Below are 113,653 nucleotides of genomic sequence, written 5' to 3'. Positions count from 1 at the left end.
GAAGGCGTGTGGGACGTGATCGACAAGGCGTCGCAGGAATCCGGCGCGATGGGTCATGGCTGGACCTATTCCGGTCACCCGATCTGCGCCGCGGCGGCGCTCGCGAACCTCGATATTCTCGAGCGTGAGAATCTCACGGAAAACGCGGCGCAAACCGGTGCATATCTGCTCGAACAACTGCACGCGGCGTTCGATTCTCATCCGCTGGTCGGCGAAGTGCGCGGCGTGGGCATGCTGGCCGCGCTCGAATTCATGGCCGACAAGGACGGTCGTCAACCATTCGATGCAGCGCTGAAGGTCGGTCCGCGTGTCTCGGCTGCCGCATTGCAACGCGGCCTGATCGCGCGCGCCATGCCGCACGGCGACATCCTTGGTTTCGCGCCGCCACTGATCACCACGCGCGACGAGGTCGACGAGATCGTGAAGCTGGCGCGCGAGGCGGTGGATGAAGTCGCGTCTCAGGTCCTGGCTCCGGCTGCTTCCGCGTAAGGAACAGGCGTGCCGGCCGCGCCGCGGTTCGCGGCGCGGCCGGCGTTTCAATCAATGATCGTGCGGGGAGTGAACGGAACGGAGCCGGAACAGCGGATGATCGCGGTTCCGGCTGCGTGTCTTGCAGGTTTGTTATTCACGCCTCTTTTGCGGCTTGCGTGTAATGCCGGTCCGGAATCACGACGATGTTGCCCACGAAACGCCTGGTCATGAATTGCGTTTGCGCTTCGTGAAACTTCGACAAAGGCCAGGTCGCGGCCAGAATCGGCTTGATCGTGCCGGTCTGGATATAGCCGAGCACACGTTTAAAGGCACTGCGCGTGCCTTGCGACGACCCGTTCAGCTGCAACTGCTTCAAATACATCGTGCGCAAGTCCAGCTGGACTACCGGTCCGGCAATGGCGCCGGCCGTGGTGTAACGTCCTTCCGGACGTAACACGTTCAGCAGTTTGCCGAACAGCGCGCCGCCGACCAGGTCGGCTACCACATCGACCGGCCGGCCGCCGGTCATCCGTTCGACCTCCGCGGCGAAATTCTCGCTGTCGCGCAGCATTGCGCCTTCTGCGCCGAGCTCGAGTACTGCATCTTCCTTACCCTTGCTGACCACGGCGTACGGAATCGCCCCACGCGCGCGGCATAGCTGAATGATGCCCGATCCGACGCCACCAGAGGCGCCCGTGATCAGCACCGTTTCACCGCGTTTGACCGCTGCGCGCTCGATCATCTGTTCGCCGGTGTGATACGCACACCAGAACGTTGCGAGTTCGGCATCGCTGTACACGGAGTCGACGCGATGCGCGTTCTGTGCGGGTATCGCGGTGTATTCGGCGTAACCGCCGTCGCGGCCGTGGCCGATGTAGTCGATATCGGCGAGGCTGTCGTCGTCGCGGTTATAGATCGATGCGTCGACGATCACGCGTTCTCCGATACGCGCATCGCTGACACCGCTGCCCACGGCCACCACGCGTCCGACGATATCCGCGCCGTGGATGCGTGGAAACGACAACGTCGAGCGGCCGCGCCGCCAGGTGGAGACGGCTTGCGGGTCGTCGTCCGTACCGTACGCGCCCTCGCGAACCCATACGTCAGTGTTGTTCAGCCCGCAAGCAGTGACTTCGAGCAGCACTTCACCCGGTTTGCAAACGGGAACCGGCACGTCGTCGCGATAGACGAGTTTGTCGAGACCGCCGTGGGCGGTCAGCACGACGGCTTTCATTGTCTTCGGATGCATGTTTCCCCTTTGGCCTGTCCCGGTGCGCGCCGCGGTCACGGAAACCACGGTGGCACAGGGGGCGACCTGGCTTACGGTTTGACGAACAGCTTGCGCGGCGTGTTGCAGAAGGTCTCGACGCCGGACCCGGTAATCAGGATGCTTTCGGTGATTTCGAGCCCCCAGTCGTCGAGCCAGAGGCCCGGCATGAAGTGAAACGTCATACCCGGCTCGAGGACCGTCTTGTCCCCCGGCCGCAGGCTCATCGTGCGTTCGCCCCAGTCCGGCGGATAGCTCGCGCCAATTGGATAGCCGCAGCGGCTGTTTTTCTCGATGCCGTATTTGTGCAGCACCGCGAAGAATGCATTGGCGATGTCCTCGCACGTGTTGCCGGGTCTGGCCGCGGCCAGACCTGCTTCAATGCCTTCCACCACCGCGCGCTCGCCTTCGATGAAATGCTTTGGCGGCTTGCCGAGGTACACGGTGCGCGACTGCGGACAGTGATAGCGCTTGAAGCAGCCGGCGATTTCGAAGAACGTGCCGGCATCCTTTGCGAAGGGCGTGTCGTCCCAGGTCAGATGCGGGGCGGCGGCATCGGCGCCGGTCGGCAAAAGCGGCACGATCGCCGGATAGTCACCGCCGTAACCGTCGACGCCGGTAATGCCCGCCGAGTAAATTTCGGCGACCAGGTCATTCTTGCGCATGCCGGGTTCGATCCGTTCGACGATATGCGCATGCATCTTTTCGACGATGCGCGCAGCCACGCGCATATATTCGATTTCACGCGGCGATTTGACGGCGCGTTGCCAGTTTACGAGGCCGGTTGCATCCTGCCATTGCGCCTTCGGCAAATGAGTGACGAGCGAGCGCCAGGCCGCGGCGCTGAAATAGTAATTATCCATTTCCACGCCGATCTTCAAGGCGCCCCAACCGCGCGCTTCGATCACCTCGTGGGCGAGATAGTCCATCGGATGCCGCGCGGTGGATTGCACGTAATGATCCGGATAACCGACGATCTGATCGTGCTCCATGAACACGGTGCGTTTCGCACCATTGGCGTCCTGGCCGCGGCCGAACCAGACGGGTTCGCCGTCCAGCGCGAGCAGCACGCACTGATGCACGTAGAACGACCAGCCGTCGTAACCGGTGAGCCACGCCATGTTGGTCGGATCGGACACGACCAGCAGTTCGATCCCGGCTACCTGCATGGCCTTGCGCGCCTTGCCGATACGGGCTGCGTATTCGGCGCGCTCGAACGGCAGTCGTACGACGGGCGCCGTAGTGCGTGGTTCCGGTTGCGTTGTATCTGACATATTCCCCTCTCTCTACGTGACGTCGTTGCGGAAAGTAGTGACTCATGCACGCAATGAGGCACCTGCAGGCGTTTCTGGCCGCAGTCTAATGCCGCGAAAAACGGCTTTTAATGTGCTAGTTCAATCTTCGTCTGGCGATCTGAACCGCGTACGAAATCCGGCGACATGCGTCGGTTTTTCCACACTGTGCTTATAGGTGTTGTCCCTGATCCGCATGCAGGCTTATCGCCGCGGGAGCCGTCCGCCATGGCGCGACGCGTTTTTCGCTGCCAAAAAGAATTGTTCTAGAGCAATCCGATCCCGAATATGGCTTTGTATTCTCGTTTGCATGGCCGTGCTGTCAGCACCGCCGTCGCACTGCATTCAATCAAGCCAGGTATGACGAACGGGAACGAATCGACATGAAAACCGCGCGAGTCACCGACATGCTGAGCGCTTCTGGCATCGCCCCGGCGAGCCTTTCTTCGGACTTTCCGGCGGCCCCTGTCGACGCCTTTCAGCCACGCCGGGAGACGTCGATGACGAAGCCGCTGATCTGTATCGATCGCATAACGAAGCGTTACGGTGCGCTGACCGTGCTCGACGAACTGTCGCTCGACGTGATGCCGGGTGAGAAGCTCGCGCTGATCGGCCCATCCGGGTCGGGCAAGACCACCATCCTGCGCATTCTGATGACACTCGAATCGATCGATGGCGGTCATATCGAAGTGGACGGCGAACAGTTGTTTCATATGCCCCACGGCGGCCAGATGGTTTCCGCGAACGAGCGCCATTTGCAGAAGATGCGCGAGAAGATCGGCATGGTCTTCCAGCACTTCAACCTGTTTCCGCACAAGAGCGTGCTCGACAACGTGACGCTCGCGCCCATGCTGACCAAGGGCGAGAGCCGTCAATCGGCGGAAAGACGTGCACTGGAACTGCTCGACATGGTCGGGATGGCTGACAAGGCAAAGAGCCGCCCGGCACAACTCTCCGGCGGTCAGAAGCAACGCGTGGCGATCGCCCGGGCGCTGGCGCTCGCACCCAGAATCATGTTGTTCGACGAAGTGACTTCGGCGCTCGACCCGGAACTCGTCGAGGAGGTGCTGAACGTAATGCAGCGGCTCGCCAAAGAAACCGATATGACGATGCTGCTCGTCACGCATGAAATGGGTTTCGCTCATGATTTCGCCGACCGTGTGCTGTTTTTCGACCGCGGCAGGATCGTGGAAGAAGGCAAGCCCGAAGATATCTTCAGTCACCCAGAGCATGAGCGAACCCAGGCGTTTCTCCGCAAGATCATCGCGGCGGGCCACCGGATCTGATCGGCCCCCGCCAGCAGCCATTTCCGTTGCACACCACCACGCTTTAGGAGCCAAAAACCATGAAACTGAAGGCGATTCTGATCACGGGGACGTTGTCGCTGCTAACCCTGGCCGGCCTTGCAGTCGCCGCGCAGGACAAGCTGGCGCAACTCAGGGAGCAGGGCTTCGCGCGCATCGCGATTGCCAACGAACCACCGTTTACCGCGGTCGGCGCGGACGGCAAGGTGACCGGCGCCGCGCCTGATGTGGCTCGCGCTGTCTTCAAGAAGCTGGGCGTCAACGACATCGTCGCGTCGATCTCGGAGTATGGCGCGATGATTCCGGGCCTCGCGGTGGGGCGGCATGACGCGATCGCGGCGGGTCTCTTCATGACGCCGCAGCGCTGCGCCGCCGTCGCGTACTCGGAGCCGGTGTTGTGCGCGGTGGAAGCGTTCGCGGTCAAGAAGGGCAACACCAAAAACATCAAGTCGTACGAGCAGATCGCAGGGGATTCCAAGGCTGTAATCGGCGTCGAAGGCGGCACCACCGAACAGAAACTCGCGACCGCCGCGCATATTCCGGCTGAGCGCGTCATCATCGTGCCGGACGGCCAGAGCGGCCTGAAGATGCTGCAGGACGGACGCATCGACGCGTTCGCGCTGCCGCTGCTGTCGATCAGCGCGCTGCTCTCGAAAGCGAACGATGCCAGTCTCGAATCGATCGCACCGGTGCAGGGCACACCCGTGCAATGCGACGGCGTGGCGTTCCGCAAGCAGGACACCGCCCTGCGCGATGCTTTCGACGTCGAACTGAAGAAGATGAAGGAATCCGGCGAGTTCGCGAAGATCGTCGAGCCGTACGGCTTCTCGGCAAAGGCGGCGATGTCGACGACGCGCGCGAAGCTGTGCGCGGCGACGAACTAAATCTGCCCGGGCGTTTGGCGCGCAACGCGATAGCGCGCCAAACGGCCACTCCGTTGCCTGCGAGGTGCGTTTATGAACGACTGGTCTGGTTATCTGCTGCTGATTCTGCAAGGCGCGGAGGCAACCGTTGAACTCACCGTGATGGGGACGGCGCTCGCGCTCGTGATGGCGTTCGTCGCCGGGCTCGGGCGGCTGTCGCGATTCTTCGCGGTGCGCGCGCTTGCTACGTCGTATGTCGAGTTTTTTCGCGGCACGTCGGTATTCGTCCAGTTGTTCTGGGCGTATTTCGTGTTGCCGATGGCCGGATTGACACTCACGCCGCTGCAGGCCGGTGTGCTCGCACTCGGCCTGAACGTGGGGGCGTACGGCGCGGAAGTCGTGCGTGGCGCGGTCGTCGCAATCGGCCATGAGCAGAGAAGCGCATGCGTCGCGTTGAATCTGTCCACGTATCAGCGCATGCGTCACGTGATCCTGCCGCAAGCGTTGCCGCTGATGCTGCCGACCTTCGGTAACAACGCGATCGAGTTGCTCAAGGGCACGGCGGTCGTCTCGCTGATCTCGCTTGGCGACATGACGTTCCAGGCGCAGGTCGTGCGCTCGCAAACCGGCAATACGTTGATACCGTTCGCGACGATTCTTGCGCTGTACTTCGCCATGGCCTGCCTGATTTCGTTCGGCGTGCGCAAGCTCGAACGCCGGATGACCTTTGGTCTCGACGGGATGAGGAGATAACCGTATGGAATGGGACTGGAGTTTCGCGCGCGAGATCATGCCGATCCTGCTGCAAGGCCTGAAGGTCACCGTGCTTGCGACCTTGCTTGGCGCGGTGGTGGCGGCGGTGGCTGGCATGGCGTTCGCGATCCTGCGGCTTTCGCCGAATCGCGCGGTGTCGCGTACCACCACGGCCGTGGCGAGCTTTATTCGTGGCACGCCGTTGCTCGTGCAACTTTACTTTGTTTTCTATGTGCTGCCCGATATCGGCATCCGGATGCCGGCGCTCGCCGCCGGTGTGCTCGCGCTCGGCGTTCATTACGCGACGTATGCAGCCGAGGTCTACCGGACCGGCATCGAAAACGTACCCCGTGGACAATGGGAAGCCGCAAGGGCGTGCAACCTGAGCCCGGTGCAGATGTGGCAGCACGTCATCCTGCCGGAAGCGGTTCCGCCGATGCTGCCCGCGCTCGCGAACTACCTGATTTCAATGTTCAAGGAAACGCCCTTGCTGTCGGCGATCACGGTCCTCGAATTGATGAACGAGGCGAAGATCATCGCGAACACGGACTACCGTTACCTCGAACCGATGACGCTCGTCGGTGTGCTGTTTCTGTGCATCAGCCTTGTCGCGGTGCTCGGCGTGAGGCTGCTCGAAAAACGCTTTCCCAACCTTGGGCATTGATAGATGCAGACTTTCATCCGTCTGGCAGGCCGGGTGCCGCAGCTGGACGAACGCGCCTTCGACAGGCGCGTCGGCCTTGTGATCCTTGCAACCGATCACACCACCGAGCCGGACTTTGCGACGCTCGTCGCGAATGAGCGTATTGGCGTCTACGTGAACCGCGTGCCGTACGCAAACCCGGTGACGCCGGAGAATCTGCTCGCCATGCAGCCGTCGTTGACCGCGGGCGCCGCGCTGATTCTGCCCGACGAAGCGCTCGACGTGGTGATGTATTCGTGTACGTCGGCGTCCGTCATGATCGGAGACGCGGAGATCGAAGCGGCGATTCATGCGGCGAAACCCGGGGCACAGGTCGTCACGCCCACGGCCGCCGCGGTCATCGCGCTAAAAGCGCTCGGCGCGCGCCGCATCAGCGTGCTGACGCCTTATACCGTCGAAACCAGCCGGCCGATGGCCGGATACTTCGCCGCGCAAGGTTTCGTCATCGACCGCTTCTCGTGCCTCGGCTTGACCGATGACCGGGAGATGGCGCGGATTTCGCACGACGATATCGTCGCGTTCGCGCGCGACGCGATGGCGGAAGAATCCGACGCGCTCTTCATCTCCTGCACGGCCGTGCGTGCGGCGGCGGTGATCGCGCGAATCGAGGTATCGATCGGCAAGGCGGTCGTGAGCAGCAATCTTGCGACGGCCTGGATGTGTTTGCGTCTTTGCGGCGACAGCACAGCCAAACCTGCACGGGGACGCTTGATGACGTTGCCGTTGCCGGTATGCTAAGTCAAACGAATTAGCGGCTGGGCCGTAAGCACGTGCTGACGGGGGATCGTGAGGTAGCGCTTGCAGGCCCATATTGGGGAGTGGGAGTTTTTTTATAAATCAACCGGTTGGATGGATAAAACCTGATGGCTCGTAATAGTTGACCGTTCGGGCCCAACAATTTCAGCCGCTTTGCCTCGCGACCAATCTGATCCGCGCCGGTGAGCGATTTAGAGAGAATTTCGCTCTACAGGTTGGTGTCCAGAAAGCTCACTAGTAGCAATTTTCCTGGCATCGAATACCAGAAATTGGTACTCTTCAGGCAGGAGGTTTGAGCCATGGGCAAAAACACGTCTTTTACTCTCGGCGACCATTTTTCTGAATTCGTCGATGATTGCGTTCACAGCGGCCGGTACAACACGGTCAGCGACGTTGTCCGGGCCGGCCTGCGCCTGCTCGAAGCCGAGGAAACCAGGCTGGAAGCGCTCCGAAACGCGCTGATCGAAGGTGAGCAGTCCGGGCCCTCGCGCCCGTTTGATTTCCGCGACTACATTTCGCGCAAGCGGAACAAAACCGCATGAGAGGCTACGTCCTCTCGCCAGCGGCGGAACATGACCTCGACGACATCTGGGATTACACCGTTGACAGATGGGGTGACGCACAGGCCGAGCGTTATATCCTGAACATCGAAAGTACTGTCCAGAGTCTGGTCGATGGCACCCAGCCAGGTCTGTCTGCTGAAGGCATTCGAAAAGGCTACAGGAAGGCACTCGTCGGAATGCACGTTGTATTTTTCAGGCAGTCGGCGGAGCTGGTCGAAGTAATCCGCATCTTGCATCAGCAGATGGATATTCCCGGCAGGCTGGGTGACTTCGACCAGGTTCGGTAGACCAGATCCTTGCTCACAGACCGCGAGCAGCGTGTTCATCCGGTCGCACGCATGCATCGCCCGTCTCCTGCGTGTTTGCACCGTTTCATTGAGCGTCCCGCACGGCCTGTCTGACGAGCGGAGCGAGCACCTCCGCGAGTGCTGTCGCACCGAAACGGCGCTCGGTGACATCCGCTTCGACATCGATGTGCCCCGCGTTATGCGCATCGTAAAGATCCACGACGAGGCTTGCATGCTTCGCGCTTAATCCCCCTTTGGTGAGCACCGGAAGCCATTGATCGCGTGGCAGTTCACGCGCGACGATCTCACGTCCCGCTTCTTCCTGCAGCATGCGCGCGACGTCCATGGGCGAGACGCGCACCATCGATTCGATGCTAACGATACGGGTTGCCGTAACCGGCGCTCCTTCGCGCAACAACGTCGCGGCCAGCGCGCCGACATCCTGCGCGGCGACGCTCGGAAAGCGCTTCGTGAGTGGATGATGCAGGCTTGGCAGCATGCCGGTGGCGAGCGCGACGGGTATCACGCGACTCCAGTTATGCATGTGTTCGGCTGAGCGAAGCAGCGTCAGGCGCGGCACGCTCGCGCTGAACTGCTGTTCAAGATAATGGAAGAGCCGCGTGATGCCGGTATTCATGTCGAGCTCGGCGCCGTAGTCCGAGATCGCGAGCACGTGTTGCGGCGCGTTGGCGCGCAACGCCTGCGCCGCGACGTCGATCATGGTGCGCATCGCGTGTTCAGGATCTGCGTGACCGGACGGCACCGGGCAGATCATCTGCACGGCGTGTGCGCCTTCAATGGCCTTGGCAACCGACGCCGGATCCATGAGGTCCGCGAACGCGATCTCACACCCGATCGCCGCCAACTCTTTCGCCTGGTCCGCGCGCCTGACGACAGCGCGTACCGGAAGGCCGGCTTCGCGAAGCCGGATTGCGGTGAGACGGCCTGCATGTCCTGTTGCTCCGAAAATGACAAACACGTGGCACTCCTCGTCGATGAATGAATGGCGTGGGTCCATCATGGACGTGCGGTGCAACCCGGATGCACATACAGGGATCGGTTTGAGCAGATCTGGATGATTTTTTTCGATGCACTGCACGGCAATGAACGCCTGCGGAATCTTCCGAATGGCATCACAATGGATCCTCCGTCAGAAGGAAATGGAATGAACGCTGCACTCCCTTTGCATGCCCCACCGGCCGGAAAAACGGTCAGCCTGCGTTCGAGCGCATCGCTCGGCTGGCGAGGTTTCGGCGCGGAGTTGCTGGGTGTCGCGGCGGGGCCGCATCGCATTCCGGGTACCCCGTATCACCGCATCGGCGTGCATGTCGGCGCGCCGGTGAGAGCGCGCTGCCAGTGCGACGGTCGCCGCGTGTCGCGGATTCAGGCGCACGGCGACATGGACGTCATACCGGCGGGGCTCGACGGCGAATGGACGGACGACGGCGACTGCACGATCCTGCGCATCTGGATTGACGACACCTTTGCGCGCACAACGATGGAGCAACTTGACACGCGTCCTTCGCGCGCGGCATTGCGTGCGCAATTCCAGCTACGCGATCCGCGCCTGCAACATCTTTCGTGGGCGCTGCGGGCAGAACTCGAGGCCGAGGAAACATCGGATGCGCTGTACGCGGAAAGCCTGTGTACGGCGCTGGTCGTCAGGCTGATGGCGGGCGTTCCAGAGCGGGACGGCCAGCGACGCACGCTCGCGCCATTTATGGCGACACGGGTCGTCGATTACGTCGAGGCGAACCTCGACCAGCCACTCACGCTGATGGAACTCGCTGCCGTCGCGGGCCTGAGCGTGCCGCACTTCAAGGCGTTGTTCAGGGAGACGCTCGGCATGCCGGTGCATCGGTATGTGATCCAGCGCCGGGTCGAGCGGGCGAGAGCGTTGTTGCTGGAGGGGCGGCTGAGCGTCACGCAGATCGCGCTGGAGACGGGCTTTGCGCATCAGAGCCATATGGCGCATTGGGTCAACCGGCTGCTGGGCGCGGCACCGCGTGACATTGCAAGAACGGGGCGACGCGGATAGCGCCGTGGGGCCAACCGCGCCGCGTCATGCACGACATGCGGTCAGGCTTTGATCCTTGACGACTTCGGATCGTAAGGCGCCTTGACGTGTAGCGTTGCCGGCAACATGTCTCCCGCAACATCCACGGCGAACCGGCCGCCTGCCAGAAATGCCTCATCGATCGTGCCCGCGGCGTTCGATACATAGCCCATCGCAACCGGGCATCCGAACGTGTGTCCAAAGGCGGCAGACGAGACGAATCCGACCACCACGCCGTCGCGCAGGATCGCTTCGCCGCCCCAGAGCATCCGGTCGCTGGCGCCGTCGACGGTGAGCACGATCATGCGTCGCCGCAAAGGCTCGTTCTTCAGTTTCAGCAACGCATCGCGTCCGCGAAAAGCGACGTCGCCAGCCAGCTTGCACGCAAACCCGAGGCCCGCCTCGAACGGGTTCGAATCCGGCGTCAACTCGCGTCCCCACGCGCGATACCCCTTTTCGATCCGCAGCGAATCGATTGCGTAGTACCCCGCGTTCACGAGCCCAAATTCCTTGCCCGCTGCATGTAACGTCTCATACACGCCCACGGCAAACTCGACGGGTACATACAGTTCCCATCCCAGCTCGCCGACATAAGTCAGTCGCGTTGCCCGCACAGTCGCATAGCCGATATCGACTTCCCGGCTTTGCCCGAAGGCGAACGTTTCGTTGCTGAAGTCGGCTCTGGAAACGCGCTGCAAAAGCGCACGCGAATGCGGTCCCATCACTGCAAGCACCGCATACTGGCCGGTGACGTCGACGAGCGTGCAATGGCTGTCCCGTGGAATGAGCTTTTCGATCGTGTCGAAATCGCGCGTGGTCTGCGCTGAACCGGTGACGATCAGATACTGGTCATCGGCAAGCCGCGTGAGCGTGAAATCCGATTCGTACGTGCCGCGCTCGTTGAGCATGCCGGTATAGACCGTCGTGCCAGGCGGCACCGCGACGTCGTTGGCGACGATGCGTTGCAATACCGTCTCGGCGTCGCGTCCTTTCACAAGGAATTTGGAAAACGACGTCATGTCGAAGAGCGCCACGGCCTCGCGGCACGCGCGGTGTTCCGCGCCGCTCCACGCGAGCCAGTTCTGCTGGCCGAACGCATAGTCGACATGCGCTTCCGCTGGCGAAGGTGCGAAGAAATTCGCGCGCTCCCAACCCATCTTGCTGCCGAAACACGCACCATCTTCTTTCAGCAGCGCGTAAAGCGGCGAGCGGCGAAACGGCCGCGCGCTGTCCAGTTCGCGATTCGGCCATGGCATCGCGTAATGCAGCCCGAGCGTTTCCTTGACGCGGTCGTGCAGCCACGTGTCGTTACCGTTAAAGCGCGCGAAGCGGCGAATGTCGACGGGCCACAGGTCCATCGTCGGTTCGCCCGCGACGATCCATTCCGCGAGCGCCATCCCCGCGCCGCCGGCCGACGCGATACCCATCGAATTGAACCCGGCGCCGACGAAAAAGCGTTTCAGTTCAGGCGCCTCACCCAGAATGAAATTGTTGTCGGGCGTGAACGATTCCGGTCCGTTGTAGAACTGCCTGACCTGTGCGGTTTCGAGCGCGGGTACGCGCTGCAGCGCGTTTTCCATCAGGATCTGAAACTGATCCCAGTCGTCTGGGAGCAACTGGAACTCGAAGTTTTCCGGAATGCCGTTCATGCCCCACGGTTTCGCATCCGGTTCGAATCCGCCCATCACGAGACCGCCGACTTCCTCCTTGAAATAGATGAAGCCGTCCGGGTCACGCATGACCGGCAGATCCGGATGCACACCGGCGATGCGTTCAGTGACGATGTAGTAATGCTCGGCGGAATGCAGCGGCACAGTCACGCCGCACAGACGGCCGACTGCCTTGGCCCACTGTCCCGCGCAATTGACGATGACTTCCGCTTCGATCGTGCCTGCATCGCCATCCTTGTTTTGCCACGCGAGGCCGCACGCTTCACGCCCGCCTGAAATGGAAGGCCGCGTGTGAATCGCGGTCACCCGCGTGTTTTCGACGATACGCGCGCCGCCGGTTCGCGCGCCGCGCGCGAGAGCCTGGGTGAGGTCGGTCGGATTCGCCTTGCCGTCGCCGGGCAGCCAGACCGCGCCGAGCAGATCGTCCGTACGCATCACCGGCCACAGTTCGCCCGCTTCTTTCGGGCCGATCACATCGCAGGCGACGCCGTACGCACGGGCCACCGCAGCCGTGCGTTTCAGTTGCGTCATGCGCTCCGCCGTGCGCGCGACCGACAGTGATCCACATTGTTTCCAGCCGGTACCCAGCCCCGTTTCCGCTTCGAGCCGGGCATAGAGCGCGGTCGAATAGCGGATCAGCTTCGTCATGCTTTCCTGCGCGCGCAACTGGCCGACCAGGCCGGCCGCATGCCACGTCGTGCCGCACGACAACTGGCCCTGTTCGAGCAGTACGACGTCGGTCCAGCCGAGCTTCGTCAGGTGATACGCGACGGAACAGCCCACGATGCCGCCGCCGACGATCACCACGCGCGCATGCTGGGGAAGAGTGACAGCCATGGTTGAATTCCGTTAATGTGTGTGGGAATGTGTGGATATTGTCAGGCGTATGTTGCAGAAAAATGACGGAAAATTCAAGGCATATATGAGTGAAGATTGATAGATGGGCATGAAACGGTGCTCTGAATGTTGATTTATGTGGGAATAATAGGGATTGACTTCCCGGCGGCCGATGCCTTTGCTAGACTGCGGTCTCCGAGACCTGATGACACGCCCATGTTCCCCACCCAGCGCCAGGCTGAAATCATGCGCATCGTGCGCGCGCAGCAGACCTGCACGATTACCGCGCTGGCGAAGCTTTTCGATGTATCCGACGAAACCATTCGCCGCACGGTCAAGCCGATGATCGGCGACGGACTGCTCGTCAAGGTACACGGCGGCGTCATGTTGCCCGGGCACGTCGACGAACCGCCGTTCCAGCGCCGCATGCTGGAGAGTCGCGAGGGCAAGCAGATCATCGCGGCGCGCATCGGTGAACTGGTCGAGGACGGCGACTCACTGATTCTCGATAGCGGCACCACCTGCGTTCACATCGCGCAGGCGTTGTGTGCGCACTCGCGGCTCACTGTCGTCACGAATTCCGCGGAAATCGCGCGCACGCTCGCGCCGCGCAACGAGAATCGCGTCTTCATGACGGGTGGGGAATTGCGTCCGGATGACGCCTCCGCGTTCGGCGAGAACGTGCTGACGTTCATGCGCCAGTTCCATGTGCGTTACGCGATCGTTTCCGTGACGGCGATCGACAATCACGGGCACTTCATGGATTCGCTGCCGTGGGACGCGGCGTTCGCACAGGCTGCGTTCGCGCAGGCGGAGCAGCGCGTCGTGGCGGCCGATCACGCAAAATTTGGCCACAGCGCGCTGGTGCGGGCATTCAGTCCAGAAGAAGTCGATCTGCTGGTCACGGATGAACCGTTGCCGCCCGAACCCGCCGCTGCATTTTCGGCGGCCGGATTGAAGGTGAGGGTGGGCGTGGCGGGCGCAGGCGTCGAGCCCGCCACGGCAGCGTGAGGCTTAAGCGTCTTTAACGGTGCTGACGTTCACGCCATCACCGCCAGGCGCATCTTCTTCAGGCCAGCAATTCTCGAACACACACGCTTCGAGCGGCATCCGTGATGCCCAGCGCTCGGTCTCGAGCATCGGCTGATCGTAAAACGCGTCGACGTGCCCAAGACACAGAATGCCCACCGGTCGCGCACCGGCTGGCATGCGTAGCAGCGTGCGCACTTCGTCGACGTCGAAGAGCGATACCCATCCCATCCCGAGGCCTTCCGCGCGCGCCGCGAGCCACATGTTCTGGATCGCGCAGGCAACGGAAGCAAGGTCCATTTCCGGCAGCGTACGTCGGCCGAAAATATGTTTTTCCCGATCGTCCATGAGCGCCATGACGAGCAGTTCGCCGCACTCGAGCATGCCTTCCACTTTCAGCTTCATGAACTCGTCGCGACGCTTGCCGAGCGCGTCGGCGGTGTTCAGCCGCTCGCGTTCGACGGCGGCGTGCAGGGCCGCGCGAAGCGAAGCGTCGGTGATGCGCGCAATGCGCCACGGCTGCATGAAACCGACGCTCGGCGCGTGATGGGCGGCATCCAGCAAACGCTTCAATACGACCGGATCGACCGGATCGCTGACGAAGTGCCGCATGTCACGTCGCTCGTGAATGGCGCGGTAGACGGCCGCGCGGTCCGGATCGCTAAAACGCTTCGCCATGAAAGAGTGCCGCCGTGAAAGCCGGGTTGGAGGGCCAGTAACCGTGCATGTAAGTCGCGACGATGCTGCCTGTTCGAAACACCGCTTCGCCCGGTACAGTCGATTGCGCACGCACGGCTGTCGTTAGCGGCGCCATCGTTGTCTCCATGCGTGAGTAATGGAACGTGTGCCCATGCATCGCGCCGTGCGTGCCGTTGATCTGCTGCATGCCAAGCGACGCGAGATGGGTTTGCATCGTCGCGTCGCCGGGCAGCAGGCCGAGCATCGGAGTGCGCGTGCCGTGAGTGTCGGTGAGCGTATTCAGCAGATACAGCATGCCGCCGCATTCGGCAATCAGTGTTTTGCCGGCCCGCGCATGGGCGCGAATCGCCGCCGCGCTGACCGTATTGCGCGAAAGCGTTTGCGCGTGCAGTTCCGGATAGCCGCCGGGCAACCAGAGCGCGTCGGTGGCCGCGGGTACGGGTTCGTCGGCGAGCGGCGAAAAATACGCCACGCTCGCACCGAGCTGCTCAAGAAGCGTGAGGTTGGCCGGATAAATAAACGAAAACGCCGCGTCGCGCGCAATGGCGATCCGCATGCCGTCGAGCAGACGCGGCATCGCTTCATGTGACGCCACGCCAAAATCGACGGGCGCCGGCAGATCGGCGAGCGGCGTGCCGGCAAGCGCATCGGCGGCGCGATCGATGCGCGCGTCGAGGTCGGCGATTTCGTCAGCCTGGTGGAGGCCGAGATGGCGGTTGGGCAACTCGATGTCGCTCGCGCTTGCGATATGTCCCATCCAGCGCAAACCGTCGGGCAACGCGTCTTCAAGCATCCGCGCATGCCGCGCCGAACCGACGCGGTTCGCGAACACGCCCTGAAACGGCACCCCTGGCCGGAAATGCGCAAGGCCGAAGGCGATCGCGCCAAACGTCTGCGCCATGGCTTTGGCGGAAATCACGCCGACCACGGGCACGTTGAACGTCGTCGCCAGATCGGCGCTGGAGGGCGTGCCGTCGAAAAGACCCATCACGCCTTCGATCAGGATCAGGTCGGCGTTTTCTGCCGCTTCGGCCAGCAGCGCGCGGCACGCCTGTTCGCCGACCATCCACAGATCGAGCGACCGCACCGGCGCGCCGCTCGCCCGCACGAGAATCATCGGGTCGAGAAAATCGGGCCCCGTCTTGAAGACGCGTACGCGTCGCCCCATCCGCGCGTGATGGCGCGCGAGACCGGCGGTAATCGTGGTCTTGCCCTGACCCGAGGCCGGCGCGCTAATGAAAAGGGCGGGGCACGCGGACATCGTTCAGAATTCCACGCCGCGTTGCGCCTTCACGCCCTGCTCGCGATACGGATGCTTGACGATCCGCATTTCGGTGACGAGGTCGGCGGCTTCGATCAGCGCATCGGGCGCATGACGGCCGGTCACGACAACATGCACCATGTCCGGACGCGCGCCGAGCACTTCGAGCACTTCGTCGAGCGGAAGATATTCATACTTCAGCACGGTATTCAGCTCATCGAGAATCACCATCTGATAGTCGCCGCTTTCGATCATGCGGCGTGCCTCGTTCCAGCCCTTGCGAGCCGTCGCGATGTCCTTGTCGCGGTCCTGCGTATTCCACGTGTAGCCGTCGCCCATCGTGATGAATTCGCAATGCGCCTGCGCGCCGAGGAAGTCGCGCTCGGACGTGTGGAGCGCGCCCTTGATGAACTGCACCACGCCCAGTTTCATGCCGTGTCCGAGCACGCGCACAGCCATGCCGAACGCAGCGGTGGTCTTGCCCTTGCCGGTGCCGGTGTTGACGATCAGCAGGCCTTTTTCGACCGTCGCCGAAGCCTGTTTCTTTTCGTGGCCCTCGCGGCGGCGTTGCGTCATGCGTTGATGCGATTCGGGATCTGTCTTCATGGCGTGTCCTGTTGCCCGGAGGCGGTCGGGTTGAGGGGTAATCAGGGCGCGCTGGCGATGGCGACGGTCACGCCATCGAGCACGGTCTTGGGGACAATCAGCATGGCGCCTGGTAGCGCGAGTAGCGCGCACGGCTCGCATACGCCGTCGATGCCAAGTTTCGCGCGCACCGTACCGGATGGCGTGGGCAGTTCGCCACGCGCATCGATCTGTTCGGCGCTGAACGTATGCAACGCGAGCGTGTGGTGAGCGCAGAATCCGGCGATGCCAGGCTCGTGTGCTTTCGATTCGAGCGTGGCGACGGCGAGCACGTCGTCGAGCGAGCGGCCCGCCAGCGCGAGCGCCGCGCGCACGGCGGATTCGACCTGCCGGACGGACACGTTGCGCCTGCAACCGATGCCGATGGTCAGCGTTTTCATGCTGTGTCGGTCAGGGAGGGAAAACCGGGAAGCCGTCGTCATGACGGTTTCAGGGAATAGATGAATCATGCGTTGCCACACGTCAGGCGCCTCATTCCGTCCCCCGCGGATCAGGCGTTTGGCGATCGCAATGGTCGCCCCTCGCATCTGGCCGGTATCCGGGCTGACGACCGCATGCCATTCGCCTTCCCACCCGCACGACGCAGGCAGTGGCGTTGAATGACACGTGCGGACGCATGATCCGCGGGTCGCGTACCGTTGCGGGGACAGCACAGGCTGAGCACATTACCTCGCTTCCTGTTTCCCGTTTAACTGCACATGAGAATGCATGTGCGGGCACCAAACGCGCGCATACGATATCACAGGCGAGCGCGGAAAAGCCTTGCAGAAGGCGCTTGAGCGCACGGTCGTACGCATGGGCCTTTTCTTGACGTTGCCACCGTCGAAGCCTACACTCGCACGCACTCTGGTGCTCGCGCGCACGCTCCGTGCGCGCAGTTAAACGGGAAACAGGGAGCCCTTCCTGCACGGATCGGGCCAACCTGTGCTGCCCCCGCAACGGTAAGCGAAGGCATTGCGCACGCGCGATGCAAAGCCGGCTTCAATAGATGCGCGCCACGACGTGCAACTATCTGTCCACTGCGCAAGGTGTCGAATGCGCGGGAAGGTGAAGCGGCGATTTCGTCAGCCCGGATACCGGCCCGAGAAAAAACCGACAAACGCCGCGGGGATGCGGCGTACCGTCCGCGCTTTCATCGATTGTCCAGCTATTCCGGGCAAGCCGTTTTTCGTCCCCATCTACTTCAACTGTCCACCACCTGGAGTCAGGATGCAGACGCGCAAGATTCCCGTCACGATCGTTACGGGCTTCCTCGGCAGCGGCAAGACCACGTTGCTGCGGCACATTCTTCAACATGCGGGCGGCCTTCGCGTCGCGGTGATCGTCAACGAATTCGGCGAACTCGGCATCGACGGCGAAATCCTCAAGGGCTGCGGCATCGGCTGCAATGAAGACGGCAGCGAGGCGGAAGGCCAGTTGTATGAACTCACCAACGGTTGTCTTTGCTGCACCGTGCAGGAAGAGTTTTTTCCGGTGATGGAGAAGCTCGTCGAGCGACGCGAGCAGATCGACCACGTGCTGATCGAAACGTCCGGCCTTGCGTTGCCCAAGCCGCTGGTTCAGGCGTTCAACTGGCCGCAGATCAAGAATAGCTTTACGGTCGACGCAGTCGTCACCGTGGTCGACGGTCCTGCCGCGGCGAGCGGGCAGTTCGCGGAAAACCCGCTCGCCGTCGAAGCACAGCGCAAGGCCGATCCGAACCTCGATCACGAATCGCCGCTGCACGAGCTGTTCGAAGACCAGTTGTCCGCGGCGGATCTGGTGATTCTCAACAAGACCGACCTGCTCGACGAATCGAAGCAACGCGAAGTCGAGGCACTGATCCGCGAGGAAATCCCTTCGCAGGTGAAGGTGGTGCGCGCACACATGGGGCAACTCGACCTTCATGCGCTGCTGGGTCTTCAGTCGGCTTCCGAAGATTCCATCCATCTGCGTCATGACCATCACGGTTCGGCTGACGACGCGGATCATCACCACGACGAATTCGATTCTGTCGTGGTCGAGGCGAATGTTTCCTCGCGTGAAGCGACCATTGCCGCGCTGCAAGGCCTCGTCGAAAGCCACACGATCTATCGCGTCAAGGGTTTCGCTGCCTTGCCGGGTGCCGCCATGCGTCTCGTGATTCAGGGCGTGGGCCGGCGCTTCGATAGCTATTTCGACCGGCGCTGGCAGGCGGAAGAGCTTCGCACGAGCCGCTTCGTGCTGATTGGCGAAGACCTCGACCAGAAAGCGTTGCAGCAGGCGTTCGACGCGGCGCTCGATGCCGTGCATCACAGCGCGACGCAACAGGCGTAAAACGACATGCATTTGCTGCGCACCACGCCGGGCGGTTTCGTCGACGATACGGCGGGCGTCATCCGGATCGATCAGCGTCCCGCGGACATCGTGGTGCTCAGCTCGGCCGACACCACGCTGTCGCTGCTAGCCAGCGTATTTCCGCGGCTGGGTGCCGATTTTCCGAGCCTGCGGCTCGCGAACGTGACGTTTCTCAGGCAACCGGCGTCGGTCGATTTTTACGTCGAGGACGTGCTGCAACACGCGAAGGTGGTGGTCGTCGATCATCTCGGCGGCGAGGCGTACTGGCCTTACGGCATCGAGCAGGTGGTCGCGCTCGCCGAACGCAGGCAGCAGGTGCTGGCGATGTTCTCGGGCGACCTGCAGGAAGATCCGCATCTGCTCGCGCGCAGCACCGCCGATGCCGCGCTATGTCATCAGCTATGGCGCTATCTTCGCGAAGGCGGGCCGCGCAATGCAGAGCGTTTTCTGCGTTGCATCGCGCATCGTGCGCTCGGCTGGGGCGAAGAGCCTGCGTTGCCACAACCGTTGCCCGCCGCATCGCTTTACCATCCGTCGCGCGACGTTCCGACGACCGAAGACTGGCAGGCGCGCTGGCATGCCGATGCGCCTGTCGTCGCGATTCTCTTTTATCGCGCGCATCTTCAGGCGGCCAACACCGCCGTGTTCGATGCGTTGATCGACGCGCTCGATGCGCAGGGCCTTAACCCGTTGCCGCTGACGATCACGTCGCTAAAGGACAACGTCAGCCGCGACATGGTGCAGCAGTTGTGCGCGCGACATGACGTGGCGCTGGTACTCAACACCACCGCATTCGCCGCATCCGCGATCGACGATCCCGAGCCGCTCGCGCTTGCGGGCGACGCGCCCGTGATGCAGGTGATCCTGAGCGGCGGCAATCGCGACGACTGGCTCAAGGACAATCAGGGCCTCAATTCGCGTGACATCGCGATGCATGTCGCGCTGCCCGAAGTGGACGGCCGCATCATCACACGGGCCATCAGTTTCAAGGGGCTGGCGTATCGTTGTCCGCACACCGAAGTCGACGTCGTGCGTTATCAGCCCGATCACGGGCGCGTCGCGTTTCTCGCGGAGCTGAGCCGGCGCTGGTGCAGGCTGCGACGCATCGACAACGCCGACAAGAAGCTCGCGCTGATCCTCGCGAACTATCCGGTGAGCGAAGGGCGTATCGGCAATGGCGTGGGGCTCGATACGCCTGCGTCCGTCGTCGGTATTCTTTCGATGTTGCGCGGGCAGGGTTATCGGCTCGACGCCATTCCCGCCGATGGCGACGCCCTGATGCGCACGCTCACTGAAGGCGTGACGAACGACCCGGTGGTGCGCGACCTGCGCCCGGCGCTGCAAAGCCTCTCGCTCGACGACTATCTGACCCATTTCCAGCAGTTGCCCGCTGAAGTACGCGACGCGCTGAACGCGCGCTGGGGCACGCCAGAGCAGGACCCGACGCTGCGTCGTGGCCGCTTCATGATCGCGGGCTGGCGTTGCGCGCATGTGTTCATCGGCATTCAGCCGGCGCGTTCACGCGATGGCGGTGACTACGCCAGCTATCACGACGCCGACCTCGTGCCGCCGCACGCATATCTGGCGTTCTATTTCTGGCTGCGTCACCGGTTCGGTATCGACGCGGTCGTGCACGTCGGCAAGCATGGCAACCTGGAATGGCTGCCGGGCAAGAGCGTCGCGCTCAGCGACACCTGCTGGCCCGATCTCATTCTCGGGCCAATGCCGCATCTGTATCCGTTTATCGTCAATGACCCGGGCGAGGGCAGCCAGGCGAAGCGGCGCACGCAGGCGGTCATCATCGATCACCTGATGCCACCGCTCACGCGCGCGGAAACCTACGGCCCGCTGCAGGATCTCGAACGCCAGGTCGACGAATATTATGAAGCGTTGATGGTCGATCCGCGTCGCTCGAAACTGCTGCGCCGGACCATTCTCGAAACGATCGTCACGCACCGTCTGCACGAGGAGTTGAGCCTCGGTCTGCCCGACGGCCAGGATGCGGAAGACGCGCTGCTCACGCGTGCCGATGCGTATCTGTGCGAGTTGAAGGAAGCGCAGATTCGCGATGGCTTGCATACGTTTGGACAGTCGCCGCAAGGCGTTCAGCGACGCGATACGCTGCTTGCGCTCGGCCGTTTTCCGGTGGGCGACGGGCAGCGCGAGAAGGCAGGGCTCATCGACGCGCTCGCGCGCGACCTGCGGATGGGTCATCTTTTCGATCCTTTGACGGCGGACTGGTCCGCGAAATGGGAAGGTGCGCGGCCCGATATCCTTCAGCAAGTCAGCGACGCGCCGTGGCGGCACAACGGCGACACACGCGAACGGCTCGAATTGCTGGCATCGGCGTTGCTGAATGATGTGGCAGGCTCAAACGAGGTAGAGGCCCGAACGATGTATCAAGCCGGTATGTTGCCTCAGGCGGAACGTGTGATCGAGCGTCTGCGAAGCAACATCCTGCCGCGCCTCGACGCCTGTGGACTGCAGGAAATGCTGCAACTGCGGCGCGGACTTGAGGGCCGCTTCGTGCCGCCGGGCCCGAGCGGTTCACCTTCGCGTGGTCGTCCCGACGTGCTGCCGACCGGCCGCAACTTCTATTCCGTCGACACACGTGCCGTGCCGACGCAGTCGGCGTGGTCGCTGGGCCTGAAATCGGCGCAGCAGTTGATCGAGCGCCACGTGCAGGAGCACGGTGACTATCCGCGAGCGATCGGCCTGTCGGTGTGGGGTACCGCGACGATGCGCACCGGCGGCGACGACATCGCGCAGGCGCTGGCGTTGCTCGGCGTTCGACCCCGGTGGGCGCCAGGCAGCCATCGCGTGACCGACTTCGAGATCATGCCGATCGAGGCGTTCGACCGCCCGCGGATCGACGTGACGTTGCGCGTATCGGGTTTCTTTCGCGATGCGTTCGCCAACGTGATGCACTTGTTCGACGCGGCCGTGCAGGCGGTCGCCGAACTCGACGAACCCGAGGAAATGAATCCCGTCCGCGCCCGCGTGCTGCGTGAAAAAGAGGCGCTGATGGCGCAAGGCATGGACGCAGCCGAAGCGCGCCGCCGTGCCGGCTGGCGCGTTTTCAGCGCGAAGCCGGGTTCGTATGGCGCGGGCCTGCAGGAGATGATCGACACGCGGCAATGGCAGACCGACGCAGATTTGTCCGCCGCGTATCAGGCGTGGGGCGGCTATGCGTACGCGCAGAAGAGCGCGGGCGAGGACGCGCGCGATGTCTTCGGCACGCGTCTCGCCGCGCTCGATGTCGTGCTCCAGAATCAGGACAACCGCGAACACGACGTGCTCGATTCGAACGATTACTACCAGTTCCAGGGCGGTATGGTCGCGGCAGTCCGGCACCTCACGGGTACGCAGCCGCATGTCTATCATGCCGATCACAGCAATCCGGCCGCGCCGCGGATCCGCACGCTGCACGAGGAAATCGCGCGGGTGATCCGCTCACGCGTGGTGAATCCGAAATGGCTGGACGGCGTAAAGCGTCATGGCTACAAGGGCGCGGCGGAAATCGCCGCCACCGTCGACTATCTTTACGGTTTCGATGCGACGGCACGCGTGATTTCGGATCACCAGTACGCGCTCGTCACCGACGCTTATCTGAACGATAGCGCCACGCGCGATTTTCTCGCGAAGCACAATCCGCACGCGCTACACGGCATCTGCGAGCGTCTGCTCGAAGCGGTGCAGCGCGGTCTATGGCAAAACCCGGGCGACTATCGCGAGCAGATCGAACGGCATCTGCTGGCAAGCGAACAGCAACTCGAAGGAACACGAACATGAACGCATCGACGGATTCGCCCGGTGGCGGCGTCGCGTTGTCGTCAACCGCACGCACGATATTTCCATTCGCGGCGTTGATCGGGCAAGCGCCGTTGCAGCAGGCGCTGTTGCTTGCAGCGATCGATCCGGGGCTCGGCGGCGTGCTGGTGAGCGGCCCGCGCGGCACCGCGAAATCGACGACCGCCCGGGCGCTCGCCGAGTTGCTGCCTGAAGGACAACTCGTCACGCTGCCGTTAGGCGCAAGCGAAGAGCGTCTGATCGGCACGCTGGATATCGAAACCGCGCTGCGCGACGGTTCGGTGAAGTTTTCGCCGGGTCTGCTTGCAAGGGCGCATCGCGGCGTGCTGTATGTCGACGAGGTCAACCTGTTGCCGGACGCGCTCGTGGATGCGTTGCTCGATGCCGCCGCGAGCGGCGTGAACACGGTTGAGCGAGATGGCGTCTCGCATAGTCACGCGGCAAGCTTCGTGCTGATCGGCACGATGAATCCGCAGGAAGGCGAGCTGCGTCCGCAACTCATCGACCGGTTTGGTTTGATGGTGGAACTCGAAAACTGCTTCGATCCGGAGGTGCGGCAAGCGATCGTCAAGGCGCGTCTTGCATTCGACGCAGACCCGGAGATGTTTCGCGCGCGCTACGCGGCGCAACAGGCGGCTTATGTGCGGCGTATTCGCGCCGCGCGTGAGCGGCTTTCTCAACTTGCATTCGACGATGCGATTCATGCATACGTTAGCCGTAAGTGCATCGATGCCGCTGTCGACGGAATGCGCGCGGATATCGTCATGCTGCGCGCGGCGCGCGCGCTCGCCGCGCTGGAAGCGGACACGGCGATTACGGTTGAGCATGTCGATCGCGTGGCGGAAGCGGTGTTACGGCATCGCCGGCTGAATCGCGACACGGATACGCACGCGACGCAATCGTCATCGCCGCCTGCGCAACACGAAACGCACGAATCACCCACAGAGCGCAAACCCGGCAGCGAAGGCGATTGGGGACAATTGCCACCAGAGGCAGCCGGTACGACGCGCGTCAAGGGCGTCATTCCGTTACCCGCAAAAAAACGTTGAGCCATCGATCAGGCGCCGCCGCTGGATCGACCAGCGGCGTTCGATGGCCACATGCAGCAGGCGCCGGCACGAGAGGCTCAAAACCCGGCAGACGTATCGACTGGCCTTCGACGCTCGCGGCGAAGCGGCGTGAGCCGCTCGCGCGCGCCCACGTGCGCTTCAGGCGCGAAGCGCCGAAGGGCGGCGTGCTGCACTGCTTCGTCCTCGACTGTTCCGGTTCGATGATGTCGGGCCAGCAGCTTGCGCTGGCAAAGGGCCTGCTTGTCGCGATGTTCGATCAGGCGTCCACTGCACGCGCCGAAACCGCGCTGGTGTGTTTTGGCGGCGCGCGTGCGGACGTGCGGTTCGGGCCCGCGGTGCCGCGCTGGTGGAACGAGCGCTGGCTACAGCCAGTGGGAGGGGGAGGCGGGACGCCGCTCGCGCTCGGCGTGTCGCGGGCGGCTCACGTCCTGGAGCGCGCCGCGCGCGGCAAGCCGGCGCAGCAGCGCTGGCTGTGGCTGCTATCGGATGGACGCAGCAGCGATCTGCCCGCGCGTCCGGCGTTTGCCGATCAGGTCGTGTGTGTCGACTTCGAACGTGGGGCGGTGAGGCTGGGCCGTTGCGAACAGATCGCACGCGCCTGGAATGCGCTGTGCTGTACGCCGGAAGATCTGATCGCGTCGTGATTTTCGCGGGACGCGACCCGGTTCGGCTTACGCGCGCGTCAGGCTGTTCCAGATGTACACATCGTCCTGACGGTCGAACACAAACGCTTTCAGCGCGGTCTGCATCGTCGGTTCCAGCACGTCGAACTCGATGCCGTGCGCGGTGAGCCCCGGGCGCTTCTCGTCGGCTTGCAGGTTGCGGATTACCGCGCGCGTTTCGATCAACGTTTCGACTTCGCACGACGTGACCCAGAACGACAGGCGCAGGCGCTCGCCTATGCGCCCCAGCGCGCTCGTCGTCGAGAGGGAAAGGCCTAGCGAGCTGACGCCGTCCGCGAGGCCTATGCCGTCCCAGGCTTCATTCGCCTCGGTGCCATAGCGAACGGCCAGATGCGCGCGCACGCGGATCGAACGTCGTTCGCGCAGCCGGCGGATCGCGCCGGGTTTCGACAGCACGATGTAATGAAAGGGATTGTTGCCGAGCGCTTCGACGGTACACGTAAAGCGGTATACCGCCTGGCTCGCTATCGCGACGATGTCGAGGTTTTCGTTGATCTCGACCGGCGTGGCCTTGCCGTTCGCGACAGGCGGCGTGATGAACAGCACCTGGCTCGGCGAAAAGCCGATCACGCGGGCGGGATGCATCGGGCGGCCCATGCCGATCAGCGAACGCACGCCGAGCAGCGCGCCGATCGGCAAGTGCATTTCGGAAAGCGACGAAGGCGGCGGAACTTCGCTTTCAGGCTGCGCGGCCGTTGCGCCCGCAACCGTCGTCTCCTTGCGGCGAGGCTTGAAATGCGCGAAGAGAAAACTGCGTTCTTCCTCGCTGGCGATCGATGCGCCGTGCTCGCGCAGCAGGGCGCCATCCTCATCGACGATGGGCCACGACAGCGGTGTGGCTAAAGGAATGTCATCGGGCTTGAGCGCCAGTCCGGATGCGACGATCGACTCTTCTTCTGCCAGTTCGTTTGACGACATTTACCGACTACCCCATTTCCGGTTATTAACGGTCGTATACGGCCTGGGAAAGTAAAACTTTAATCGGAGGCTCAGGAAAATCTATTATCACGGGCAATCACCCAACTGGCAAATCCGTTATCCAGCGATTTATAGCGCTGGACGCAACCGTTAAACCTGGCGATACCACCTCGGCGTATAAACCCATTCTTCCCCGCCATTCACCGAAAACGCGCGTGTGAGCGACGACCCGATAATCACCATCGTCCGCATGTCGACCATTTCACTGCGAAGTTCTCCAAGCGATATATGGCGCACCTGGCCGCCGGGTCTGCCGACGTTTCTCCCCAGCACCACCGTTGTCTCAGGCGAACGGAATTCGCGAACGATATCGAGCGCCCTGTCGAGTTGCCAGGGGCGCGCGCGCGAAACCGGATTATAGAAAGCCATCACGAGATCGGCCGCAGCGGCGTGTCTGAGGCGATTTTCAATGACATCCCACGGCTTGAGATTATCGGAAAGCGACAACATGCAGAAATCATGACCGAGCGGCGCCCCGGCCTGCGCCGCCGTCGCCATTGCCGCCGATACACCCGGCAGAATCTCGAGTTCGACGCTGGCCCAGCGTGCGTTGCCCGATTCGTGAAGCGCCTCCAGCACGGCGGCGGCCATGGCAAACACGCCGGGGTCGCCGGACGACACCATCACGACCGAACGCCCCTGAGCGGCCAGTTCGAATGCGTGACGCGCGCGCTGCATTTCTTCGCGGTTGTCGGTGCCGTGTACGCGCTGGTCCGCGCGGAACGGGCCCGCCATCGTCACGTAGGTTTCGTAGCCGAGCACATCGGTGGCCGCGTCGAGCGCGTCGCGTGCGGCGGGTACCATCAGGCGCGCATCGCCAGGGCCGAGGCCGATAACGCTCAGTCGCCCGCGTGCCTGTCCGACGGAAGACGGATCGACCGGGGCGTGCGCGAGCGCCAGCGCAACCGGCAAATCGCCGGCAAGGATCTCGTGCGGCACACGCATCGCAGCAGCAAGGAGCGTGTGTGGTTTGCTTTCGGTAGCGGGCGTGGCGACAAATCGGAGCGCGACGCCAAGCGTTGCGGCGACTGCCGTCAACGTGACTTCGCCTGCACGCCCGATGGGCGCGAGCAGTACAGCCAGCGCGAGCGAGGCGATACCGTTTGCGCTCAACGCATGCTGCACGTGTTCTGCGATGTTCTCGTCAAGACCACCGATCGCGGCGACGACGCTGCGTGGATGAATCAGCAACTCGTCCGCGCTGCCGTTCCATGCTTGTGGCGTGACGCGTATGGCGAGCCGTGCGCCGGATGAGCGCGGCAACTGCGCATCGTCGAGCCAGGGCGCTTCGCCTTCGATGCGCGTGCTTTCGCCTGCGAGCAGGTCGGACACGAAGCGCTTGCCTTGCGTGAGACTCGAAAGCGCGTACCCGTCGGGCGGATTCAGCACGCACGTGCCGAAACGCAACTCGCCGCTCGTCGTGATGGCGGGCGCGACGCTCAGTGCATCGGCGATTTCGCGGGCCATCCGGTTCACGCCCGCGAGTCCGCCGAGCAACGGCACGACCGCGCTGCCGTCTTCGGCCACTGCCAGCACCGGCGGCTCCGCGCCTTTGTCGGAAAGCAGCGGCGCGATGCAGCGAATCACGATGCCAGCAGCGCACAACACGACGAGCGGTGTGCCGCGCATGTACAACTCGCGCAGATGGGCGCCGAGTTCGCCATAGGCGACGTCCGCCTCGACACGTCCTGCAAGCCCGTGAACCTGCGCGCCCGGATAGCGCGCCTGGATGCGTCGCGCCGTCTCAAGTGCGCCGGCGCCGAGAATCACGATGGCGGGCGCGGTTGAATTCATCCGCGCCATTTTTCACCCGGCACGACGAGCAGCGAGAAATAGGGCGACGCCATCGGATCGACTTCAGCGAGCGGCACGATCCGCTGGTTTGTCATCGTCGCGCGCTCGACGTAAAGCGCGCGTTTTTCGAGGCCGAGTTCGCACAGCACGCGCCGCACCTTGTCGAAATTGCGGCCGAGTTTCATCACGACCGCGGCGTCCGCGTCGGCGAGCCGTCGTTTCAGTTCGTCTTCCGGCAGCACACCCGACAGCACGGAAAGCGTCTGGTTGCGATAGACGAGCGGCGCGCCGAGTATCGCCGCGCCGCCCAGCATCGAGCACACGCCGGGCACCACTTGCGCTTCGAAGCGCGGCGCCAGCCGGTCATGCAGGTACATGTAGGAGCCGTAGAAAAACGGATCGCCCTCGCAGATCACGGCGACGTCGCGGCCCGCATCGAGATGGCCCGCGATGATTTCGGCGGCGGTGTCGTAGAAGTCGGCAATCACGGTTTCATACGAAAGCGGTGGCGCGAGCGTTTCGGTCGTCACGGGGTAGACAAGCGGCAGGCGTTCCTGCGCTTCGTCCAGATGCATTTCGATGATCCCGAACGCGTTGCCCTTTTTGCCTTTGGCGACGAAGTACGCGACGACGGGCGCGGCCTTTAGCAGACGCACCGCTTTCAGTGTGATCAGTTCCGGGTCGCCAGGTCCGACGCCGAGTCCAAAAAGACGTCCACGCACCGTCATTTATTCTTCCTCCGAAGCGAGGGCGTTTACGGCTGCCGCGGCCATCGCGCTGCCGCCGCGCCGTCCCGCGACGATCACGAACGGCACGCCGCGACTGTCCTGCGCGAGCATCGCCTTCGATTCCATCGCGCCGACGAAACCCACCGGAAAGCCGAGGATCAACGCGGGTTTTGGCGCACCGGCGTCGAGCATTTCGAGCAGATAGAAGAGGGCCGTGGGCGCGTTGCCGATCACGACGACGCTGCCTTCGATATGCGGCCGCCACAGTTCGAGTGCGGCGGCTGAGCGCGTGTTGTGCAGCGTGAGCGCCATTGGCGCCACGCCCGGATCGCCTAATGTGCAGATGACCGGATTGTCCGCGGGCAGACGCGCGCGCGTGATGCCTTCGGCGACCATGCGCGCGTCGCAGAGCACCGGCGCGCCGCGCAGCAGCGCTGCGCGTCCGGCGGCGCCCGCGCCGACGGAAAACTGCAGGTCGTCGACGACGTCGACCATGCCGCACGCGTGAATCACGCGAACGGCCAGCTTTTCGAGGTCGGCGGGAATGTGGCGCAGGTCGGCTTCGGCGCGGATCGTCGCGAAAGACCTGCGATAGATTTCCCGACCATCGCGAATGTAATCAAGCATCGAATGAACTCCGGGTCAGGCGTTCGAGCGTATCGGCGGCCTGATCGATCGTCAGATTGCTCGCGACAGGTGCGCCAAAACCAGGCGTGCCGTCGCGTCGAAAAAGGTCGTAGCGGGCGGGTGCGACGGCAAGCAGCGTCCATGGCGCGCAATGCGCCGCTGCGCAGGAGCGCTGGCAACCACTGAAATGAACGTCGACACCTGCGGCCAGGCGGGCTGCGAGAAGGAGTGCGTCGGCCTTGGTGTCGGCCATGCCCTTCACGCAGCCTTGCGAGCCGGTGCAGGCGATCACATGTGCAAGCGGATTCGCGATATCAGTGACGAGTCCAATTGACTCAAGTCGTTTTAACGCTTGCTGTGCCTTATCGTTTGGAACGTCTGGCACGATGACGCCTTGCCATGGCGTCATGCGAAGCGTCGCGTTGCCAGCGTCAATGGCAAGCTGGGCAAGCGCTTCCAGCGTTTTAAAGTCGAGACGACCGAGTGCCGGCTGACCACCCACGTAAGAAAGATTCGCACTGTTTTGCAGATGCAATCCGAGTCTGAGTGACGCATCGGCCGGCAAGCGGCGCCATGCGACAACGCGAAAATCACGCATAAGAGTGAAATCGACTCGCGTTTGCACCCGCTGCATGAAGGCCGTGATGCCGTGCGCGGCGAGCACATCGCGCATCCGCGAGTGGTCAGGTGCGGCGAGATCCAGGAACGTATGCAGCAACGCTGCGATAAGCGTGGGGACTTGATGAGGTAAGACAGTGCCGGACGTCACATGCCGGGACGTAGGCAAAACAGGTGGACACCCTGCAAGCCCAAAGGCAAACCGCACGTCCTCGCGATCCCGCACTGCAGCAAGCCAGATATCGTGTGGATGATTGAGCATGGCAAGACGCTCGCCGCCGTCGAGCATCAACGCGAATTTGGGCGAAAGCGCCGTGAATCGTGGATCGTTTTGCAGAAGCGAAAGTATCTGCGAGGCAAGCGTCGTGACGTCGAAAAGCGCGTGCGGATCGCGACCCGCAAGTGGGCTCACCATCAGGTTGCGAATATCGTCGCGCGCGATCGGGTTCGTTTCGTGATCGTCGCGTGGCGCCTGGGGTCCTAACCCTGCATCCAGCAGCCGGCCCGTTAGCGCGTTTTCTTCACCGGTACGCACGCCGCGCAGTTGCAGGTTCGCGCGGTTCGTCACCTCGATTACGCCGGACGTGTGCCGCTTTGCAGCATCCGCGATCGCGAGCGCCTGATCCGCGCGCAGTTCACCGCACGGCAGCCTGATTCTGCACAGGCCGCCGTCGCGCGCCTGCACGATGCGCCACAGCCCCGGGCACGCCGAAGGGCGCGGTGATGCAGTGGGAACAAAGGTAGACGTAACGTGGTTCAAGAGGTCACCGGATTGTGCGCCGCGCGACGGCCCGAGCACCTCGTCATGGAGGAACTGCTGCGGCATCGGTACACCCCGCCCGACGTTGGCTGGCACGAACAAGTCTCGCCGGCAGGTTTCCTGGCTTGCAGGTCATCGTCCGCGCCGGCCTTCCCGGTCGAACCAGTGGCACAGGTGAGGCGCGGACTCGCTGCATACAGTTGCGGGGGCAGCCACAGTTGATCTGTGTTCCCTCTTCGGCCCCGAAGGGCACCGGCGAGGCTGTATTATGCCTTTTTTCGGATAGCGCAAGTACGCTGCGGCCGGGTCTGGCACGCCGCGATCCCGACAGCAACCCTCTTTGCGTGGAACCTGGGTAACGCGCTATGGGGCTGGAATAAGCACCAGCTCGAGCCGACACGCTAACGCTGGTCGACAGAACACAGGAATGAGGACAGGTGCATGCCGGCATGGCTGACCGTGGTGGGAATGGGCGACGATGGTTTTGCAGGCCTCGGAAGATCGGCGCGGCGTGCGCTGCTGGACGCATCGGTGGTCTATGGCAGCGAGCGTCATCTTGTGATGCTGCCGCCGCGCCTGCGCGCGCGTCGCGAACCATGGCCGCGCCCGTTCGACGTGGCGCAGGTGCTCGCGCATCGCGGCACTGATGCATCGGTCTGCGTGCTCGCGAGTGGCGATCCGATGCTGTTCGGCGTCGGCGCAACGCTCGCCCGCCAGCTATCCATTGATGAAATGCGTGTGCTGCCCGCGCCTTCATCGCTTTCGCTCGCCGCAGCGCGGCTCGGTTGGCCCTTGCAGGATGTTGCGACGGTCTCGCTCGTCGGAAGGCCGCTCGCCGCGCTCAACGCGTATCTGCATCGCGACACGCGACTCTTCGTGCTGTGCGGCGATGGCCGCACGCCCGGCGCGATTGCCGCGCTGCTAAACGCACGCGGCTTGGGTCCGAGCCGGATGATCGTGCTTGAGCATCTTGGCGGCGCGTCGGAACGCCGGATCGACGCGCGCGCCGACGCGTGGAATCACGACGAAGTCGCCGCGCTCAACCTGGTCGCGATCGAATGTCGCGCGGGGGAAGCCGCGTGCACGCTGCCACTTACGCCAGGCCTGCCCGACGAAGCCTGGCGGCACGACGGCCAGTTGACGAAGCGCGACGTGCGCGCCATCACGCTTGCGCGTCTCGCGCCTGAGCCTGGTGAACTGCTCTGGGACGTGGGCGCCGGTTGCGGATCGGTAGGCATCGAATGGATGCGCGCACATCCATCCTGCCGCGCGATCGCCATCGAGGCGCATCCTGAACGGCAACGTTTCGTCGAGCACAACCGCGATGCGCTCGGCGTGCCGGGTCTGCAGATCGTGGCGGGCAAGGCGCCGGATGCGCTTGAGGGGCTCGCCGTGCCCGACGCCATTTTCATCGGCGGCGGTGTCACGGCGCCGGGCGTGCTCGACAGCTGCTGGGCGCGCCTGCGCAGCGGCGGCAGGCTCGTTGCGAACGCCGTCACCGTGCAGAGCGAAGCGACGCTTGTCACATGGCGCGAACGGCATGGCGGCACGCTGACACGCATTAGCGTCGCGCAGGCACAGCCGCTTGGCGGCTTCGACACCTGGCGCCAGGCGCTGCCCATCACGCTACTCGAAAGCCGCAAACCATAATGCGCGACGAAACCCCCGAACAGCCCGCGCCGCTGCGCAGCGGCTACACGACCGGCAGTTGCGCCACGGCGACTTCGCTTGCTGCGGCGCGTCTGCTGCTCGCGGGCGTGGCGGGCGACGTCGCCGAAATCGTGTTGCCGAAGGGGCAGCATGTGCCGATGCCGCTTGTGTTTTGCCGCCTGACGGACGACGGCGGCGCGGAAGCCGGCACGATCAAGGACGCCGGCGATGATCCCGACGTGACACATGGCGCAGTCGTGCTCGCACGCGTGAGGTTGCGCGCACAACTAGGCGTGCGTTTCTTCGCGGGCCCCGGCGTGGGCACCGTCACGCGCGCGGGGCTGACGCTCGCGGTTGGCGAGCCGGCGATCAACCCCGTACCGCGCCAGATGATGACGCAGCATCTCACCGATCTCGCCGCGGAACACGGCTACGCGGGGGGCTTCGACGTCACGATTGGCGTCGAAGGCGGCGAGGCGCTGGCGTTAAAGACGATGAACCCGCGGCTTGGCATTGTTGGCGGATTGTCGATCCTCGGGACGACGGGTATCGTCCGGCCGTTTTCGTGTTCCGCGTATATCGCGTCGATTCATCAGGGCATCGACGTTGCCCGCGCCAACGGCTATCGACATATCGCCGCCTGCACAGGTAACGCGAGTGAGGACGCGATGCGCGCGCACTACGCATTGCCGGATATCGCGCTGATCGAAATGGGTGATTTCGTGGGCGCCGTGTTCAAGCATTTGCGGCGCGCACCGGTTGAGCGTTTAAGCGTGTGCGGCGGATTCGGCAAGCTGAGCAAGCTCGCGTCGGGCCACCTCGATCTGCACAGCAGCCATTCGAGCATCGACCTCGAACAGCTCGCGGGCTGGGCCGCGGAGCAAGGCGCCGATGCGGATCTGGTCCAGGCGGTTCGCGCGTCGAATACCAGCCAGCAGGCACTGGCGATCGCACGCGATCGCGGCGTGCCACTTGGCGATATTGTCTGCGCCCACGCCTTGAGCGTCGCGCGCGGTATCGTGCCGGCGGAAGTGAAAGTCGAGATGTTCGCAATCGACCGGCAGGGGAATATCGTGGGCGTCGCGCAATGACGCGCGTCCTGCTGCTGGGCGGCACCGGCGACGCGATGCAGGTCGCACGGCAACTGGGCCCGCACGACGTCTATAGTCTCGCCGGACTCGGCAAGGTGCCGGCGGACCTTGCCTGTACGGTGCGCGTGGGCGGCTTCGGCGGTGCCGAGGGGCTTGCGTGCTATCTACGTGACGAGGGAATTGGGCTGCTTGTCGATGCAACGCACCCTTACGCGGCGCGGATCAGCGCGAACGCGGCAGCGGCGGCCCGTGTGCAAGGCGTGCCGTGCTGGGCTGTGCGCCGCGCTCCGTGGCAGCCGCAGGCCGGCGACGACTGGCGCATGGTCGACGACTGGGCAGGCGTCGTTCTCGCGTTGGCGCCGTTCTCGCGGCCACTGCTCACGCTTGGGCGCGAACCGCTTGCGCATCTGCACGAGATTCCGGCGCATCAGTTCTGGATCGTGCGATGCCTCGACGCGCAACCCGGCACCGAACGTACGCGTGTGCTGGACGCGCGCGGGCCGTTTGGCGTCGAAGGCGAGCGCGCATTGTTTGACGAGCATCGGATCGATGTCGTGGTCAGCAAGAACAGTGGCGGCAACGCGACAGAGGCGAAACTCGACGTGGCGCGCGAACTTGGCTTGCCGGTCGTGATGATGCGCCGCGCGGCGCTTGCGAATGTCGACCGCGAATTCGATTCGCCCGCGCAGCTGCTTGCCGCGCTAAAAGAAATGCTTTAGCGAAAGACGTCTTGGCGTCTTTCGTGAAAATGGAACGATGGAGTCGTAGATGACCGTATTTTTTATTGGCGCGGGGCCAGGCGATCCTGAACTGATCACCGTGAAAGGGCTAAAGCTCGTGCATCGCTGCCCGGTGATTCTTTACGCGGGGTCGCTGGTTCCGGAGGCGGTGCTTGCGGGCAACGTGGCTGAATGCGTCGTGAATACCGCGGACCTGAACCTTGACGAAATCGTCGCGTTGCTCGCGGACGCGCACGCCAGGGGGCAGGACGTGGCCCGCGTACACTCGGGCGATCCTTCGCTCTTTGGCGCGATCGGCGAACAGATCCGCCGGTTGCGCGCGTTGAACATTCCCTTTGAAATCGTGCCCGGTGTGACGGCGACCGCCGCGTGCGCGGCGACGCTTGGCGTCGAACTCACGTTGCCCGACGTGTCGCAGACATTGATCCTGACGCGCTACGCACGCAAGACCAGCATGCCTGAAGGCGAGGCGCTCGGCGATCTCGCGCGCCACCGCGCGACAATGGCGATTCATCTTGGCGTGCTGCATCTCGCAGGCATCGTCGACGAACTGGTGCCGCACTATGGCCAGGATTGTCCGGTCGCGGTCGTTTATCGGGCGAGCTGGCCCGATGAGGAGCGCGTGGTCGGAACGCTCGACGATATTTGCGGGAAAGTACAGGGTACGCAGATCGAGCGGACCGCGCTGATTCTTGTCGGACGCGTGCTCGATGCGGCGGCGTTCAGCGATTCGTCGCTTTACGCCACAGGGCGGAGCGATCGATCCTTCAAGCGCGACCTTTAAGCCCGGCCACGGCTTCCCTTGCGGGAACAGGAAGCCGCGGTCAGCCGGTCAGGCGCGTTAATGCAGCCGTGCGTGCGACGGCTCAGTTGCGGCATGCGGTTTCGTCACCACGCTCACGATCGCAAGCACGATCACGTTCACGGCAAGTGCCAGAAAGCCGATGTTCACGTCTTTCAGCGTGTCGGGCAGGAACGGGAACAACTGTGCAACGCTCACGTGCAGGGTCGTTGTGAGTGCAACCACGAGGACGCCCGCGAGAATCCCGCAGAACGCACCCTGTTTCGTCACGCGATTGCGCTTTGCAAGACTGCACAGCAGCGCCGGGAACAGTTGCGTGACGAAGTTGTAGCCCATCAGGAGCAGCGCGACAATCGTGTCTCCGCCGTGCAGCGTGAAGCCGACCGCGACGAGCGCGACCACCGGCACGAGCAGGCGCGCCAGCTTGCCGACGGCCGCGTCGGACGCGTTGCGTTGCAGTCCACCGCGATAGACGTCGTTGGCAAGCAGCGTCGATGCGCTCGTGAGAATCATCGAACCCGGCACGAGCGCGGTCAGGATGCCCGCTGCGCCGATCACGCCGACAAACCACGGGTCGAACGTCTGGATCGACAGCCGGAACAGCGACAGGTCGATATCGCCGCCCTTAAGGCCCGGCACCTTCAGCACGGCAGCAAAGCCGACGAAGAACACGAACAGCAGGATCAGCTGATAGAGCGGTAAAACCATCGCGTTGCGCCGGAAAATCCGTTCATCGCGCGCGGTATAGATCGAGCCGAACGTGTGCGGCCACATAAAGAAGCCGAGCGCCGTCAGCAGGACCGTCGACTGGAACCACGTCACGCTGGACCCCTTCGCCGGGAACGTCAGGAAACCCGGGCGCGCGGCATCGATGGCGTGGAACATGTTGCTCAGTCCGCCGTAATAGTGGATCGGCAGATAGATACCGAGGAACAGCACGATCGCGAGAATCAGCACATCTTTCACGACCGAGTTCCATGCCGAGCCGCGAACGCCCGACACCATCACGTAAGCGGTCACGACCACGGCACCGATCCAGATCGCCGCGGTCGAGGAAATCACGCCGTACGATGCGGTTGCGACGATGATGCCCAGTCCCTTGAGCTGGAGCACCAGATATGGAATCAGCGCGGCGACACCCACCAGCGCCACCAGCACGCCGAGCGCGGGGCTGTCGTATTTGCGGGCGAAGAAGTGCGATTGCGAAACGAGGCGTTGCGCCTTGGCATAGCGCCAGATGGGCGGCAACAGCCAGTACGACAGGATGTACGCGAGCGTGCCGTACGCGAGGATGTAATAGACCGGCGCGCCTTTACCGTAAGCGAAGCCGCTGCCGCCAAGAAACGTGAACGTCGTGTAGATTTCGCCAGCCATCAGCAGGAACACGAACGCGGTGCCGAAGCTGCGGCCGCCGACGGTCCACTGTTCGAGGTTCATGTCGTGCCCGCGTCGCGCGCGCACGCCCAGATACAGCGCGAACAGCGTGACGGCGGCGATCAGGATCAGCGCGCTGCTCATGGCTGCACCTCCGCGGTGTCGTCGGCGACCTGACGGTTGACGGGATCGAGGCGATAGATAATCCCCATGATCACGGCCCCTCCCACAACCCAGAACACGATCCACGCAAGCACGAACGGCATGCCCAGCACGAGCGGTTCGACACGGTTGACGAAGGGAATTCCAAGCAGGATGCCGATGAACGGCAGGGCGGCCAGCAGGCGAAACAGCATAAGACAGCTCCTCAACGCGGTGGATACGTTCAATGGATTCTGTTTTCAGGCGTGTTGTCGAATGGACTGTATGCCTGGTCTGTCCTCGCCGTAAAGACCTTCAAAAAAACTGAATGGAAATTGTAATAATAGGGTGGAGCGGAATAACCTGCATGCAGCAAGCCGGCCATTGCGGCTTGCGCTCCAGTATCATCGGTTGCAGAGGCAACATGACGCCGCCGGACCGGCACGCGAATATGCCGCGATTTCAATCGCGCCGGTCATATAACAACACGCTGCCCAACGGTGCCGATGCGGACGTTGGGTGAGCCCTACGATGCGAAGCACACCCATGGTAGAGAGCCTGATCTCGGACATCCTGTTTGGCTTTACCGGATTGATCAGCATCATCAATCCGATCGGCGTCGCGTTTGTGTTTCTGGACCGCACGGAATCGCTCAGCAACGAAGAGCGAGCGGTGCTGGCCAAGAGAGTGGCTATCAATGCCTGCATCGTGCTTCTCGTTGCGTTTTTTCTGGGCACGCCGGTGCTTCATTTCTTCGGCATCTCGATCCAGGCCTTGCGCATTGGCGGCGGGCTGGCGGTGGCCGTCAGCGGCTGGCAGATGCTCAATGCGCCGGACGTGCGTCCCGCTGCTTCGGCGGCGCGCAATGTGGACGGCGACAATGCCATGTCGAAGGCGTTCTTTCCGCTGACGATGCCGCTCACCACCGGGCCGGGTTCGCTTGCCACGGCAATCGCGCTGTCGGCGAACCGCACGCACAAGCTCACTGATTTTGTTTTGTCCGCGATTGCATCGCTTGCGATCACGGCGTTGGTCGGCATCGCGATCTACCTGACGTATAGCCGCGCCACATTGTTTGCCCGCTATCTGGGCAGCGATGGAACAAAGGTCGCGATGCGTATTTCTTCCTTTTTACTGCTGTGCATCGGCGTGCAGATCATGTTGACGGGTTTCGGTGAATTTCTGACGCCTATAGCGCAGCTGCGCGCGACGCCGTAGCGATTGCGCAAGCCCTCAGGATGGCGCGTTACGCCCATCCGCATTCCGCTTTGCCCGGGATGCGGGCGCTTCATGCGCAACGGCCTGATCCGCAATTACCCTAATGTCAGGCGCGATCGGGTGACCGTGGCCGATCCGTAATCGAGCGGTATTCGTTCAGAAGCGCGGCTCATACCGCGCGACGGATTTCGGCCACGCCGAACGCGGCAAGCGCGAGTCCGGCCATGCGATCGATCAGATGGCGCGTCCGGCTACCGAGCGCGTGGCGTGCGCCCGAAACCGCCGCGACCAGAAAACACCACCACGCAACCGATCCGCAGAATACGCCGGACACGGTCGTCAGCGCGACGCCCGTCGAAAACGGTCCACGCGGCGCAAGCGTCGCGAAGAGGGCGGCGAACATGATGATGGTCTGCGGGTTCGTCAGGGTGAGGAGCAGCGAGCTTGCGTAGGCGCGCGCGGCGCCGTCGGAGAGCGCCGCACCGGAGATGGTTGTTTCGACAACCGGTTTCTGCATGAGCGTGCGTACGCCGATGTAGAGCAGAAAGAGCCCCGCGATCAGATGCAGTGGCCGGTCATAGGCGAGCATGAACTGCGAGATGCTGACCATGCCCAGCGCGGCGACGAGGCCATAGAGTGCGTCACCGCTGGCAATGCCGAAACCGATCGCGAGACCGGCGCGCGGCCCCTCGGTCAGCGTGCGACGGATGCACAACATGCCCATCGGACCGACGGGCGCCGCGACGGCGAGCCCGACGCCCGCGGCAGTAAGAAAGAGACCTGCGCCAGCCATGAATGCTCCAGAACCTGAAATTTCTGTTTGTCTTGTGACGATGCGTCGTGCAGTACGATCGGCGTGGCCACCCGTTGACGCTCATATATAGCACACCGTCCCGCGCTATAACTGTCCGGGGCGACCGCGAAGCGGTTGCGCGCGAAATGAACTAATCTCCAATCGTTAAACGCTATTCACAAGGGAACCGCGTCAAAAATGGAAACGGAAGAACGCTTTGAAGACGGCATGCTCGACGTCGGCAATGGACACACGATCTACTGGCGAAGCCAGGGTAACGCGCAGGCACCCGCCATCGTGATCCTGCACGGCGGACCCGGCGGTGCGATGAATCCGCAATGGGCCGACCTGCTCGACGCACAGCAGTGGCGCATCGTTCTTTTCGACCAGCGCGGGTGTGGGAAGTCGACGCCGTTTGGCGAGCTGCGCAACAATGGTCTTGCGGATCTCGTCGGCGATATCGAAGCGTTGCGCGAGCACCTTGGCATCGGGCAATGGGCCGTATTCGGCGGATCGTGGGGCACGACGCTTGCGCTGGCGTACGCGGCGGCGCATCCATCGCGCTGCCTCGGGTTTTTGCTGCGCGGCATCTATCTCGCGCGCAGCGAAGATACCGACTGGTTCCTGTGGGACGTCCGCCGTGTGTATCCGGATGTGCATGCGAGATTCCTCGATGCGATCGAACAGGCAGCCGGCCGAAGGCCTGCCTGCGCACGCGAGGTGCTTGAATTCAGCGGCGTACCGCTTTCACGTTTCGACGCGGCCAGTACCACACTTGCGCGCGCGTGGCGTGATTATGAGGCGACGTTGTCGCGCGTGAATCACGACACTCAGGCCGAAGAGAGCGACGCGCGCACGGAGGAGGAATCCTCGCGCGCGGCGATCGCGATGGCGCTGCTCGAGCGCCACTACATGGCCGACGAACTGCCGCCGCCCGCATTGCTACCCGCCGTGCCGCGTTTTGCGCACCTGCCGTGTCAGATCGTGCATGGCCGTTTCGACATGGTGTGTCCCGCCGATCAGGCGAAAGCGCTGGCCGACGCATGGCCGCGCGCGAACCTCCTGATCGTCGATGCGGCCGGGCACTGGACCTTCGATCCCGGCGTCGCAGCGGCAGTGCGGGAAGCGGCTAAAAGGCTGCGCGCCGAAATGAACAGCGCGCAGCCCGTCATCTAGCGAGCAACGGTTAAGGGCAGACGCGCGCTCAAGCCTCCGCGGCGGTGGCGACCTGGGTGCGATCGCCGTTCGCTGGCGCCTTGTCTGTTGTGCTCGACACGCGGAGCATGCGCATCTGCCCGGGTTCCGGTCGCAGGCCGACCGCGTTCATCAAGCGGTACAGCGTGGCGCGCGAAATGCCCAGTTCTTCGGCTGCACCGGACAGGTTATAGCCGTGTCTGCGCAGCGCCTGCTGGACCGCTGCGCGCTCGGCTTCCGCGCGAATCTCCGACAAGGTGCGCCGCGCGTTTTCCGGATCGACCGGCAGGCCCAGATCCGCCGCCGTGATGAAACGACCTTCCGCCATCACCACGGCACGCCGCACGCAGTTGAACAGTTCGCGTACGTTGCCGGGCCACGTATAGCTGCAGATCGCCGTGATCGCGTCTGAGGTAAAGCCGCGCAGCTTGCGCGAGTTGTCGCGGCGAAACATGTTGAGCGCGTAGTTGGCGAGCAGCTTGAGGTCCTCGCCGCGCTCGCAAAGCGGCGGCTCGCTGAGTTTCAGCACACATAAACGGTGATACAGGTCGGCGCGGAACCGGCCGGCTTCCACAGCCGCTTCGAGATTCACGTGGGTGGCGGAAATCACGCGCACGTCGACCTTGATCGATCCCGTACCGCCAAGGCGCTCGATCGTGCCTTCCTGCAGAAAACGCAGCAGCACGGCCTGACATTCGATCGGCATGTCGCCGATTTCGTCCAGAAAGAGCGTGCCGCCATGGGCCGCCTCGATGCGGCCGGTCTTGCGTTGCGCGGCTCCGGTAAACGCGCCGCGTTCGTAGCCGAACAGTTCGGACTGGAGAAGGGTGGGCGGCACGGCCGCGCAATTGATCGCGACGTATCCGCTGTTCGCGCGCGTCGAGCGTTCATGGATGGCGCGTGCGGTCAGTTCCTTGCCGGTGCCCGACGCACCCGCGATGAAAACGGGTGCATCGTTGTGCGCGCATTTGTCTATGCCTCGATAGAGCTGGAGCATCGCATCGCATTGACCGATCATTTCGTGCTGCCCGAGCGTCAGTTGCTGCGGCGTGGCGACGCGCGAGCGCAGCGACGACAGCCCGTGAGCATGGCCGAGCGCGAAAGTCAGGCGCTCGTCGACACACGGCATCGTGACGAAGTCGAAACAGTAGTCGAGGATGAAGCGGCGCAGCGATTCGTCATCGGTCTGGCCCGGCCAGACCGCCGCGATCCAGGTCGTATGGGTGCGCTCCATACATGATTCGAGCGCGCGCAGATGCCGGGGCGCGCAGTCCTTCGGTATTTCCACGAGGCCGACCGAGATCCCGCAGCAATCGAGCAAATGTTCGGCTTCGGCAATAGATGTTGTGTGCGCAACCTGCCATCCCGCTTCTTCAAGGAAGCGGACGATGCGCTCGTCGCCTGAAGGTAAAACGCACAGCGCAACGCGCGATGCGACGTCTGACGTACAGATCGTATCCATGATGCCCCCGGTCCTGGACTCACGCGCACCGGTTAGTGACTGCCGGTTTTGCGCGCGGGTCGCATCGAAACCCCTTTCAGACTGCTGGTCTGCAGTCGGCGGATTCCGATTTCACAGTTTTGATCGACGTGTTCGCGCGGCCGTCTTGATGCGGCGCACGAGTGTTTTGTTCAGACAAACTGGCCCGGGAACCGGGCGCACTGGAACTGGACGGCGCAGCGATACGTGCGCCTGTGCGGATGGTTAAATGTCATCTCGATACCCCCGTCATACGCTGACCTGCTGTTTTCTGCATTTTGAATGCGCTCTATGTTTGGCGCATGACTGTGAACATAGATCAAACGATCTTGAATTGCCATAGAAATAAATCCGACTCAAGCTTTTTGGGGTGCAATTGGGTCGCCGGGGATGTGGTTTTTTACCGTCACTAACTGATTCGGGTTCCTGCCTTCATGGAAGACAGGAATCATAACGTCATGGGTAGCTCTGATTGTCACGAGCGACACGTGCGCTTCCCTTCGGGCTGCGTCGCAACCCTGCTACACAGGGCGCAGGTCGCGCCGCGCCGTATCGTCCGAATCAGGGAACGTGACGCAGAGCAAGCCTGCATGCGCCTCCTGGCTCCGCGTGCGAAGGTGCATCGGGATGGTTCAGTGGACTTCTAACGACCGCGCAGTACAACCTGAACCGTGAACGTTCGCGTTTCACGATCGAATGCACGCTTCGTTCGAACCTCGTAGACGATCTCAACTTTGCGACAGCTTTTTCGCACGCACGGCGCGACGAATCATTTCACCGGGAGACAGGTTCGACGTGGCGTGACCTGGCTCGGAAGCCGCGCCAATTCCATCTGTTCCAGGCTCACAGGCTTCGCGCCTGCTCCCGCCAACATGCCTTCCCGGCCGGCCTTTACCTGGTTACCGCCTGTTCCACCGCACCCAAGGCGCCAGCCGTTGCTGGCGTGCCTTGACCGGCCTCACAGCTTCCAGCGTGTATTGCGCGCGCCTCACCTGACCCGCCATCGCGCTTTCTCCATGCATGAGATTGCTCCCCGGTGAGGGACTCGTTTTCCGGGGAGCACGCTCACTCTGTCCGGTCAAACACGGGAGGCTCGATGGCTTCATTCACCGGAGACTCCACAATCCAACTGCTTGAGTGAAATGAACTTAAGTCCCAGGATCGCGAAAAATCGTGCGACCGGGAAATGTAACAACTGTATCGGTTGTGTAACCAATTGTGACGCAACGATGTGGGAAGACCCGTTCCCGGGCCTCCACAGCGCGATATCCGTACTTCTCCTGATCAAACCATGCGTCGTTGTCATCGGGCGCAAATCGTGCGTACAAGTAAAAGATACTTGCGATACGCCTTGTTTCACCCCGGGAAATGGGGCTTTTTACCTGAGCTGGCGCGGGTTTAGATTGTTTTTTACCTGCAAACAATCACCCAGCCAGCAAGGGGAACATGATGTGTTCGCAGACGTGTCGCGCCCCCGTGCAGGAACACGTGTTCCTGCAATTGACGATCTCTCTCACGCAGCGGTGAAGCGTTTTTGGGAAATTCAGGTCAATTGCGCCGGAACGGTATCAGAAGTGAAACATTCTTTGTGGCGGCGGTGCGTCCCGGTCTTTTGCTCGTCCCAATTATTGAATGTCATCAAGCCTCTTCGTGGCCTGGCACGCTTGTGGCTAGTTGTCTCGCAACGGTGGCGCGCTGGCTTGGGTAGTACAGGGCGCCGCGGTTTCGGGCGCTGCGGAACTGCTGACGGGGGTGACAATTCCGCGGCGCCGGAAAGCTTCGGCACATAACCGACCCTCAAGGACGGTAGTGCCGATGGCGGGGAACAGCGATCACTGGCATCAACGGTTATCGACGTTTCCGCAGTGACGGCATTGGGGAGGGGGAAGGGCTGGAGCACACGATATCGAAACGATGTGCTCCTGTACCGAACCGGTGAGCCAGGCCAATTCCGGTTGCGCAGTCGGCAGCCTTTTAAAATTGCTCGGTCCCGCAGCGGGCATGTTTTGGTGTACTAAAAACTTCTTTCTCAAGGAGCTTCAAATGAAAAACACTCTCAACCTGATCCGTGACTTCGCCCGTGAAGAAGATGGTGTGACGGCGATTGAATATGGCCTGCTGGCTGCGTTGATTTCGGTGGCGATCATCGCAGCAGTTGGAGTGATCGGCACGCAGCTTAACGATACCTTTACCACGATTGGAACCAAACTCACGAACGCTAATGCTGCTGGTTGATAACCACAGGGCTGGGTTGCCCTCCCAGGGGCAATAGATTGAGCGAAGAGCGGCCCTTGCCTCTTCGAGGGTCGCTCTCTCCTCACCCATGGCGAAGTGGAAACGGGGAAGTCCATGAACGCTTTCGAATTTCCAGTCGGTGTATGCCTGTTCGGGCTGGTGGCGGTGGCCGCAGGCTGGGATTTACATGCCCGGCGCATTCCTAACTGGCTGGTGCTGACGGCGCTGGCGCTGGCGCTGGCGGTGCAGTGGCATCTGCATGGAGCCGGTGGCGGATCGGGTCGTTGGGCGCTAGGCATGCTGACCGGCGGCGGCCTGTTTTTTCCCCTGTATCTGCTGCGCGGCATGGGCGCGGGTGACGTAAAACTGATGGCTGCGGTTGGCGCGTTCGTCGGACCGGATATCGCGCTGGAGATTGCATTGCTGACCTGCGCGATGGGTGGCGCGTGGGCACTGGCGGTGATTGTTTTCAGGCGGGCCGTGAAATCCACCTGCACGAATATCCTGGCGATTTTGCTGGCTGGCATCAATCGCCACGACAACACGAATACACAAGGCAACGGAGCCGCCTTTGCTTCGGTTGGGTCGTTGCCTTATGGCGTGGCCATTGCCGTTGGCACGCTGGGCGTGATGTTTCTTCAAGCAGGCACACGCTGACGGTCAAGCGAGCAGGCATCCGCTCATGACGTAAGAGCCTTCGCAGAAAGGCAAACAACAAGAAGCGTAGCAGCCCGTGCCTGGCACGGGATAACCGGGGGAATAGCGTGATAAACAAATGGAAAACGGCGCCGGGCGCGCCGGCGGAAATCAGCCGCCTGCAGGAAGCCGGCCGGGCTCGCTTTAACGAGGGCGGCGCTGAAGCGAATCTGTTGGCGCGTGCTCCCCGCACCATTGCCGACACCGGTCTGGATCAAAATTTCCTGCTTGAACTGGTGGCCAAGACTGCTTTTCTGCTGGGAAAAGTATCGTTATCCAAATTGATTGAACGCCTCAAGCTGGGCGCCAGCGTGCTCGATGGCGTCGTCGCCTTCGGGGTGCGCGAACGGGTGCTGGAAATCGTGCGGCGCGGCGCCAGCGATATCGATGTCGATCTCCAGCTCACCGATGGCGGGCGTCAGCGCGCCGCCGAATTCATGGCCCACTGCCGCTACGTCGGCCCGGCACCGGTGTCGCTGGAGGCATACGAAACCATGCTGCGGCGGCAATCGGTGCGACAGATGCAGACCACTCGCGCCAGCGTGCGCGCTGCCTTTTCCGGCTTGACGATCAGGACGGCGCTGCTCGACGAGATCGGTGGTGCGGTCAACAGCGGCAAACCCGTGATCTTCTTCGGGCCGCCGGGCAGTGGAAAAACTTCGTTAGCCGAACGATTGGGGCGGCTGCTGCCCGGTCGTGTGGTCGTGCCGTATGCCATCGTGGTTGAAAACGAAGTCATCCAGATTTTCGATCCGCTGATTCACGAACCGTACGACACCGTGGTGCCCGGCGACGCGTTGAGCGCGCCTTCCGACGCCCGCTGGCAGGTTTGCCGGCGGCCCACCGTGCTGTCCGGGGGCGAGCTGACACTGGACATGCTCGAGTTGCGCTATGACGCGGCCAGCGGTTTTTACCAGGCGCCCCCGCATGTCAAGGCCAACGGCGGCCTGTACGTGGTCGACGATCTCGGGCGCCAGCGCGTGGCCCCGGCTGAGTTGATCAACCGCTGGATCGTGCCGTTCGATCGCGGGCACGACATGCTCACCTTGCACACCGGCTCGCGCTTCTCTCTGCCGTTCGACGTCTGGATTGCATTTTCAAGCAATTTTGCGCCGGCGGATCTCGGCGACGAGGCGTTTTTCCGGCGCCTCGGATGCAAGCTGTATGTCGGCCCCCTCGATGTCGCCGAGTATCGCGCCGTGTACGAGCAGCGCTGCGAAGAACTCGACGTGGCGTCGGACGACGACGCCTTCGAATACCTCGTGCATCACCTGCATATGTCGTCCGGCCGGCCGCTGCTGGCGTGTTATCCGGGTGACCTGCTGCGCATCGTGCTGGCCAATGCGCGTTACCTCGAGCAACCGGCCGTGGCGGACGGGCCGAACTTGTTGCGCGCCTGGAACAGTTACTTCGCGGTGGTCGGCGAACACGACAACCCGCCGCCCCAGCAACAGGGAGGCGCGGAGTGGACGGCAAAAAAATTCGCGGCCGGTTAAGTGACCGGTTAAGCGGCCGAAGGGTCTAGTCAGAAAACAGGTCAGGCATCAGGGAGATTCATCATGAAGAACATACGTGCGCTGGTGATGTTGGTGGTTGCAGCGGTGGCGGGGCTCGGCGCGGTAGTGGTGGCGTCGCGCTGGCTGATGGACCGGTCGTCGGGCATGACCACCAAAGTCGCGGTCGCAGCCATCGATATCAGTTTGGGGCAGCGCCTCAACCCCGAATTCATCAAGATGGTCGACTGGCCGGCGGGCAGCATACCGTCCGGTGCGTTTAGCGATACGCAGAAACTCGACGGGCGCGTGATGAAAAACAGTGTGCTGCGCGGCGAACCGATTCTGGATGGCAAGCTGGCGCCTGTCGGTACACAGGGAGGGTTATCGGCGGTGATCGCCGACGGCAAGCGCGCGATCACCGTGCGTGTCAATGACGTGATCGGCGTGGCGGGTTTCGCCCTGCCTGGCAACTATGTCGACATCATCGTCAGCACGCAGCAGGAAAAAGGCGGCGATAAAAAATCGGGCGGAGACGAAAGCATCTCCAAGATCGTGCTCGAAAAAATTCTGGTGCTGGCCGTCGCGCAGGAAGTGGGCCGTGACGAAACCAAACCGAAAGTGGTCAACGCAGTCACGCTCGAAGTCACGCCCGACCAGGCGGAAAAACTCGACCTTGCGCGCAGTGTCGGCACGCTGTCACTGGTGCTGCGCAACCAGGTGGATGTCGCAACGCTGGCCACGGGTGGCGCGACGAAGGTCTCGCTGCTCGGCACGCCAGCCGCACCGGTCCCGGAACCAACCGCTTTGCCCGCACGTCCGGCGCGCGTGCACTACGCCGCACGACCAGCGGCGAAGCGCGACTGCGTGGGCGTGCTCTCGGGTGTGTTGGGCAGCGTCGAATGTTTTTAGGCCAGAAGCCGGCGGCATCCGCGAAGCCGGGCCACTGCAACGGGCGCCACCAGGGCAAATAACGGAAGTCTCGATCTACTGATGTCGAGAAACGGGGGCAGGAAAATGAAAACGAAACTGGGGTTCTCAACCGGTGGCGCGGTGCGTAGCCGCTCGCTGGGCGGCGTCGTACTCGCCTCGGCGTTGTGTACCGGATTGCTTGTCGTCGCACAAAGCGGCGCAGCACAGGAAGCGGCTGGGGGCCCAGCGCTCGCGAAGGCCCGGCCAAACGCTCCGTTGCCAGCGGGCCGCGCGTCGACACCGATGATGGTCGGCATGGCGCCGATGCCTGCCGGTGGAGCAGCGGGCGCCTCAGTGCCGCTGCGCGGCCCGAACTGCACCGGCGATATCCGCGAGGAAACCAGCGTCGTCGTGCCGGTTGGCAAGTCGGCACTCCTGCCTCTCGCCGAACCGGCACGTAACCGTACGCTCGGCAATCCGACGATCGCGCAGGCCACACTGGTGTCGCCGCGCACGCTTTACGTCGTCGGCATGGCGGTCGGCACGACCAACATGATCGTTCAGGGACGCAGCGGCGGATGTCAGATGATCGACGTGATCGTCAACATTGACGCTAATGGCGTACAGCAATCGCTCGGGCAACTGCTGCCTGGCGAGCGCGGCATCCGGGTCTCGACCGCAGCGGGCAACCTGGTACTCGGAGGGCACGTGTCAAGTTCGCCGGCTGCCCAGCAGGCACTGGAGATCGCAAGGGCCTACGCGAGCGCGCAACCCACCCAGCAGGCGCAGAGCGGATCGGGCACCCTCGGCAGTGCGGCCAACGTGAACCAGCAGAGTTCAAGCACCAGCAAACCGGCCGACGTGATCAACATGATGACGGTCGACGCGCCGCAACAGGTGATGCTCGAAGTCAAGGTCGCCGAGGTGTCGAAGACACTTATCAACCAGCTGGGCTCGGCGCTCAACATCCAGGGCGGCTTCGGCTCGTGGAGCGGCCTGCTCGTGAGCAATCTGCTGGCCGGCGTAACGAGCGTCATTGCGGGCAGCAAGACGAACAACCGTCCGCTTAGCTTCGCCATCGATGCGCAGAAAACAGACGACCTCGTCAAGATCCTCGCCGAACCGAACCTCGTCGCGATCAGCGGCCAGGAGGCCACCTTCCTCGCCGGCGGCAAGATCTTCATTCCGGTGCCGCAGAGTAGTGGCACCGGCGTGACGAGCATCACGCTCCAGGAAGAGGAATTCGGTGTCGGCCTGAAGTTCACGCCGACCGTGCTTTCCAACGGCCGCATCAGCCTGAAGGTCGCGCCCGAGGTGTCCGAGCTGTCGCCGACTGGCATCACACTGAGCGCGTCCAACGTGAGCGGCGTGTCGATCCTGCCGCTCATCACGACGCGCCGTGCATCCACGGTTGTGCAGATGAGCGACGGCGAGTCGTTTGCGATCGGCGGACTGATGAAGAGCAATGTGACCGGCGCGCTGAAGGCCATTCCCGGCATTGGCGAAGTGCCGGTGCTCGGTGCGCTTGCGCGCAGCACGTCGTTCCAGCAGGACCTGACGGAACTCGTGTTCATCATCACGCCGCATCTCGTCAAGCCGCTGCAAACGGCGGATCTCCCGCTGCCTACGGATAGCTTCTCACAGCCGAACGAAGCCGACGTCTACGCGACCGGCAACATGGAAGGCCGTCATCCGAAAGCGAGTGCTGCACCGGCCGCTTCGCCGGTGCCAACCCCTGCTGCGGTTAGCACGCCGGCACCGCAGCCCTTGCCGGCGCCGGCGCCACAAACACCCGCTGTGCCAGCCACAACGGCGTTGCCGCCGCCCGCCCCGCAAGCAGCGGTAGCACGTCCCATGCTGACAGCGGCAGCCAGCACCGCGGCGGCGCCGACGGCCGAGGGCGAACAGGCGGCCCGTGCCGCCCGCATCGAACTCGCCGCGAAACGGATCGCCTCACGTAGCGCATGGCAAGAAGTCGCGAAAGCGGATGTTTCAAGCCAGCCGGCTGAACATTGATGTGACGCCCAAGGGGAATCTCATGAAAAACGAATACTTTGCTTTCGCACGCTGGGCCGCGCTCATCGTGCCGGTCTGCGCGGCGCTTGGCGGCTGCATGTCCAGCACGCCGATCTGGGACGCCCATTTTGGCCAGGCGCTCAAAGCCGTCACCCAGGCGCAGATCATCGACCCGCACGCGACAGAGCACGCGCAATCGGCACAGGGCATGGACGGCAAGTCCGCCGCTTCGGCGATGGACACCTATGACAAGTCATTTCAACAACCCGTCCCTTCGCCGAATGCATTTGTCATTGGCGTCGGAAGCGGGAGCGGCGGCGGAGCCGGCGGTCAGTAAGCACAACCTGGACGGGAGATCGTCATGCGTCGCGTAATCAAATCGGGTGCTTGCGGTGCAGCTCGTCGGGGCGAGCGCGGCGTCATCGCGATCATCGTCGCACTGACGCTCGTGGTGCTGATCGGCTTTGCCGGTCTTGCGCTCGATCTGGGCAAGCTTTATGTCGCGAAAAGCGAACTGTCCAATGCTGCGGACGCGTGCGCGCTGGCAGCGGCACGCGATCTCACGGGGGCCCTGCCGCTGGTTACGGCCGAAGCGGCGGGTATAACGGTCGGTGCGGCGAATCGGGTATTGCTGCAGAGCGAAAATGTGGCACTCGCGACTAATAGCAACGTCACATTCAGCAAATTGTTTAGCGGTCCGTATTTGACGCAAAACCAGTTTGGTGCGGGAGATGTGCCGGGCATCGGTTTTGTGCGCTGCACGGTCAACCGCGCCAACATCAGCAACTGGTTCATGCAGGTCGTCAGCGCCGCGCTCGGCAGGTCAACGGTTTCCGCAACCGCGGTGGCGTCGACCACGCAGGCGCAGACAACGTGTGCGTTGCCAATGTACGTTTGTCAGCCGCCGGCCCCTGCCACCATCAACAAGTACGACTGGCTGTGCAGCAAGACGGGACCGACTGTCCCTGCGCCCTGCGACAAGATCAAGGGCAATTTTGGCTGGCTCGATCTGACGGGTGGCGGAGCGAACGGGCTGGCTGGCCTTTTTTCAGGCGCCGGATATTGTCAGGTGCCGACTTCCACGACACTGAACACGAAGCCTGGGCTGAGTAACTCGGTGCCTGCCGCCTATAACACCCGCTTTGGAATCTATGCCGGAGGCCAATATAAGACCCCCGCTGACGGGCCGTCTGATTTCACCGGCTACGCCTATACGAACAACTGGCTTTTGGCAAGCAATACCCAGCAAGGCAGCTTCACGGATTTTCTCACCCAGCGCCTGAAGTTCACGCCCTATCAGGGCGACGCTGCGGCGGGTATAAGCACCACTGACGGAAACGCCAGTCCACCGCCGAACAGCAACTATAAGCAGGGTGCCGACCGGCGGCTCGCCATCATCCCGGTTGTCAGCAACTGCAGTTCGGTTACCGGCGCTTCCACCCCGGTGACGGTCGCCTCATGGGCGTGCGTGCTGCTGCTGCATCCGATGACGACCAATGCGACTAACGATCCAACGATCGTCCAGTACCTGGGTTCGGCCTCCGATGCAGGTACACCCTGCGCCACGCAGGGCATACCCGGCAGCACTGCGATTGCATGGGGTCCGAAGGTGCCGGTGCTGGTGCAATAGGAGAAGCGATCATGAACAGGAAGCGTCCTGGTATTCGCCGCATGCGCGGCGCAGTCGCGGTCGAATTCGCTTTTCTCTCGATTCCAATGGCGCTTCTGCTGCTGGGTATCGCCGAGTTCGGGAATGCGTTTCACCAGTACAACACGATAGACAAGTCCGTACGTGACGCAGCGCGGATGCTGTCCGCCTACAGTCCGGTGCAGGCTGGCTATCCGTCGGGGGGAGGCCAGTGTCTCGTCGTCTACGGGAACACGGGCTGTACCGGATCCCCACTGGTCGCGGGATTGACGACCAGCATGGTGGTGGTATGCGATCAGGTCAATACCAGTGGCTGCACCGGGCAGTTCAAGAATGTGCAAACCGATCCATCTGGCGACACGATCAATCTCGTGCAGGTGAAAGTCACCGGATACCCGTACTCGCAGATCACCGGCTTTTTCAACCTGGCCGGCGTGATCTTCGGGGATATCAGCTGCGTGATGAGGCAGACATGAACAAGCTCAATATCTGTTGTTTGCCCGGCGCCCGGCATCAGCGAGGCGTCGCCGCACTCGAATTCGCCCTGGTATCAGCGATTTTCTTCACGTTGCTGATCGGCATCATGGAGATGGGGCGCGTGCTGTTTTACTGGAACACGGCGGCAGAAGCAACGAGGCTGGGTGCCCGGGTGGCCGTGGTTTGCGACGTCAACAGCAGCCAGTCGGCGAGCAACCCCGTGATCAAGGACATGCAGCAGATGTTGCCCGTTCTTCAGCCTTCGAACATCACCGTGACTTATGTCCCTTCGGGATGCGACGCATCCTCATGCACCGCGGTCACGGTCGCCATTGCCAACGTCACGGTCAATACGGTGGTGCCTTTTGTGCCGTTCACACTGACCATGCCCCCATTCACCACGACTTTGCCAAGAGAGAGCCTGAGTAGCGTAAACGGCACCAATCCTGTTTGCAGTTAGCACGTCATCGACTTACCAGGAAGAACAAAATGATCGACATTCTCACGATTTCATCCGATCCAGCGCAGGCCAGCGCGATTGCGCGGATCGTCGGGGCGGAAGATTCCCATCACCGCTCCAAAATAGCGAACGCGGAACTGTCCGATCTGTGCGCGCATCAGGAGGCGCTCGACGGTATCGATTTGCTGATTCTTGATGGCGCGCGGATGACGCAACAGGATTTCGACACACTCGCTGCGCTCACTGCGCGGCACAGCGGTCTGACCTGCGTGCTACTGACACCTTCGCCGTCGGCCGATCTGCTGATTCGCGCCATGCGTGCCGGCGTGCGCGATGTGCTGCAGTGGCCGGTTGCCCCCCAGGAACTGCAGCACGCCGTCGACAGGATCGCCCGCAAGATTACCGGCACGCGGCGCGAGGGCAGGGTGATCTCGTTTGTGTCGTGCAAAGGTGGAAGCGGTACCTCGTTTTTAGCGGCCAATCTGGGGTTCGCCGCCTCGACAACCGGCAAGCGGGCGCTGCTGATCGACCTGAACCAGCAATTCGGTGAAGCGGCCTTTCTGGTGTCGGAAATCACGCCGCCAGCCACGCTAGCCGACGTCAGCGCCCAGATCGACCGGCTTGACCCCGCGTTTCTCGACGCGTGCCTGACCCACGTCAGCGAAGATTTTGATGTGCTGGCCGGTGCAGCCGATCCAGCCAGGGCGAAAGATATCAAGCCGGAACACCTGCAGCGCATTCTGAATCTGGTGCGACATCAATACGATCTGATCATTTTCGATATCGGCCAGAGCATCAGCAACGTTTCGATTGCGGCGCTCGACCAGAGCGAGTGCATTTTTCCGGTGTTGCAACTGAGTTTGCCCTATCTACGCGGCGGTCACCGGCTGCTCGAAATCTTCCGTTCGCTCGGCTACCGGGGTGACAAGGTGCGCGTGCTGGTTAACCGCTACGAAAAAAAAGGGCCGGTGGGGTTGGCAGAACTGGAGAAGGCGCTGGGCCAGCGGGCGGCCAGTGTGATTCCGGAAGACCGTGCGTCGGTGTCAGCGTCGATCAATCAGGGCGTGCCGATTCTGCGCCTCACCAGATCGAGTGGCGTGGCAAAAGGCCTAAACGAACTGGCGCGCAGTCTGTTGCCCGCGCCTGTGCCAGCGTCAGTGTCATCGCCGGCGCTGGCACAGGGTCGGGGCGGCAGATTGCAGAAGATTTTCGGTAAGCCGACGTTAGGCAGGGCCTGAGTCAAAGGAGCGGAAAAATGGAAAACGTCATGACACTGCGTGAGCAATTTTTTGAGCAGGGCGATTTGTCCGCGCACGAGCAAAGCCTTAACCGGAACAAAATGGCCAGGAGGGCGTATCAGGAACTCAGGAAAAACGTCCATCAGGCCGTTATCGACCGCGTCGAACTGGAAAAACTCCAGCGCCTTTCGAACGAACAGATTCAGCATGAACTGGCACAGCTGGTCGAGCGCATCGTCGAGGAAGACAACATCCCGATGAACGAGATCGAGCGGCAGCATCTCGTGCGCGACGTACGCGACGAGATGCTCGGATTCGGCCCGCTTGAACCGCTGCTGGCCGACCCGACGATCTCCGACATCCTGGTCAACACGTACAAGCACGTATATATCGAGCGGCGCGGCAAGCTGGAACTGACCGATGTCACGTTCTACGACGACGCGCATTTAATGAAAGTGATCGAAAAAATCGTGTCGCGCGTTGGCCGGCGCATCGATGAATCGAACCCGATGGTGGACGCACGTCTGCCGGACGGCTCCCGCATGAATGCAATCATTCCGCCGTCGGCGATCGATGGCCCGCTGCTGTCGATTCGCCGTTTCGCCGTCAACCCCCTGACGGTGAAAGACCTGGTTGAATATGAAAGCCTCACGCCACCCATGGTTCAGGTGCTGGAGGCACTGTCCGCCGCCAAGATCAACGTGCTGATTTCGGGCGGAACGGGCAGCGGCAAGACGACGTTGCTCAATGTCCTGTCAGGGTTCATCCCGTCCGACGAACGTATCGTGACGATCGAGGACGCCGCCGAGCTTCAACTACGCCAACTGCACGTGCTGCGACTCGAAACACGTCCTCCCAACATCGAAGGCAAGGGGGAGATCACGCAGCGCTCGCTGGTGCGCAACGCGCTGCGAATGCGGCCTGACCGGATCATCCTGGGCGAAGTGCGTGGCGCCGAGGCGCTGGATATGCTGCAGGCGATGAACACGGGGCACGAGGGCTCGCTCGCGACGGTACACGCCAATACGCCACGCGACGCGCTGACGCGGCTCGAAAACATGATCGGCATGGCCGGGCTGAATCTGCCGCCCAAGGCCGCGCGCCACCAGATCAGCTCGGCGATCGGCGTCATCATCCAGGTCGCCCGTCTTACCGACGGGCGCAGAAAGATGACCAGCATTCAGGAAATTACCGGTATGGAAGGCGAGATTATCAATTTGCAGGAAATCTTCACTTTCAAGCGAGCCGGTGTGGACAAGAGCGGAAAGGTGTGTGGGCATTTTTGCGCAACGGGCGTGCGGCCGAAATTCTCCGAGCGGTTGCAAGCGTTTGGGGTGGCGGTGCCGGACTCGTTGTACGACCCGACGCAGCACTATCCCGTGTAACGGCGACAGGCCAGCAACGACCGGCAGGAAGGGAGCCGCGGCGGGAAGGCCGGGGCCCCATTGCGAGGGACATCGACATGAACTATCTATTCTACGGATTCATCATCCTGGTGTTCTTCTCGATCATCATGTTGATCGAAGCCACGTATATCTGGTGGCAAAGCCAGCACAGCAGCGCCGCCAGGCGTGTGGAAAACCGCATCCGCATGGCGTCTGCAGGGGGACACGATAAAGACAAGGCGGTGTCGATTCTCAAGCAGCGCGAGTTGAGCACGTCACCGCTGATGACCCGCTTGCTGCTGCAAGTGCCGCGGATCCATGTGCTCGATCGCTGGCTGGTTCAGTCGGGGCTGAACTGGCCGATCGGGAAGTTCTTTTCTTACACCGTGATTCCGCCGCTCGCGGTGTGGATGGTCGGCAGCATGATCTACATGCCGGCGCTGGCGTTGTTGACGGCGACGCTGCTTGGCGCATTCGTTGCGCCGTTCATCGTCATCCGGGCAAAGGCCCGGCGAGTGAAGCAGATCGAGGAGCAATTGCCCGAGGCCGCCGACATGATCAGCCGGTCATTGCGGGCCGGGCATTCGTTCTCGACTGCCCTCGGCATCGTGGGCGACGAGATGCCCGAGCCGATCGGCGGCGAGTTTCGCACGGTGTTCGACGAAATCAATTTTGGCGTGCCGCTCAACGACGCGTTGGGAGGACTGGCCAACCGCATACCGATCAGTGACCTGCGTTATTTTGTGATCGCGGTACTGATCCAGCGCGAGAGCGGAGGTAACCTGGCCGAAATTCTCGGCAATATCAGTCAGCTTATCCGGAGCCGGCTGGCGCTGCTCGGCAAGGTCAAGGTGCTGTCGTCCGAAGGCCGGTTGTCGGCCTGGATTCTGGGGATTTTGCCGTTCGCCATGGCATTGCTTATTTCGATTGTTAATCCGGGTTTCCTGCGCATTTTGTGGACCGATCCAACCGGCTTGAAAATGCTTGGTGTGGCGCTGGCCATGATGATGTTCGGTGTGATCTGGATGCGAAAAGTCATTCGCATCCATGTTTGATGAAACCTGGCATTTTCATTTCTTTGGAGATGGGTCGATCCCATGCCTGCCATGAACACTGAACAATTCATTCTGCTGGCCATCGTTTTTTCGATTGTCGCCCTTGCCGCATTTGGTGTGATGGCGCTACTGATGCCGAACTCGATACACCGCCGGCTTGGCCAGCTCACCAGCATCGCTCAGCCCTCTCCGGAAACGGCGGATGGCGAGGGCGCGCAATGGATCAGAAAGATTGCACGGGCTTCAGAGCCGATCGCGAAACTTTCGATCCCCAAAGAAGGCTGGGAGCATTCGGTATTGCGTACGAAATTCATGCACGCGGGATGGCGCAGTCCGTCGGCCCCAGGGGTTTATTTTGCCGCCAAGACGATTCTGGTCATTGCGCTGCCCCTTGTCTGCCTGGCGGCGGTTGGCCCCTACCTGGCGAACAGTCACAACTACCTGTTTGTTGTCGTGCTGCTGGTGCTGGCGAGTATTGGTTATTACCTGCCCAATGTCGCGCTGGCACGCCGTGTGCGCCTGCGGCAGCAGACCATTTTCGAGGATTTTCCTGACGCGCTGGATCTGCTTACCGTGTGTGTGGAAGCGGGTCTCGGACTGGACGCGGCGCTTATGAAGGTGGCCGACGAGATGCACCTCAAAAGCCGGACGTTGAGCGACGAATTGCAACTGCTTCTGCTGGAACTAAGAGCGGGTTTAAGCAAGGAAACCGCGCTCAAAAACCTGGCACTGCGCACTGGCGTCGAAGAGCTGGAGGTGCTGGTGGCGATGCTGATTCAGGCAGAGCGCTTCGGCACCAGTATGGGCGATTCGCTGCGCGTGCACTCGGAAAACCTGAGGCTCAAGCGACGGCTCCGGGCTGAGGAAGCCGCGGGCAAGATCGCCGTCAAACTATTGTTTCCGCTTATTTTTTGCATATTCCCGACGCTGATGCTGGTCTTGCTCGGTCCGGCTTTTATTCAGGTGTTTCGCGTCTTGTTGCCGGCGCTCTCCGGTCAGGCAGGCGCAGGAACGCCGCCACTGTGACGGGGGAGTCAACATGACAGATGCTTCAGACGATCGCGTCGAGATCGTCAGGCTCCGGTTTATGCTCGGCGTCAAACTGGCGGCCTTCAACCAGTTTGTAGCCGGACAACTGGGCGTGAGCGTCACCGATCTGAAATGCCTGGAACTCGCCTATTACGATGAGGCGCAACCGGTCACGCCCGGCAGGTTATCGAAACTGGCAGGACTTTCGCCGGGCAGTATCACGACCTCGCTGAAACGCCTCGAGACGGCCGGGCTGATCAAGCGCGAAACCGACCCGACCGATGGGCGGCGCATCCTGTTGCACTTTATTCCAGGTCGTCGCGCGGCGATCGCTGCTTATTTCGAGCCCGTCAACCGCAATCTGGCTGATTTTTATCACACGCTCGATAGCCGGGAACTGCAAAGCGTCAAAAAGTACCTGTACGGATTGGTGAAGATCCTCGATGGCTACATGGCCGACAATCAACCGGATAACGCCAGCAAACTCAACGCCGCCATCTGACAAAAATAATCTGGAGGAGATATGGCCGTCATCATCAACGAAAGAGAGGGGCTTGCAACACCTCCTGCCGATGGTTCGGCGCGTGCCACACATGACACCACGCCGCGCCTGCGCGACGCATTGCTCGAAATATCGGCACGGGCCGGCACGGCCGTACTGTTGAGCGTGTTTGCGTACGCTGCGATCCTGCACTGGCGTGCTGACCCTGGACGTATCACGCTGCTACTGCTGGTGGTGGAGGTGTGCTTCACCATCAGTCTGTCGCTCTTCTCACGGGTTCCGGTGCGACGTGACTGGACGCCGTTTGCGTTCCTGTGCACGATGGGCGGCACGTACTACTTTCTCGCCGTTCAACTGGGACCTGGCATTCGACTCGTACCGGAAACGATCGCCGCGTCGCTTCAGGTGCTCGGCATCTGCTGGCAGCTCTTTGCAAAGATTTCGCTGCGGCGCTCGTTCGGCATTTTGCCGGCCAACCGGGGAGTCGTGTCGCATGGCGCCTATCGGTTCATGCGACATCCAATGTACGTCGGATACCTTGTCACCGACATTGGTTTTCTGCTCGCGAACTTCGGCGTGCAGAACCTGCTCATTTACGGAACCCTGTTCGCCCTTCAGGCATGTCGAATTTATCGGGAAGAACGGCTTCTGTCGACCGATGCGGTCTATCGCTTTTACAAGGAGAAGGTCCGCTACCGTGTGATCCCAGGCTTGTTCTGACCCACGACTCATAGAAGTATCAGATGTCTCGCCTCAAGAGGCGTTTGCGCTCTTGAGGCGAGACGTCGTGGACAATGAAGTCACTCCACCTCAACCCTCGTCCACCTCCATCCGGGTCTCATACCTGCCCAGGCAAGCCTCACTATTCAACCGCGCCCGCTTGAGCAGCGCTTTCTGCGCAACAGCAACGTTAGCGGCCAGTCCCTTCCACGCCTGTAGTGGCGGCTCCTGCAACGCCCGCCCATAGGAAAAGCTCAGATTCCACGGCAAGGCCGCAAGCCGGTTCATCGCATCAAGATGCGCGGTTGCCTGTTCAGGCGTCTGTCCACCAGACAAAAACACAACGCCAGGCACGGCCGCGGGAACAGTTCGTTTAAGCACTTGCACTGTCTGACGTGCAACGTCTTCAACTGAAGCTTTCCCGGCATTGGAACCCGCGATCACCATACCCGGCTTGAGCAGCATATGCTCAAGCACGACCGCATGCCGGTGCAGCGCGTGAAAGACCTCGTGCAGCACCGCCTCGGTCACTTCAAACGAGCGCGCGATCGTATGGTCACCGTCCATCAGCACCTCGGGTTCGACGATTGGCACGATACCCGCTTCCTGACAGATCGCCGCATAAGAGGCGAGAGCGTCGGCATTGGCCTCGATGGCGAGCCGCCCAGGGCGTGTCGGCGAGATGTTGTACACCGCACGCCACTTGGCAAAGCGCGCACCCTGTTTCCTGTATCCGGCCAGCCGTTGCGCGAGCCCGTCGAGGCCTTGCGTGATTTCGTCGCCGGGTGCATGTGCAAGGGGAATCTTGCCAAGATCGACCTTGATGCCCGGCACAATGCCCTGCGAGGCGGCCAGTTCCGGCAGCGGCGTGCCCTTGCTGGAGCATTGCCCCAGCGTTTCTTCATACAGGATGACACCGCTGATGTATTCGCCAAGGCCTGACGTCGACAGCAACAGGTCGCGCCATGCGCGGCGGTATTCCTCGTTCGACTCGACGCCGATGGTCTTGAAGCGTTTCGCGATGGTCGGTCCGCTCTCGTCGGCGGCCAGCAGGCCCTTGCCCGGTTGAACCATCGCATCGACGGTGCTCTGAAGCTCGCTTGCGGTACTCATCGCGTATCCCTCCCTGGCGCTGGTATGGACAGACTCACGTGCAGCATACTCCCAGCGCGTTTCGCGCGGCGAACTGGGGCAACGGCTTTCAGCCGGGCGTGCCTCGCGTGAGGTCGCGATGCGTCAGGTAAAGGCGCAGATCGAACTCGGTCTGATGGTAGCCCGGCTGCATGAATTCGCAGAGGCGGTAAAACGCCTTGTTATGTTCGCTTTCCTTCAGGTGTGCAAGTTCATGCACAACGATCATGCGAAGGAATTCCGGTGCGGTATCCCTGAACAGCGAAGCGATACGGATTTCCTTTTTCGACTTGAGCCTGCTGCCCTGCACGCGTGAAATCGTCGTGTGCAGGCCGAGCGCGTGCCGCAGTACATCCAGTTTGCTGTCGTAGACGACCTTGTCGATCTGCGGACCGTTGCGGATGAATTCGCGTTTCAGGTCCGCGCAATAGTCGTACAGCGCACGATCGGTCTGTACGGCATGCCGGTTCGGATAGCGCTCGTCAAGATACGCACCGAGTTGCTGTTCAGCAATCAGCCGGCGCACCTTGTCCTGGAGCGCCGTCGGGTATGCGCTCAGGTATTTCAGATTCTGCATGAGAGGGTGGGCGTTTCGGCGGAGAGTGGCCATATTGTACCGGTCGCGCTAGCGCGTCTGTTCAAGCATCGAAAAAGTCAAAGCCGAAACAGCGGCGCCATTTGGCCTCCTCGTCGCAACCTTCAAACGTAGACGCGCAAGCCGCTGCGCGGAAATGATCTTTCGCCACAAGCAATCCGCACACAGCGTGGGTTGCGTCTGACGGGGCACGGTCTATATGAATCGGACTCCAGTCGAAATTCTTTAGCAAAATGGTTGGTTGATCCGCGTGGACCCTCCTGCTTTGATGTCTGGACACCGATCCGAACCCACACCCGCAACCCCAGGAGGAACGCAATGAGCACTGTGCTTGAAAATCCGGTTTCGCAGTCAGGTAACGCCCATCAGGATATCCGCGTGCGGCGTTACAAGCCGCTGATCGGCGCGGTGATCGAAAACGTCGATCTATCGCGCCCGCTAAGTGACGACAATCGCAGCACGCTCAATCGGGCGCTGGTGGATCACGGCGTCATTTTCATTCGCGAACAGACGCTGACGCCGGAACAGCACGTCGGGCTTGCGCGCATTTTTGGCAACCCGATCCGCAAGAACATCTATTTGCCGGCTGTCGCAGGATTCCCCGAAATCGAGGTGATCGCCCATAGCGACAAGACGCAGTCGGGCGGCACGGATAACTGGCACGTCGACGTGTCGTGGCAACCTCAGCCACCCAAGGCAACCGTGCTGCACGCGCAGGAGATTCCAGAGGGCGGCGGTGGCGACACGATCTGGACGTCGTCCGCGGGCGTCTACGATCTGCTGGACCCCGATCTCGCGCGCTACTTCGAAAAGCTGCACGCGGTGAACACGTTTCTTGCTTCGCCTAAAAAGCAGGCGCTTTCCGAGTTGCTAAGCGGCTACGAATTGCCGCCGGGCACCGCCGAGGAAACCATCGAACAGAAAGCCGCGCGCGTTCGCGACGCATCGCAAAAGTTTCCGCCGATCGAAGTGCCCGTCATCAAGACGCACCCCGAAAACGGACGCAAGCTGGTATTCGTCAACGAAGGGCACACGAGCCATCTGCTCGGTGTGTCGAAAACAGCGAGCCAGAGCCTGCTCAACTACCTGTACGACCTGATCAAGACGCCGGAGATCCAGGCGCGCTTCGAATGGAAGAAGGGTGACGTGGCGATCTGGGATAACCGCCAGGTGCAGCACTACGCGGCACGCGATTACGGTTCGTCACGGCGTCGCATTCACCGCGTGACGCTCGAACACGACGGCGCGTTCTAGACACAGGCATCGAGTGAAGCCGGCCGGCGCGTGCGTTTCGCAACCTGGCCGGCTCATCTGTTTCCCGGAACCGGATTGATACAGGCAACCATGAAAGAAAATTTGAGCGACAGGTGGCGCGCTACAACCCGATTGCTTGCGGCAGGCTTTCTTCTGTTGATGGGGCAACTCGCCTGCGCACAGGCGCCCGGGAAAACTGAATTGCGCTACCAGGGCTGGGCAAGCAAGGTACTGTATCCCGAACTCGCGGAGGATCTCGGCTACCTGGCACCTGTCAAGCTCAAGTGGGTAGGCAACACGACGAGCGGACCGCAGGACATTCAGGCCGCGGTTACCGGGGACGTCGATTTTGGCGGCGCGTTCAACGGCTCGATCGTGAAGCTCGTGGCGGCCCATGCACCGGTCAAGGCGGTGCTGTCCTATGTGGGCGCGGATAAAGACACCAACAGTGGCATTTTCGTGCTTCAAGGCAGTCCGATCAAGACTGCGCGTGATCTGGTGGGCCGCAAGATCGGCGTCAACACGCCCGGCGCATACGAGCAATACCTCACCACCGCATGGCTCGAAAAATCGGGCGTATCGAAAGCCGATATCCAGAAGATCACCTTTGTCGCGGCGCCGCCCGTCAACCTTGAGCAGCTTCTCAAGCAGAAGCAGCTGGATGCGGTGTTCCTCGAAGACATCCTCAAGGACAAACTGATTGCCGGTGGCGGCGCAACGCTCCTGATAACCGACTACCAGCTACTCGGCAGCTTTGGATACGCGAGCTATATCTTCACGGACCGTTTCATCCAGCAGAACCCGAATACCGTGCGCAAGTTTGTCGACGGCACGGCGCGTGCGATCGAATGGGCGCAGAAGACACCGCGTGACGAAGTGGTTGCGCGGCTCGAGAAAATCGTCCAGGCGCGCCACCGCAACGAGGACAAAACGATCGTGCGCTACTGGAAATCGGCGGGTGTCGGCGGCAAGGGCGGGATCATCAGTCCCAGCGATTTCTCGACCTATGTCGACTGGTACGTGAGCAACGGCGTGCTCAAGCCCGGGCAGGTCAAGACGGACGATATCTATACCAACCAGTTCAACCCGTTCAGTCAGGCGCTGGGCAGCCGCCAGCCAGGTTCTTGAGCCTGTGATTTAACGCCGCGATATTTCTCAAGGAGAAACACACATGGGCGCGACCATCAGCGTACGCAACATCGCCAAGGGTTTCCACCTGAACCGGCGTGGACACTTCGTCGTGCTGCAGGACGTGTCCTTCGACGTGGCGGCCGGCGAGTTTCTCGTGCTGGTCGGCCCGAGCGGCTGCGGCAAGACCACGCTTCTCGATCTCATCGGCGGACTGACAAAGCCGGATAGCGGCACGATCCTGGTGGACGGCAGTTCGATCACGGGCCCTGGTCTCGATCGCGGCATTGTGTTTCAGCAATACGCATTGTTCCCGTGGAAAACGGCGCAGGGCAACATCGAATTCGGCCTTGCGGCCAAAGGCGTACCGAAAGCGGAACGCGCCAGCCGTGCGCGCTACTGGCTCGATCTCGTGGGTCTTACGGGTTTCGAGGACAGGTATCCACACGAGTTGTCGGGCGGCATGAAGCAACGCGTGGCAATCGCGCGTTCGCTTTCGTATGACCCGGACGTGTTGCTGATGGACGAGCCGTTTGCCGCGCTCGACGCGCAGACGCGCGAAACCTTGCAGGACGAACTGCTGCGTATCTGGAAGCGGACGGGCAAGACGATCGTGTTTATCACGCACGGTATCGAGGAAGCGGTGTACCTCGGTCAGCGCGTACTCGTGATGGCGGCGACCCCTGGTCGTGTCACGCACTCGCTCGACGTACACCTGAACCGCGACGACACCACTGACGATCTGCGCGCGACACCGGAGTTCGTCGCGCTGCGGCATCAGATCTGGCAACTCATCCACCATCGCGGTGACGCACCCCGCCTTCATGCAGCCCGCGCTGCCTGATCTTTCCAGACGACATTCCCTTTCGCCATGAGCACAATCACGACGCTAAACACTACTCTGTCACGCCCCTTCGCGACGTTTTTTGCCGCGACGTTGCCGCGCATCCTGCGCAACAGCATTGCGATAGTCGCTTTTATCGCGGTGTGGGAAGCGTTACCGTGTTTCGGCTGGGTCGATGCGACGTTTCTGCCGCCGTTTTCGACAGTCGTGCGTGCGCTGATCGACATGCTGGTTTCCGGCGAGCTGACTTCGCATCTGCTCGCCAGCGCGGGAAGGGCGCTAGGCGGCTTCGTCATCGCTATTGCAATCGGTGTGCCGCTTGGTCTCTTCATAGGCTGGTATCGCTCGCTCGCGAACGTTCTCAATCCATTGCTGGAAATCTTCCGCAATACCGCGCCTCTCGCCATCCTGCCCGTATTCGTGCTGGTGCTCGGCATGGGTGAGACGTCCAAGATATCGATGGTCGTGTATTCGTGCATCTGGCCGGTGATGCTCAATACGGTCAGCGGCGTGCGCAACGTCGATCCGCTTTTGATCCGCTCGGCACGTTCGATGGGGCTCTCGCCGCTATCGCTCTTTTACAAGGTCGTGTTGCCCGCTTCAGTGCCAACGGTATTCACCGGAATCCGCGTCGCGGGCGCCTATGCGATTCTTGTTCTGGTCGCCGCTGAAATGGTCGGTGCCAAGGCAGGTCTTGGCTACCTCATCAATTACTCGCAGTTCACGTTTGAAATTCCAAAGATGTACGCCGGCATCATTACGCTGTCCGTCCTCGGGCTCGCGTTCAACCAGACCGTGCTGATTGCAGAGCGGCGTCTTACCGCATGGAAAGGATGAACGCGCAACGATTTCGCGTCACCCATGAAGTCCCTGAACGCAATTTTTCTTCGCACCATCGCGCTCATAAATTTATGAGCTTTGATTGGTTGTGAGCCGAAGCGAACCCCGTTAACGTCGTGTGCGAAGAAACGCGGCGTACCGTGGCAAAGGAGCCGGCATGACCCTGTATAGCGGTTTGCGTGCGCAGGGGACGCGGTTGCCAGACGGGGCGCCGTGAAGTCCGGTGATCCTGATGCGTCCCATCGCGCGCTGGAACGCGTCGCTTTATCTGATCTCGCGCTCAACCTCGACCCGTTGCACACGCATGCGGCCAGGCGGTTCGAAATACGTTCCGAACCGAACCAGTCCGGCGTGCTTCAAATGACACGTCATTTCGTAGCTCACCAGAACGCCGGGATCGGGATTGTCCATGTATTCCACGTCGATTGAACGGATACGCGGCTCGTATGCGAGCAGCGTCGCCTCCATTTGCTGCTTGAGCCGGTGCGCCGAAGCGGGCAACGCCTTGTAGATGTTCGTCAGATCGGGTAATCCGTAGTCGGGCAGGTGCTTGAGTGCGCCCGCCCGCGTATTGAGGATGCGGCGAATGTTCTGCTGGACGCTCAGGATCTCGAGCGTTTTGTCGTCGTGCGCATTGAGCGGCTCGCCGCCGATCTGACCAAGCAGCTTGTCGTACAGCGAAGGACCAACTGGCATTGCTTACTCCAGCGCGCTCACGCAGTGCGGGAAATTCCGCGGGGGATTCCTCCGGTCGTCACGCAGCGTCATGATCGTCACGGGGAAAGAGCCCGGGCCGGAGGACGGACTTCGGGACATGAACCAAAGGCGCCAGCCCTCGCACATCGTGGGCTGGCGAAAAGAGGCTCCGCCCATCCTGTCTTCAGAAACCACGCGAGCGGTGCCGGCCTTTCATGGATTCGCCGCGCGTGTTACGAGCGCTCGTTCCAGCTGTCGGCGTGGATGATGTTGCCGTCCTTGTAAGACCACGTGATCTTTTCGTAGCGCAGCTCGACGTCTTCGAGATGATTGTGCTTTTCGAACGCGGGGTTCTTGATGTCGAGCATCTTCGGCTTGACCGCGACGACCTTCACGTTGTCGAGCTTCGTGTTGAAGTATTCCTTTTCCTTGCCCGCGTCGTCGATCTTGTACCACCTGATCTCGACCGACTTCAGCGTCTGGCCGCTCGTCACCGCCTTGTACAGGTAGGGTGTCGACGCGTCGGTTTCCTTCGTGAACGTAATCGGGGCATGCACGCGCGTGCCGGTCAGCTTGCCGGTATTCGAATCGGTCGGGATGTTGACGCTGTGATCGAGCGCGACGACTTCGACGCTGCCCTCGCGTCCCTGGACCGTGACGGAGCCCTTGACGTCCGCGCCGCCGTCGTCCTTGATCCACATGTATGCCGGAATTGCCATTTTTCTTTCTCCCTCGTTTTGACTGCAACAATCGTCCGGAGTCGATCCCCGGACCGCGAATGCCCCAAAGCCATGCTCCAGGGCTGAACTGTTTCGAGTGGGGTGGCTGCGTTTTGCTCAGATGCCAGGCGAGTCCTCCAAGGGGACTTCCTTCGGGGCGCCCCCCAAGGGGACTTCCTTCGGGGCGTTCGGCACTAACGTGATTTCGACGCGCCGGTTCTTCGCTCGTCCTGCAACGGTGGCGTTGCTGGCGATCGGACGCGTGTCGCCGTAGCCCTGGATCGCGAACTGCGTCACCGGAATGCCTGATGCCTCGACCAGCCAGTCGCGTACCGCCCCGGCACGCGCGATCGACAGTTTCAGGTTGCTGTCGGCGTTGCCTATGTTGTCGGTGTAGCCGGCGACCAGAATCCGCCTGTCCGGATGGACCCTTATCATTTCGAGCGCGCCGACCAGCGCGCGGGTCGAGCCGGGCCTCAGTTGCGCTTTCCCGCTGTCGAAGAGCGACATGCTGTCGAGCGTCACCACCGCGGGCGGCGGAGGCGGCGCCTCGTATGAGGAGATCGCAGTATCGAGTACGGGCATGACTGCATCCCCGCGGTACATGCCGAACGACAGGCGCAATGGCACGCCGAGACGGGCGTAACGGTCGATCTGGTCGCGATCCGCGACAAGTGCCTGCAACGCATTGCGCCTTGCGTTGTCGTGGGCGACGGGAATCGTGGAAAACCGGTCAAGATCGGCGCCTGCACGCGAGAGCAGAGCCTGGTTGTTTCCGGCCGAACCCCAGATAGCCAATGCACCCGCGAACGCGAGCAGCGCGATTGCGTGCGCGACAGCCGTGAGACGTGGCGACACCCATAGTCGCCGGGGCATGGCTTCGATCAACGGCTGCGGCAGTGGCCACGGGACAGGCGAGGCGGCCACCGGGGGCGGCGTGATTCGCGAATGCGCGTGGATGTCCCGCGCCCACGGAGAGCGGAAATCGCTCGCCGGGCCGCAATCGATCCAGCCTGTGCCCCAAAGCGGCCAGGGCATCGCCGGTTGACGCGGGTCAGTGAGCGGGCCAATCACGGCGCGTTGCGTCCAGCCGATGATCGAGGCGAGCGCCGCCGCGCGCGCAGCAGGAACAGGATCGCTACCGGCCTGCTGGGCCTGCGTTTCAGCGGCGCGCATTACTGCTTCCAGGCGCTGCGCGTCCCCCTGGAGGGCTTCTGTCAGTCTGCAGGCCGACGACACGCCGTACCATTGCGAATCCACCGCCGCCGCAGGCGATGTGGTGAGCCGCTGATAGATTGCAACGTAGCCGGGCAACCTCGCGCCGAGCATGCGTGAGGCGTCGCTTGCCGCCTGGCGCGCGATGCGCAGCGCCTGCGCCAGCGCGTCGTCGCTGGCATGCGCGGCTGGCGCGATCGACAGCACGACGCCGTCGGGTGCGCGACCGTCGCGCCACCGCTTCACGGCCACGCCGACGTGCGGCAGGTCGCCCGGGTTGTCGACCCGCAGCCAGATCGCCCCGTTGCCAACGTGCGCCACCCGTTCCCCGTCGCCGTCGCGGTTAAACAGTTCGGGAAGCGAATCTCCCGTGACCAGCATCAGCGGCATGCGCGTGCGCAGGCTCACCGGCAGACTGGCTGTTGTGGCGCCGAGCGACGCCATTACGTGTGCGTTTTGCGCGCGAGCCCGATTGCGTTGCAGCGTGCGCAGGACGACGGCGGCAAGCGTAACCACCACCACACCCGCGGCGACTGGCGAGGCCAGTCCACGCCCGACCGGAAGGACCAGAAGCAGCAGCGCAAGCGCCAGCGAGGCCGTAAAAACGACCATCGCGCGAAACGGGTACCCCAGATGTAGTTCGGACATCACGGCTTCATGGCTGGCGCCGACGACATCAAATGGGCGAGCTGCGCATCGAGCGCGTGACCCCAGACGAGATAGACGAAGGCCGCGGCGATACAGCAGGTTCCGGCGATCCCCCACGGCGAGAAGCGATAGAACCAGTCTGCGATACGCCGTTCGTTCCGGTCGGCGATAAACGTTCGCGTGACGGCCGGTCGCAGATTTTCAAGCCGGGCACCGAGCGCGACGATCAATGCCGCGCGCTTCGTTTCGCCTTCCCGAACCCCGGAGGACGTCCCCGTGGGGCAAGCGTAACGCCCCCTGAAACCGAGCCCGAGGATGGCGGCGTAGCACTCGAGCAGATCGACGTTGGGGGACGCCTCGCGCATGCGTTCCTCGAGCCTCTCAAAGACGTGGTCGCCAGCATCGAGCTTGCCGAACCGTTCGACCTGCAACGGGTGAGCCTCCCAACTGGACCGGTCTTCTATCGATGAGTAACGCAGCACCGCCTCGTCGAGCAGACCGCACTGGGCGTATAACGCGTCTTCCCGCACGTCGGCAGCGTAGCCGCGCTGTTCGAGGGCGGCGGAAAACGCTGTCATCAACTGGACGCAGCGCTCGCGCAATTCGTTCGCCGGGTCTGTGTTGCCGCCTTGCATCAGCATGCTGACGAGCAGTGCCGTGTCACGCAGCAGATCGCGAATGCCGCCGCCTTGCCGGCTCGCGGCAAGGTGAGCGTCGATCAGTGGGACTTCCGTCAGGTTGCTGGCGATAGTCGTCATGAGCGCAGCACCGCGTAGAGTTCAAGCGACGCATCCGCGACTGTCGTCGGCAGATAGATCTGGCAGGCGCGCGCGTCCAGCATCCTTGCGTGTGCTGGATCGTCTGGATCAAGCGCGAAATAGAGATTGTCGAGCCGCACCGGAATCGCGGCGGGCACACGCTGCACGGCCTTGAGCGGAATACCCGCGAGCGCGGAATTGACGATGTGCTCGACGTCGTCCGGCGCGCCGATCTTGCACAGCTTCGGAAACTGCCCGGCCAGCTCGAACGGCGCGAGCGCTGCGTTGACCGACAGATAGTAGTCCGCGCCGGTGACGAGCCGTTCGTCCAGAAGCTGGCCCGTCCATGTGGTGGGACTCTTGCGCGTCATGCCGATCGATATCACGCGCGACGGAATGATCGCGTCGAGCAGGTCGCGAATCAACGCTTCGAGCTTCGCGAAAATTTCCCCGGCACGTGGGTGGTCGTAGGCCGGGATTTCATTGAGTTGAGTGCCGGTTGAAAACGTCGTCAGTACGCTCGCCAGTTGGGCAAGTGTCGAATAGAGGCGCTCGGGCGGCTGGCTCGGGTGCGTGGCGAAAAACCGGAGTTGCGGCCAGTGCGTATGAATGCAGTGGAGCAGCCAGAACAGCGACACATCGGCGATGCCGTATTCAGCTACAGCCTCGATGCGCTCGCTCTTGCGCGTACCCAGTGCGGCGCTCTTCGCCTGCAGGATGTCAGCAAGACGCTGCGCCCGCTCGACATGCAAGGTGTGACCCGCAAGCGTCAGACACGGCGGCACGTAATGATGGTCGACCTCGAAATGGCCGCCCGTGCCCCGCTTGAGACGGGCGATCGCGCAGACCGTGTCGTCCGCGTGCGGCTCGAAGTCGAACAGCAATCGCACCGCGTGACGCTCGGCCGCCATCTCTGCTTCGCCCGTGCCGTTCAGGTCGGTGACTTTCACGAACTCCCGATATGAGCGACGCGGCCGCGCCAGCGTTGTCTCGTCGAAGCGGCAGTTGCTGCCGGTGGCGTTCACGAGCGGCAGCGCGGCCAGCACCACGACGCTTTGCGTATCCGGCGACAAGCCCTGCGTCAGATCGCGCGCTGGAGGCAGTGCATCGCTGACCGACGTGTCGAACGGCGTGCCATCAGGAAACCTCAGCTTCAGACGCGTGAGTTTCAGGCGCCCGTTGGGTAACGCTTCCTCGTCGATCTCCACGGCGAGCGTGCCCCACGGCTCTGCGATCGCGGCCGACGCAAGCTGGCGGTGAACGAAATCCGTCCACCGGTCCTGCTGCTGGAATTGCTGCTGGTTAAGGATCAGGCCTTCGTGCCAGAGCGGTTTGTCGATCCGCATGAGTGTGGTCTTCTCTGATTATCTTTGGTCTGGATTGAAGATTCTATATGTCGATAAATCGCATCGATATGTGTCTTGACATTAATTTTCAGATTTATTGTTGCGCGTATAAATTCTCCATTGGATTGATAAAAGACAAATCTGATGGAGGAGTATATGTGGGATTCATATCTCGCAATTGTTTTATTAAACATTTGATATTTGCAGGCATGGTGTTGTCTGATTCCGTGCGTTTATACGCTGAATTTTGCGAAGGGGCGTGGTCGTTCTTCTGTAGTGCCTGTAGGGAAACTCCGAATAACTTCAGATTTGACAATTATTTACATATGGATACTTAAATTTAAGCAACATGGCATTTGACGAGATGAATAAATGCCATATTTAATGCGGGTCGAACTAAAACAATCGCATCAGTGAGGGCCGCGCCAGAGGTTCCTGTTTGCGATGCCACGGCGACCATTCTTTTACCAGGAACTACATAATGGACAGCTTCCAGCACGAAATTCCGAAATCGCGCGTTTCAATCACCCTGGATCTGCACACTGGCGGCGCCCAGAAGAAGGTCGAACTGCCGCTCAAGCTGCTCGTCGCCGGGGACTTCAGCGCGGGCAAGGAGCAGGCGCCGCTTGCCGAGCGCAAGAAGACCAATATCGACAGGAATAATTTCGACGCCGTCCTGTCCGACTTTGCGCCCGAGTTGAACGTTGCAGTCGAAAACACGCTTGCCGAAGACGGGTCTGAGCTTCCCGTTGCGCTCAGCTTCAGGTCGATGAAGGACTTTGAGCCGGAGCAGGTGGCCCGCCAGATTCCCGAACTGCAGGCGCTGCTTGCGATGCGCAATCTGCTGCGCGACCTGAAATCGAACCTGCTCGACAACGGCACGTTTCGTCGCGAGTTCGAAAAGATACTGAAGGATCACGTCCTCGCGCGGCAACTGCGTGGTGAGCTTGCGCAGATTGCAACCGCGGCTACGCAGCCAGAGGGTCACGCATAGGGCCGCGACGGCTTTCAGTGCATTTTCGATAAACGATCAACGCGCGTCCCGCAGGGACAATAAGGACAGGACTCGACATGTCACGTAATGAATCCCGACAGGCCGGCACGACCGGGATGGTTGTGCTGGATGCTGCTCATAACGAAGCGCCGCTGGCGGACAGCCGCAGCGTCTATGAATTGCTGTGCAGCAAGATCAACCTCAAGCCCGTGAGCGCGGCGCGGCCGCTCGAAGCGTTCCGGGACAACGACCTGCTTTCCGAGTCGTCGGCCGACGAGCGGCTGGCACGGGGAATGAGCGCCTTCCTGCAACTGGTCGGCGAGGCGAGCAGGCCGGTCGACCGGCTGGACAAGTCCCTGCTCGATTTTCATATCGGCCAGCTCGACCGCAAGATCAGCCGCCAACTGGATGCCGTCATGCACGCGCCGGAATTCCAGGCACTCGAAGGACGCTGGCGTGGCCTCAAGATGCTCGTGAGCCGCACGGACTTCCGCAAGAACGCGCGTATTGAAGTGCTCGACGTGTCGAGAGACGCGTTGATTCGCGATTTCGAGGACACGCCGGAGCTGATCCAGAGCGGCCTGTACCGCCTCACGTACATCGAGGAATACGACACGCCGGGTGGCCAGCCGGTCAGCGCGCTCATCAGCGACTTCGAATTCGCGAACTCGCCGCAGGATATCGGTCTGCTGCGCAACATCTCGAAGGTGGCAGCGGCGGCGCACATGCCGTTCATTGGCTCTGTCGGGCCGGCGTTCTTCGGCAAGAAATCGATGGATGAGGTGGCCGCGATCCAGGATATCGGCAACTACTTCGATCGCGCCGAGTACATCAAGTGGAAAAGCTTCCGCGACACCGACGACGCCCGCTACGTCGGCTTGACGATGCCGCGCGTACTGGGCCGTCTGCCGTACGGCAAGGACACGACGCCAGTGCGTGCGTTCAACTATGACGAAGCGGTGAAGGGTCCGAACCACGACCGGTATCTGTGGGTCAATGCGTCGTTTGCGTTCGCCGCCAACATGGTGCGCAGCTTCACCAGCAACGGCTGGTGCGTGCAGATTCGCGGACCGCAGGCGGGCGGCAAGGTCGAGGATCTGCCGGTTCACCTGTATGACCTGGGCACCGGCTACCAGCCGAAGATCCCAACCGAAGTGCTGATTCCCGAGACGCGTGAGTTCGAGTTCGCCAACCTCGGATTCATTCCGTTGTCGTTCTACAAGAACCACGACTTTGCGTGTTTCTTCTCGGCGAATTCGGCCCAGAAACCGGCGTTGTATGAGACGAAGGAGGCAACGGCCAACAGCCGCATCAACGCGCGTCTGCCGTACATTTTCCTGCTCTCGCGTATCGCGCATTACCTGAAGCTGATCCAGCGCGAAAACATCGGCACGACCAAGGACCGGCGTCTGCTCGAGCTTGAGCTGAACAACTGGATCAAGGGTCTCGTGACCGAGATGAAGGACCCAGGCGACGAGTTGCAGGCGTCGCATCCGCTGCGTGAGGCGAAGGTGACGGTGGAGGACATCGAGGACAACCCGGGCTTCTTCCGTATCAAGCTGTTCATCATCCCGCACTTCCAGGTGGAGGGGATGGACATTGGGTTGTCGCTGGTGTCGCAGATGCCGAAAGCGAAGAACTGATTCACCTTGGCTGAAGCGGGCCGCCGGGACGTAGGCGTTTGCGTCGTGGCGGCGCCGTTCCTGGTTTCATACGTATTCGGGGGTGCCGTTGATGGGATTCATGGTTCTGCCGTCGCAGGCTTATGAGGTCAAACTCGCGCCGCATCCGGCGCCGTTCTCGGTGCTGAAGTTCAGCGGCTTTGACGCAATCAGCCAGTTGTATCGCCATGACATCGAGTTCACGAGCCCCGTCGCCGGTATTCCGATGGACCAGGTGCTGGGCCGGCCCGCGAAGTTCGTGATCGCGCCCATCGATCCGAACGCCGGGTATCTGCTCCAGATGTTTGGCGAGAACGCGTCGAAGTTCAGCGACGTGCCGCCGGCGCGCACCCTCCATGGTGTGGTGACGCAGTTCGACCAGTTCGAGACCTCTGCCGACGAGACGCGCTACCGGATCGTGATCGAGCCGCGCGCCGCGGACCTGGCACGCACGGTGACGAGCCGACTGTTCCAGAAGCAGTCGGCACAGGAAATCATCTGCGACACGTTGAGCCACTACGGGTATCGCGAGGGCGTCGACTTCAGGTTCAATCTGCGCGCGCAGTACAGGCGTCACGAATACGTGACCCAGTACGAGGAAACCACGTTCGCCTTCATCCAGCGCATCGCCGCGGACGAAGGCGTCTGGTTCCGCTTCGAGCAGGCGAAGGACCACGAGGTCATCGTCTTCGGCGACGACCTTGACGCGTATGCCCGCAACCAGCGCGTGGTACCGTTCCGGCGCCACGCGGGGCTGACGAATGTCGGCGCGGAATCGGTCGGGTCTATCGAGCGGCGCATGCGGCGCGTGCCCGAGGCGGTTCAGTTGAACGACTACAACCATCGTCAGGCAGATGTGTCGCTGCTTGTCGAACAGAACGCCGCGCGTGACGACAAGACCACGAACGCGGTCGACTATCGCTGGGGTGAGCATTACGAAACGCTCGACGAGGGCCGGCGCATTGCGCGGTTGCGTCATGAGGCGCATCTGGCGCAACAGGTTACGTTCGAAGGCAAGGGCAACGTGTTTGCGCTCGAAGCCGGCGAGGTGTTGAACCTTGACGAAGCGCTCGCGGAAGCGCCGCATGGGATGTTCATCGTCTCCGTGACTTCCAGTGGCGGGCGACGGCAGGCGTATTCGAATTCGTTTGCCGCGATTCCGTCGGACTGTGTCTGGCGTACGCCCGTTGATCGTGCCGCGCAACCCGTGATCCAGGGCATCCTGCCCGCGCGCATCACGTCGCCTGGGGACTATCGGTGCGCCTGGTTGACGGAGGAAGGCTGGTATGTGATCAAGCTGCCGTTCGACCTCGATGCGTGGAGTCCGGGTGGCACGAGCCGGCCAGTGCGGCTTGCGAAGCCCTATAGCGGCGACAACTACGGCCATCACTTTCCGCTGATCGACGGCGCGGAAGTGGCGATCATCCATACCAACGGCGATCCAGACCGGCCCGTCATCATCGGAGCGATGCACGACAGCCTGCATCCCGATCTGGTCAACAACCTGAACCACACCCGCAACCTGATCCGGACCGCCGCGCACAACGAGATGTGCATGGAGGACAAGGAAGGGAATGAGCATATTCACCTGAGTACGCCGTATCAGAGCAGCGAGCTGAATCTGGGGCATATGGTCGATGGTGAGGGGAAGGAGCGGGGGCAGGGGGCGGAGTTGCGCACGGATGGGCATGTGGCGGTGCGGGCGGGCGGGGGGGTGCTTATCTCCGCCGAGGCCCAGCAAGGTGGCACTGGTCCGCAGCTCGATATGAATAGTGCGCAGACCCAGCTCGATGAGGCATTGGCTCAAATGAGATCGCTTGCGAAAGCCGCTCAGGCTGCGCAGGCCCTCGCAAGCGACGTTCAAAAGCAGCAGGTGTTACTGGAAGGACATCTGGCCGGGCTGAAAAAATCTGTGCTGCTGGCGAGCGCGCCAGATGGAATCGCATTCACGAGTGGTCATCATTTGCAGATGAGTGCGGCCGACGACCTGATTGCGACCGCTGGCGGCAGCATCAGCGTCGGCGCCATGCAGGACTTGAAAGTTGCGACGGCGAATGCGCTCTCGCTCTTCGCCCAGAACGGTGGAGTGAAACTGATTGCAGGAAATCAGGACCTCATTGCCCAGGCGCAGGGCGGGCAGATGCTGTTCAGCGCAGCGAAGGACGTGAAACTCACCAGCACCGATGGTCAGATGATCGTCGCGTCCAAAGAGGGACTCACGCTGACCAGCGGCGGTGCGTATATCAAGCTTGTGAACGGCAGCATCGAATTGGGGTGTCCAGGAGATATCACCCTTAAGTGCGGGAAGTTTCATTGGGAGGGCCCGGCGAGCCTGCCCGCATCGGCATATCCATGGCCAGGGCAGATTCCGGCAGTCTTCAGCACGCAGGTAGCGATCGACAGACAACTCGGCGACTGGATAGGCGAAGCAGCGACAATTCCATACCAGTTTATTGATCAACATGGGGCGGTCGTTGCAAAGGGCACCCTGGATGAGCAAGGGATGACGCAGCGCATTTATCACAAAGACACGGAACCGCTGACTGTGTTGCTGGGTGAAACGGGCGAGTGGCGGGTCACCGGGCACGACGATGACGGCTGCCATTGTGGCGACGACCATGCGGGCCATTCTGGTCCTGGCTTTGCGGACCTGGTTGAACAGAAATTCAACGGAAACACCGGAGACAACCCGTCGCTGGATGACGGGAAATCCCTTCAGTCCCGCCTCAAGAATTCCGGTCAGCCAACAGCGGTTGAAGAACCAGACGGATTTCGTCATCACCTTCTTGACGCGCTTGTGTACAACGACCCAATCGTTCAGCAGGCAATCGCGGACGGAGAGGAATAAAAAAATGACGATTGCAACAAAGATCTTCGCCTTGTTGTTCGTTGCGCTGTGCATGTCCACCGCCAGCGGCGTAAACCTTGATGCGGTGCCTGCCAAAGCTGAAGTTCAACTGGCAGAAGGAAGCAGTGATATTTCCGTGGGCGATAAAACGGTGAGAGTCATTAGAGCGCATGTCGGCACATCGAATGCCCACAGTTACGAGACATTTACAGGCTTTCTCCTTCCCAGGCACTCTGGCAACCCGTGGCTGCATGTCATGGTTGACGAACCGGATGGCATCCTCTCCGATTTTCGAACGGTTGAATCGGCCGATTCGACTGTACAGGCGATTGCCATCTATCGAGACCACAACAGATTGTTTGTTGTGCAGGCAACCAAGGGTGGCATAGGTGCTCCAGATCTTTACGTTAAGAAAGCGCGTGTGAATTTTTCGATTTATCAATTCAACGAGGATATTGATATGCCTCGATTCAAACGACAAAAAACACTTGAGAGCGCATCAACATATCTGAATGCTGGCGATGCGCTGGCCAACGAATTTTTCTCAAAGTAGTCTGGAGTAGGCATGTTTGTCAGGGCGACCTACGATCGTGACCGGAAAACGGTCCATTATATTGATCAGGATGGGAATGAAACACTGTATATCGGTGGTTCGTTTGCATGGCGCACCAATAATCCGGGAAATCTGACAAAACCCGGAAAGTACGTTATGGATGACGCCATTGGTTATGCTGCGCGCACCAGCGACTCTCGAACATTATTTGTTATCTTCCGGGATCGGGTAGCAGGTGCTCGACGCCATCGAGCGTTGCTCAAAGAAATCTACGGTGACAAATCCGTGAGAGGCATGATCACGGCATACGCACCACCCACGGAAAATAATACAGAAGAGTATATTGATTTTGTCAAAAACAAGGCTGGTGTATCGCCTGGAGATATCATCGGCTCATTGAGCGAAGATAAATTCGATGCTCTCGCAGATGCCATGGAGCAGAAGGAAGGAAATTTCCCTGGCACGATTAGGTATCTGGGAAAACCGGTACAGGTACAACTACGCGACAAACTCAATCAGCCATTTTCTGTGCAAAATTTCCAGATTAAAAGTGGAGAGACGAGTATTGGGGTTAGAAGTAATGATGCCGGTGAATTGCCATTAATCTACAATGGTTTGCTGGGTCGCGAAATAAGTTTTTATTATAACCGGGAGGCGGGCGAACTCGAAAAAATGGGCAGTTTTCCAGCTTCGACAAAGTCTTCCGCATTTACGTTTAATGCCCCGTATTTTCTTCTTTCCAGCCGCTCTCGGGTCCATCAGGTCGATGCAGTATCCAGACCTCGTATGCATATCGTTCGCGCGGGCGAAACGCTTTCCGTTATCGCACGAAAGTACTCTGTAACCGTCGATGCGATGGTCCAGGAAAATAGCCTCAAGAATAAAGACCATATTTACGCCCGTCAGCATTTGCGTATTCCTTCAGACGTTCCATCTTCCTCGCAGGCTGCCGATGGAGGAACCGCCGCACACCCAAACGTGCCGACCGATTCTGGTTCGACGCACGCGAGTGGCGCATTCTCGCCGGGGCACGCAGCGGCTCCACATTCAAGTGGCCCGGGGCACCACGCGCCGATAGCGGTTCATCATGAGCGTATGGATGAACAGCATCCCGTTACGCTGATCAGCTCAAGTGCGCTGGAACCCAGCGGTCCGCAATGGTGCGGACGCTTTCTGCAAAGCAGGAGCCTGGACGATCTCGTGGAGCCATTCCGTTCCAATGCCCGGCGCTTCACGCAGGCAATGCGGGACGCCGGGATTACGGTGCGGATCAGCACGACATATCGGCCAATCGAGCGCTCCTATTTGATGTATTACGCGGCAGCGATCGCGAGGGGCAATTTAGCGCCGGAGAGCGTACCTGCGTGGGCCGGGGTCAATATTGACTGGGCGCACCGCGATCAAAGCGGAGCGCCAGATTCAACTCGAGCGAAGGCGGCGGCGCGCGATATGGTGCATGGTTACCAGATCGGGAGCAATCCCGTGGGCAGGCCGCGCAATTCTAACCACAACACCCGACAAGCAGTTGATATGACGCTGTCGTTTTATATCGGAAAGAATGTGCTGGATGCGTCTGGAAGTGCGATAACGGTGCATTCTTTCCGGGATCTTAAAATAATTGGAGAGAGTTATTCCGTGCATCACAAACTGGATAATGATCCGCCGCACTGGTCTGTTACGGGAAGATAACAATGCATTTTTTTAAAAATATTTTAATTGCCGCTTTTCTGTTTTTTTCACCATTTGCCTTTGGGCAACAAGTTGGCGTATTTGAGGGCGAAACTTATTATAGCGTCAATGGAAGCATTAGTCGTGGTGATACGTTGCAACTCGTCGATTATTCTTCTGGGAAAATCTATTGTTGCGCCACGATATTAAAACAAATACCAAAAAATGACGAATCCAGAGTTTCAGACATTCTTCATGACCGAAATATCTTTTCATACTCAATATCTGGTGTGGAGGGTGCGCCCAAAGATATAGATGGATTTGGAATTGTCGGGAGCGCAAAAATTGAGATGCACCATGGCACCGTCGAGGTAAAACTGGATGATGGGATCGACGTCTCGCTGTCGACTTGCACGTCAACGGAAGGGGTTCATTACGTCGGGCGTCGGGTGAAAACCGGAAAAATACTTGTGCATTTCTACAATTATCTCGACGCCGATCTCGACCCGACTTGCAAAGACTTGCCGCAGTAATCAAGCAATCAAAAATAAGGAGTTGCACCATGCCTGGAATAATACGGATTGGCGACACGACCAGTTCCGGTGGTCAGGTCTTGAGCGGGTCATCTACGTGCTTCTTCATGGGCCGAGCTATCGCCCGGACCGGAGATCCCGTGTCCTGCGCGAGGCATGGCGATAGTCGCATCGTGCAGGTAACCGCCGGGGCATTTGATGATGGGATCGAGATCGCGCGACACGGCGATTTATGCAGTTGCGGGTGTTATTTGATTTCGTCGCTACCGGATAGTGGACCTCGATAAGCCGTGGCGGTTGATTTCTCCCTTTTGCCTCCCGAAGTGAAGGTGCCGGACGAGCCTCCATCGAGATTTTTGTGGTCCATCATCTTCTTCGGTTTGATGCTCCTCGGCGCGTTCGCAATCCTGATGCTTTGGCCCAGAAATGAACCAGACCGGACCGCGTGGTTCTGGTTTTGTTTGTCGATATATCCAGCCGGCATTTCAGCGTTCATTGTGTCGAGGCGCTTCAGCGTCTACGAGGGGCGACGCCTCGACGCGCAGGATTGGAATGCCGCGCGTGAGCGGTATGTTGACGGCGTATTTGCACAAGCTGCCGTCCCGCTAGTCGTGCTGGGCGCAGCCTGCAGGTTCGTCGACGATGACAAACGAAACTCGGCTGAAGCCATCGCAGAGCGGACCGTGGTGTTGAAAGCTCAACCTTCCATCGCACAACCGGGCACCGTCACTGCCCGATGGTTTAGTCCGCCAGCCGTCGATCGAAGCAAATGGCAGCGAGGCCCTGACACGGTCCGCCAGAGCCAGATTCTCGAATGGCTCTTTGAGCGATTGATCGATCAGCTCGCTGAGACCGTGCAAGGGCTACCCACGGCATTGCCCCTGACGGTCCAGTTGAGCGTTGCTGCAGACGCCCTCGAAGTGAGTGCCTCAGCAGTCTGGAAGAAATGCTGGAGAGGCCGCGAACTTCGCCCGGCCCAGGTCCGGATGGAGAGGGCAGATCCGAAGTTGATGAGTGTCGACACGTGGCTCGATAGTAACGACCCAATGGTGCGCAAGCATGCGACGCTACGTGTGACTATTCAGTTGAATTCGATTTTGAACAGGAACCCGCCTCACGGAAGCGCCGAGGCCGGTGCCGCACTGCTGTTCGTTCCGGAAGAGATTTCGAAACTATACGAGCCGAAGCCCATCGCATTCGTGCATCGACCCATGTCTGGTTCGCTGGACGAACTGGATCACGTCCTGACCTATGCGTTGCGCTGGGGCAAGTCCGAACGGGCTTCTGTCAGACGTCTATGGCTAAGCGGTGTGGATACGAATGGTGTCGCTCCCCTGCACGCGGCACTGAACGACGTAGACGTGACACCTGGGCGCGCTGAGCCGCTGCTCGAAATGGACATGGACTTCACGGTTGGAAACTCGGGCGCGGCAGCGTCCTTGCTTTCGCTCGCTTGTGCGGCAGCGAGTGCATCGTCGTTTGGTGCGAAACAGCTGCTAGTTGAACAACGCGGGAATGATGTTGTACTGGCAGTCATCGCACCGGCATCGCTGCAGAAGAACCGACGACCGGACCCATCTGCATGAATCGAAAATTCAAGCTTGACCTGTTCGGCGTCCTGGTAGCCGTGGTCCTCCCCGGCGTGATGGTCTGGTACCGCAGCGAGTGGTTCGGCATCCCGTTCGAGCATCGAGGGCTGGCACTCGCGGTGCTGTGCGCGCTTTTTGTGGTGCTGCTCATGGCGTTCAGCTTCGATGATTCGTCGCGGCCTGCCGTTGCATGGCGGAAAGTCAAACATTGGGTCGACAGGCAGGCTGGTTCAGGCCGCAGTGTCGACGAGCGGCTTGATCTCGATAGCCACCGGATGCGTTCGCTTAAAGCGGAACTGACATTGCGCCACGGCTGGCGCTGGCGATACCGCGACCGCTGGATAGTGCTGGCCGGCGACGAAGCGCTTGTCGAAAAACTGGCACCAGGCCTGCCCGATACCGGTTATGTGATCACGGGCGATACCGTGCTGCTATACGCGAAGGAGACCCACGACAAGCTCGAAACGGAATGGCTGGACCAGATCCGTCGTTTGCGCCGGCGCCGGCCGGTCGATGCCATAGTTGGGATCGTCGCGACACAAACCGCCGGCAATCAACCCTTCGACGCAGAGCGAATAGCGCAGCGTCTGGTTCGCCATGCGCGTGCGCTGCGTTGGGCCGCGCCTGCTTATCTGCTGAACGTGGCTGACGTCGACACCATTACTACCAGACGGGACGAAGTGATCGGCTGCACATGGTCGAACGCGCGGACCAGCACTGTGGAGATTAACGGCTCACTGCGTGTACTTTCGACCGATCTGGCCGATGCGGGCGTTGTCCGCCTCACGAAGACTCCGTCTGACCGGTCCGCGGGCGAGCTGTCCCGACACATCTCGCGGTATGAAGAATCATTGTCCGACCTGATCGTGCGGATTGGCCAGTCGCGTGTCTGGCGTAGCGCTGTCCATGGCCTGCTCTTTGCCTCGTTGTTCAAGGAGCGCGTGGCGACGGTGGATGAAGCCACGGCGGAAGAGAACGGCGCCGCCGCTTGCATCGCACAAGGCCATGCTGAAGATCAGACTGTCCCTCGCGCTACGTGGCAAACCATCGCCACCCACAGCCGCCAGATTCACGGCCGACGCGTCGGCCTATCGCTCCCGACTGCCGCTGCATGGATGACGACCGCACTCGCCGGACTCTGGCTTGCCGGCACGATGCTTTCAGGATTCACGAATCGTGCAACGATCCAGACCGCCGCCGACACAACAGCGGAACTCGATGCATCACAAAGCCCAACGCAAAACCCAACCCAGGCCGCGCAGCATCTCGACGCGCTGCAAAAACAGCTCGACACCGTCGAATCGCATCAGCATGACGGCGCGCCGTGGTACACACGCTTCGGCCTGAACCACGACGCAGCACTTTACGCAGCTCTGTGGCCGAGCTACGAGAACGCGGTTGCGCGGATCGTCGTCGGCCCAATACGCACGAAACTCGAGAGTCGGCTGCGGCAACTCGCATCGCTTTCGGACGCGGAGATCGCAAGCGGTGGGGAAGCGCAGGTCAACGCCGCCTACGCGACACTCAAGGCCTACCTGATGCTCGCCAGACCAGAACATGCCGACGTGACGTTCCTCACCCCGCAACTCACCGCGACTGCTGCACCTTCGCGGCCGCTCAATTCAAACCTGAGCGAAGGCGCATGGCAGGATCTGCGCAATCGCCTGATCGCGTTCTATGCGAGCCATCTCAAGCAAAACGCAGCAACGGGCGGAGCATCGCTTGCGATTATCCCGGACGCGGTACTGGTCAACGCAACCCGGCAAACGGTGATCGGCGTGCGCGGCATCCAGAACTCGACTGACGCGCTCTATCAACAGATCATCGAAGAAGCGAAGCCGAAGTATCCACCGGTATCACTTGCCACATTGCTGGGAGGCACGAGCAGCCGCGGGCTCTTCAACACGACGGACACGCTGCCGGGCGTCTTCACGCGCACGGCATGGGACGAACGCATCTCGAAGGCAATCGACAAGGCAGGCGATCAGCGCACTATTGCAGGCGACTGGGTGCTGTCAGACACCCAGCCGACCCGTACACCCGCGCAATCGCTCAAAGCCGACCTGCAACAACGTTACTTCGACGACTACGCGCGCGCATGGGCGCAGTTCCTCAACAGCGTCCGCTGGCAACCCGCCACCACGCTCTCGGGCACGGTCGACCAGTTGACGCTGCTCGCCGATCCACAGCGCTCGCCACTGGCAGCGCTGATGAATGTCGTCGTGTATCAGGCGGGAGCGGGGGCGACCACGCAATCGCTGTCCGACACGCTGATCAACAAGGCGCAGCAACTGGTGGGCGCCAGAGAAAAGGACCCGTCAAAAGTAGCGCAACCGCACAACGCCGCCCCGCTCGCAACCGCATTCGGCCCGCTGCTGCGGCTCGCCGGCAGCGATCTGGCGAACCCCGTCACCACCGCCGGCGACGTCACAACCGCGGCCCAGGCTTCCACAACAAGCGAACTCAGCGTCCAGCGCTACATGGAGCGTGTCACAGCGATGCGCCTGAAGCTGCAGCAGATCATGATGAGCAGTGATCCGGACGCAATGTCCCGCATGGCGGCACAGGCCGTGCTGCAGGGCAGAACCTCGGATATCGCCGACAGCCGCGACTACGCAAGCCGCGTGGCCGCGAGCCTCGGCCAGCAATGGGCGGGCTTCGGCGACCTGTTTCAGCAGCCGCTCGACCAGACGTGGCAGGTCGTCCTTCAGCCGGCGGCGTCGAGTCTGAACGATACGTGGCGCACCGGGATCCTCGCCGACTGGAACCGCAACTTCGCTGGCCGGTATCCGTTCGCCGACTCAGACAATGACGCTTCGCTACCCGAAATGGCCCGCTTCATGCGCCCCGACAGCGGCCTGATCAGCCAGTTCATGACGACGCAACTCGCAGGCGTGGTCGAGCGACAGGGTGATCGCTGGGTCGCCGCGCAGGGATCGGGTCACGGCGCGCTGACGGTCGACCCGGCCTTCCTCACCGCGTTGAACACGCTGATGCGCGTTTCAACCTCGTTGTTTCCGACTGGCGACGCCCACGTGCGTTATGAACTGCGCGCGGTGCCCACGCCAGGCGTCACCGACATGAACTTCGTGCTGTCAGGCCGTGAACTGCATTACTTCAACCAGAAGGAAGAGTGGGTGCCGTTCGTCTGGCCTGGCGACGCGCTTGAGAACGTCTCACGTATCGAATGGCAGACCGAGCAGGGCGGACTGCGCTCGGCATTCGATACACAAGGCCGGTTCGGACTGATCCGGCTGCTCGAACGCGCGACGGTTACACCGCAGGACAACGCGCGCTATCTGCTTGCCTGGACGCCAGACGCCTTGAAAGACACCTCCTTGAGGGGCCAGAGCCACGGCATCCCGCTCAGGGTGCAACTGCGCAGCGAAGCTGGAGCGGGGCCGCTCGACATGCTCGCCCTGCGGCGTTTCTCCCTGCCACAGAGGATTTTTCTGACGGGCTCGTCGCAGGGCGCACAGAAGCAGGCGATTGGCGAGCTTCCTCCAATGCCGGCAGCGATGCTGGAATCCGCAAGGCTTGCGCTGGTGCAGCTCCCCCCGGGCCGGCCAGGCGATGTCAACCGCACGGGCAATGCTGACCGCGTCTCCATGGACCCGGTCGCTCGTCACGCAACAGCGGCCACTGCATCGAAGCAGACCCGGCCGGTCACGCCCGAAGTCACGGAGAGCAGGGCGAAGCCCGCGGCCAGCGAGGCGGCGGCGATGGAATCCCGCGCGGGCGTGCCGCTATCCGACACGAAGCCGGGTTCGGCCGCCCGGCTGGCGGCGCGGTTGAGCGGTGCCAATCGCCTGCTGGCCAATGCATTTGTTTATTGAGGTCAACGGGTGCTCACTGATTTCGTCAAGAACCTGCTGTGTACGAACCCGGTTCGTTCGTTGTCGCCGGCTCGAGCCGACGTCTGGTCGTCGTGGCTCGTGCCATTCCCCGGCGAACATCCTTGTGGTCGCGATCCTGGTTACGAAGATGCGTTCTTCGAACTGAAGGACCAGGCCGCGAAGCTTTCGGACATCGACGACGCCCTGATCGTGCGCTCGTGCGAACAGCTGCTCAAGGAAACGGGCAAGGATCTGCGCGTCGCCGGCTACTACACGTTCGCACGATTGCGCCAGAATGGACCAGCGGGCTTTGCGGACGGCCTGGAACTGATCGCGGCGCTGGTCGAGCGCTTCGGCGTTGCGCTGCTGCCCGCGCGTGCCGAAACGAAGAAGGGGGCGCTTGAAATGCTCGCGACCACGCGCATGGTCGATCTGCTCGAAAGCCGGGGCACATTCGAGCCGGCGGATCTTGAGCGCGCGATCGCGGCGCTCGACCTGCTCGTCACGCGTACCGGCGAGTGGCCCGATGCGGCGCGCCCAAACCTGCAACCGCTCGTCGCACGTTTTGAACGCAACGGCGAGTCGCCGCGCTGTGCCGATCAGGACGGGGATGCGTCCCAGCCATCGTCGCAAGGCGCTACCGGAATATCAAACGCCACCGTTTCCTCAACACGCGAACTTCTCGACCAGGCGCGCACGATGGCGACATGGCTGCGCGACCAGGAAAACGGCTACCTGCCGTCGGTGCGGCTCGTGCGCAGCGTGCGCTGGGACACGCTGCACGAGGTTCCGCCCGCCGACGCGCAGTGCCGCACGCGTCTGGTCCCGCCGCGCCCCGAGCTGCGCCAGCAGATGAAGCGTCTCGTGCTGCAGAAACACTGGCACGAACTGCTCGAACGGGTCGAGGGCGCATACATGGAAGGCGTGAACCATCTGTGGTTCGACCTGCAATATTTCCAGCACATCGCACTCGACCACGTCGGCGCACCGTATAGCGCGTGGCGCGAACTGCTGCGGGCGGACTTCGCGCTCTTCCTCGAACGGCTGCCTGGCATCGAACGTCTCGCATTCAACGACAGCACCCCGTTCGCCGACGACACGACGCTCGAATGGATCGCGCGGCACGCGGTCGTACGCGACCTCGAAGCGGGCGAAACGATCGCGCCGCTGCCGGTGTCGGCAAACAGTGACGACAGTGCCACTGGTGACTGGCCCGAGATCGAGGCGCAGGCGAGGGACCTCGCCGCGAGCCAGAGCCTCGAGGCCGCGTTCGCGTGGCTGGAAGCGCTGCCCGGCCTCCGGACAGAACGCCAGCGCTATCTGCAGCGCTTCGTCATGGCGCGCCTCGCTGACCACGCGGGCCGCACCGATGCCGCGTTGCCGCTGCTGGCCGAACTCGACGCCGCCACGCACACCGTGCCGCTCGTGCGCTGGGAGCCGGCGCTTGCCTTCGAGGTGAAGCACCAGTTGATCAGGGCGCTCAAGGCAATGAGCAGCCGCAAGGACGCGGACAGGCCGACGCTCGCACGCCGCATCGACCAGCTCCAGGGAGAGCTGACCGTACTCGATCCCGCGCGCACCCTCACGCTATAACAACGAGATTTCATGGACCAGGACGATTCGATTCTGCGCTACTACGAAGGCGAGATGCGCTACCTGCGCGAAGCGGGCAAGGAATTCGCGCGGGCGCATCCCGACCGTGCACGCATGCTCAACCTCGATCGCGTGGGCGATCGCGATCCATCCGTCGAGCGCCTGTACGAGGGCTTCGCGTTTCTCACGGGGCGCCTGCAACAGAAGCTCGACGACGAACTGCCGGAACTGACTGAAGGACTGGTGAGCCTGCTCTGGCCGCACTATCTGCGCATGATTCCGTCGCTGTCGGTGGTGGAACTGTTTCCGCTCGTCGAAACGCTGCAGAAGACCGAAACGGTGCCCGCCGGCGTGCCGGTGCGCTCGGCGCCAATTGCCACGCCGTCCGCTTCCGGCACGGAAGGCGCGACGCCGAAAACCGTGCAATGCGTCTATCGCACGACACAGGCGGTGACGCTTCAGCCGGTGCGCCTCACGCACGCGGGACCGGACGTGCGTCACGACGGCCGCGCGGTGATCCGGCTGCGCTTCGAGATCGACCACTCGGCGCGACGAGATGCGACGGATCTGTCGAAACTTCGCATCTATCTGAACGCGGATCTGCCGACGGCGTTCGCGATGCACCTTGCGCTCACGCGCCAGGTTGACTCGGTTGCGTGGCGCATTCCCGAGGCCCATCAGGGCATCGCCGCCGGCGAGGCCCGCCCGCTCGATGGCGTGACCTTCGAACCCGCGGGGTTCACCACTGAAGAGCGCCTGTGGCCCAAAGCCGAGGCCTCATTTTCGGGCTTCCAGCTGTTGCTCGAATATTTCGCTTTCCGCGAGAAGTTTCTGTTCGTCGATCTGTGCGGTCTGGATATCGCGAAACTGCCCGCGAACGCGTTCAGCTTCGAACTGGAAATCCTGCTCGAACACAGCTATCCAGCGGGCCAGCGCTTCACGGCGGAGAACGTCCGGCTTTTCTGTACGCCGGTCATCAACCTGTTTGCGCTTCACGCCGAGCCGATCGACGTCAATCACCACGAGACGGAATACCGGGTGGTGCCCGCGGGCCATCAGGGCGCCTGTGTCGAGACTTATTCGGTCGATGCGATCGAATCGTTCGATCACGCGAGCGCGCAGCGCTACGAGTATGTGCCGTTCGCCACGTTCCGCCACCGCGGCGGGATGCTGCGTCACGAAGCGCCCGAGCGGTATTTTCATACGCGGGTGAAACAGGGCGTGACGGGCCTGCATGAGACGTGGGTTGTCCTCGGCGGTCACGCGTGGGAGTCGATGGAGGATCTGCCGGCGGAAAACCTGTCACTGCGCGTGACCGGTACCAACGGCATGCTGCCGCGAAAGGGCCTGCGCGAAGCGAGCATCGACGAACTGGGCGAGAGTACGCCGAATGTTTCAGCCGTGCGCAATCTGGCCGCGCCGACGTTGCCGCTGTATCCCCCGACCGGCGACCGTTTCCAGTGGCGGGTGCTGTCACACCTCGCGCCGAATTTTCTGTCGATGATGGATGCGGAGGTGCTGCGCGGCGCGCTGGCGCTCTACGACTGGACGAGCGACGAGCTAAACCGCCGGCGCCTCGCAGGCATCCTGCATGTGTCGGAAGCACTGCTCGAAGAAGTGTCGGGCGGTTCTGTCGAGCGCGGCGTGCTGATCGAGGTCACGCTCGACAGTCACGCTTTCGCGGGCGAAGGCGACGTGATGCTGTTCGGCGAACTGCTGCACCGGTTCTTTGCGCTGTACGCGGAAATCAACCTGTTCACGAAACTCGCGATCGTCAGCCTGCCCTCGAAGCAACGCATCGAATGGCCGCGCAGCAAGGCGTCGCGCGCTCCGCTATGAAGCCGCGAGAGATCCCCGATCTGGAGCCGTTCGTCGCGGCGCTGCTGGCCCGCGCGCCGACGATGAACTTCATGCAGTTGTGCCGGCTGCTCGAAGCGCGCATGCCCGCGCATCCCGGATTCGCTACGCGCGACACGCCCGACCATGAGCCCGTGCGGTTTCGTCCACAGCCTCGCGTCGGCTTTCCGGCTGGCGAAATCGCGGCGGTCGAGTCTGGCGGGGAGGGCGTCGCGTACGAACCGAACCCTCCACCGACTGTCCGGACGACGTTCATGGGTCTTTACGGCGTCGATGCCGCGATGCCGTCGCACATGATCGACGACATCGTGCTGCGCACGGAAGGACACGAAGCGCTCGAAGCGTTTCTGGACCAGTTCAATCACCGGTTCGTGACGCTGCTGTATCGCGCGTGGAAAAAGTATCGCTATCCGGTCGGCTTTCGCCCGGGAGGAACCGATGTGCATTCGCGAAATCTGCTGTCTCTGGCGGGTTTCGGTTGGGGCGAAAAGCCGGCACGCGCGGGGCTCGCGGACTCACGCGTACTCGCGCTGCTGGGTCTGCTGGTCCAGCGCACGCGCACGCCCGAAGGGCTCGCCGGTGTCGTCGCCCTGGCTGCGCCGGGCGTCGACGTGCGTGTCGACGAATTCTTTCCGACGCTCAAGGGAGCGGGCAAGCCGCAACCGCTCACGTCCATGGGCGGTTGCGACGGCGAACGCCGCGGCCTCGGTGGCGGCTACGTGCTGGGCGCGCGCCTCATCTGGCGCAACCGGGCCGCCCGCGTGACCTTGCGGCCCGCATCCGCAGGACAGGCGCACGATCTGTTGCCGGGCGCATGGCTGCATCGCGAACTGATGGCGTTTATCCGCCTGTACGTCGGTACGAAGGCCGATGTGTTCCTCCGCATGGAAGTGTCGTCGCGGCTCGTGCCACTGCCCGCGATCGGCGCGGCGCGGGAAGGGCCGGCGCCGCGTCTTGCCTGGACCACCGTCCTGCCTTCGCCGGACGAACATATGATCGCCATCCCTCTCGGTTGCTGCGAGGCGTTTCCGGCACAGTCGCCGAACCCTTTCGTTACGTCGCCTGCCTGATTTCTGGAGTATTGATGCCTCTTCGTTCCACCCTGATCCTCCTTGCCGCCAGTTTGCTGCTCGGCGCATGCGGCGCCTGGCAGGCCGTGTCGGACTCGACCGCGAGCGCATACCACGCGGTCTTCTTCAAGCAGGTGAAGGTGCTGAATGTCGACCTCACCGCACGCGCCTCGCTCAACCCCGACGAAGCGATGCGTTCGACTTCGGTCGCCGTGCGCGTATACCAGCTCAAGGATCGCAAACGCTTCGACGAGGCGTCGTACGACGATCTGCTGAAGAGCGACAAGACGCTCCTCGCGCAGGACATGCGGGCGAGCATCGGAACCGTGGTACACCCGGGAGCGTCCGCGAGCCTTTCGCAGCCGATGCAGCCCGACGCGGAATACGTGGGTATCGCCGTGTTCTATCGTGAGCCCGATCCGGACGGAAGCTGGCGTCGGGTGATTCCGAAGAAGAAGCTGTCGGCGGATGCGCCACTGAAGCTCGAACTGGCTGGTCGGGAGCTGGTCGCGCCAGGCGACGCGGCCAGATAACGCCGCGTGTGACTGTCAGGACTTCAAGCCTTTGGAACAGATCGGGCAGTGCCGCGATCTGCGCGGCCGGCTGCCCTCCAGCGCATGCAGGGCGGGTGCCAGACGTGCGGCCCCTAAAGCTAAGGTTTGGGAAGCGACTGTACGAGGCTGATGAGGTTCTGCGGCACGACGCGGATGATGCCGTTACGCGGGCTGTCGATATCGGCGATGAGCGTGATCGACAGCGAGACGACGAGCGGCATGACGAGCAGAAAGCGGGCCCTGGCCGTTTCGGTGCGCGAGCCGTAACCGACCAGCAGATTGGAGAACAGCCCGATACTGACCAGCAGCGCCCAGGCGGCAAAGGGCACACGGTTCCACCAGGCCGCCTGGGTGTAGCCTTGCGTGTTGATCACGTCGTTCATGCCGGCGACCGCAAGCGCCGTGACCGGATTCGGCTGGGCGGCGGCGCCAGTGCGCACGGCCGTCCACATATCGGCTTCGAGCTGCGTCGTGGTCGCGTCGATCTGCGCGAGTTGCTGTGGGTCGCGGGTCCGGTAGTTCTGGATACGCTGGTCCAGATACTTCAGCAGGAGCGCACGGGTTGCCGCCGCTTCCGAAGCCGGCAGCAGGTCGGCCCGCAGGAACTCAGTGCCAATCGCGTTCGCTTCTTCTTCCTCGTAGTTCTTGCGCTGGTCGTAACGTCCAACGGCCATCGAAAGGCTGAAGCCGATCACGAGCGCGAGTAGCGTCAGCGTCGCCGACTGGACGACACTGAAGTCGTCGCGTGACGCGTCATCGAGGGGCTTTTTGCCGCGCAGGACGGTGGCGCCGATCCACGCCGCGAGCGACATGAACACCATCGTGACCACGAAGAAAAACAGCGGGTGACTGACAAGTTGTTCCATGCACGGGTTCTCCTGAACACTGACCGGTTTCCGTCATCCGCCGGTCCGTGTCGACTACGCGACCTCACGACCACTCGGCTGCGGCGCCCGGGCAGTGTACCGGACGCACGTGCCGCCGGGAACGCGAACCGTACACGATATTGATCGTGAAGCAGTTTGACCGGCCCGGCCGTTGCCTACAGCTGCGATTCGATCGGCAGCAGGCCGAGGAACCAGATGCCAATGCGTTTCATGGTGGACACGTCGGGTTCGTCGAGTTCCTTCACCGTGCCGTCGGCCGCCGTATCGATCCACACGATCCGGCTCCTGCCGTTCGCATCCTTGCGTTCCTCGAGCCGCCACGCGATCTGGTCGAGCCTCGGCTGGAGTCCGTCCGCTACTTCTGCGGCGATGGCCTCGCTCTGGCAGTAGACGCCGATTTCGGTGTTGAGCGTGATGGAACGCGGGTCGAGATTCATCGAGCCGATGAAGATACTCTTTCTGTCGAACACGTAAGTCTTGGCGTGCAACGAAGCCTTCGACGATCCGAGTATCGATTTCTTCTTCGCTTTCGGGTCTTCGCTGGCGGCGGGTTTCAGTTCGTACAGATGCACGCCCGCGTCCAGCAGGTCCTTGCGGTAGCGCTGGTATCCGGCGTGTACCGCGGCGACATCGGTGGCCGCGAGCGAGTTGGTCAGGATCGTCACGCGCACGCCGCGCGCGGTCAGGGAGCGAATCCACTCGACGCCCTTCTTGCCGGGCACGAAGTACGGCGAGACGATCAGCATCTCCTTGTCCGGCGTGATGCTGAGCGCGTTGAACTGCGACAGCAGATGGCCTTCGGGATCGTCGGGCGAGCGGGTGATCTTGGCAGGGTCGTCGTAGAGCAGCGTCGCCTTGCCCCACGAAAACGTCACGCCGTGTGTAGCGGCCAGGTCGGCCAGACGCTGCTTCACCTGCATCACGTACGGCGAGTTTTCATGCGAGGCGACCGATGCCGACAGTTTCGTCCGGAAGTTAGCGAGCGCGTCGGGGCTGGCGGGATGACCGGTCAGCGATTCGATGGGATACGCGGCATCGGAATTCCAGAACTCGTCGAATGCCATGGATACCTTATGAACGACCGGTCCGAATGTCAGCACGTCGAGATCGCCAAACGATACGTCGTTCGATGCGCCGAAGTATTCGTCGCCGATATTGCGGCCGCCGAGAATCGCCGCCTGGTTGTCCGCGATGATCGCCTTGCTGTGCATGCGCCGGTTCACGCGCCTGAATTCGAGCGCGGAGCCGAGTGTCTTGAAAGTGCGGCTTGCCACCGGGTTGAAGAGCCGGACCTGCACGTTCGGATGCGAGGCGATGGCGAGCAGGACTTCGTCGTCCGCGCCGGTGCCGAGGTCGTCCAGCAGCACGCGCACCCGCACGCCCCGGTCAGCGGCCTTGAGGACGGCGCTCGCCAGTTCCTGTCCGGTCTGGTCGTTGTGCCAGATGTAGTACTGCAGGTCGAGTGTGCGATCGGCTTTTTCGGTAAGCGCGATGCGGGCGAGGAGCGCGTCGACGCCGGTCGACAGCAGATGAAACGCGCTTTCGCCCGGATGCTCCTGTGCCTGCGGCACGAGTACCGTGCCGAGACGCGTGGTGTTCGTGTCGTAGAGCGCGTGCGACTCCACGCGGGTGGACTGCGGCGGCAGGCCCACGCAGGCCGACAGCAGCGTGACAAGGAAAATTGCGAAGGTGGCGCGAAACGTCGTCATTGTCTGATTCTCCATCGTGCGGGCGGTACGGCTACGATCGCGTGTTGCGTGTTACACGTGCCGTATATCGGCCCGCCTCGCGTTGTCCTGTGCTTTTCGTGAGTCAAGGCATCAAGGCAGATTGCGCGTCGCCGTGCCCGAACGGGAAATATACGCGATGAACAAAGTGAAACCGTTCGTCGCGGTGATCGATGATGACGAAGCGCTGCCATGATCCTGTCATCGCAGAATGCGAGCGCGTGGCGATGGTCGGGAACTTGACAGATGGCAACGTGCGGCGACGACAGAACAGCGTGCTGTTGCGCAGGGAAACAAGAGGTGTGACCATAAGTGACCTGTGTAGCGCCCCGCGTGCAGGGATAAGGTCCGTGAAACGAACGGTCTTCGTCGAACACCTCTCGGGAAACCTCTCATCATGCAATATGCAAAGCGAATTTCAGCCTGCCTGATCCTTGGACTGCTGGCCTTCGATGCAGCCGCCCAGCAGCCCATCATCTATCCCGCGAAAGGACAAAACCCGCAACAGCAGAACAAGGACACGTCCGACTGTCAGCTCTGGGCGAAACAGAACACCGGTGTCGATCCTGTTGCGATCGCCCAGCATTCCGGGCAGCCCGCGCCGCCGCCGGCACAGGGCGGACGGGTGCGCGGCGCGGCAGGTGGCGCCGCGGGTGGAGCGGCGATCGGTGCGATCGCGGGTGATGCCGGCAAGGGGGCGGCGATTGGCGCTGTCACCGGCACGATGGCGGGCGGCATCCGGCAGCGTCGCAACAACCAGGCGGCGGCCGCGCAGCAGCAAGCCGGGCAGCAGCAGGTCAGCCAGGAGATGGCGACGTACAACCGGGCGGTGGGTGCGTGCATGACGGGGCGGGGCTACACGGTCCAGTAGCCGGAGGGATCGTCGGCTACCGAGCTTCAGAATGATGCGTACTGGGTGACCGTCATCACGGTCATCCAGTACGCATCACCGGTGGATTTCGAATTCACCGCGCGGACGCGGAGTCCGGTCAGCCGTCGTCAGTCGACGTTAGCAGCCGTCAGCTGCGCAGCCAGCCGCGGTGGATCGGCCACGCGAGAAGCTTGCGGTAAACCGCGACCGCCCATCCCGTCACGGCGCTGCCCGCGAGATGCCAGAGCGGCGCGATCAGCGCATAGGCCACGCAAGCCACTGCGGCGGCGCCGAGCATGTCCAGCGGAAAGTGAACGCCGACAAAAATCCGCGCCCACGCGACGGCCACCCCGGCCAGCACCGTGAGTCCGCCCAGCCGGCGCGCACCGCCCAGCAGCAACGTCAGGGCAATGCCAGAAAATACAGTCAGGTGATCGCTAGGAAACGAAGAATCCGGTGCATGCGGCAGGAACGTATGGCCCAGTCCGATCATGAATGGCCGCGGGTGCTGCCATACCATACCGATCAACTGATTTGCGCCAACGCCGAGCATCGCGACGAGGCATGCCCGGATGGCCAGCTCGCGCCGTGCTTCGTTGCCCCATAGCCACATGCAGGCCAGCAGTAGCGGAATCAGCCAGATCACGTCATCGGCGATCCGCGTGGCGATGCCGACCAGCCACGCTGGCGTCGTCGGCGTGCCGTTGATCACGAGAAAAAGCGCCTGGTTGAATGCTTCGAGTGTGTTCATTGCGGAGAAGTCGTTAAGGATGATCCATCAGGCACGCGACACGGCCTGTCGCGGCGCATACCAGCACAGCAGCAGCGGCACCACGACGAGCGCCGCGCCGGCGAGAAAGGTCGTCGAGGCGCCGAAGCGGTCCCACAGCCAGCCGGCCAGTGCGCTGGCGAGCAGCATGCACAGGCCGCAGGCCAGGTTGAATACGCCAAATGCGGTGCCGCGCAGCGCCGGGGGCGCTGTTTCGGACACCATCGCAGCGATGATTCCCTGTGTGAAACCCATGTGCAGGCCCCACACGGCGACACCAGCGAACACCGACATCACCGATTGCCCCATGCCGAGCAGCAGATCGGCCGCGATCAGCAGCACCATGCCGAGTGCCAGCAGAAGCCGGCGATCCAGCCGGTCTGACAGCACCCCGACCGGATAGGCCGACAGCGAATAGGCGAGGCTCATCACGACCATCACGCCGGGAATCCATGCGATATCCAGCCCGGTCTGCTGGGCGCGCAACACCAGAAAGGCCTCGCTGAAGCGAGCCAGCGTGAACGTCGCGCCGACGCCGACGATCAGCCAGTAGCCTGACGGGAATTCGCGCAGCGCCCGCCAGTGCAACGGCGAGCGGAAAGCGCGCCGGGCCGGTGCATGGTCTGATTCGTCGACGCCGAACATGATCAGGCCGATCGCAATGAAGGCCGGCACGACCGCGAACCAGAGGACCGTGCGAATGTGGTCCGCAAACCAGAACATCAGCACGATGGCGAGCGCGGGCCCAAGGAACGCGCCGACCGTATCCATTGACTGACGCAGCCCGAAACACGCGCCGCGGATTTCCGGCGGCGCCACGTCGGCGACCAGCGCATCGCGCGGGGCGCCGCGAATGCCCTTGCCGACCCGGTCGAGCAGGCGGGCCGAGACGACCCAGGCGGGTGTGGTTGCGAGCGGGAACAATGGCTTGGTCAGCGCTGCCAGCCCGTAGCCGAGCAGCAGCAGGCCCTTGCGCCGCCCGAGCCAGTCGCTGAGCGGCCCGGAGAACACCTTGACGATCAGCGCGGTCGCCTCCGCCGCGCCTTCGAGCACCCCGAGCGCGGCCACGCTCATGCCCATCGTGGTGACGAGGAAAATCGGCAGCAGCGCATGCACGAGTTCGGACGACAGGTCCATGAAGAGGCTCACGAAGCCGAGCGCCCAGACCGTGCGAGGAATGGCGATTCTGGTGGCGGAAGGTGTGTCGGAAGTCATGGGTTGTCACGGGTGGAGGGAGTCCGGTCGCGACACGTCTTCGCCCGCTGGCGAGCGGGGCACGCGTGTCGCCCGGTTTTGCCGGCTGCCGGATAGTTATACAGGTTGGTCGCGATGGCGGTGTCGTCTTCGGTAATCAATACTTTCATCGATTGTTTTCCATGCGAGCTCGCAGTCGCGCAAGAGGTTCATATTGTTGTGAAAACGACGACATGGTACCGCCAGGCTCGACATCCGCGCCCATGCGCCCGATACCCCTCCACCCTATGTGGAGTATACTCTCTATATATACTCCCCTACAGTATATTGGAGGTCATCGATGAGTCACACCATTCGCGAGAAACAGAAACTGCTCAACCGGGTTCGCCGTATCAAGGGACAGGTCGAGGCCATCGAGCGGGCGCTCGAACAGGAGCAGGGATGCGCGGACGTGCTCCAGCAGATCACAAGCTGTCGCGGGGCAATGAACGGGCTGCTGGCCGTCGTGCTCGAGGACCACATCCGGACTCATCTCACCGATGCGGACACCAACGAAGAGCCGGCCGGCAGCGCGACAGACCAGCTCATCGAAGTGGTCCATAGTTATTTCAAGTAGAGTAAAAAATGAGTGATTTCAAAGACGCCGCATTCGGCGCGGGACATGACCACATCTTTCTGGGTGCCGGCCATGAAAAGAACGAGCGCAAGACGTGGGCCGTGATTGCGCTGTGCAGCGCGATGATGCTGGTTGAAATCGTCGGTGGCGGTATGTTCGGCTCGCTGGCGCTCGTCGCGGACGGTCTGCATATGTCGACGCACGCCGGCGCAATGCTGATTGCGGCGCTGGCCTATACCTATGCGCGCAGGCATGCCACCGATTCCCGCTTCGTCTTCGGTACCGGCAAGCTCGGCGATCTCGCAGGATTCACGAGTGCCATCGTGCTCGCGATGATTGCGCTGCTGATTGGCTACGAGGCGGTGTCGCGTTTCCTGTCGCCGGTACCGATTCACTTTAGCGAAGCGATTCCGGTCGCTGTGGTCGGCCTGCTGGTTAACCTGGCAAGCGTGTGGCTTCTGAGCGGCAGCGACCATGGACACAGCCATGGGCATAGCCACGGACACGGTCATGGTCACGACGGCCATGCTCATGAAGACGAAGTGCAGAAGATTTTTGCGCCGTCCGGTGTGTTTGCCGTTTCCATCTTCGAGGATGGCGTGCCACCCGTTTTCCGCATTACGCCGGCGACGGCGGAGAAGGGCTCACGACTGGACGCATCGGCAGTCTCCATCACGACGATGCGACCCGATGGGACGCAACAGCTATTCGCGCTGGCGGACCGTGGCGGCTATCTGGAATCGAAGGAAGACATTCCTGAGCCGCACGCCTTCAAAGCCATCGTGCGGATGCCGGACGGCAAGCACGAAGTCGAATTCGAAGAACATGAGCACCACGACGACGCGCATGATGCAACGACCCGCGACCACAACATCAGGTCCGCGTACGTTCACGTGATAGCTGACGCGGCGGTCTCCGTGCTGGCCATCATCGGTCTCGTCATGGCGCGCGCGTTTGGCTGGCTCTGGATGGACCCGTTGGCGGGCGTCATCGGCGCGCTGGTGATTGCAAACTGGTCGTACGGGCTCATGCGGGACACGGGTGCAATTCTGCTCGACATGAGTTCCGACCGGCCCATGATAGAGAACGTGCGCCACGCCATCGAGGACCGCGGCGACACGGTTGTCGACCTGCATGTCTGGCGGGTGGGGCCCGGTCATATGAGCGCGGTCGTGTCGGTCGCGACCAGTGAGTCCCAGCGAGACTCGCGCTTCTATCATGCGGTGCTCGGGCGCTTCAAGGGGCTGTCGCATGTCACCGTTGAGGTGCAACCTTCACAAGCGGCGGCCTGACGCGTGCCAGTCAAGTCGCCGCGCATGGATGCCGGGCCTGGTGCCATTCAGTCGACAGCAAGATCGTGCGCGGGTCGAGTCGCCGCTACGGGGTGCGATGCAGACCATGCAGCGCATCGTGCTCGCGCTGGCCGCCGTTGAGATTGCCGCCCAGCGTCGCGGCAATGCGGGCTAGCTTGTCGGGGTTGCGCTGGACGTGAATACGCACGATCCGTTCGCCATCGGTTTCGAGTGCCTGCGCCGACTCCAGGACACCATCGATAAACCGCAGCAAACCCCACTGGCCGTTGAGCATGACCACTTCATATCGCACGGCGTTGGGGTAGCGAAGACGGGTGGCGAAATACAGTTGGGCGATGCGCTGGCCGCCCAGCATCGGCACGCCGAAGCTCGGCACCTTGCCACCGCCGTCGCCGATCAGTTGCGCATCGTCGGCGAGCATGGCCTTGAGCGCGGCGAATTCGCCGCGCACTGCCGCATCGGCAAATCCACGCAGCAGCCGTAACTGCGTTTCTCGTGCAACCATGTGTCGCGGACGTTCGTCGCGCACCTGCGTTTTCGCGCGATGCACGATCTGCCGGCAAGCCGCTTCGGATTTACCGAGCACCTCGGCGACCTCGTCGTATCCGGCATCGAACACTTCGCGCAGCAGGTAGGCCGCGCGCGCTTCCGGAGCGAGGCGTTCCAGCAACGTGAGGAAGGCCACGGAAACGTCGTCGGCATGCTCCAGTATCTGCTCGGGAGAGAGGGACGATTCTTCGAGAAGCGGCTCGGGCAGCCACATGCCGACATAGTGCTCGCGCTGAACTCTCGCCGCGCGGAGCCGGTCGATGGCCAGTCGCGTCGTCACCGAGACGAGCCAGGCTTCGGCGTTTTCCACGCGATCCTGCCGGGCTTCATGCCACCGGATCCACGCGTCCTGGACGACTTCCTCGGCTTCAGCCGAAGTGCCCAGCATACGGTAAGCAATGCCCTGAAGACGGCGGCGGAGGCGGTTGAAGGTGTCGGTTGCTTCGTTCATGGTTACCCCAGACGTTCGATACCCCTGTTTTGTGACAATGACGACACGTGAGAGTCATGGCGCTGCATCGCGGGCTTGATGGACAAGACCCGGCAGAACGCCGGGCCGCTGGCCGCAACGACAGTCTCAGTGTGCAGGAAAGGTCATTGTAATATCGCGTCTCACGGCGAAGGCAGCTGTTACTTTTCCGCCGGATGCTCGAAGCCGGCGCACCGCACGTCGGCCCGATTGCGCCTGGTTGACGTCGTTCAGCAGTCGACAGGTGCGTTCGTTGACGCTTCTGCTGCTCATGGCGCCTGTGAGATCATTCCGTGCCAACCATCGTCGCGTCACGACATGTCATCTCCCACGACCGCTTCCACCCGTTCTCTTCCGCTGAGCGCCATCGGCAACATACTTGCCTCGATGTTCTGCTTTGCCGTGGTGGATGCGCTGGCGAAGACGGTCGCGTTGCAATACCCGGCCAACGAAGTGACGTTTTTCCGGATGCTGTTCGGGCTGATTCCCGCCGTGGTGGTGTGCTGCACCGGACGTCTTTCGTGGTCGGAGCGACTCGCGAATCTCGACGTCAAGGGCCAGACGGTGCGGGCACTGACGCTGCTGGGCGCGTCAGGCCTCTTCTTTGCCGGGCTGCCCTACGTTCCGCTCGGCGAGGCCGTCGCGCTCGCGTATTCGGAGACGTTGATCGTGATCCTGCTCGCGCCGCTGATCCTGCACGAACGCATGACGCGCCGCGGCGTCGCGGCCGCGATTGCCGGCTTCTGCGGTGTGCTGCTGGTGGCGCGTCCGGCAGGCGGCCAGTCGAGCTGGCTCGGCCCGACGTTGCTTCTGATGAGCGCCTTCTTCGGCGCGCTGTCGATCGTGCAGATCAAGCGCATCCGTTCCACCGACGACCCCGAGACCATGGTGCTCTTTTTCACGCTGGTGGGGACGCTCGTGACCGGATGCACGCTCTTTTTCAGCTGGCGAAACGTATCGATGACGGCGTTGCTGACCATGGCGATTCTCGGCACCTTCGCGACCGCCGGGCAACTCCTGATGACCGTCGCATTTCGTCAGGCGGATGCCGGCAAACTCGCGCCCTACAACTACACGAGCATCGTGTGGGCAGCCGTATTCGGTTACGTCATATGGGATGAGACGATGCAGCCGCTGTCCCTCGTGGGAATCGCGCTGATCGTCGGTAGCGCGATTGCAGTCGCGGTGAGCAGAAAAGACCCCGAGGGTCCGCTTGCGTGACGTCGCCTTCATCGCGACATGATCCGTATCACCCCTGTTCGGCGGCCACCTGTTCCGGTGCGGTTGCATCGCGATAGCCGAGCCGCGTCGAGATCGCGAGTCCCGAACGTTGAAGCAGGGTCACGTAGTGCGACTTCGTGTCGGCGCCGCAGCGCATCGTCGGAAACGAAATCGAGAGGCCGGCGATCACGTGGCCGAAGCGGTCGAACACCGGCACAGCGAGACACCGAAGCCCTTCCTCCTGTTCTTCGTTGTCTTCGCCGTAGCCTTGCTCGCGGACATGCGGCAGGATGCTCAGCACGGCTTCGGCGGAGGAGAGCGTCTTGGGCGTCGACTTGCGGAACTCCACGTGCGAGAGCACTTCGCGCGCGTCGGCCGGGTCCATCCATGCAAGCAGCACTTTGCCGATCGCAGTGCTGTGCAGCGGATTGCGGCGGCCGATACGCGACTGCATGCGCAGTCCGTAGTCGGCGTCGATCTTGTGAATGTAGATGATGCTGTCTTCGTCGAACGCGCCAAGGTGGACCGCTTCGCGCGTGGCCTGCGCGATGCGGCGCATCTCGACATCGGCCTCGCGCACGAGATCGACACTCTCCAGCGCCTTCGCGCCGAGTTCGAAGAGACGGATCGTCAGCCGGTAACGCTCGGTCTCGACTTCCTGCGTCACGTAACCGAGCGCCTTCAGCGTTTGCATCACGCGATGCACCGTGGTCTTCGACATGCCGAGCCGCTGCGACAGTTCGCTGATGCCGGTCTGTCCGCTGTCGCCAATCGCCGCCAGAATCGCGAATACCCTGCCGATCGACGAGGCCGATTCGCCGCGGTCCTGGCCCACATCGCCGCTGCAACCGGCGATGTCCGCATCCTGTCCGTGCGTGGCGGCGGGTTCCCTGCGCTGTTTGCTCATCGTTGTCGTATCCGTCGTATTCATCATGTCCTGTCGATGCCAGGTGCGCGAGACATGCCGCGCGCCGTGACACGCACTGCCGCTGCTTATGCGTGACTGCGTGATTAGCGCGCAAGCCAGCCTCCGTCCACCGCGAGCGTATGGCCATGCACGTAGTCCGACGCCGGTGAGGCGAGGAACACGACCGGCCCCGCGAGATCGTCCGGCGCACCCCAGCGGCCCGCCGGAATCCGCGCAAGAATTTCGTCGTTGCGCTGGACGTCGCCACGCAGCGCCGCCGTGTTCGCCGTCGCCATGTAGCCGGGCGCGATCGCGTTCACGTTGATGCCGTGCGACGCCCATTCGTTCGCGAGAAGCCGCGTGAGACCGAGTACGCCGCTTTTCGACGCCGTGTAGGACGCCACGCGTATGCCGCCCTGAAACGACAGCATCGACGCAACGTTGATGATCTTGCCCCCGCGCTGCTGCTTCACGAACTGCCGGGCGACAGCCTGCGACAGAAAGAATACGCTCTTCAGATTCACGTCCATGACCGCGTCCCAGTCGTCCTCGGTGAAGGCGAGGGCGTCTTCGCGGCGGATGATACCCGCATTGTTCACGAGCACATCGACGCGGCCGAACGCTTCGATTGCCACGCGCACGATGTCGTCGACGGGTGCCGTTGACGCGAGGTCGGCCCGCACGTCCGCGAAGCGCCGTCCGGTTGCTTCGACACGTGCCGGCGTGTCGCCCGCACCCGCGCGGCTCACGCCGACGATGTCGCAGCCGGCTGCCGCCAGCGCGACGGCCATGCCCGCGCCGAGCCCCGTGTTGCTGCCGGTGACGATGGCGACCTTGCCGCCGAGATCGAAGGTTTTCACTGCGTAAGCCCCTGTTATGCCGGTGTGGTGTGTGTGTTTAGTCTGGCCCGGGAAACGGGCCGGCTGTCAGCGCAGGTCCTTCACGGCGACGTGATCCATATCGCCGAACACCTGGTTTTCGCCGACCATGCCCCAGATGAACGTGTAGGCCCGCGTGCCGACGCCCGAGTGAATCGACCAGCTGGGCGAAATCACGGCCTGCTCGTTATGCACGACAATGTGCCGCGTCTCGCCCGGCTCGCCCATCATGTGGAAGACGGCCGCATCGTCAGCGATGTTGAAATAGAAATACACCTCCATGCGGCGCTCGTGCGTGTGGCACGGCATCGTGTTCCAGAGGTTGCCCGGTTCGAGTTTCGTCATGCCCATCGAGAGCTGGCAGGTAGGCAGCACCTCCGGGACGATGAACTTGTAGATCGTGCGGCGATTGCTCGTGGCCGGATCGCCGAGCGTCTGCGGCGACGCCTGCGCGAGCGAAACCGTGCGGGTCGGATACGACACGTGTGCCGGTGCGCAGTTCAGGTAGAACTTCGCGGGGCGCGCGGCGTCTTCACTGCCGAACGCGATCGACTGCGCGCCCTTGCCGATGTAGATCGCCTCTTCGTTGCGAACGGGATAACGCGTGCCGTCCACATCGACCCAGCCGTCGCCGCCGATGTTGATCGCGCCAAGTTCGCGGCGCTCAAGCAGATAACCGACGCCGATCGCCTTGCCAAGCGAACCCGGGACTTCGACCGCGCGCGTGGCGGGCAGCACGCCGCCCACGATGATGCGGTCGATATGGCTGTAAGTGAGCTTCAGCGTGTCGGGCTCGAACACCTCGCCGACGAGAAACTCCCTGCGCAATCCGGCCGTATCCAGTGTCTTCGCGTACTCGCTGTTGATGCTCTGTCTCACTTCCATTGTTCGTCTCCGTGGTGTCTTGCTCTGGTCCCATGCACGATGGTTGCTGCCGGTCTGGGCGCCGTCCCGCCGCGCCGGACCAGGCGAGACTGTAGCGCATATCCATTTTTCGGAACATTGGTCCGAAAATATTGCACGGTCACGCTGCGACTGACAAGGCCATCGTGTGGCTTTCGGGTAAACGATTACCTTCAACCTCTAAATAAACGGAACAGCGTTCCTTTTAGCGATGCTATATTGCGCCGAAAGGGAGCAGGCCGTCACATGAACGGGACATCACCCTGGGTCACCGACCCGACAACAGGACGCAAAGTCCATGGAGGAGGCATGAATATCAAGAAGGCCATCGACCGCGTACCTGGCGGCCTGATGCTGGTGCCGCTGCTGCTGGGCGCCTGTGTCCACACATTTGCGCCGGGCGCCGGGAAGTACTTCGGGTCCTTCACGAACGGGCTGATTGCCGGCACCGTGCCGATTCTGGCGGTGTGGTTCTTCTGCATGGGCGCGACGATCAACCTGCGGGCGACCGGTGTGGTCCTGCGCAAGTCGGGCACGCTGCTCGTGACGAAAATGATCGTCGCATGGGTCGCGACGATCGTCGCTTCGCACTTCATTCCAGTGGATGGCGTGAAGGCGGGGCTCTTCGCCGGCCTCTCGGTGCTCGCGATCACGACCTCGATGGACATGACCAACGGCGGTCTCTACGCCGCCGTGATGCAGCAATACGGCACGCGGGAAGAGGCGGGCGCGTTCGTGCTGATGTCGGTCGAATCGGGACCGCTTATCAGCATGCTGATTCTCGGCGCGACCGGCGTCGCGTTCTTCGAGCCGCGGCTGTTCGCGGGCGCGGTGCTGCCGTTTATCGTGGGCTTCGTGCTCGGCAATCTCGATCGCGACCTGCGCGACCTGTTCGGCCGCTGCGTGCATCCGCTGATTCCGTTCTTCGGCTTTGCGCTTGGCAACGGCATCGACCTGCACGTGATCGCCACGAGCGGACTGCCGGGCGTCCTGATCGGCCTCGGCGTGATCGTCGTGACGGGCATTCCGCTTATCCTGGCTGACCGCTGGATTGCGGGCGGCAACGGCGCGGCGGGACTCGCGGCGTCGTCGACGGCGGGGGCGGCGGTGGCGAATCCGGCGATCATCGGCGAGATGATTCCGCGCTTCAAGCCGCTGGTGCCGGCCGCAACGGCGATGGTGGCGACTGCCTGCCTCGTGACCGCGATTCTCGTGCCGATTCTCACGGCGCTATGGGTGCGCAGGCATCAGGCGCGCGATGCGTTGCGCAAGGAGATCGCGGACGCGACGGCACAACCGCTGAACGAGCGCGACGTTCGCGTGTGATCTTTTACGCGTCGCCTGGAGCGTGAATAAAGACACGCCCGCTGTGTGATCGCATCACGCAGCGGGCGTTTTCGCGTTCTGGTTCTGGTTCTGTTCCCGTTCAATCGTGTGATTAAAGAAAGACCTGCTGACAGTTCGCGGTCGGGCGAAGGGTTCCGCGGATTGCGGTTCAAATGCCTGGCCTGCGGTGCGGCCACGGTCTCAGTTGGCCAGCATCTCGATCACGCTGACGACAAATGCAAACACACCGATGCAGCCACCGAGGGTGACCGCGCCTTGCATAAAAGGTGACATACGCTACTCCGTTGAGGTAAAGGACCGTCCCTATTAAATCTCAACAGAAAGGAAAAAGAAAGGTTTGATTGCGTGCGGGTTTCTTCGGCGGCATCCGGAGCCGCGTTGGAGCGTCGCCGTGCCGGCTCCATCAGAACAACGTGCTGGCCAGTTTGCCTGGCGCACCGTCTGCCGGGTCATGAATGCCCGTGTGGCCGCCGCCTGCTCGCGCTCGCGGCAGCGCTTTCGATGAAGGAGGGTGCCATGAGCAGCACGCCAGACCCCGATAACGATTTGCCTGAACCGGACGTCGGGACGGGCCCCAGCGATTCGTCCGGTAGCGGTACGGCTCAGAGTCGGTCTGCCTTGACGAGTGCTGTCAGCTTTTCCCGTTCGGTACCCACGTCTGCCTTGGCGTCTGACGGCCAGTCGAGAACAACCCCATCGTCGAGCGATTCCCGTACAAGCGACGAGTAATCCCACTTGCTCAGCTTCCCCGATTGCAGCGCCTGCCCGATATCACGCCGGAGGTTCACCGGGAAGCTCGCATAGGCGCCCGATAATGCCGCGTACTGTCGAGCGTCGATTTCGGCGGACGCGTGATGTGAGGCCCAGGAGACGACCGCGACGATCGCCATGAACGGCACAGCCGTGTAGCGGAGAATGAACTTGATGGGTGTCATTGCAGGTTTTTCGAAAGACGCTTGAGCCGCAACAATGCTGACCCAACGTTTGATCTGGTGCGTGACATAGCCGAATGACGGGAAGGCCCGCGACAAGCCGCAGGCCGTGCGTCTGGTGCGCTCTGAGCGAACCGGGAACGACACCGGATGATCCAACTTCGGTGAGATCCGCGCGCAGTACTCTGCCACAGAATCAGTCGGCCTGCCAGGCGTCGCAAAGCTGACTATACTGAAAGGAATCGCCTTGATTCAGGCGTGCCGGGCTCGAGCAGCGAGCTTCGGACAGGACTTCAAGACGACCAGGCCTGAACGTAAGGAGAAACGTATGTTCAAGCATCTGCTGGTGCCGACTGACGGGTCGGCTCTCTCCGAAGCCGCGATCCAGATGGCGGTGACGCTTGCCACGGAAAGCGGCGCCAGGGTCACGGGGCTCCATGTCACTCCGGAATATCATGTCCTGGCGTATGGCACCGAGATGATCGCGGACACCGAGGACCAGTTCATTCAGGTTACCCGACAGCACGCGGAGAACTATCTCCTCGCCGTCACAAAAGCGGCCACCCAGGCCGGTATCGAGTGCGATACGGTGACGAGGAACCACGCTCACCCGTACGAGGCGATTATCCGCGTTGCAGCGCAACGGAACTGCGATCTCATTGTCATGGCGTCCCACGGCCGGGGCGGCATGCGTGCCTTGTTTCTCGGCAGTGAAACCCAGAAGGTGCTCACGCATTGTCAGATCCCGGTTCTCGTCGTCCGGGGGCCGAGGCAGACCGGTGCGGACGGTGTTGTGGAACCCAGCACGCCATCCACTGAATCAAAGCCTTCTCCGCCTCAGACATACATCGTTGCGCGCGCCTCGCTCGCGCTCATCCCGGTGCGTGTCTCGCCCACATCGCCGGCACCGCCACGAGGCTGGCAACGGTGATCGTGGACTTCAGTCGTTCGCGCGTGCGCGGAACCCTCACGCATGAATACTGTGAGCATCGTATGTCGTGACCGGTGATCACGGCGCGAGCATCGTGCGTTTCACACGAAGCGCGGTGAGAATGCCTCTCATGATATCGATGGGGGGTGGCGGACAACCCGGCACCGTGACGTCGACAGGAAGTAGTTTCGAGAGCGGTCCGCATACGGCGTAGCTTTCCTTGAACATGCCGCCGGTGCAGGCGCACTCGCCAACTGCGACGACCAGCTTCGGATGGGGCGTCGCTTCATAGGCCCGCCGCACCGCTTCCTTCATGTTCAGTGTCAGCGAGCCAGTGACGAGCAGCATGTCGGCATGGCGGGGACTTGCGACGAACCTGATACCCAGACCTTCGATGTTGTAGTACGGATTGTTGAGTGCCTGGATTTCCAGTTCGCATCCGTTGCACGAGCCCGAGTCGATCGCGCGAATGCACAGCGCACGGCCCAGTACGTCGAGTATGTCCTGCTGGATCTGCTGGCTTTCGGTGCGCCACGCGTCATCGCTTTCAGGCACGCGCGTATCCGGCGTGCCGGTTCTCGCGATCTGTTTGAGAAGTTGCCACATTACAGGTCGTGTCCCGCGTAGTTCAGACTGAATGACTTGTTGATCAGCGGGAAATCGGGAACGATATTGCCGATGATCGCGTGTTCCAGTGCCGGCCAGTTCTGCCACGACGGGTCATGGCAGTGACAGCGCAAAATGGTCCCGTCAGCCCCGGTCTCGAGTGCGATGAAGACATCGCCGCGCCAGCCTTCAATCCAGCCGACCCCACAGGAAGGCGAGCCTGCGTGTTCAACCGGCGTGACGACGTTACCGCCGGGCAGGTCGGCGAGGAGCGTCCGGATCAACCGCACCGATTCGTAGATCTCGTTGAACCGCACCGCGACCCGGGCGGCCACGTCACCCCGATCGTCGCTGACTGCCTGCACCTGAACCTCGTGGTAGGGGGCGTACGGGTGATCGACGCGCACATCGATTTTCCGGCCGCTTGCACGTCCCACCAGCCCGTACACACCGAAGTGCTCCGCCACGCTTGCGGAGAGGATGCCAGCACCTGCAAAGCGATCCTGCAACCCTGACTGGTCGTCGTAAATGTTCTGCATCACGCGAACCTGCGTGTCAATCTGGTCGCACTGCGTCAGTATCGCGGTGATGAAGCGCGCATCCACGTCCGTTGACATCCCCCCGGGAACGATCTGGTCCATCAGATAGCGATGTCCGAACGCCTGATTGTTCAGACGTAGCCAGTCTTCCTTCAGACGGGAAAATTGCGCGAGGCCGTAGGCAAACCCTGCATCGTTGCCGAGCGCCCCAAGATCGCCCAGGTGGTTGGCAATGCGTTCGCGCTCCAGCAGCAGCGCCCGCAACCACTGCGCGCGCGGCGGAATCCGTCCGTTCATCGCGCGCTCGACCGCCATGCAATAGGCCCACGTAAAGGCAACCGTGGTGTCGCCGGCGATGCGTCCCGCGAGACGGTGTCCGTCGAGCGCGGGCACGTGCTCGAACAGCCGCTCGATTCCCCGGTGCGCATAGCCCAGCCGCTCCTCGAGGCGCAACACCTTTTCGCCGACAACCGAGAAGCGAAAGTGCGCGGGCTCGATCACGCCTGCGTGGATCGGACCGACGGCAATCTCGTGGACACCGTCACCCTCGACGTGGACGAACGGGTAGTCCGCTTCCTGCGATTCAAACCGCTCGGTCCCGGAGGACAATTTCCGCAACGGAAAGTAATCGGCCGGCCAGTTGCCATGATTCAGCCACGGCCGTGTATCTTCAGCGCCGGTCGCACGCAGCCCGACCAGATCGTAGACGGCCCGTTGCATGCGTGTCGCGCACGGAAAGATCGCCGATATATCCGGGTATCCGTCGCGCTCCCCACGCCCGTCGCCCACCGGCGACTGAAGCCACAGGATGCCGTCTTCCAGTGCATAGGCCGCGGAGATCACGAAGATGCCCACCGTCTCTTCGGCACCCCACAGCGAGATCAGACGGCCACCCGCCTCGCGCACCGTGCTGGCGGTGCGGGCCCACGTGTCATGGTCGACCCGTGCGAGAAAAGCCGAAGACCTGCCCGCAAATGCCGACAGACGGACCAGGTTGGGAAACCCGAACGCCTCGATGCGCATGCGTCACCCCGCGATCATGGCCGCCGCCTGCCGATACCACGTCGCAAGCCAGGGCGGAATATAGAGTCCCAGCATCAAGCCGATGCCGAGATGGACGAATACCGGCAGCAACGCCGGCGAGTGTTCCAGAACCCTGGCCGTCGTGTCCCCGAACACCATGCCCTGCACGCGCACGAAGATGGCCGCGAACGCCACGGCAAGCGTGAGCAACAGGAAGGGTGTGGCCCACGGGAGCTGGCTCATCGCGGTGGTCAGAATCAGGAACTCGCTCGCGAAGACGCCGAATGGCGGCATGCCCAGGATCGCAAGCGTCCCGAGCATCATGCCCCACCCGACGGTTGGGCTCACGCGCAACAAGCCGCGGATGTCGTCGATCACCTGGGTGCCGGCCTTCTGGGCCGCATGCCCGACGGTGAAGAAGATGGCCGACTTCACCAGCGAATGCACCGTCATGTGGAGCAGGCCCGCAAACGTCGCGATCGGGCCGCCAAGCCCGAAGGCGAACGTCATCAGGCCCATGTGCTCGATCGACGAATACGAAAAGAGCCGCTTGACGTCTTTCTGCCGGAATAGCGAAAAAGTGGCGACCAGCACCGAGACCAGTCCGAAACCCACCAGCAGGTATCCCGGCAGGCCGTTGTGGAGTGCGCCATCGGCCAGTACCTTGCAGCGCAGCACCGCATAGAGCGCGACGTTGAGCAGCAGGCCGGACAGCACGGCGGAAATCGGCGTGGGGCCTTCGGCATGCGCGTCGGGCAGCCAGTTGTGCATCGGCACGAGGCCGACCTTGGTGCCGTAGCCGATCAGCAGAAACACGAACGCGAGCGAAATGATGGTCGGGTCGAGACTGCCCTTGACCGCGTTCAGACTGGTCCAGAGCAGTGCGTCGTCGCCGCCGAGCTGCCGGCTTGCGGCGAGATAGAGCAGGATCGTGCCGAACAGCGCCTGCGCGATGCCGACACCGCACAGGATGAAGTACTTCCACGCGGCTTCGAGACTTGCCGCCGTGCGATAGACGCTGACCAGCAGCACCGTCGCGAGCGTGGCGGCTTCCATGGCGACCCAGAGGATGCCCATGTTGTTGGTGAGCAGCGCGAGCAGCATCGCGAAGATGAACAGCTGGTACATGCTGTGGTAGAGACGCATGCGAGGGCCGGTCATCTTGCCCCGGTCACGCTCGATGCGCATGTACGGCCGCGAAAAGATCGACGTGGTCCAGCCGACGAAGGCCGTCAGCGTGACCAGGAATACGTTGAGCGGATCGACGAAGAACAGCTTGCCGAGCGCGAACGCAGGCCCGTGCGCCACGGTTTGCACGGCGAGCAGCATGGAGGCGGCAAAGGTCAGAAAACTGAACCCGACGTTGAGTTCCGCCGCGACAGGGTGTTGCCCCACGAGCGCCAGACTTGCGCCTGCGAAGAGCGGGATCGCGAAAACCAGCAGCAGTACCCAGGCTTCAGTCATCCTTGAGTTTTTCCAGGTGATGAATGTCCAGACTGTCGAACTGTTCGCGGATCTGGAACATGAACACGCCGAGGATCAGGATGCCCACCAGCACATCGAGTCCAATGCCGAGTTCGACGATCATCGGCATGCCGTTCGTCGCCGCGGCAGCGGCAAAAAACAGGCCGTTTTCCATCGACAGGAAGCCGATCACCTGCGGTATCGCCTTTGCGCGCGTGATCATCATCATGAACGACAGCAGCACGCAGGCGAGCGCGATGCCGAGCGTGCCGCGCGCGACCGACGAGGCGAGCTGGCTGACCGGCGACGCGACGTTGAATGCAATGATCACGAGCACGATGCCGACCAGAAGGGTCGTGGGAATATTGAGCAGGGACTCGACGTCCGTCTTTACGTTCAGACGCTGCACCAGCCGGTAAAGAATCCAGGGAATCAGGCCGACCTTGAGCACCAGCGTCAGCGCGGCGGAGATGTAGAGGTGGATGTCGGCGGTGACATATCCCAGGATGAGATTGGCTGTCACGAGTGTCAGGCCCTGCAGCGTGTACAGGTGAATCAGCGACAGGATCCGGCGCTGGCTGAGCATCGCAAACGACAGCAGCAACAGGATGGCGGCCAGGAAGTTGATGATCTGCGTGGCGAACCCGTGCATTCACGCCCCCAGCAGAAAGTGAACGAGCATGCCGATGACGGCCAGCAGGAACGCTGTCGCGAGAAACTCCGGCACGCGGAAAATGCGCATCTTCGCGTTGGTCGTCTCGACTACCGCGAGCGCCGCGCCCCCCACCAGCAGCTTGACGAAGAGCGCCGGTATCGCGAGCAGCAGCGCCATCGGATTGCCGGCTTCCGCGATGCCCCACGGAATGAACAAGGCGAGGCCGATGCAGGAGTACGCAAACAGTTTGAGGCTCGCGGCCCATTCCATCAGCGCGAGATGCCGGCCGGAATACTCGAGGATCAGCGCCTCGTGGATCATCGTCAGTTCGAGATGCGTGGTCGGATTGTCGACCGGCAGACGCGCGTTTTCGGCGAGCGACACCATCGTGAACGCGATCCCTGCGAACGCGAGGCTCGGATAGATTGCCAGTTCGCGATGACTGAGCGTGGAGACGATGCTGGTCAGCAGGGTGGACTGCGTGATCAGCGACGCCGAAAACAGCACCATCAGCAAGGCCGGCTCCGCGAGGAAGCCGACCAGCATCTCGCGGCGCGCGCCGAGCGAGCCGAACGCGGTGCCGATGTCCATCGCGGCGAGCGAGATGGTCACGCGCGCCAGCGCGAAAAGACCCACCAGGGCGATCGCGTCCGCGGCGGGCGAGAGCGGCAGATCAGTCGAAAGCGTGGGCACGATCGCACAGGCGAGCGTCATGCATGCCCAGACGACATAGGGCGCGCCGCGGAATATCGGGCTCGCGTGGCCGGCGACGACCGATTCCTTGTTGAACAGCTTGTGAAGCATCCGGTAAGGCTGCCAGATGCTCGGTGCCCGGCGGTTTTGCAAACGCGCGCGGCACATGTTGACCCACCCTGTCAGCAGGGGCGCTGCCGCCAGGGCGAGCAGGATCTCCAGCCCCTGGGAGAGCAATCCGGAAAACGTGATCATCGTCTCACCAGCATCAGGAGCACGATCAGCACGAGAAAGCTGTGCATCAGATAGACCGCGATGCGGCCGGTCTGGAGCAACCCGGCCAGTGCCGCGACGCGCTTGACCAGCCGCTCGATCGGCTCATAAATCAGCGTCCACGCGCGATCTGTCACGGTGACGCTGTACACGGGGTGACTGTCGAATGGCGAAGGAAGCCGCCGTTCGATCCTGAACAGCGGCGCGAAGATCTGGCGGATCGGCTGCCCGAACCCTTCTGCCGTGTCCTGCATGCGCGCGTTCACGAACGGAAAGCCACAGGCCCAGGGTGCCGCACGCCGCAGGCGTCCGTGGTAAAGACGGCGAACCAGCAGCCACGCGAGCCCGCAGCAGGCAAAGAAGAACAGCAGGAAAACCGCCGGCATGTAGCTGGCCCGGTCCACACTGGTGGGTGCGAGCAGCAGCCAGCCATTCCTTGCGACGGTCTGTCCGATACCGGTGCCAACCAGCATCTGTGTGACGCGATCGAGAACGACCACGAACTGCACCGGCAACAGCCCGAGCAGCACGCATATCGCTGCGAGCCACACGAAGCCGATGCGCTCCCACTGGCTTGCGTCCCGCGCACCGCGCAACTTCGCCTCGCGAGGCTGGCCGAGAAAGATGATGCCGAAGAACTTGACCATCGTGTAGCCCGCAAGCGCGGCCACGAGAGCAATCAGTGCTGCCACGAGCGGGACCACCATGTTCAGGAACGGATCGGGCAAGCCGGGGGTGAACAGAAAGCTCTGCAGCAGCAACCATTCGGAGACGAAGCCGCTCAACGGCGGCAGGCCCGCACTGGCAAACGCGCCAACGAGAACGGTCCACGCGGTCCACGGCATGAAACGGATCAGGCCGCCGAGGCGCCCGAGATTGCGCTCGCCCGTCGCGTGGAGCACGGAACCGGTGCCGAGAAACAGCAGGCTCTTGAATGTCGCATGACTGGCGATCTGGTAGAGCAGGGCCGTCAACGACAAGGCGGCCAGCGCGCTCATTCCGTACGCGCGAAACAGGATCGCGAGCCCCATGCTGACGAACATCAGGCCGATGTTGTCGATTGACGAGTATGCAAGCAGCCGCTTCATGTCCGTCTGGATGGCGCTGAACACCACCCCGAACAGCGCGGTGAAGAGTCCGAGCATCAGCATGAGCACGCCCCACCACGCGACTTGCAGGTGCAGCAGGTCAAACACCGTGCGCAGCACGCCGTAAAGACCCGCTTTCAGGACGAAGCCGCTCATGAGGGCCGATACCGGCGACGGCGCGGCTGGATGGGCCTCGGGTAGCCACACATGCAGCGGGAAGATGCCGGCTTTCGCGCCGAAGCCGAAGAGCGCCAGCAAAAACGCGACGGAGGCCCAGAACACGCCCAGATGCTGTTGACGCATGCCGGCGAACGTATAGTCGCCGGAATTGCCCTGCAACAGGCCGAAGCACAGCAGGAGCGCCAGCGCGCCGACATGGGAGATCAGAAAGTAGAGCCAGGCGGCCCGGCGGATTTCGGCGATGCGGTGATTGGTCATCACGAGGAAAGTGGCCGACAGCGTCATCGTCTCCCACGCAACCATGAAGCAATAAGCATCGTCTGCCAGCAGCACTACTGCCATGCTCGCGAGGCACACGTGATACTCAAAGCACAGCAGCCCGGGCGGCGTGCCCTCGCCCTTGCGGAAATAGCCGGCGGAGAACGCGCTTACGCCTGTGCTCACCACGCCGAGCACCGTGAGGAAATATGCCGACAGGCCGTCGAGCCTCAGATGAAACGGCAGGTCCGGCAACCCGAACGGCAGGACGACTTGCCCGGGAACGGAGAAAACACCCGCGAGGCCAAGTCCACACAGAAGCAGACCGAACACGGCGCCCAGTGGAAACAGGCCGTGCGCCACCACGCGTGTGCGATGCAGGTTCGCGAGTCCCAGAACCCCGACGGCCAACCAGCCGGCAACCACCAGCAGCACGTAATGGATGACCAGCAGGTGTTCCATCAGCGTTGTCTCCGTTCCCCCCGGACGGTACGTTCGCCCCGGGGCATCAAGTTAGCAGTTGATGATAATCGCGTTATCATCCTAGCAGTTTTATCGATCCGGTTCCACAGGGGAGATCCAGCGAGGCCCCGTTGTGCTCCCGCACTTCATCATGGGTTTGCAGGACACCATGATCACCAGACTGTCCTGCGCTGAAATCCGTATCACCCATATGACTGGAATCGTGACGGACATCGGCATCGAACCGGGCAAGCTCTGCGACCTGAATTCCGCGAAGACCGACCCCGGCGCACCCTTCGTACTGGCGAATCGGACGAGACTGAAAGTGCATGGGACGATGCTGGCCATGTTCGTCGTCGGTGGTTTTACCGGTGCGATGGGATTCAGGCACGTCGGCTACGCGTGTGTACATGGAAGCAGCGGCGAACGGACTGATCGTTCTTCGTTTGTGATGGGCATCGTCAAATCATGATAATGTAATTATCATTGATTTATCCTGAAATGCTAATAATATAGCAGGCTTGGGCAGGAATCTTGTTGATCACGTTGCAGGCCGGGCTTGCGCGAAACGAGGTGTATGCCTGCGCGCGGCAGGGAGGTCGACGTGATTGATGCAAGTGTTCCGCTGCTGTCCCACGACTACACGCACCTGTATCTGCGGGACGTAATGGGTCGTCGCGGATTGATCGTCATCGGCGTGGGCAAGGCGGGCGAACGCGGATTCCAGATGCTTTACCGTTTTTCGGATATCTGCGACCGACTGGAAGAGTGCGGAGTCAACGTCATTTTTGTCTATCAGAAGGAATCGGCCCGCCATGTCCTGGATGCGACCTCACTGCTCGGGGCTCGCTACAGGCAGAAGCCATTTCTGCTTCTGGATGACGATGGCCAGTTCTTTGTCGGGCCGCCGCACCCAAGATCGCTTCGCGCCATTTACCTCGACCGGGAAATGAAGCGGCTCGACACGACCGAAATCGCTTTGGGAAGTGAAAGGTGGGACCCGCTGCTGCGGGGTTTCTTCGCCCAGGTCATGGCAGGTTCGATGCATTGAGCGCGCCCGGCGGTTCGGGCCCGGGTTACGGTTTAGGCACAGGGGAGTGGGTTGGTCGAAGCACTGATTCAGGTAGGCGACCCGTGGGGGTTGAACGGACACGGGTCAGCGAGGCTTGCCGTTCACGCATCCCGGTTCGCGAGCGACATCATCTGCGTGGCGAACGGCCGGTCCGTCAACGCGAAAGATGTCATATCGGCGATGTCCGTGCGGGCAAAGCCGGGCACGCAGTTACACATCCGGGCAACTGGTCCTGACGGGGCCGCACCGGCCATGCTGCGTACGCCGATCCTTTTGACGGACCGCTGCAAGGGGGCGTGGCCCACGCCCGCCGATTGTCCCTGCACCGGAATCTTTCGATCACGCACATGAAAAGAATGAGGGAGGCGAGCAGGCCGGTGGTCATAGAGAATGACCAGGTCGTTTCACTGTACTTCGATGCGCGCGGGGTGCAGAGCACCATGTTGCGGCACGATCCGTACGCGCTTGCGCTGGGTTATACGCGGACCATGATGGGTTTCCTGCTATTCCAGCCATTCCCGCGTCGCATTTCGATGATCGGTCTGGGCGGCGGCTCGCTGGCGAAATACTGCTATCGCCATTTGCCCGACACCACGATTTCCGTCGTCGAAATCAATCCCCAGGTGATCGCGCTGCGCGACCGGTTTCATGTGCCGCGCGACAGTGAACGCTTCCGGGTGGTGTGTGCCGATGGGGCGCAGTACGTCACGGTTCCGGATCATCGGCCCGACGTGCTGCTGGTCGACGGTTTCAATGCCGATGGCCTGCCCGCGGAGCTGGGCAGCAGGGCGTTTTATGAAGCCTGTCGTCGCAGGTTGAGTGACGACGGCGTCCTGGTGGCGAATCTGGTGACCGACGAACCGGACTTCCATCGCTACCTGCGCTCGCTCAGGGATGTCTTCGCGAACGCGGTGACGCTGGCGCCGTCCGAAGGCAGTGAACACAACGTCACTGTTTTTGCGTGGAAAGGAGAGGACAGGCTTCCGTCCCTGGCAGCGATGCTCGACCGGGCCCGCGCACTCGGACCCATGCATGCGGTCAATCTCCATGCGACGGCCACGCGCATCGAGTACGGCAAGAAATTTAACTGGCATCGATATGAGCAAACGTGCTGAGCGGATGCGTCTGTCGCAGATGGACAGCAACTCCTGCACGTTCGTGGCCTGCTTGAGCAGGCGCATTTCTCGAGGATAGAAGATGACAGCGGTAAGTGACAACGACAACAGCCCCTTGACCCATGCAGCCATCTGGGCGCTTGAGCGTCTGGCCCAGCAGCGATACGGCCGCGATGCGCCCACGTTAAACTGGTCCGTCGCGCAGGAACTGCGTAGCGCCGGGTTGGTATCCGTTCCCGCGAACGGGCGGGGCGGGGCGTCGATTACCCAGGCTGGACAGGATTTTCTGCGGGCCAGGGCGGAGAGCTAGCGCACCGTGCCGTGCGTTGCACGCCGCAGGCTTCCCGGTCACTATAAGGCCGGATGTCGGCGATGCATGTGGGAACCGCCGGCCACCCTGTGATTCTGGCGCCACGAAGATGACTCGGGCTACCCGATGTATTATAATTTAATTAACATAATTGGACTTCGCCCTCGTCATGGAAACGAAAAGTGCTCGACTCACGATTCTGATCGATCCTGTGAAGAAGGAAGCGTTCGAAAAACTGTGCGCGGCGCAGGACTTGACGCCCTCACAGGTCGTGCGGCAACTGATCCGCGACTACCTCGATCAGCATGGTGTCAGCTACCGGACCAAAAGCGTAATTGGCGCACGTCCGCGCCGAAAAACCGCCTGAAGTACACCTGCGCTACGTCAGCAACGGGGTCCCGCGCAGGCATCGCACCGGGTCCTGGTTCCACGACATTGCAGGTCTCCTTGAGGATCGTCGCCGACAAAATTCGCGACCTGCACCTCATCGCCCGAAAGCCGCGCATGGCAAGCCGGGTAAAAGGCGGCGTTGCCCAGTCGTGCGGGCATGCCGTGTGCCAGAAAGCCATCCACCAGAATCACGCCTGGGCACGCATCGTGGCCCTTGACGACGTATTCCGCGCCGTCCGCGCAGATTACTTCGAGTCGCCCGTCATCGGGCGGAATATGTTTCGACAAACTGCGCGACCGTATCAAGGCATTCGCATTCGATGCGGCGGCAGCACGTGTTACCAATCCACTTGCACCCGCATCCGGAGTGGTCATCGCGCGGTCAATGCGTGAGCAGAAACACCATGAGCACTGAAAAAATCAATCTCGACATCCACAAGATTCTCACGCTGCTGCCGCATCGCTATCCGATCCTGCTGGTCGACCGGGTGCTCGAACTCGAGCCGCACAAGCGCATCAAGGCGCTGAAGAACGTGTCGATCAATGAACCGTACTTCATGGGCCACTTCCCGAGTCGTCCGGTGATGCCGGGTGTGCTGATTCTGGAAGCGCTCGCGCAGACGGCCGCGCTGCTGACCCTCTCGGAAGAGCCGCATGATCCGGCCAACACGCTGTATCTGTTCGCCGGCATCGATAACGCGCGTTTCAAGCGCGTGGTCGAACCCGGCGACCAGCTGATCCTGAACGCGACGTTCGAGCGGCATATGCGCGGCATCTGGAAGTTCAAGGCACGCGCCGAAGTAGATGGCGTGGTTGCGGCTGAGGCCGATCTGATTTGCACGGTCAGACATGCGGATGGGGGCAAACAGTAAGGTGCTGGCCGACGTCGACGTGCATCCAGATTCGCGGTCAGCCCTCGATCAATGTCACGACCACGATGAGCGATCACGGATCGCCGACGTTGCCCAATCGGGTTTGGGAAACCACGATCTTTAGCGCTGCTGGTGAAAAGGCTCGGAAATCGATTTACGTTCAGATTTTCTTCAGATAACAGGCCTTGAGCATAAAGTTGCCGGCGTCCATCTTGCAGTCAACTTCATGATCACCGCCGACGAGGCGGATGCTCTTGACCTTCGTGCCCATTTTCAGCGTGATCGACGAGCCCTTGACCTTCAGATCCTTGATCAACGCGACCGAGTCACCATCGGCAAGGACATTGCCGTTGGCGTCCTTGACGACAGTGTCCGCGTGAGAGTCGTCGGACTCGCCAGCCGCAATGGGCCATTCATGGCCGCAGTCGGCGCAGATATAGTTGTCCCCGTCGGGGTACGTGTTTTCCATCGCGCATTGCGGGCAAGCTGGCACGTTCGACATGCGTTTCCTTCTGAATACCGGTGTTTGAAGACCGGCAGTATACCTGCCCGGCGTCCGGTTTTCGCCGGGGCTGGCCCACGGGGTGCTTGATTCTTGAGGTTCCTGCGATCGCGCAGTGAATCACCAGCTTGTCGGCATTCAGAAACACGACATTCTCATATTGCTCCTACACCCATGTCAAAGCCATTCTGGAATGTCCGCTTTCCAGCTAAATAGAGATGTCCGGGTTTCAGGGGTTAAAGCTTTGTCTTTAACGGGGTACTGCTTACGCAGTGTCGAAGAGTTGATCCTGAATGGGCAGGGCGCTTACGCCTGTTCCACTGTCGTTTGCGGACCGACGACCCGGTTTGCGAGTTTGTGGCGCAGCCTGTCTTCGCTGAGACAGATCCACGATCACGTGCTCGATGTCGGCCTGCGTGAACTCGCGCTGCTTCTTCTTGCCCGGCATGGGTTTGCTCCGATCAGTCGTGGTCGAATCGCCTCGATGCGTGCGCGACGGTGCCTTGCCGATCCGGCTG

At 62.0% G+C, this 113,653-nt stretch carries 105 protein-coding genes, 4 pseudogenes and 3 riboswitches (1 of these 112 cut by a window edge); of the genes and pseudogenes, 65 read left to right on the top strand and 44 right to left on the bottom strand.

Going from position 1 to position 113,653, the window contains the following annotated elements; translation table 11 throughout:
* Positions 1-489, top strand: partial view of an aspartate aminotransferase family protein gene (locus tag BLV45_RS23290; protein WP_090537021.1) — the end only. It extends 909 nt beyond the left edge of the window; the window shows 489 of its 1,398 coding nt (coding positions 910-1,398); its start codon lies beyond the left edge, outside the window; the stop codon is at positions 487-489.
* Positions 490-625: 136 nt separating this feature from the next.
* Here BLV45_RS23290 and BLV45_RS23285 read toward each other — a convergent pair whose 3' ends face one another.
* Entirely contained in the window at positions 626-1,720 is a 1,095-nt protein-coding gene (locus BLV45_RS23285; RefSeq protein ID WP_090537019.1) for an alcohol dehydrogenase family protein, read from the bottom strand.
* Positions 1,721-1,791: 71 nt separating this feature from the next.
* A complete protein-coding gene (gene doeA, locus BLV45_RS23280) occupies positions 1,792-3,012 on the bottom strand; it encodes an ectoine hydrolase DoeA (RefSeq protein WP_090537017.1) in 1,221 nt (406 codons plus the stop codon).
* A gap of 401 nt (positions 3,013-3,413) precedes the next feature.
* Between doeA and ehuA the strand changes: the two genes are divergently transcribed.
* The 7 genes from ehuA (at position 3,414) to BLV45_RS23245 (ending at position 8,259) form a co-directional block, all read left to right on the top strand.
* A complete protein-coding gene (ehuA, locus tag BLV45_RS23275) occupies positions 3,414-4,316 on the top strand; it encodes an ectoine/hydroxyectoine ABC transporter ATP-binding protein EhuA (protein WP_281246328.1) in 903 nt (300 codons plus the stop codon).
* Between the two features lie 59 nt (positions 4,317-4,375).
* Positions 4,376-5,218: an ectoine/hydroxyectoine ABC transporter substrate-binding protein EhuB gene (gene ehuB / locus BLV45_RS23270; RefSeq protein WP_090537015.1), complete on the top strand. Its 843-nt coding sequence runs from the start codon at positions 4,376-4,378 to the stop codon at positions 5,216-5,218.
* A 72-nt stretch (positions 5,219-5,290) separates the two neighbouring features.
* The gene (gene ehuC / locus BLV45_RS23265) at positions 5,291-5,950 is read left to right on the top strand and encodes an ectoine/hydroxyectoine ABC transporter permease subunit EhuC (RefSeq protein ID WP_090537013.1); all 660 of its coding nucleotides are present in this window, start codon (positions 5,291-5,293) and stop codon (positions 5,948-5,950) included.
* 4 nt (positions 5,951-5,954) lie between these two features.
* A complete protein-coding gene (gene ehuD / locus BLV45_RS23260; RefSeq protein ID WP_090537010.1) occupies positions 5,955-6,614 on the top strand; it encodes an ectoine/hydroxyectoine ABC transporter permease subunit EhuD in 660 nt (219 codons plus the stop codon).
* Positions 6,615-6,617: 3 nt separating this feature from the next.
* Positions 6,618-7,391: an ectoine utilization protein EutA gene (gene eutA, locus BLV45_RS23255; RefSeq protein WP_090537009.1), complete on the top strand. Its 774-nt coding sequence runs from the start codon at positions 6,618-6,620 to the stop codon at positions 7,389-7,391.
* Positions 7,392-7,708: 317 nt separating this feature from the next.
* Entirely contained in the window at positions 7,709-7,951 is a 243-nt protein-coding gene (locus tag BLV45_RS23250) for a type II toxin-antitoxin system ParD family antitoxin (RefSeq protein ID WP_090537006.1), read from the top strand.
* On the top strand, positions 7,948-8,259 hold the full coding sequence (locus BLV45_RS23245; RefSeq protein ID WP_090537004.1) for a type II toxin-antitoxin system RelE/ParE family toxin: 312 nt from the start codon (positions 7,948-7,950) through the stop codon (positions 8,257-8,259). The genes BLV45_RS23250 and BLV45_RS23245 overlap by 4 nt, the downstream gene beginning before the upstream one ends.
* Before the next feature lie 85 nt (positions 8,260-8,344).
* On the opposite strand, the gene BLV45_RS23240 is transcribed toward BLV45_RS23245, so the two are convergent.
* Positions 8,345-9,238, bottom strand: coding sequence for an NAD(P)H-binding protein (locus BLV45_RS23240; protein ID WP_090537164.1), 894 nt, complete (start codon positions 9,236-9,238; stop codon positions 8,345-8,347).
* Between the two features lie 186 nt (positions 9,239-9,424).
* On the opposite strand from BLV45_RS23240, the gene BLV45_RS23235 reads away from it, so the two are divergent.
* Entirely contained in the window at positions 9,425-10,297 is an 873-nt protein-coding gene (locus BLV45_RS23235; protein ID WP_090537162.1) for an AraC family transcriptional regulator, read from the top strand.
* 41 nt (positions 10,298-10,338) lie between these two features.
* Here the strand turns inward: BLV45_RS23235 and BLV45_RS23230 are convergent, their stop codons facing one another.
* A complete protein-coding gene (locus BLV45_RS23230) occupies positions 10,339-12,822 on the bottom strand; it encodes a GcvT family protein (protein WP_090537002.1) in 2,484 nt (827 codons plus the stop codon).
* A 216-nt stretch (positions 12,823-13,038) separates the two neighbouring features.
* On the opposite strand from BLV45_RS23230, the gene BLV45_RS23225 reads away from it, so the two are divergent.
* A complete protein-coding gene (locus BLV45_RS23225) occupies positions 13,039-13,833 on the top strand; it encodes a DeoR/GlpR family DNA-binding transcription regulator (protein ID WP_090537000.1) in 795 nt (264 codons plus the stop codon).
* 3 nt (positions 13,834-13,836) lie between these two features.
* Here the strand turns inward: BLV45_RS23225 and bluB are convergent, their stop codons facing one another.
* The 4 genes from bluB to BLV45_RS23205 are packed head-to-tail and all read right to left on the bottom strand — an operon-like array spanning position 13,837 to position 16,836.
* Positions 13,837-14,529, bottom strand: a complete 693-nt coding sequence (bluB, locus tag BLV45_RS23220; protein WP_090536998.1) for a 5,6-dimethylbenzimidazole synthase — start codon at positions 14,527-14,529, stop codon at positions 13,837-13,839.
* Entirely contained in the window at positions 14,513-15,811 is a 1,299-nt protein-coding gene (locus BLV45_RS23215) for a cobyrinate a,c-diamide synthase (RefSeq protein WP_090536996.1), read from the bottom strand. Before BLV45_RS23215 ends, bluB begins: the two co-directional genes overlap by 17 nt.
* 3 nt (positions 15,812-15,814) lie before the next feature.
* Positions 15,815-16,417, bottom strand: coding sequence for a cob(I)yrinic acid a,c-diamide adenosyltransferase (gene cobO, locus BLV45_RS23210; protein ID WP_090536994.1), 603 nt, complete (start codon positions 16,415-16,417; stop codon positions 15,815-15,817).
* Positions 16,418-16,458: 41 nt separating this feature from the next.
* The gene (locus BLV45_RS23205) at positions 16,459-16,836 is read right to left on the bottom strand and encodes a cobalamin biosynthesis protein (protein WP_090536992.1); all 378 of its coding nucleotides are present in this window, start codon (positions 16,834-16,836) and stop codon (positions 16,459-16,461) included.
* A gap of 132 nt (positions 16,837-16,968) precedes the next feature.
* Positions 16,969-17,195: riboswitch (cobalamin riboswitch) on the bottom strand.
* 91 nt (positions 17,196-17,286) lie between these two features.
* Positions 17,287-17,555: riboswitch (cobalamin riboswitch) on the top strand.
* Positions 17,556-17,665: 110 nt separating this feature from the next.
* On the opposite strand from BLV45_RS23205, the gene cobW reads away from it, so the two are divergent.
* Genes cobW through BLV45_RS23185 form a run of 4 tightly spaced genes read left to right on the top strand, consistent with a single transcriptional unit; the run spans position 17,666 to position 24,296 of the window.
* Positions 17,666-18,751, top strand: a complete 1,086-nt coding sequence (gene cobW / locus BLV45_RS23200) for a cobalamin biosynthesis protein CobW (protein WP_090536990.1) — start codon at positions 17,666-17,668, stop codon at positions 18,749-18,751.
* A gap of 6 nt (positions 18,752-18,757) precedes the next feature.
* A complete protein-coding gene (cobN, locus tag BLV45_RS23195) occupies positions 18,758-22,564 on the top strand; it encodes a cobaltochelatase subunit CobN (RefSeq protein WP_090536987.1) in 3,807 nt (1,268 codons plus the stop codon).
* Positions 22,561-23,631, top strand: coding sequence for an ATP-binding protein (locus BLV45_RS23190; RefSeq protein WP_090536985.1), 1,071 nt, complete (start codon positions 22,561-22,563; stop codon positions 23,629-23,631). The genes cobN and BLV45_RS23190 overlap by 4 nt, the downstream gene beginning before the upstream one ends.
* Positions 23,628-24,296, top strand: a complete 669-nt coding sequence (locus BLV45_RS23185; protein ID WP_407671052.1) for a vWA domain-containing protein — start codon at positions 23,628-23,630, stop codon at positions 24,294-24,296. Before BLV45_RS23190 ends, BLV45_RS23185 begins: the two co-directional genes overlap by 4 nt.
* Positions 24,297-24,323: 27 nt before the next feature.
* On the opposite strand, the gene BLV45_RS23180 is transcribed toward BLV45_RS23185, so the two are convergent.
* From BLV45_RS23180 to cobG, 5 genes are all read right to left on the bottom strand, one after another.
* Positions 24,324-25,253 carry a flagellar brake domain-containing protein gene (locus BLV45_RS23180; RefSeq protein WP_090536983.1) on the bottom strand — a complete coding sequence of 310 codons (930 nt, stop codon included), beginning with the start codon at positions 25,251-25,253 and terminating at the stop codon, positions 24,324-24,326.
* Between the two features lie 150 nt (positions 25,254-25,403).
* Positions 25,404-27,116, bottom strand: coding sequence for a precorrin-3B C(17)-methyltransferase (gene cobJ, locus BLV45_RS23175; protein ID WP_090536981.1), 1,713 nt, complete (start codon positions 27,114-27,116; stop codon positions 25,404-25,406).
* Positions 27,104-27,835 (bottom strand): precorrin-2 C(20)-methyltransferase, encoded by a 732-nt coding sequence (locus BLV45_RS23170; protein WP_090536979.1) that lies wholly within the window; start codon positions 27,833-27,835, stop codon positions 27,104-27,106. Before BLV45_RS23170 ends, cobJ begins: the two co-directional genes overlap by 13 nt.
* Complete coding sequence (locus BLV45_RS23165) at positions 27,836-28,462, bottom strand: precorrin-8X methylmutase (protein ID WP_090536977.1); 627 nt, start codon at positions 28,460-28,462, stop codon at positions 27,836-27,838.
* Positions 28,455-29,840, bottom strand: coding sequence for a precorrin-3B synthase (gene cobG / locus BLV45_RS23160; RefSeq protein WP_281246327.1), 1,386 nt, complete (start codon positions 29,838-29,840; stop codon positions 28,455-28,457). The genes BLV45_RS23165 and cobG overlap by 8 nt, the downstream gene beginning before the upstream one ends.
* 93 nt (positions 29,841-29,933) lie before the next feature.
* Positions 29,934-30,112, bottom strand: a riboswitch (cobalamin riboswitch).
* A 169-nt stretch (positions 30,113-30,281) separates the two neighbouring features.
* On the opposite strand from cobG, the gene cbiE reads away from it, so the two are divergent.
* The 4 genes from cbiE to cobM are packed head-to-tail and all read left to right on the top strand — an operon-like array spanning position 30,282 to position 34,105.
* Entirely contained in the window at positions 30,282-31,490 is a 1,209-nt protein-coding gene (gene cbiE, locus BLV45_RS23155) for a precorrin-6y C5,15-methyltransferase (decarboxylating) subunit CbiE (protein WP_090536976.1), read from the top strand.
* Entirely contained in the window at positions 31,490-32,581 is a 1,092-nt protein-coding gene (locus tag BLV45_RS23150; RefSeq protein WP_090536974.1) for a cobalt-precorrin-5B (C(1))-methyltransferase, read from the top strand. The genes cbiE and BLV45_RS23150 overlap by 1 nt, the downstream gene beginning before the upstream one ends.
* A complete protein-coding gene (locus BLV45_RS23145; RefSeq protein ID WP_090536972.1) occupies positions 32,578-33,300 on the top strand; it encodes a cobalt-precorrin-6A reductase in 723 nt (240 codons plus the stop codon). The genes BLV45_RS23150 and BLV45_RS23145 overlap by 4 nt, the downstream gene beginning before the upstream one ends.
* A 49-nt stretch (positions 33,301-33,349) precedes the next feature.
* Entirely contained in the window at positions 33,350-34,105 is a 756-nt protein-coding gene (gene cobM / locus BLV45_RS23140) for a precorrin-4 C(11)-methyltransferase (RefSeq protein WP_090536970.1), read from the top strand.
* Between the two features lie 57 nt (positions 34,106-34,162).
* Here cobM and BLV45_RS23135 read toward each other — a convergent pair whose 3' ends face one another.
* Both BLV45_RS23135 and BLV45_RS23130 read right to left on the bottom strand, forming a co-directional pair.
* Positions 34,163-35,641 carry a sodium:solute symporter family protein gene (locus tag BLV45_RS23135; protein ID WP_090536967.1) on the bottom strand — a complete coding sequence of 493 codons (1,479 nt, stop codon included), beginning with the start codon at positions 35,639-35,641 and terminating at the stop codon, positions 34,163-34,165.
* A complete protein-coding gene (locus BLV45_RS23130; RefSeq protein WP_090536964.1) occupies positions 35,638-35,853 on the bottom strand; it encodes a DUF3311 domain-containing protein in 216 nt (71 codons plus the stop codon). The genes BLV45_RS23135 and BLV45_RS23130 overlap by 4 nt, the downstream gene beginning before the upstream one ends.
* A 331-nt stretch (positions 35,854-36,184) precedes the next feature.
* Here BLV45_RS23130 and BLV45_RS23125 point away from each other — a divergent pair, with 331 nt between their 5' ends.
* Entirely contained in the window at positions 36,185-36,856 is a 672-nt protein-coding gene (locus BLV45_RS23125) for a MarC family protein (RefSeq protein ID WP_090536962.1), read from the top strand.
* Between the two features lie 169 nt (positions 36,857-37,025).
* Here the strand turns inward: BLV45_RS23125 and BLV45_RS23120 are convergent, their stop codons facing one another.
* Positions 37,026-37,649, bottom strand: a complete 624-nt coding sequence (locus BLV45_RS23120) for a LysE family translocator (protein WP_090536960.1) — start codon at positions 37,647-37,649, stop codon at positions 37,026-37,028.
* A gap of 198 nt (positions 37,650-37,847) precedes the next feature.
* On the opposite strand from BLV45_RS23120, the gene pip reads away from it, so the two are divergent.
* Complete coding sequence (gene pip, locus BLV45_RS23115; RefSeq protein ID WP_090536958.1) at positions 37,848-38,825, top strand: prolyl aminopeptidase; 978 nt, start codon at positions 37,848-37,850, stop codon at positions 38,823-38,825.
* A gap of 28 nt (positions 38,826-38,853) precedes the next feature.
* Here pip and BLV45_RS23110 read toward each other — a convergent pair whose 3' ends face one another.
* Both BLV45_RS23110 and BLV45_RS27995 read right to left on the bottom strand, forming a co-directional pair.
* A complete protein-coding gene (locus BLV45_RS23110) occupies positions 38,854-40,305 on the bottom strand; it encodes a sigma-54-dependent transcriptional regulator (protein WP_090536956.1) in 1,452 nt (483 codons plus the stop codon).
* Positions 40,306-41,128: 823 nt separating this feature from the next.
* Positions 41,129-41,327 (bottom strand): annotated as a pseudogene (locus tag BLV45_RS27995) (IS3 family transposase); the annotation flags it as partial.
* Positions 41,328-42,366: 1,039 nt separating this feature from the next.
* Here BLV45_RS27995 and BLV45_RS23105 point away from each other — a divergent pair.
* The 15 genes from BLV45_RS23105 to BLV45_RS23035 all read left to right on the top strand — a co-directional run bounded on the left by BLV45_RS23105 (position 42,367) and on the right by BLV45_RS23035 (position 56,189).
* Positions 42,367-42,558: a Flp family type IVb pilin gene (locus tag BLV45_RS23105; protein WP_090536954.1), complete on the top strand. Its 192-nt coding sequence runs from the start codon at positions 42,367-42,369 to the stop codon at positions 42,556-42,558.
* 114 nt (positions 42,559-42,672) lie between these two features.
* Positions 42,673-43,215: an A24 family peptidase gene (locus BLV45_RS23100; RefSeq protein WP_090536952.1), complete on the top strand. Its 543-nt coding sequence runs from the start codon at positions 42,673-42,675 to the stop codon at positions 43,213-43,215.
* 107 nt (positions 43,216-43,322) lie between these two features.
* Positions 43,323-44,750: an ATP-binding protein gene (locus BLV45_RS23095; RefSeq protein ID WP_090536950.1), complete on the top strand. Its 1,428-nt coding sequence runs from the start codon at positions 43,323-43,325 to the stop codon at positions 44,748-44,750.
* Between the two features lie 63 nt (positions 44,751-44,813).
* A complete protein-coding gene (gene cpaB, locus BLV45_RS23090) occupies positions 44,814-45,659 on the top strand; it encodes a Flp pilus assembly protein CpaB (protein WP_090536948.1) in 846 nt (281 codons plus the stop codon).
* Positions 45,660-45,764: 105 nt separating this feature from the next.
* Positions 45,765-47,675 (top strand): type II and III secretion system protein family protein, encoded by a 1,911-nt coding sequence (locus BLV45_RS23085; protein ID WP_090536947.1) that lies wholly within the window; start codon positions 45,765-45,767, stop codon positions 47,673-47,675.
* A 22-nt stretch (positions 47,676-47,697) separates the two neighbouring features.
* Entirely contained in the window at positions 47,698-48,012 is a 315-nt protein-coding gene (locus BLV45_RS23080) for a hypothetical protein (protein ID WP_090537154.1), read from the top strand.
* 24 nt (positions 48,013-48,036) lie between these two features.
* Positions 48,037-49,305, top strand: coding sequence for a pilus assembly protein TadG-related protein (locus BLV45_RS23075; protein WP_090536946.1), 1,269 nt, complete (start codon positions 48,037-48,039; stop codon positions 49,303-49,305).
* Positions 49,306-49,316: 11 nt separating this feature from the next.
* Positions 49,317-49,799 (top strand): TadE/TadG family type IV pilus assembly protein, encoded by a 483-nt coding sequence (locus tag BLV45_RS23070; RefSeq protein ID WP_090536944.1) that lies wholly within the window; start codon positions 49,317-49,319, stop codon positions 49,797-49,799.
* Positions 49,796-50,260: a TadE/TadG family type IV pilus assembly protein gene (locus tag BLV45_RS23065; RefSeq protein WP_090536942.1), complete on the top strand. Its 465-nt coding sequence runs from the start codon at positions 49,796-49,798 to the stop codon at positions 50,258-50,260. Before BLV45_RS23070 ends, BLV45_RS23065 begins: the two co-directional genes overlap by 4 nt.
* A gap of 29 nt (positions 50,261-50,289) precedes the next feature.
* Entirely contained in the window at positions 50,290-51,498 is a 1,209-nt protein-coding gene (locus BLV45_RS23060; RefSeq protein ID WP_090536940.1) for an AAA family ATPase, read from the top strand.
* A 29-nt stretch (positions 51,499-51,527) separates the two neighbouring features.
* Positions 51,528-52,883 carry a CpaF family protein gene (locus tag BLV45_RS23055; protein ID WP_176954235.1) on the top strand — a complete coding sequence of 452 codons (1,356 nt, stop codon included), beginning with the start codon at positions 51,528-51,530 and terminating at the stop codon, positions 52,881-52,883.
* Between the two features lie 77 nt (positions 52,884-52,960).
* On the top strand, positions 52,961-53,938 hold the full coding sequence (locus BLV45_RS23050; protein ID WP_090536936.1) for a type II secretion system F family protein: 978 nt from the start codon (positions 52,961-52,963) through the stop codon (positions 53,936-53,938).
* Positions 53,939-53,980: 42 nt separating this feature from the next.
* The gene (locus BLV45_RS23045) at positions 53,981-54,964 is read left to right on the top strand and encodes a type II secretion system F family protein (protein WP_090536935.1); all 984 of its coding nucleotides are present in this window, start codon (positions 53,981-53,983) and stop codon (positions 54,962-54,964) included.
* 13 nt (positions 54,965-54,977) lie between these two features.
* Positions 54,978-55,469 (top strand): MarR family winged helix-turn-helix transcriptional regulator, encoded by a 492-nt coding sequence (locus tag BLV45_RS23040; RefSeq protein ID WP_090536933.1) that lies wholly within the window; start codon positions 54,978-54,980, stop codon positions 55,467-55,469.
* A gap of 21 nt (positions 55,470-55,490) precedes the next feature.
* Positions 55,491-56,189, top strand: a complete 699-nt coding sequence (locus BLV45_RS23035) for a methyltransferase family protein (RefSeq protein ID WP_090536931.1) — start codon at positions 55,491-55,493, stop codon at positions 56,187-56,189.
* 90 nt (positions 56,190-56,279) lie between these two features.
* Here the strand turns inward: BLV45_RS23035 and BLV45_RS23030 are convergent, their stop codons facing one another.
* Positions 56,280-57,302 carry a class I fructose-bisphosphate aldolase gene (locus BLV45_RS23030; RefSeq protein ID WP_090536929.1) on the bottom strand — a complete coding sequence of 341 codons (1,023 nt, stop codon included), beginning with the start codon at positions 57,300-57,302 and terminating at the stop codon, positions 56,280-56,282.
* Between the two features lie 88 nt (positions 57,303-57,390).
* On the bottom strand, positions 57,391-57,897 hold the full coding sequence (locus tag BLV45_RS23025) for a YgjP-like metallopeptidase domain-containing protein (RefSeq protein ID WP_090536927.1): 507 nt from the start codon (positions 57,895-57,897) through the stop codon (positions 57,391-57,393).
* Between the two features lie 336 nt (positions 57,898-58,233).
* Here BLV45_RS23025 and BLV45_RS23020 point away from each other — a divergent pair, with 336 nt between their 5' ends.
* From BLV45_RS23020 to BLV45_RS23005, 4 genes are all read left to right on the top strand, one after another.
* Entirely contained in the window at positions 58,234-59,169 is a 936-nt protein-coding gene (locus BLV45_RS23020; RefSeq protein ID WP_090536925.1) for a TauD/TfdA dioxygenase family protein, read from the top strand.
* Positions 59,170-59,259: 90 nt separating this feature from the next.
* On the top strand, positions 59,260-60,297 hold the full coding sequence (locus BLV45_RS23015) for an ABC transporter substrate-binding protein (protein ID WP_090536923.1): 1,038 nt from the start codon (positions 59,260-59,262) through the stop codon (positions 60,295-60,297).
* A 43-nt stretch (positions 60,298-60,340) separates the two neighbouring features.
* Positions 60,341-61,141 carry an ABC transporter ATP-binding protein gene (locus BLV45_RS23010; protein WP_090536919.1) on the top strand — a complete coding sequence of 267 codons (801 nt, stop codon included), beginning with the start codon at positions 60,341-60,343 and terminating at the stop codon, positions 61,139-61,141.
* Between the two features lie 27 nt (positions 61,142-61,168).
* Entirely contained in the window at positions 61,169-61,978 is an 810-nt protein-coding gene (locus BLV45_RS23005; protein ID WP_090536917.1) for an ABC transporter permease, read from the top strand.
* A gap of 267 nt (positions 61,979-62,245) precedes the next feature.
* Here BLV45_RS23005 and tssE read toward each other — a convergent pair whose 3' ends face one another.
* The 5 genes from tssE to tssK all read right to left on the bottom strand — a co-directional run bounded on the left by tssE (position 62,246) and on the right by tssK (position 67,363).
* Positions 62,246-62,677, bottom strand: coding sequence for a type VI secretion system baseplate subunit TssE (tssE, locus tag BLV45_RS23000; protein ID WP_090536915.1), 432 nt, complete (start codon positions 62,675-62,677; stop codon positions 62,246-62,248).
* Positions 62,678-62,910: 233 nt separating this feature from the next.
* Positions 62,911-63,396: an Hcp family type VI secretion system effector gene (locus BLV45_RS22995; protein WP_090536913.1), complete on the bottom strand. Its 486-nt coding sequence runs from the start codon at positions 63,394-63,396 to the stop codon at positions 62,911-62,913.
* A gap of 117 nt (positions 63,397-63,513) precedes the next feature.
* Positions 63,514-65,259, bottom strand: coding sequence for an OmpA family protein (locus BLV45_RS22990; RefSeq protein WP_245753490.1), 1,746 nt, complete (start codon positions 65,257-65,259; stop codon positions 63,514-63,516).
* A complete protein-coding gene (locus tag BLV45_RS22985) occupies positions 65,259-66,017 on the bottom strand; it encodes a DotU family type IV/VI secretion system protein (RefSeq protein ID WP_090536912.1) in 759 nt (252 codons plus the stop codon). Before BLV45_RS22985 ends, BLV45_RS22990 begins: the two co-directional genes overlap by 1 nt.
* Entirely contained in the window at positions 66,014-67,363 is a 1,350-nt protein-coding gene (gene tssK / locus BLV45_RS22980) for a type VI secretion system baseplate subunit TssK (protein ID WP_090536911.1), read from the bottom strand. Before tssK ends, BLV45_RS22985 begins: the two co-directional genes overlap by 4 nt.
* 481 nt (positions 67,364-67,844) lie before the next feature.
* Between tssK and tssB the strand changes: the two genes are divergently transcribed.
* The 13 genes from tssB (at position 67,845) to tssJ (ending at position 86,098) form a co-directional block, all read left to right on the top strand.
* Positions 67,845-68,357, top strand: a complete 513-nt coding sequence (gene tssB, locus BLV45_RS22975; RefSeq protein WP_090536910.1) for a type VI secretion system contractile sheath small subunit — start codon at positions 67,845-67,847, stop codon at positions 68,355-68,357.
* A 77-nt stretch (positions 68,358-68,434) separates the two neighbouring features.
* Positions 68,435-70,000: a type VI secretion system contractile sheath large subunit gene (tssC, locus tag BLV45_RS22970; protein WP_176954234.1), complete on the top strand. Its 1,566-nt coding sequence runs from the start codon at positions 68,435-68,437 to the stop codon at positions 69,998-70,000.
* 100 nt (positions 70,001-70,100) lie between these two features.
* A complete protein-coding gene (locus tag BLV45_RS22965; protein ID WP_090536908.1) occupies positions 70,101-72,866 on the top strand; it encodes a type VI secretion system Vgr family protein in 2,766 nt (921 codons plus the stop codon).
* A 4-nt stretch (positions 72,867-72,870) separates the two neighbouring features.
* The gene (locus BLV45_RS22960; RefSeq protein WP_090536906.1) at positions 72,871-73,419 is read left to right on the top strand and encodes a hypothetical protein; all 549 of its coding nucleotides are present in this window, start codon (positions 72,871-72,873) and stop codon (positions 73,417-73,419) included.
* Between the two features lie 12 nt (positions 73,420-73,431).
* Positions 73,432-75,108, top strand: a complete 1,677-nt coding sequence (locus BLV45_RS22955) for a LysM peptidoglycan-binding domain-containing protein (protein WP_090536904.1) — start codon at positions 73,432-73,434, stop codon at positions 75,106-75,108.
* Between the two features lie 2 nt (positions 75,109-75,110).
* Complete coding sequence (locus tag BLV45_RS27290) at positions 75,111-75,620, top strand: hypothetical protein (protein WP_143130469.1); 510 nt, start codon at positions 75,111-75,113, stop codon at positions 75,618-75,620.
* Positions 75,621-75,649: 29 nt separating this feature from the next.
* Positions 75,650-75,907: a PAAR domain-containing protein gene (locus BLV45_RS22945; protein WP_090536901.1), complete on the top strand. Its 258-nt coding sequence runs from the start codon at positions 75,650-75,652 to the stop codon at positions 75,905-75,907.
* A 3-nt stretch (positions 75,908-75,910) separates the two neighbouring features.
* Positions 75,911-77,206 carry a hypothetical protein gene (locus BLV45_RS22940; protein ID WP_143130468.1) on the top strand — a complete coding sequence of 432 codons (1,296 nt, stop codon included), beginning with the start codon at positions 75,911-75,913 and terminating at the stop codon, positions 77,204-77,206.
* Positions 77,203-81,045: an ImcF-related family protein gene (locus BLV45_RS22935; protein WP_090536898.1), complete on the top strand. Its 3,843-nt coding sequence runs from the start codon at positions 77,203-77,205 to the stop codon at positions 81,043-81,045. The genes BLV45_RS22940 and BLV45_RS22935 overlap by 4 nt, the downstream gene beginning before the upstream one ends.
* A 33-nt stretch (positions 81,046-81,078) precedes the next feature.
* Positions 81,079-82,638, top strand: coding sequence for a type VI secretion system protein TssA (gene tssA, locus BLV45_RS22930; protein ID WP_456152344.1), 1,560 nt, complete (start codon positions 81,079-81,081; stop codon positions 82,636-82,638).
* Between the two features lie 12 nt (positions 82,639-82,650).
* On the top strand, positions 82,651-84,477 hold the full coding sequence (gene tssF, locus BLV45_RS22925; protein ID WP_090536894.1) for a type VI secretion system baseplate subunit TssF: 1,827 nt from the start codon (positions 82,651-82,653) through the stop codon (positions 84,475-84,477).
* Positions 84,441-85,565: a type VI secretion system baseplate subunit TssG gene (gene tssG, locus BLV45_RS22920; protein ID WP_245753487.1), complete on the top strand. Its 1,125-nt coding sequence runs from the start codon at positions 84,441-84,443 to the stop codon at positions 85,563-85,565. Before tssF ends, tssG begins: the two co-directional genes overlap by 37 nt.
* A gap of 14 nt (positions 85,566-85,579) precedes the next feature.
* Positions 85,580-86,098 (top strand): type VI secretion system lipoprotein TssJ, encoded by a 519-nt coding sequence (gene tssJ / locus BLV45_RS22915; protein ID WP_090536892.1) that lies wholly within the window; start codon positions 85,580-85,582, stop codon positions 86,096-86,098.
* 119 nt (positions 86,099-86,217) lie between these two features.
* On the opposite strand, the gene BLV45_RS22910 is transcribed toward tssJ, so the two are convergent.
* Positions 86,218-86,985, bottom strand: a complete 768-nt coding sequence (locus tag BLV45_RS22910; protein WP_090536889.1) for a bestrophin-like domain — start codon at positions 86,983-86,985, stop codon at positions 86,218-86,220.
* A 176-nt stretch (positions 86,986-87,161) separates the two neighbouring features.
* Positions 87,162-88,715 carry a phospholipase D family protein gene (locus tag BLV45_RS22905; protein WP_090536886.1) on the bottom strand — a complete coding sequence of 518 codons (1,554 nt, stop codon included), beginning with the start codon at positions 88,713-88,715 and terminating at the stop codon, positions 87,162-87,164.
* A gap of 415 nt (positions 88,716-89,130) precedes the next feature.
* Between BLV45_RS22905 and BLV45_RS22900 the strand changes: the two genes are divergently transcribed.
* Positions 89,131-89,604 carry a YMGG-like glycine zipper-containing protein gene (locus BLV45_RS22900; protein WP_090536884.1) on the top strand — a complete coding sequence of 158 codons (474 nt, stop codon included), beginning with the start codon at positions 89,131-89,133 and terminating at the stop codon, positions 89,602-89,604.
* 148 nt (positions 89,605-89,752) lie between these two features.
* Here the strand turns inward: BLV45_RS22900 and BLV45_RS22895 are convergent, their stop codons facing one another.
* From BLV45_RS22895 to BLV45_RS27650, 3 genes are read right to left on the bottom strand one after another with little or no spacing between them, the layout of a single operon-like run.
* Positions 89,753-90,355 (bottom strand): phosphatase PAP2 family protein, encoded by a 603-nt coding sequence (locus tag BLV45_RS22895; protein ID WP_090536882.1) that lies wholly within the window; start codon positions 90,353-90,355, stop codon positions 89,753-89,755.
* A gap of 27 nt (positions 90,356-90,382) precedes the next feature.
* Entirely contained in the window at positions 90,383-91,588 is a 1,206-nt protein-coding gene (locus BLV45_RS22890) for an MFS transporter (protein ID WP_090536880.1), read from the bottom strand.
* On the bottom strand, positions 91,585-91,737 hold the full coding sequence (locus BLV45_RS27650) for a hypothetical protein (protein WP_176954233.1): 153 nt from the start codon (positions 91,735-91,737) through the stop codon (positions 91,585-91,587). The genes BLV45_RS22890 and BLV45_RS27650 overlap by 4 nt, the downstream gene beginning before the upstream one ends.
* Before the next feature lie 170 nt (positions 91,738-91,907).
* Between BLV45_RS27650 and BLV45_RS22885 the strand changes: the two genes are divergently transcribed.
* A complete protein-coding gene (locus tag BLV45_RS22885) occupies positions 91,908-92,183 on the top strand; it encodes a metal/formaldehyde-sensitive transcriptional repressor (protein ID WP_090536878.1) in 276 nt (91 codons plus the stop codon).
* Positions 92,184-92,191: 8 nt separating this feature from the next.
* Positions 92,192-93,475, top strand: a complete 1,284-nt coding sequence (dmeF, locus tag BLV45_RS22880) for a CDF family Co(II)/Ni(II) efflux transporter DmeF (RefSeq protein WP_090536876.1) — start codon at positions 92,192-92,194, stop codon at positions 93,473-93,475.
* A gap of 85 nt (positions 93,476-93,560) precedes the next feature.
* On the opposite strand, the gene BLV45_RS22875 is transcribed toward dmeF, so the two are convergent.
* Positions 93,561-94,496, bottom strand: a complete 936-nt coding sequence (locus BLV45_RS22875) for an RNA polymerase sigma-70 factor (protein WP_090536874.1) — start codon at positions 94,494-94,496, stop codon at positions 93,561-93,563.
* 336 nt (positions 94,497-94,832) lie between these two features.
* Here BLV45_RS22875 and BLV45_RS22870 point away from each other — a divergent pair, with 336 nt between their 5' ends.
* Positions 94,833-95,735, top strand: coding sequence for a DMT family transporter (locus BLV45_RS22870; RefSeq protein WP_090536871.1), 903 nt, complete (start codon positions 94,833-94,835; stop codon positions 95,733-95,735).
* A gap of 28 nt (positions 95,736-95,763) precedes the next feature.
* Here the strand turns inward: BLV45_RS22870 and kdgR are convergent, their stop codons facing one another.
* The 3 genes from kdgR to kduI form a co-directional block, all read right to left on the bottom strand.
* On the bottom strand, positions 95,764-96,642 hold the full coding sequence (kdgR, locus tag BLV45_RS22865) for a DNA-binding transcriptional regulator KdgR (RefSeq protein WP_090537147.1): 879 nt from the start codon (positions 96,640-96,642) through the stop codon (positions 95,764-95,766).
* A gap of 104 nt (positions 96,643-96,746) precedes the next feature.
* On the bottom strand, positions 96,747-97,502 hold the full coding sequence (gene kduD, locus BLV45_RS22860; protein WP_176954232.1) for a 2-dehydro-3-deoxy-D-gluconate 5-dehydrogenase KduD: 756 nt from the start codon (positions 97,500-97,502) through the stop codon (positions 96,747-96,749).
* 66 nt (positions 97,503-97,568) lie between these two features.
* A complete protein-coding gene (gene kduI / locus BLV45_RS22855) occupies positions 97,569-98,405 on the bottom strand; it encodes a 5-dehydro-4-deoxy-D-glucuronate isomerase (RefSeq protein WP_090536867.1) in 837 nt (278 codons plus the stop codon).
* A 327-nt stretch (positions 98,406-98,732) separates the two neighbouring features.
* Here kduI and kdgT point away from each other — a divergent pair, with 327 nt between their 5' ends.
* A complete protein-coding gene (gene kdgT, locus BLV45_RS22850; protein WP_090536865.1) occupies positions 98,733-99,749 on the top strand; it encodes a 2-keto-3-deoxygluconate transporter in 1,017 nt (338 codons plus the stop codon).
* A gap of 623 nt (positions 99,750-100,372) precedes the next feature.
* Here kdgT and BLV45_RS22845 read toward each other — a convergent pair.
* Positions 100,373-100,705 carry a hypothetical protein gene (locus BLV45_RS22845; protein ID WP_090536863.1) on the bottom strand — a complete coding sequence of 111 codons (333 nt, stop codon included), beginning with the start codon at positions 100,703-100,705 and terminating at the stop codon, positions 100,373-100,375.
* Between the two features lie 325 nt (positions 100,706-101,030).
* Here BLV45_RS22845 and BLV45_RS22840 point away from each other — a divergent pair, with 325 nt between their 5' ends.
* Entirely contained in the window at positions 101,031-101,633 is a 603-nt protein-coding gene (locus BLV45_RS22840) for a universal stress protein (RefSeq protein WP_090536861.1), read from the top strand.
* Between the two features lie 78 nt (positions 101,634-101,711).
* On the opposite strand, the gene BLV45_RS22835 is transcribed toward BLV45_RS22840, so the two are convergent.
* From BLV45_RS22835 to hyfB, 6 genes are read right to left on the bottom strand one after another with little or no spacing between them, the layout of a single operon-like run.
* A complete protein-coding gene (locus tag BLV45_RS22835; RefSeq protein ID WP_090536859.1) occupies positions 101,712-102,239 on the bottom strand; it encodes an NADH-quinone oxidoreductase subunit B family protein in 528 nt (175 codons plus the stop codon).
* Positions 102,239-103,801: a hydrogenase large subunit gene (locus BLV45_RS22830; RefSeq protein WP_090536857.1), complete on the bottom strand. Its 1,563-nt coding sequence runs from the start codon at positions 103,799-103,801 to the stop codon at positions 102,239-102,241. The genes BLV45_RS22835 and BLV45_RS22830 overlap by 1 nt, the downstream gene beginning before the upstream one ends.
* A 3-nt stretch (positions 103,802-103,804) precedes the next feature.
* On the bottom strand, positions 103,805-105,265 hold the full coding sequence (locus BLV45_RS22825) for a hydrogenase 4 subunit F (RefSeq protein WP_090536854.1): 1,461 nt from the start codon (positions 105,263-105,265) through the stop codon (positions 103,805-103,807).
* On the bottom strand, positions 105,258-105,917 hold the full coding sequence (locus tag BLV45_RS22820) for a formate hydrogenlyase (protein ID WP_090536852.1): 660 nt from the start codon (positions 105,915-105,917) through the stop codon (positions 105,258-105,260). Before BLV45_RS22820 ends, BLV45_RS22825 begins: the two co-directional genes overlap by 8 nt.
* Positions 105,918-106,868, bottom strand: coding sequence for a respiratory chain complex I subunit 1 family protein (locus BLV45_RS22815; RefSeq protein ID WP_090536850.1), 951 nt, complete (start codon positions 106,866-106,868; stop codon positions 105,918-105,920).
* Positions 106,865-108,874 carry a hydrogenase 4 subunit B gene (gene hyfB / locus BLV45_RS22810; protein WP_090536847.1) on the bottom strand — a complete coding sequence of 670 codons (2,010 nt, stop codon included), beginning with the start codon at positions 108,872-108,874 and terminating at the stop codon, positions 106,865-106,867. Before hyfB ends, BLV45_RS22815 begins: the two co-directional genes overlap by 4 nt.
* A gap of 130 nt (positions 108,875-109,004) precedes the next feature.
* On the opposite strand from hyfB, the pseudogene BLV45_RS22805 reads away from it, so the two are divergent.
* From BLV45_RS22805 to BLV45_RS22780, 6 genes and pseudogenes are all read left to right on the top strand, one after another.
* A pseudogene (locus BLV45_RS22805) lies at positions 109,005-109,277 on the top strand (DUF1275 family protein); the annotation flags it as partial.
* A 201-nt stretch (positions 109,278-109,478) separates the two neighbouring features.
* Positions 109,479-109,925: a hypothetical protein gene (locus tag BLV45_RS22800; RefSeq protein WP_176954231.1), complete on the top strand. Its 447-nt coding sequence runs from the start codon at positions 109,479-109,481 to the stop codon at positions 109,923-109,925.
* 51 nt (positions 109,926-109,976) lie between these two features.
* Positions 109,977-110,297 (top strand): HPr family phosphocarrier protein, encoded by a 321-nt coding sequence (locus BLV45_RS22795; protein WP_090536841.1) that lies wholly within the window; start codon positions 109,977-109,979, stop codon positions 110,295-110,297.
* Positions 110,294-111,061 carry a fused MFS/spermidine synthase gene (locus BLV45_RS22790; RefSeq protein ID WP_143130467.1) on the top strand — a complete coding sequence of 256 codons (768 nt, stop codon included), beginning with the start codon at positions 110,294-110,296 and terminating at the stop codon, positions 111,059-111,061. The genes BLV45_RS22795 and BLV45_RS22790 overlap by 4 nt, the downstream gene beginning before the upstream one ends.
* Positions 111,062-111,143: 82 nt before the next feature.
* The gene (locus BLV45_RS22785; protein WP_090536839.1) at positions 111,144-111,371 is read left to right on the top strand and encodes a hypothetical protein; all 228 of its coding nucleotides are present in this window, start codon (positions 111,144-111,146) and stop codon (positions 111,369-111,371) included.
* Between the two features lie 169 nt (positions 111,372-111,540).
* Positions 111,541-111,738, top strand: a complete 198-nt coding sequence (locus tag BLV45_RS22780) for a ribbon-helix-helix protein, CopG family (protein WP_090537143.1) — start codon at positions 111,541-111,543, stop codon at positions 111,736-111,738.
* An 83-nt stretch (positions 111,739-111,821) separates the two neighbouring features.
* Here BLV45_RS22780 and BLV45_RS22775 read toward each other — a convergent pair.
* Positions 111,822-112,040 (bottom strand): annotated as a pseudogene (locus tag BLV45_RS22775) (spermidine synthase); the annotation flags it as partial.
* 125 nt (positions 112,041-112,165) lie between these two features.
* On the opposite strand from BLV45_RS22775, the gene fabZ reads away from it, so the two are divergent.
* Positions 112,166-112,633, top strand: coding sequence for a 3-hydroxyacyl-ACP dehydratase FabZ (gene fabZ / locus BLV45_RS22770; RefSeq protein ID WP_090536836.1), 468 nt, complete (start codon positions 112,166-112,168; stop codon positions 112,631-112,633).
* A gap of 160 nt (positions 112,634-112,793) precedes the next feature.
* Here fabZ and BLV45_RS22765 read toward each other — a convergent pair whose 3' ends face one another.
* Together BLV45_RS22765 and BLV45_RS22760 are read right to left on the bottom strand one after the other, a co-directional pair.
* On the bottom strand, positions 112,794-113,135 hold the full coding sequence (locus BLV45_RS22765) for a zinc ribbon domain-containing protein YjdM (protein ID WP_090536834.1): 342 nt from the start codon (positions 113,133-113,135) through the stop codon (positions 112,794-112,796).
* A 265-nt stretch (positions 113,136-113,400) separates the two neighbouring features.
* Positions 113,401-113,653: pseudogene (locus BLV45_RS22760) on the bottom strand (ISNCY family transposase); the annotation flags it as partial.

The sequence above is a fragment of the Paraburkholderia sartisoli genome, assembly GCF_900107685.1.
GTDB classification, from domain to species: Bacteria; Pseudomonadota; Gammaproteobacteria; order Burkholderiales; family Burkholderiaceae; genus Paraburkholderia; species Paraburkholderia sartisoli.
Note: the sequence above shows the minus strand (reverse complement) of the source record. Positions and strands in the feature narration are given on the sequence as shown.

What these genes read in the sequence shown, in the direction of transcription:
- BLV45_RS22960 (WP_090536906.1), top strand. Translation starts at nt 72,871, where the DNA reads ATGACGATTGCAACAAAGATCTTCGCCTTGTTGTTCGTTGCGCTGTGC.
- tssF (WP_090536894.1), top strand. Translation starts at nt 82,651, where the DNA reads ATGGACCAGGACGATTCGATTCTGCGCTACTACGAAGGCGAGATGCGC.
- cobJ (WP_090536981.1), bottom strand. Translation starts at nt 27,116, where the DNA reads ATGGCGCGGATGAATTCAACCGCGCCCGCCATCGTGATTCTCGGCGCC.
- BLV45_RS23190 (WP_090536985.1), top strand. Translation starts at nt 22,561, where the DNA reads ATGAACGCATCGACGGATTCGCCCGGTGGCGGCGTCGCGTTGTCGTCA.
- BLV45_RS22875 (WP_090536874.1), bottom strand. Translation starts at nt 94,496, where the DNA reads ATGAACGAAGCAACCGACACCTTCAACCGCCTCCGCCGCCGTCTTCAG.
- pip (WP_090536958.1), top strand. Translation starts at nt 37,848, where the DNA reads ATGGAAACGGAAGAACGCTTTGAAGACGGCATGCTCGACGTCGGCAAT.
- BLV45_RS22890 (WP_090536880.1), bottom strand. Translation starts at nt 91,588, where the DNA reads ATGACTTCCGACACACCTTCCGCCACCAGAATCGCCATTCCTCGCACG.
- cpaB (WP_090536948.1), top strand. Translation starts at nt 44,814, where the DNA reads ATGAAGAACATACGTGCGCTGGTGATGTTGGTGGTTGCAGCGGTGGCG.
- BLV45_RS23285 (WP_090537019.1), bottom strand. Translation starts at nt 1,720, where the DNA reads ATGCATCCGAAGACAATGAAAGCCGTCGTGCTGACCGCCCACGGCGGT.
- tssC (WP_176954234.1), top strand. Translation starts at nt 68,435, where the DNA reads ATGTCACGTAATGAATCCCGACAGGCCGGCACGACCGGGATGGTTGTG.
- cbiE (WP_090536976.1), top strand. Translation starts at nt 30,282, where the DNA reads ATGCCGGCATGGCTGACCGTGGTGGGAATGGGCGACGATGGTTTTGCA.
- ehuB (WP_090537015.1), top strand. Translation starts at nt 4,376, where the DNA reads ATGAAACTGAAGGCGATTCTGATCACGGGGACGTTGTCGCTGCTAACC.
- tssJ (WP_090536892.1), top strand. Translation starts at nt 85,580, where the DNA reads ATGCCTCTTCGTTCCACCCTGATCCTCCTTGCCGCCAGTTTGCTGCTC.
- BLV45_RS22830 (WP_090536857.1), bottom strand. Translation starts at nt 103,801, where the DNA reads ATGCGCATCGAGGCGTTCGGGTTTCCCAACCTGGTCCGTCTGTCGGCA.
- dmeF (WP_090536876.1), top strand. Translation starts at nt 92,192, where the DNA reads ATGAGTGATTTCAAAGACGCCGCATTCGGCGCGGGACATGACCACATC.
- BLV45_RS22840 (WP_090536861.1), top strand. Translation starts at nt 101,031, where the DNA reads ATGTTCAAGCATCTGCTGGTGCCGACTGACGGGTCGGCTCTCTCCGAA.
- BLV45_RS22935 (WP_090536898.1), top strand. Translation starts at nt 77,203, where the DNA reads ATGAATCGAAAATTCAAGCTTGACCTGTTCGGCGTCCTGGTAGCCGTG.
- BLV45_RS23145 (WP_090536972.1), top strand. Translation starts at nt 32,578, where the DNA reads ATGACGCGCGTCCTGCTGCTGGGCGGCACCGGCGACGCGATGCAGGTC.
- BLV45_RS22825 (WP_090536854.1), bottom strand. Translation starts at nt 105,265, where the DNA reads ATGACTGAAGCCTGGGTACTGCTGCTGGTTTTCGCGATCCCGCTCTTC.
- BLV45_RS22945 (WP_090536901.1), top strand. Translation starts at nt 75,650, where the DNA reads ATGCCTGGAATAATACGGATTGGCGACACGACCAGTTCCGGTGGTCAG.
- BLV45_RS22820 (WP_090536852.1), bottom strand. Translation starts at nt 105,917, where the DNA reads ATGCACGGGTTCGCCACGCAGATCATCAACTTCCTGGCCGCCATCCTG.
- BLV45_RS22765 (WP_090536834.1), bottom strand. Translation starts at nt 113,135, where the DNA reads ATGTCGAACGTGCCAGCTTGCCCGCAATGCGCGATGGAAAACACGTAC.
- BLV45_RS22845 (WP_090536863.1), bottom strand. Translation starts at nt 100,705, where the DNA reads ATGACACCCATCAAGTTCATTCTCCGCTACACGGCTGTGCCGTTCATG.
- BLV45_RS23080 (WP_090537154.1), top strand. Translation starts at nt 47,698, where the DNA reads ATGAAAAACGAATACTTTGCTTTCGCACGCTGGGCCGCGCTCATCGTG.
- BLV45_RS23065 (WP_090536942.1), top strand. Translation starts at nt 49,796, where the DNA reads ATGAACAAGCTCAATATCTGTTGTTTGCCCGGCGCCCGGCATCAGCGA.
- doeA (WP_090537017.1), bottom strand. Translation starts at nt 3,012, where the DNA reads ATGTCAGATACAACGCAACCGGAACCACGCACTACGGCGCCCGTCGTA.
- BLV45_RS22905 (WP_090536886.1), bottom strand. Translation starts at nt 88,715, where the DNA reads ATGACGACGTTTCGCGCCACCTTCGCAATTTTCCTTGTCACGCTGCTG.
- fabZ (WP_090536836.1), top strand. Translation starts at nt 112,166, where the DNA reads ATGAGCACTGAAAAAATCAATCTCGACATCCACAAGATTCTCACGCTG.
- BLV45_RS23235 (WP_090537162.1), top strand. Translation starts at nt 9,425, where the DNA reads ATGAACGCTGCACTCCCTTTGCATGCCCCACCGGCCGGAAAAACGGTC.
- BLV45_RS23015 (WP_090536923.1), top strand. Translation starts at nt 59,260, where the DNA reads ATGAAAGAAAATTTGAGCGACAGGTGGCGCGCTACAACCCGATTGCTT.
- BLV45_RS23170 (WP_090536979.1), bottom strand. Translation starts at nt 27,835, where the DNA reads ATGACGGTGCGTGGACGTCTTTTTGGACTCGGCGTCGGACCTGGCGAC.
- BLV45_RS23030 (WP_090536929.1), bottom strand. Translation starts at nt 57,302, where the DNA reads ATGAGTACCGCAAGCGAGCTTCAGAGCACCGTCGATGCGATGGTTCAA.
- BLV45_RS23250 (WP_090537006.1), top strand. Translation starts at nt 7,709, where the DNA reads ATGGGCAAAAACACGTCTTTTACTCTCGGCGACCATTTTTCTGAATTC.
- BLV45_RS23215 (WP_090536996.1), bottom strand. Translation starts at nt 15,811, where the DNA reads ATGTCCGCGTGCCCCGCCCTTTTCATTAGCGCGCCGGCCTCGGGTCAG.
- BLV45_RS23205 (WP_090536992.1), bottom strand. Translation starts at nt 16,836, where the DNA reads ATGAAAACGCTGACCATCGGCATCGGTTGCAGGCGCAACGTGTCCGTC.
- kdgR (WP_090537147.1), bottom strand. Translation starts at nt 96,642, where the DNA reads ATGAGCAAACAGCGCAGGGAACCCGCCGCCACGCACGGACAGGATGCG.
- BLV45_RS23005 (WP_090536917.1), top strand. Translation starts at nt 61,169, where the DNA reads ATGAGCACAATCACGACGCTAAACACTACTCTGTCACGCCCCTTCGCG.
- BLV45_RS22955 (WP_090536904.1), top strand. Translation starts at nt 73,432, where the DNA reads ATGTTTGTCAGGGCGACCTACGATCGTGACCGGAAAACGGTCCATTAT.
- BLV45_RS22995 (WP_090536913.1), bottom strand. Translation starts at nt 63,396, where the DNA reads ATGGCAATTCCGGCATACATGTGGATCAAGGACGACGGCGGCGCGGAC.
- BLV45_RS23055 (WP_176954235.1), top strand. Translation starts at nt 51,528, where the DNA reads ATGACACTGCGTGAGCAATTTTTTGAGCAGGGCGATTTGTCCGCGCAC.
- ehuD (WP_090537010.1), top strand. Translation starts at nt 5,955, where the DNA reads ATGGAATGGGACTGGAGTTTCGCGCGCGAGATCATGCCGATCCTGCTG.
- cobM (WP_090536970.1), top strand. Translation starts at nt 33,350, where the DNA reads ATGACCGTATTTTTTATTGGCGCGGGGCCAGGCGATCCTGAACTGATC.
- BLV45_RS23060 (WP_090536940.1), top strand. Translation starts at nt 50,290, where the DNA reads ATGATCGACATTCTCACGATTTCATCCGATCCAGCGCAGGCCAGCGCG.
- tssB (WP_090536910.1), top strand. Translation starts at nt 67,845, where the DNA reads ATGGACAGCTTCCAGCACGAAATTCCGAAATCGCGCGTTTCAATCACC.
- BLV45_RS22885 (WP_090536878.1), top strand. Translation starts at nt 91,908, where the DNA reads ATGAGTCACACCATTCGCGAGAAACAGAAACTGCTCAACCGGGTTCGC.
- hyfB (WP_090536847.1), bottom strand. Translation starts at nt 108,874, where the DNA reads ATGGAACACCTGCTGGTCATCCATTACGTGCTGCTGGTGGTTGCCGGC.
- BLV45_RS23225 (WP_090537000.1), top strand. Translation starts at nt 13,039, where the DNA reads ATGTTCCCCACCCAGCGCCAGGCTGAAATCATGCGCATCGTGCGCGCG.
- BLV45_RS23010 (WP_090536919.1), top strand. Translation starts at nt 60,341, where the DNA reads ATGGGCGCGACCATCAGCGTACGCAACATCGCCAAGGGTTTCCACCTG.
- BLV45_RS23130 (WP_090536964.1), bottom strand. Translation starts at nt 35,853, where the DNA reads ATGCTGTTTCGCCTGCTGGCCGCCCTGCCGTTCATCGGCATCCTGCTT.
- BLV45_RS22835 (WP_090536859.1), bottom strand. Translation starts at nt 102,239, where the DNA reads ATGTGGCAACTTCTCAAACAGATCGCGAGAACCGGCACGCCGGATACG.
- BLV45_RS23020 (WP_090536925.1), top strand. Translation starts at nt 58,234, where the DNA reads ATGAGCACTGTGCTTGAAAATCCGGTTTCGCAGTCAGGTAACGCCCAT.
- BLV45_RS27650 (WP_176954233.1), bottom strand. Translation starts at nt 91,737, where the DNA reads ATGAAAGTATTGATTACCGAAGACGACACCGCCATCGCGACCAACCTG.
- BLV45_RS22815 (WP_090536850.1), bottom strand. Translation starts at nt 106,868, where the DNA reads ATGATCACGTTTTCCGGATTGCTCTCCCAGGGGCTGGAGATCCTGCTC.
- BLV45_RS23165 (WP_090536977.1), bottom strand. Translation starts at nt 28,462, where the DNA reads ATGCTTGATTACATTCGCGATGGTCGGGAAATCTATCGCAGGTCTTTC.
- BLV45_RS22990 (WP_245753490.1), bottom strand. Translation starts at nt 65,259, where the DNA reads ATGTCCGAACTACATCTGGGGTACCCGTTTCGCGCGATGGTCGTTTTT.
- BLV45_RS23150 (WP_090536974.1), top strand. Translation starts at nt 31,490, where the DNA reads ATGCGCGACGAAACCCCCGAACAGCCCGCGCCGCTGCGCAGCGGCTAC.
- BLV45_RS23100 (WP_090536952.1), top strand. Translation starts at nt 42,673, where the DNA reads ATGAACGCTTTCGAATTTCCAGTCGGTGTATGCCTGTTCGGGCTGGTG.
- BLV45_RS22785 (WP_090536839.1), top strand. Translation starts at nt 111,144, where the DNA reads ATGACAGCGGTAAGTGACAACGACAACAGCCCCTTGACCCATGCAGCC.
- BLV45_RS23035 (WP_090536931.1), top strand. Translation starts at nt 55,491, where the DNA reads ATGGCCGTCATCATCAACGAAAGAGAGGGGCTTGCAACACCTCCTGCC.
- bluB (WP_090536998.1), bottom strand. Translation starts at nt 14,529, where the DNA reads ATGGCGAAGCGTTTTAGCGATCCGGACCGCGCGGCCGTCTACCGCGCC.
- BLV45_RS23120 (WP_090536960.1), bottom strand. Translation starts at nt 37,649, where the DNA reads ATGGCTGGCGCAGGTCTCTTTCTTACTGCCGCGGGCGTCGGGCTCGCC.
- BLV45_RS23070 (WP_090536944.1), top strand. Translation starts at nt 49,317, where the DNA reads ATGAACAGGAAGCGTCCTGGTATTCGCCGCATGCGCGGCGCAGTCGCG.
- BLV45_RS23110 (WP_090536956.1), bottom strand. Translation starts at nt 40,305, where the DNA reads ATGGATACGATCTGTACGTCAGACGTCGCATCGCGCGTTGCGCTGTGC.
- BLV45_RS23045 (WP_090536935.1), top strand. Translation starts at nt 53,981, where the DNA reads ATGCCTGCCATGAACACTGAACAATTCATTCTGCTGGCCATCGTTTTT.
- tssE (WP_090536915.1), bottom strand. Translation starts at nt 62,677, where the DNA reads ATGCCAGTTGGTCCTTCGCTGTACGACAAGCTGCTTGGTCAGATCGGC.
- BLV45_RS23230 (WP_090537002.1), bottom strand. Translation starts at nt 12,822, where the DNA reads ATGGCTGTCACTCTTCCCCAGCATGCGCGCGTGGTGATCGTCGGCGGC.
- cobO (WP_090536994.1), bottom strand. Translation starts at nt 16,417, where the DNA reads ATGAAGACAGATCCCGAATCGCATCAACGCATGACGCAACGCCGCCGC.
- cobW (WP_090536990.1), top strand. Translation starts at nt 17,666, where the DNA reads ATGCAGACGCGCAAGATTCCCGTCACGATCGTTACGGGCTTCCTCGGC.
- BLV45_RS23135 (WP_090536967.1), bottom strand. Translation starts at nt 35,641, where the DNA reads ATGAGCAGCGCGCTGATCCTGATCGCCGCCGTCACGCTGTTCGCGCTG.
- BLV45_RS23085 (WP_090536947.1), top strand. Translation starts at nt 45,765, where the DNA reads ATGAAAACGAAACTGGGGTTCTCAACCGGTGGCGCGGTGCGTAGCCGC.
- tssK (WP_090536911.1), bottom strand. Translation starts at nt 67,363, where the DNA reads ATGCGGATCGACAAACCGCTCTGGCACGAAGGCCTGATCCTTAACCAG.
- cobN (WP_090536987.1), top strand. Translation starts at nt 18,758, where the DNA reads ATGCATTTGCTGCGCACCACGCCGGGCGGTTTCGTCGACGATACGGCG.
- BLV45_RS23105 (WP_090536954.1), top strand. Translation starts at nt 42,367, where the DNA reads ATGAAAAACACTCTCAACCTGATCCGTGACTTCGCCCGTGAAGAAGAT.
- BLV45_RS22780 (WP_090537143.1), top strand. Translation starts at nt 111,541, where the DNA reads ATGGAAACGAAAAGTGCTCGACTCACGATTCTGATCGATCCTGTGAAG.
- ehuC (WP_090537013.1), top strand. Translation starts at nt 5,291, where the DNA reads ATGAACGACTGGTCTGGTTATCTGCTGCTGATTCTGCAAGGCGCGGAG.
- ehuA (WP_281246328.1), top strand. Translation starts at nt 3,414, where the DNA reads ATGAAAACCGCGCGAGTCACCGACATGCTGAGCGCTTCTGGCATCGCC.
- kdgT (WP_090536865.1), top strand. Translation starts at nt 98,733, where the DNA reads ATGAATATCAAGAAGGCCATCGACCGCGTACCTGGCGGCCTGATGCTG.
- BLV45_RS22790 (WP_143130467.1), top strand. Translation starts at nt 110,294, where the DNA reads ATGAAAAGAATGAGGGAGGCGAGCAGGCCGGTGGTCATAGAGAATGAC.
- BLV45_RS22965 (WP_090536908.1), top strand. Translation starts at nt 70,101, where the DNA reads ATGGTTCTGCCGTCGCAGGCTTATGAGGTCAAACTCGCGCCGCATCCG.
- BLV45_RS23125 (WP_090536962.1), top strand. Translation starts at nt 36,185, where the DNA reads ATGGTAGAGAGCCTGATCTCGGACATCCTGTTTGGCTTTACCGGATTG.
- BLV45_RS22895 (WP_090536882.1), bottom strand. Translation starts at nt 90,355, where the DNA reads ATGAACACACTCGAAGCATTCAACCAGGCGCTTTTTCTCGTGATCAAC.
- BLV45_RS23050 (WP_090536936.1), top strand. Translation starts at nt 52,961, where the DNA reads ATGAACTATCTATTCTACGGATTCATCATCCTGGTGTTCTTCTCGATC.
- BLV45_RS23040 (WP_090536933.1), top strand. Translation starts at nt 54,978, where the DNA reads ATGACAGATGCTTCAGACGATCGCGTCGAGATCGTCAGGCTCCGGTTT.
- BLV45_RS22870 (WP_090536871.1), top strand. Translation starts at nt 94,833, where the DNA reads ATGTCATCTCCCACGACCGCTTCCACCCGTTCTCTTCCGCTGAGCGCC.
- tssG (WP_245753487.1), top strand. Translation starts at nt 84,441, where the DNA reads ATGGCCGCGCAGCAAGGCGTCGCGCGCTCCGCTATGAAGCCGCGAGAG.
- BLV45_RS23075 (WP_090536946.1), top strand. Translation starts at nt 48,037, where the DNA reads ATGCGTCGCGTAATCAAATCGGGTGCTTGCGGTGCAGCTCGTCGGGGC.
- eutA (WP_090537009.1), top strand. Translation starts at nt 6,618, where the DNA reads ATGCAGACTTTCATCCGTCTGGCAGGCCGGGTGCCGCAGCTGGACGAA.
- BLV45_RS22900 (WP_090536884.1), top strand. Translation starts at nt 89,131, where the DNA reads ATGCAATATGCAAAGCGAATTTCAGCCTGCCTGATCCTTGGACTGCTG.
- BLV45_RS27290 (WP_143130469.1), top strand. Translation starts at nt 75,111, where the DNA reads ATGCATTTTTTTAAAAATATTTTAATTGCCGCTTTTCTGTTTTTTTCA.
- BLV45_RS22910 (WP_090536889.1), bottom strand. Translation starts at nt 86,985, where the DNA reads ATGGAACAACTTGTCAGTCACCCGCTGTTTTTCTTCGTGGTCACGATG.
- BLV45_RS23180 (WP_090536983.1), bottom strand. Translation starts at nt 25,253, where the DNA reads ATGTCGTCAAACGAACTGGCAGAAGAAGAGTCGATCGTCGCATCCGGA.
- BLV45_RS23025 (WP_090536927.1), bottom strand. Translation starts at nt 57,897, where the DNA reads ATGCAGAATCTGAAATACCTGAGCGCATACCCGACGGCGCTCCAGGAC.
- BLV45_RS23245 (WP_090537004.1), top strand. Translation starts at nt 7,948, where the DNA reads ATGAGAGGCTACGTCCTCTCGCCAGCGGCGGAACATGACCTCGACGAC.
- BLV45_RS22985 (WP_090536912.1), bottom strand. Translation starts at nt 66,017, where the DNA reads ATGACGACTATCGCCAGCAACCTGACGGAAGTCCCACTGATCGACGCT.
- kduI (WP_090536867.1), bottom strand. Translation starts at nt 98,405, where the DNA reads ATGGAAGTGAGACAGAGCATCAACAGCGAGTACGCGAAGACACTGGAT.